Below are 98,533 nucleotides of genomic sequence, written 5' to 3' on the forward strand. Positions count from 1 at the left end.
TTTGCTGGCGTTATTTGTTTAGACTTGAAGGCTCACGCCAACGTTTCTAATATTTTTTGATTATTTTTTCAGAATAGTCGCAGGTGTACGGCCATCATCATGGCAGCTTTCACAGGTAGGTTTTTCACCTACATTCATATCATGCACCGCATGACAATCTGCACAGACTAAATTGCCGTCATGTGGTTTATGCACAGCGTCCATCTCAGCAAGAGAACCGTGACAGCTTTGGCACTGTTCAAATTCAAAGGCACCATCCGCAGAAGGTGTACCATCTTTATGACAGCTTTCACATCCACCCGACTCAGCGTGGAAATCAGACAATTTTTGATCTGCAGCAAATGCGGTTGGCGACAGCGCTAACGCTGCGAGACTAGCCCCGAAAAGCGCACTTAATAGTTTTTTGCTCACAATAGTATCCTCCAATGGCGATTGTCAGTGGAAATTCTTGTCAGGGTGACTTCCATCTCGCAACCAAAAGTAAATAGCACGACTCGATATAACTTAGCTAAGGATGAACGAATAAGCAAACCCATGCTAAGCCCCCCAACTTTATCAACATACTCAAGGGTAAAATGTGCGCTGCATCATGTAACCACATGCTTATATAAGAGTTTTACATATACCTAACCTAGAGGTTACATAATGTAAATCCCTAGAGCGACTAAGGACAAAATAAAAAGCCTGAATTAGACAATATGGGCTCTATTCAAGGAACTTGAAGACAAATGACAAACCCGAAGGCAATAACGCTAAACAGGAAATACAGCGAGAGATTGATGAATATGTATAATGGAGACGAAACGTGGCGCCTATATATGTGCCTAAATGTGCGCCTGAACGCCCTACTCGTCTCTGGCATTGAAGTTCCATGACAGAACTCAATGCTCACAAGGACAAGCTAAGCAAACCGTTCAGCGAGTCGTCATCAACTCGCATCGAGTCCATGGAGAGTTTCAACCTCGGTTTTAGGCCAAGCGTTAATCACGGCTTTGACCAGCGAGGCCAATGGAATAGCAAAGAATACCCCCCACACACCCCATAAACCGCCAAAGACTAACACCGCGGCTATGATGATCACCGGATGCAAATCCACCGCATCGGAGAACAAAATCGGCACGAGTAAATTACCGTCGAGCGCCTGAATAATGCCGTAACCCAACATCAAATAACCAAATTCAGAACTAAAACCCCACTGAAAAAATGCCACTAAGGTGATCGGCAAGGTGACTAAGGTTGCACCAACATAGGGGATCAATACCGACAACCCAGTTAGCACCCCGAGCAACACTGAATATCTCAGTCCCATTACGGCAAACAAGATATAGGTTGCGACGCCAACCACCACGATTTCAATCACTTTACCCCGAATGTAATTGAAAATTTGCTGATGCATTTCAAACCACACTTTGCGAGCTAACTGGCGATTGGCGGGGAAAAAGCGCTTACTGCCGCTGATCAGTTGGTCTTTATCCTTTAAAAAGAAAAACACCAACAGAGGCACTAAAATCGCGTATACCATCAAGACGAGTAATGACGCTGAATAGCCAATTAATTGCTTAGCAATATCCAGTACATGCTGAGTATCGAGCAGTTTTTTAAGCTCTGCGACCATCAAATCTAATTGCTCAGGATTGATAAATTGCGGGTATTGGTTGATCAAGGTTTGTAGCGTCAGCAGCCCTTTATCTATCATGCTCGGCAAATCGGCAATTAAGCTCACGCCTTGACGCCACACACTCGGAATTAAGCCAAATGTCAGTAAGACCACAATGCCCAAAAACAACACGATAACTAAGGACGCACCAGCGGTGCGATTAATGCCTAATTTCAGCATTTGCGCAACGGGCCATTCCAATAAAAATGCCAACACCAGCGCGACTAATAAGGGGGCAAGTAAACCTGCGGCAAAATAAATCACTAACGCGAACCCAACAAGAATAGCCATTAAGGTCACAGCTTGTGGATCACTAAAGCGCTCTTGATACCAACGAGAAAAAACAGTAAACATGGATCATTCCAATAGTGATGGTTGGCTAGGCTTCCCAAACGCTCAGGAAAGTTTATTTATCATGGTGTTATCTACGACGTTACTCAAACTACTTTCACTTCAACTTGTTAGCTGAACGGAAATCTTACGCCCAGCTAGCAAACTCATTTGGTGAACTTATCTAGCGTGCACATTAAATTAGGTCACGACTCGGAAAGGATTTAAACATGAAAATCCTCAATTTATCTCTGAGATAGATCAACTTTGGTGACCATCAAGGCTAACAGACTCACATCATTACGCAACTCTTGCACGATATGACCTTGTTTTTTTAAATATTGGGGAACATCTCGCCGCGAACCTGAGTCTGAGAGTAAGATATGCAATTGCTCGCCGTCTCGCATTGGCTTCAATACAAGTTTCACTTTAACTAAAGGCACAGGACAGCGAAATAGCGTTAAATCAATAAAAATCATAATGAACTTGCTATAGACGAACTTGGGCTATTATCCTAAGTTGCACCTCAAACTACAAGCTAAGTGCAGTATCTCTGCCTTTAGTTGAGATAATTAGAAATAAAGGATCCGCTTGCGTAACTTGACTTTTTTGACTCGATTAAAACCTTTTGTTGCAGGCGCATTCTCTTTGATGCTGCTAACCTTAGCCGCCAAAAGCTTTGCTAACAATGACTTACCGGATTTAGGTACGGCCGCAGTTAACACCTTCAGCCTTGAAAAAGAAATGGTTTACGGTGATGCCTATATGCGCATCATTCGCTCCTCAGCGCCGATGTTAAATGATCCTGTGTTGAGTCAGTACCTTACAGAACTTGGCAACAAACTGGTCGCCCATGCCACAGGGGTAAAAACGCCCTTCTATTTCTTCTTGTTACAAAATGATGAAATCAACGCCTTCGCCTTCTTCGGCGGCCATGTTGCTGTGCACACTGGCTTATTTCTCAATGCCGATAACGAAAGCGAACTCGCCTCAGTACTCGGCCACGAAATTACCCACGTTACCCAACGTCACCTTGCGCGTTCGCTCGAAGCACAACAAAAGAGCAATCCTGCGACAATTGCGGGTTTACTCGGTGCTATTTTATTAACCATTGCCGTACCACAAGCCGGTATGGCTGCACTGGCGACGACCCAAGCGATGGCAACACAATCAAAAATCAACTATACCCGTTTGCACGAGAAAGAAGCCGACCGCATCGGTATGCAAATTTTGGTGGATGCAGGCTTTGATCCCAACGCTGCAGCGGATTTCTTTGGCAAGTTAGCCACTCGTTACCGCTTTACCACCACACCGCCACAAATGCTGCTAACTCACCCATTACCAGAGTCGCGGATCACTGAAGCCCGTAACCGCGCCGAGCAATATCCTAAGCGTTATATTCCCGATAACCTGAACTTCCAGCTGGCGAAAGCTCGTATTCAAGTCCGTTTTTCCAGTTATAGCGACGAAGCGGTTTTGAGCATGTTTGACAAGCAACTAAACAAACAGACCTACAGCTTTAAAGAGGCGGCGCTCTATGGCAAAGCGCTGGCGTTATTTAGATTGAAGAAGTTTGATGAGTCGGAAAAAATCGTCGATGAACTGTTAAAAATTGATGATAACAACCTGTTTTATATCGATACTAAAGCCGACTTATTGACCGAACGTAAGGACTACGCAAAGGCGATTGCTATGCTTGAAGCCCAGCGAAAAATGAAGCCAACATCGCAAGTGATTAACGCCAACTTAGCCAATATTTACATCGAAGCTGACCAAGCCCCTAAGGCTATTCCTTTATTGGAGGACATGATATTCCTCGATAAACAAAATCAGCTGCCCTACCAATTACTGAGCGCTGTTTATAAAAAAACAGGCAATCAGGCGTTAGAATATTTTTCTACCGCTGAGCTCATGGCTTTGGGAGCTAATTATAAGGGCGCTATCGATCAGCTAAACTTTGCCTACCGTGCATCTGAAAGTAATCCCTTACAGCTTGCACGTATTGAAGCCCGCATACGCCAGTTCAAAATGGCCGATAAGGAGATGGAAGCGCTTAAGTAATCAGTTGTTTTACAAATTGATTTAACTTCATTACCCATTTATACGCCCCGAACACACTGACGGGGCGTTGTTTTTTCTGTTATCATCCGCTCCATTGTTATTTCAGCCCGTATTGAGCCTCTAGCACTATGACCCAAGCGACGATTTACCATAACCCACGTTGTTCAAAAAGCCGTGAAACCTTAGCTCTACTTGAGCAACAAGGTTGTGACATTACCCTAGTGGAATACTTGAAAACGCCTCCTACGGCTGAAGTCATTGGCGACATTCTGACAAAATTAGGCATCAGTGCTCGCGAATTAATGCGCACCAAAGAAACGGAATATCAAGCCTTGGGGCTTGCCGACACCTCATTGACTGAGCAGCAATTGATTGAAGCCATGGTGAACACGCCTAAACTCATCGAACGGCCAATTGTGCTCGCCAATCAACGCGCTGCCATCGGCCGTCCTCCAGAGAATGTGCTCGCTATTCTTTAATTATGATTTTTATAAAATCGCTTTAATTTTAATTCTTAGGTAGACATATGACGTCCAACACCTTATTTACTCTTAGCCGTTTAGGTTACTTTGCGCTCGCCCTGCTATTAGGCGGCTGGTTTGTTGGTCAGGGTATTAGCGGTGAATATACTCTGCTATTTAGCCTCTTATGGATAGTGCCATTGTTACTGCCTGCAAAAGGGGTTTTCCAAGGTAATCCATATACTTATGCTTGGGCGAGTTTTATTCTGTGCCTCTATATGCTGCATGGGCTGACGCTGCTTTATGTCACTACCGATGCCTTCGCCTTTGCATTAATCGAAGTATTGTTGATTGGTGTGCTGCTGATTGCCTTCCCCTTCTACGCTCGGATCCGTGGTCGAGAACTGGGATTAGGCCTGAAGAAAAAATCCAAAGAATAAGCCATTGCATACAATGTGATTTCAGCGCCGTCTTGCCTTACTAGGTTTGACGGCATTTTTAAATCGCAACGCCAAACTCAGCTAAAGATCTGCGTTCAAATACCCTCTTCATCCTCAGTTCAATGCACAGTTAATCGAACAACTAAATCGCATGAAAATTAACAATTAACATACTTGTAGCGACTTTTTGCAACTTAACCCCCGTGCTATAGTCAGTTTTTCATCGTGGAGTATTGATGTCCCGCGAGTCACAAAAAGCCTGATTGCACCGCTGAGTTAACATGGGAGAATGTTGTAATGGGGATATCGATACCACTGAAACTTTTAGGATTAATAACCTGCTCTAGCCTACTTATGGCGTGCGGAGGCGGTGGAGACAGCAACACAGATAATGGCGGAGTCACGCCCCCCTCTAGCTCGTTGCCACGCTGCACAGAAAGCATTTCGCCGCTTCTTGTTACCACATCATCCTCAATCCGTTTTCAAACTGAGCCGACGTATGTGGCAGGTCAATCCAGTGCCATCATTGCCAACATCCTTAATCGCGATAGCCAAAACTTAACCTTTCGCTGGCAGCAAATCGATGGGCCGAACATACAATTAGTCAGTCAAAACAGTCCTGTATTAGCATTCGATGCTCCTACCGCTGGCGACTACCGTTTTAGCTTGCATGTGACGGGAAGTAATCTAGATGTCAGCGGAGAAATCGGCATTAATGTCGACCCCGCATCGTCGGCTATACTGAACGTTCGCCAAGATCACCAAGTGGTTGAAGGCAACAGTGTCAGCTTAAGGCTCGGACAACAATCAGGATTAAGTGCTGCGAATATCTCTTGGTGCGTAGCGTCTGGCCCGGATTTAATGGTCGATTTGAGCGACCCATTTAGACCTTTATTTACCGCGCCAACCGTCGCCCAAGATACAATCACTCGGCTCAAAGTGAACGCCAGCATCAACGGTAATCCACTCAGTGATGATGCTTTTGTGCTAACAACCGCCGCGCCGGCGATCAGCTCGCAGTATTTCGATACTCCAGTGGCGCGCACCCACGCCTATCGTCCAGCCTCGCCTTACGCTAATGTACTAGCGGGCTGTGTTTACTCTAATCAGCTTAATGATAGTTGCACTATCAATACCTTACCCTTGATAGGCCAGACCTCAAGCGATCTAAATCGCGAGACCATTCTTAATCGTGTACTGGTTTCCCACGACTGGATGGGCGATAACTTTGCCGCCTTTTTAGCTCAGATGGACCCCAACAGCGATTTTGCTCGCCTGTTACAATCCGTCACGGCCGTGGTGATTAGCTATGACGTGCGCCCTTCCTTCTATTGGGTCGTTACAGGAGCGATTTATCTCGATCCCGACGATTTATGGCTTACGCCAAGCCAGCGTGACACAATTAATGAAGCGCCGGATTACCGCAGTAATTTCGGTGATGATCTTAACTTTGTGATGCCTTGGCGTTATGTGAAAGACAATCAATATGCGTCACTTGGCGTACCTATCACCGTCAGAGCAGACCGCACGTTAGCGCAAATCAATCCCGATCTAGCCTCATTGCTGTATCACGAGCTTGCCCATGCCAATGACTTCTTCCCCCGCAGCGTACATGCCTCACTCACAGGGCCAAGACTGCTAGATGATTACAGTCGCCGCAATGCCAACAAGAGCCTGATATCCGATCAAGTCAGCAACAGTTATCCATTAATGAGTGATGAAATGATGGGACTTGCCAATGTCCGTTTCCTCAGCGCAGCGGCGAATAATGTGCAAAAAGCCTATCAACCATCGGATGTGAGCACTTTCTTTTCTACCGATATCGCCAGTGACTTCTATGCCTATTCCAGCACCCGTGAAGACACGGCTATGCTGTTTGAAGAAGCCATGATGAGTTATCGCTATCAAATATTACGTGATGTCGCCGTCACCAATAAGCCTGCGGTGTTAACCGCTGATACGCTGATTATTGACTGGGGACAAAGAGGTAGAATTGCACAAGACAGCCTAGAGAATCGCGCTGCACTGGTGATTGATGAAATTCTGCCAGAGCTTGATGGCATCAGTCTGATTGAAAGTCTGCCCGAACCGATTGCCATGATCCAAGGTCAAAGCTGGCGTCAAACGCTCGCTATATCACCTACGAATGCACAGCTCAAAGGCCAAAACAATGCTCCAGCACGTGATGCAGAACCACGCTTTGAGCCTGAACTTCGCTTAAGTGGCGACCGTCACCGACATCCTCAGCAATAGAGTGTTTAAGCTTTAAATAAACAAAAAGCCCGTCTGCATTCAGCATGACGGGCTTTTGATTGTTAGGTATTAGGTTTTTTACATTTTCTAGCGTTTACATCGCTCAAGGCTAATTCAAAACCACTCAAACCGTGTCTCTAACCAATCATACTTTTATAGATGCAGCATCTCTTTGGCAAAGGGAATAGTGAGCTTGCGCTGATGCACTAATGAGGCTTTATCTAACTTATCCAATACATCGAACAAGGTACGTAAATCCCGCGCCATTCGGTTCAACAAAAAACGCCCAACGTCTTCTGGTAATTGCAGACCACGCATGGCAGCGCGGCGTTGCAGAGCGGCAAGCTTTTCATCATCAGCCATAGGTTGCAGTTGATAATTCAACCCCCACTGCATGCGTGAAACGAGATCCGGTAACAGGAAACCCGCGTCCGCAGGAGACGAACTGCCACTGACCACTAAGGCACAATTTTTATGTTCGGCTACGCGGTTGTAGAGATCAAAAATCGCTTCTTCCCAGACGGGGTGACCGGCGATGGCATCGACATCATCGATACAGACTAAATCTAACTGTTCTAGTCCTTCAAGCAATGCGGTCGAAATGCTCGCATGTATGCCTAAGGGAATATAAAAGCTGCGACGCTCAACTTCGTTGGCGTGAGCACAAGCGGCGTGCATTAAATGAGTTCGACCCGATTTAACTGGGCCCCACAAATAAATGGCGGCTTCACCCTGTCCTTCGGCATTGGCTCTCAGTTTTTGAATAAGTTCATCATTACCCGCGGCGGGGTAATAACTATTAAAGGTTTCGTCATCTGGCAAATGCACAGGTAACGAGAGTTGCAGAGGTGAGTTTAAGGGCACTCGGTCTTCTCAATATCAAATAAAAACAATGCCGCGCTTAGCATAACTCAGCACGGCCGATAACATCTTAAGGTAAACGCCATTCATATACAGGCTTGCCTATTTGGTTAGAGACAGGGCTAAATTCCCCCGCACTCACAGGTGCGACCACAGAAATCCGCGGCTCTAAGCTTAATAAACGTTGTAAATCCGTTTCTGAGCCAAACAAATCTAACGAGAAGGTCGCGGTATGGCCTTGAATATGCGTTAAAGTGGCATTTTTAATCGCGCTAAGTTGCTTCAAATATTTTTCAACTTCAACTAATTGCGCCATTTTTTGAATATTAACAAAAGTGACACTCGCGCCTTGCTGTGTACCAGTATCTGCAATCGCGTACTTAGTAAAATAGTATTCGCCTAACGCCGCCATCATGGCTTCAATCGCCTGAGTCGAATTTTCAGCAGTGCCGTTGTAGCTGAATAACGGTGGCGTCAAAGAGTCAATGGTGGCCTTAGTATAGAGATTTAAACGATAACGAACTTGACTGCCAGCGGCATCAATCGCCACCAGCGCCAAAAAGTCAGCTTGATAGCGGCCGGAGACACCGGCCACGATATCGGCAAACATACCTTTGATATCGTTAGGGTTAATCCCCATCAACTCATCAAGATCTAAGATAGGCAAAAGTACCGGAATACCACGTGCATCGGAAAAATCACTAAAGAGTTTACGTTCGGCTAACGCAGACGAGTCACCCAATATCACAGTGTCGCCATCACCTGGCATTGCGACCCAAAATAAGGTCAGCGGGCGTTGTGTTCCCCAAACCGGTAATTGCGCCTGACGCAGTAGCGCCACAATGCGACGGTGTTCAAAACTGGCCGTTAACAGTAATTGGCCATTCTGCTCGATATAACCATACTGGCTCAGCAAGGTATCAGGATTACTGAGCTGAGATTGGATCAGACTGTTATCGAGGGATCGCGCCGTGCCAGTGTTCTTGATAATGACTTGCTCAAGTGCACTTTTTAAGGCTTTGTCGCGTTCTGCAACCGCGCGCGAAGACACAGGCACATTGGCCTCATCTAATTTACTCACCTCAACAGCATTGACGCTATTAATCGTGAACAGACAATATAGAAATGCAATTAAGCTCGGCTTCAATAGGAATTTCAGCATCTTTGAGTAGTTGAAGTAACGTCAGATGGGGCAAATTGTACCATAGTTAGCGCCTTAAGCGAGTCTTGGCAAAATTTAGCCCCATTTCAGTGCCAACCATGGCATGGAAAACCCAAACAGTGATCCGAGTCGGCAAAACGGGCGATTTTCTTCTGCTGAAAATCCAACAAACTGATATCATCTGGCGGTTTACCCTAAAATTAACGAGAATAATAAATGAGACGACTCGCTATCCCCCTACAGGGCGCACAAATGCTGTTTGTGGCCTTCGGTGCCCTAGTGTTAATGCCGCTGCTGACAGGACTCGACACTAGTGTGGCATTGTTTACCGCTGGTATCGGTACCCTACTGTTCCAATTGATCACTAAACGCCAAGTGCCTATCTTCCTTGCCTCATCCTTCGCCTTTATTGCCCCCATACTCTATGGCGTGCAGACTTGGGGAATTCCCTCCACCATGGGCGGCATTATGGCCGCGGGCGTGGTCTACGTCATGCTCGGCGCCTTGGTCAAAGTGCGCGGCACCGACTTCATCCATAGGCTGCTACCGCCTGTGGTAGTGGGTCCTGTGATCATTATCATCGGCCTTGGCCTAGCTCCAGTTGCCGTGAATATGGCATTGGGGAAAAGTGGCGATGGTAGCTTGATCCTTGTTGACACCAATACTGCGCTATTTATTTCACTCGCGTCACTCTGTACCACAATAGCAGTGGCAATTTTTGCCAAGGGCTTACTCAAAGTCATGCCGATTTTAGCGGGGATAATTGTGGGCTACGGCTTAAGTCTTGCCTTTGGTATTGTTGACTTTGCCGTGGTGACTGCCGCCAGTTGGATTGCGATTCCTAAATTTGTCGCACCCGAATTTAACTGGCATGCCATCGCCTTTATGATCCCAGTGGCAATAGCTCCGGCGGTTGAACACATAGGTGATATTCTGGCGATATCCAATGTCACAGGTAAAGATTTTATGAAAAAACCAGGCCTACACCGCACACTAACGGGAGACGGTGTCGCCACAATTGCAGCTGCAGCCTTTGGTGGCCCGCCAAACACGACTTACTCAGAAGTCACTGGTGCTGTAACCCTAACGCGCAATTTTGATCCAAAAATTATGACTTGGACCGCCATTACCGCTATCACGTTGGCCTTTGTCGGCAAACTAGGTGCGCTGATGCAAACCATTCCCGTCCCAGTCATGGGCGGTATTATGTGTTTGTTATTCGGCTCAATTGCAGCCGTTGGCCTCAACACCCTTATTCGCAATCATGTGGATTTGTCTGAGCCGCGTAATTTAAGCATTGTCGGAGTCACCTTAGTCTTTGGTATCGGCGGCATGGCATTTGGCATAGGCTCGTTTAGTCTGACCGGTATCAGCTTGTGCGGTATTGTCGCAATTACCATGAACTTATTATTGCCTGCGACCAAGCCTCACGATAAGCACAATGTGTCAGATGTCGCCCCTCACTAATTTTTGCTTGGGGGCTTGAGGAATCACAGTGTTATTGAAGTGTTTGTTGTAGTGGTTTTTTAGCAATAGAACTCTGAAAAGCAGCGACAAAAAAGCCGCCATGATATTAATCATGGCGGCTTTTTCATTCATACTTATAAAATAAGCATTAACGCTTATTCTTCAGTCTTGATCTTAGCGGCAGCGGCTTTAATCAAAGGTTGTAATTCGCCTTTTTGGAACATGTCCACGACGATATCACAGCCACCGATCAACTCACCTTCAATCCACAATTGTGGGAAAGTCGGCCAGTTAGCAAACTTAGGTAATTCTGCGCGAATGTCTGGATGCTGAAGAATATCCACGAATGCAAACTGCTCACCGCAGTTAATCATGATCTGAGCGACCTGTGACGAGAAGCCACAGCTAGGCAACTTTGGAGAACCTTTCATATAAACAATGATAGGGTTTTCCGTGATCTGTTGCTTAATTTTCTCTACTGTTTCCATTTTGATTCCTAAGTAGGATGACATTGACTCAATGCTGCTATTGTACGTCAGCTAGAGGCAGAACAAAATCCCACAGTTTGTAAGGTTATGCCGACATTTGATTTTTCGATGGCGTCTATCTAGTCAATTAGCTAAACAATGATTCACATCACAAATTTTATCGGTACAATAGTCCTAAGTGAGCACGTTTAAAAACGATAACCTAAGACCATGGAGAGATACTAATGGCTTTCGAATTACCCGCATTACCATATGCAAAGAACGCACTAGAACCACACATTTCTCAAGAAACCATTGAATACCACTACGGCAAGCATCACAACACTTATGTTGTTAAGCTAAACGGCTTAATCGAAGGAACGGATTTCGCTGGTAAATCTTTAGAAGATATCATCAAAACTTCTACGGGTGGCGTATTCAATAACGCAGCTCAAGTGTGGAACCACACTTTCTACTGGAACTGCCTAGCACCAAATGCTGGCGGCGAGCCAACTGGCCCAGTTGCTGATGCAATCAATGCTGCTTTCGGTTCATTCGACGCATTTAAAGCACAATTTACTGATTCAGCAGTAAACAACTTCGGTAGCGCGTGGACATGGTTAGTGAAAAAAGCGGATGGCACACTTGCTATCGTTAACACTAGCAATGCTGCAACGCCACTGACTGACAGCACAGTCACGCCAATCATGACAGTTGACGTGTGGGAACACGCTTACTACATCGATTACCGTAACGTGCGTCCAGACTACCTTGCCCACTTCTGGCAATTAGTTAACTGGGACTTCGTTAACCAAAACTTCGCTGGTTAATTCATTTAACCTATCGTTGTTAACTGCCTAAATGAGCAGTGAGTTAATCCCAGTAAAAAGAGCCCTAGTGGCTCTTTTTTTATACCCCTCGTTTGCCGTCCATCCCTTATCCCGCAGATTACCCCGCCGTAAACTACAAGTGCAATAATTGCGTTTGCAACTATTTGTTATTGTTTTATTTGATATTTTTTTGACACAGATAGTGAGTTTATGTCTAAGATTAGAGTAGGAGGCTGGTTAGCCAGTTATCCGTTCCATGACATCACTGGCGTTTCAGGGGGTTTATATGGGCATTTTCGAGCATTACCAAAAGCGCTACGAACAAAAACTCGATGAAGAATATTCTTTGCAAGAGTTTCTGGATATCTGCAAAGGAGATCGCAGCGCTTACATGTCAGCATCTGAGCGACTACTGCTTGCAATCGGTGAAGCAGAAGTCATTGATACCGCAAAAAATCCAACACTTAGCCGTATTTTTTCGAATCGACTTATTTCACGTTATCCCGCATTTAAAGATTTCTTCGGCATGGAAGATGCCATAGAGCAAATCGTGGCTTATCTAAAGCACTCGGCTCAAGGATTAGAAGAATCCAAACAAATTTTATACCTACTGGGCCCAGTGGGCGGCGGTAAGTCATCGCTCGCCGAAAAACTCAAAGCCCTGATGCAGAAAGTGCCCATTTACATTCTGAGCGCAAATGGGGTACGTAGCCCTGTCAACGATCATCCTTTCTGTCTGTTTGATTTAGAAGAAGATGGTCAACTGCTAAAAGATGAATTCAACATTCCCAACCGCTATCTTAAAACCATTATGTCGCCTTGGGCGGTAAAACGTCTGCATGAGTTTGGTGGCGATATCTCTAAATTTCGTGTGGTAAAAGTCTTCCCATCGATTCTGGATCAAGTGGCGATAGCGAAAACTGAACCCGGTGATGAAAACAACCAAGATATTTCCTCCCTCGTCGGTAAAGTGGATATTCGTCAGCTCGAGCATTTCTCCCAAGATGATGCCGATGCTTACGCTTATTCGGGTGCTTTATGCCGCGCCAACCAAGGGGTAATGGAATTCGTTGAGATGTTCAAAGCACCGATTAAAGTGCTGCATCCGCTACTGACTGCAACGCAAGAAGGCAACTATAACGGCACAGAAGGCTTATCGGCCCTGCCCTATAGCGGGATTATTCTGGCTCACTCAAACGAGTCTGAGTGGTCAACCTTCAAAAATAACAAAAACAACGAAGCCTTCCTAGACCGTGTTTACATAGTCAAAGTGCCCTACTGTTTACGGGTCTCAGAAGAACTGCAAATTTATCAAAAACTGCTGATAAACTCTGAGTTATCAAAAGCGCCCTGCGCGCCTGGCACCTTAGAAACCTTAGCGCAATTTAGTGTGCTGTCGCGCATCAAGCCACCTGAAAACTCCTCCACCTACTCTAAGATGCGGGTGTATGACGGTGAAAGCCTAAAAGATACCGATCCTAAGGCTAAGTCTTACCAAGAATACCGTGATTACGCGGGTGTCGATGAAGGCATGAATGGGCTATCCACTCGTTTCGCCTTTAAGATTTTGTCGCGGGTATTTAACTTTGACCATTCAGAGATCGCCGCCAACCCAGTGCATTTATTCTATGTCCTCGAACGGCAAATTGAACAAGAACAGTTCCCCGGCGACACTGCCGAACGCTATCTGGAGTTTCTAAAAGGTTATTTGATCCCTAAATATGTGGAGTTTATCGGTAAAGAAATTCAAACCGCTTACTTAGAGTCTTACTCTGAATACGGCCAAAATATCTTCGACCGCTATGTCACTTACGCCGATTTTTGGATCCAAGATCAAGAATACCGCGATCCAGAAACGGGTCAGCTATTCGACCGCGCCGCCCTCAATGCTGAACTTGAGAAGATTGAGAAGCCCGCGGGGATCAGCAATCCTAAAGATTTCCGTAATGAAATCGTCAACTTTGTGCTGCGCGCCCGCGCGAACCATGAGGGTAATAATCCGCTCTGGACCAGCTACGAGAAACTACGCACTGTGATCGAGAAGAAAATGTTCTCCAACACAGAAGATTTACTGCCTGTGATTTCCTTTAACGCCAAAACATCGAACGACGATCAACGCAAACACGATGATTTCGTCAATCGCATGATGGAGAAAGGCTATACCAAGAAACAAGTCCGACTCTTGTCTGAGTGGTATTTACGGGTTCGTAAATCTTCTTAAACTTGCGCTAACTAAGTACAGGGCTTTGGTGTTGCCAAAGCCTTCGCTGGGTTTTGGGAGGTGCGTATGGCGAACTTTATCGATAGACGGTTGAATGCGAAAGGAAAAAGCACAGTCAACCGCCAACGCTTTATCAATAGATATAAGCAACAAATTAAAAAAGCCGTCAGCGATGCAGTGACTCGCCGCAGCGTAACGGATGTAGATAAAGGCGAAAAAATCAGTATCCCCACTCGGGATATCAGTGAACCTATGTTTCACCAAGGCAAAGGCGGTGTCAGGGACAGAGTGCATCCCGGTAATGACCAATTTACCCGTGGCGATAAAATTGATCGGCCGCCTGGTGGTTCAGGCGGCGGTTCGGGCAAAGGTGAAGCCTCAAACTCGGGCGAAGGCGACGATGATTTTGTGTTCGAAATCTCTAAGGATGAGTATCTAGAATTATTGTTTGAGGACTTAGAACTCCCCAATCTACAAAAAAATCGCCTTAATAAACTGGTGGAATACCAAATCTACCGTGCGGGATTCACCAATGATGGTGTCCCCGCTAACATCAATATTGTCCGTTCATTACGCTCATCACTGGCACGTCGCATTGCGATGTCGGCCAGTAAAAAGAAACTATTAAAAGAGTTAGAACAAGAACTTGCCGAGCTGGAAAATATTCCAGGCACTAAGGCCGAGTTGATTTTGGATTTAAAAGCCCAAATTGAGGAGTTAAAACAAAAGATTGCCAGAGTGCCGTTTATCGATACCTTCGATCTGCGCTTTAATAATTATGCCAAACGAGAAATCCCTTCTAGCCAAGCTGTGATGTTCTGCTTGATGGATGTGTCTGGTTCTATGGATCAGGCAACCAAAGATATGGCAAAACGCTTCTATATCTTGCTGTATCTGTTCCTCACCCGTACCTATAAAAACTTAGAGGTGGTCTATATTCGTCACCATACCCAAGCTAAAGAAGTCGATGAACATGAGTTCTTCTACTCCCAGGAAACGGGTGGCACTATAGTATCGAGTGCATTGAAATTAATGCATGAAATTCAACAAGCCCGCTACCCCGCCGATGAGTGGAATATTTACGCAGCCCAAGCATCCGACGGTGATAACTGGGCCGACGATTCACCTACCTGTAGGCAATTGTTAGAACAAAAAATCTTGCCACTGGTGCGCTACTACAGCTACATCGAAATCACCAATCGCGCCCATCAAACTCTGTGGCGTGAATATGAATCCCTGCAACAGCATTACGACAACATCGCCGTGCAGCATATACGTCAAGCCGAAGATATTTACCCTGTCTTTAGGGAGCTATTCAAGAAACAAGCGGTTTAAGGGGGCACTATGGGGATAACTAAATCAACACCTTGGACACCACTGAGCGATGGTCCCGACTGGAGCTTCGAGCTACTGCAGGACTACCTCAAGGAAATTGAACGGGTAGCGGCACTGTTTAAGCTCAGCACTTACCCAAATCAAATTGAAGTCATCACCGCTGAACAGATGATGGATGCTTATGCGGGCATAGGTATGCCCATAGGTTATACCCATTGGTCCTTTGGCAAACGTTTTATCGAAACCGAGCAAGGTTATAAACGCGGGCAAATGGGGCTCGCCTACGAGATAGTCATTAACTCTAATCCTTGTATTGCCTATCTTATGGAGGAAAACACTATCACAATGCAAGCACTGGTGATCGCCCATGCTTGTTTCGGACATAATAGCTTTTTTAAAAACAATTACTTATTTAAGACATGGACAGATGCGAGCTCGATTATTGACTACCTAGTGTTTGCTAAAAACTACATCAGTAACTGCGAACAAAAATACGGTGTAGAGCAGGTCGAAAGCGTCATAGATTCCTGCCATGCGCTGATGAACTATGGTGTAGATCGCTATAAACGCCCCTCTGAAATATCATTCCGAGAAGAACAAGCAAGACAAAAAGATCGCGAAGCGTACCTACAAAGCCAAGTAAATGATTTATGGCGCACTATACCCAACCAACACCAAGAACTGTCTCAAACAAAAAAACGTCGTTTCCCCGCAGAACCGCAGGAAAACATCTTATATTTCATCGAGAAAAATGCCCCTTTACTTGAACCATGGCAAAGAGAAATAATCCGTATTGTGCGTAAAATGGCGCAATATTTTTATCCACAAAAACAAACTCAAGTGATGAACGAAGGCTGGGCCACCTTCTGGCACTACACTATTTTGAATCACTTGTACGACGATGGTGTGGTCACTGATCGCTTTATGATGGAGTTTTTGCAAAGCCATACGGGTGTGGTTGCCCAACCCGACTACAACAGTCGTTATTACAGTGGCATCAATCCCTATGCTTTAGGCTTTGCGATGTTTACTGACATTCGACGAATTTGTGAAAATCCAACCGATGAAGATAAAGCTTGGTTTCCCGACATTGCCGGCAGCAATTGGGTAGAAACCTTACACTTTGCAATGCAAAACTTTAAAGACGAAAGCTTTATTAGCCAATATCTTTCACCTAAAGTTATCCGCCAATTTAAGTTGTTTGGTATCCATGATGATGAGAAACGCAATTATCTGTCGGTATCGGCGATTCACGATGAACAAGGTTATCAAGATATTCGCCAGTTATTATCGCAGCAATATAACTTGTCGAATATTGAGCCGAATATCCAAGTGCATAATGTGGAGATCAACGGTGACCGTTCCTTAACCTTACGCTATGTGCCAAATAACGATATTCCCTTAGCCAGCAGCCATAAAGAAGTATTAAAGCATTTACATAGATTATGGGGTTTTACTGTCACCTTAGAGCAAAAGAATGCGGATGCGAGTATTACCGTATTAGCATCCTGCCCTGAAGTGGCTAAAGCAGAATAATAAGCTAATAAAAAAGCCGTTTCCATTGGAAACGGCTTTTGTGTATTTATCGCTATTTTAATGCGACATCGATAGCCGCAATTAATTGTCCTGTGCAATAGACGCGGGCATATCATCACGTAATTGTAACCACATCTTACCGCTGTTCATGCCATAGGTGCGCATCAGCGCTGGGACGTCGAGATAATTTTTCGCTTGAGCCAGTAACTCTAACTCTTTGTAAAAATTCAAAGCCAATAATCGCGCATCAGAACTGGTGAAATAATAGCGACCGACTCGGCTATACAATCCCTTAAATCCATTTAATATCAATACGTAAAGTGGATTGCCGGAAGAGAAAGCTAAGGTATGATGCAATAAATAGTCGAATTCGGCATAGGATTCAGCCGTATCTTCAAGCTGATGAATTTTGGCGAGCACATTCACAGCCGTGTCTGGGTTATAACGCAGGGCACCGCGGAAATAGATAGCACTGACGTTAGTACGGGCCGACAAAAGTTGATCAACCAACACCGGAAATCCTTCGGGATTGAGATCGGCAATCGTCTCAAGAATGTTTAAGCCTGAGGTTTCCCAGAAGTTGTTCACTCGCGTTGGTTTACCATGTTGGATTTTCAACCAACCGTCACGGGCCAAGCGCTGTAGCACTTCACGCAGAGTGGTGCGAGTCACACCTATCAATTCCGAAAGCTCACGTTCAGCCGGTAAAATGGACCCTGGAGGAAATTTATTATCCCAAATGGATCTCACAATATACTTCTCTGCAAAACTTGCAGGTCCTTTGGCATTGATAATCATCAGCCCACTTATCCAGTTGTTGTGCGTCGTAATGGTCACTGATCATACCAGAGCGGTAAAAAATGGAAACCATTCACTTAAATTCACTGTGTTATCGCCGTGTAAATGTCACACAATCGCTCAAAAAAACGACCAAGATCAAGGCAACAAACGTCATTTTTGCCGATTAGCTCCGCTTTTTGAAATGTGGGTATCAGTATCTCGTTACATTAGCTTTCTCTTTAGGCTAGACTGATTTAACAAACGCAGGTATTGATATTAAACACGTGCAATTTTTAACATAATTAGAAGAGAGGCTGCCATGCCGGCGACAATGAGTCAGGCGTTTATTGGGAACTTCTTAGGAAATTCTCCTAAGTGGTACAAAACCGCAATACTGTCATTTTTAATTATCAATCCACTACTCTTTTTCTATGTCGACCCCTTCGTGGCCGGCTGGGTATTGGTGCTTGAATTTATTTTTACCTTAGCAATGGCATTAAAATGTTATCCATTACAGCCTGGCGGATTATTAGCAATTGAAGCTGTCGCAATTGGCATGACATCGGCAAGCCAAGTCTTACATGAAATAGAAGCCAACCTAGAAGTATTATTACTCTTGGTGTTTATGGTCGCTGGTATTTATTTCATGAAGCAATTGCTGCTATTTGGCTTCACGAAAATTATTACCAAAGTGCGTTCTAAAGTTTTAGTGTCACTGATGTTTTGTTTGGCATCGGCGTTTTTATCTGCCTTCTTAGATGCGTTAACGGTTATTGCCGTGATTATCGCGGTCGCTGTGGGTTTCTATTCTATTTACCACAAGGTCGCTTCTGGAAAAGATTTCGGCGCCGATCACGATCATACCTCCGAAGGTAAAAACGCTGCGGGCGAAGATCAGTTAAACGAAGAAGAACTCGGTGCATTCCGTGGCTTCCTGCGTAATCTGTTAATGCATGCGGGTGTCGGTACTGCACTCGGCGGCGTATGCACTATGGTAGGCGAACCTCAAAACTTGATCATTGCTGCACAGGCCAACTGGCAGTTTGGTGAATTCGCCGTGCGTATGTCACCAGTTACAGTCCCAGTATTGATTTCTGGTATCTTAACCTGCTACTTAGTTGAAAAGTTTGGCATTTTTGGTTATGGCGCTAAATTGCCAACGGCCGTTCATCGGATCTTATGTGAATATGCCGCCCATGAAGATGCGCGCCGTACTAATAAAGACAACATGAAGTTAATCGTCCAAGCACTCGTGGGTGTCTGGTTAATCGCAGGTCTTGCCTTACATTTAGCTTCTGTGGGCTTAATTGGTCTTTCTGTGATTATTTTAACCACAGCCTTTAATGGCGTCACCGATGAGCATGCCCTTGGTAAAGCCTTCGAAGAAGCACTGCCTTTTACCGCATTATTAGCGGTGTTCTTTGCGGTTGTTGGCGTGATTATCGATCAACACTTATTCGCCCCCGTTATCCAATGGGCACTGGGTTATGAAGGCAATACCCAATTAGTGATTTTCTATATCGCCAACGGATTATTGTCTATGGTGAGTGATAACGTGTTCGTCGGCACTGTGTATATCAACGAAGTAAAGGCGGCATTGATTAATGGCCAAATCACCCGTGATCAATTCGACTTACTGGCCGTTGCGATTAATACCGGAACTAACTTACCTTCGGTGGCGACACCTAATGGTCAAGCGGCGTTCTTGTTCTTACTGACTTCAGCCTTAGCACCGCTGATCCGCTTATCCTATGGCAGAATGGTATGGATGGCATTGCCCTACACTATTGTGCTATCCATTGTGGGCGTTATGGCGATCCAAACGGGATTCTTAGAACAAGCCACTCAATATTTCTATGATTCCCATACAATCATCCATCACAGTGCAAAAGAAGTGTTGGGCACAGTGTCTGGACATTAATCTTCTCTATTGACTGAACTTTATTAAATAAGTAGAGTCCAAAAAACGCCCCATGTCTGAGGGCGTTTTTTGTTGATATGGAGCTCACTTTGACTGTCATTACACGCTTTGCCCATTCCCGTTCGTCTTGGTTTCTTCTCGCAGGCACAGCCCTCGGCTTAGAGTTAAGCGCACTGTATTTTCAACATATAATGAAACTCGACCCTTGCGTTATGTGTATTTATCAAAGACTTGCTGTATTTGGTATATTAGCGGCCGGTCTTATCGGCATGACAGCGCCAAAATATCGCATCGTGAGGATTCTCGCGGCCATTGTTTGGGCAGTCAGTGCAACTTGGGGATTAAAGCTAGCGCTATCGCTGGTAGACATGCAAACCAACCCATCGCCTTTCTCAACGTGTTCATTCTTACCTGAATTCCCAGCTTGGATGCCATTACACGAATGGTTCCCTTCCATTATGATGCCTACTGGCATGTGTACTGATGTGCCTTGGGTCTTTATGGGTGTGACAATGGCCGAATGGATGGTAGTAGCTTTCAGTGGCTTCCTAGTGGCTTGGTTACTCTTTATTGTGCCTATCCTGAGTGGTTCAAATAAACCTTCTCTTTATAAGTAACAAGTTTGAGATAAGGCAGGGATCAACCCTGCCTTTTTATTAACGATTTTATTCACAGTTTACGACTGATTCCCGCCGCTTATCCCATTCAATCCCTGCAACTTAGACATATGCCAATAGCAAAACAGCGAGAACGCGCTACACTGGCTCAATGAAAAGTGGTGATTTGGAAACTGGTGATTATGGGAAAAAGTTCGACATCTGAGCCACACACTGCCTTAACCCAATGGCAAAACAGTTTGCCGTTCAAATTTAGCCTTATCCAACTCGTCATTGCCGCTATTTTGATTTGCAGCACAGCTTGGGTCATTCTGAGCATTCAGCGTCAACAAGTGCTTGATCAACAAGCCGTGTTAAACCAGAACTATGGCCAGTTAATCATAGCCAAACTGCAGGAAATGACTTCACAGGTCGAAACCGTTGTCGGCTCCATTTCCAGTATTGCAAAACTTTATCGGTATGATCATGAGCAACTGGTGAAAACCATCCCCAGCTTGCTGACGCTCGATAACCAGCAACGCATCATCTCTGGCGGTGGCGTCTGGCCCGAACCCGGCGCGTTTAATCAGCAAAAATTCCGGGATAGCCTATTCTGGGCCCACAATGTAAACGACGAGTTAGTCGCGATTGATAGCTATAACAAGGACACGTTTCCTAGTTATCACACCGAAGAATGGTATCGCCCGACGCGCTATTTCCCTGCGGGCAAAATTTTCTGGTCAAAATCTTATTTCGATCCCACCACCCATGAATCCATGATCACGGCTTCAGGCGCTATGTGGATGGACCATCAGTTTATTGGTGCCGCCACTGTGGATATCAGCTTAGAAAAGCTCAATGCCCTACTACGCAATGCTATGGTCGATGTCAGGGGTTATGTCATTGCCTTAGATCATCAAAACCAAGTGCTCGCCTATCCCCATGGCAATAATAATCTTCAGCATCAAGCCAATACCAGCCACACCTTTGTCACTTTTAATCATCTCGCCAGCCAACAGCCAGACTTCAGCCCCATCGAAGCGGCATTACAGAATGCGGATAAAGCCTTTATCGAAGAAGCCGTGGCCGAGCGCGTATTTACCCAAGAACAGATGCAGCATTTGACTCGGCTAAGTCATCAAGATGAGCGCGACATGTTAGCCGCCATAGTCAATAACAATGCCTTAAACCATTTCACCACCCCAAAACTACTGACCTCAGTGACCTTAGCCCATGATCCCATTTTGAAAACGGCGTCCCTGGTTTCGGTATTTTTGATGCCCAATACCTATTGGAAAGTGTTAGTTGTCACCCCGATTTCGCCGCTGCAAGATACCGCCAAACACTTAGTTGAAAAGGTTGGTATTTATTTAGTGTGCATCCAGCTTTTAGGCTTGATCCTCCTATTCTTACTCCAACATCGGCTGTTTATTACCCCGATTATTGAAATCGTCCAAGCCCTAAAGCGTAATGATTCCGCCTCTATCGAACTTAAAGCCAAAGACAGTCACGACGAAATTGGCTTATTAGCCAAGACATTCCTGTCGCGCACTCAACAACTTGAAGTCGCCATGGCGAGTTTAGATGCCAGTAATCTTGCCCTAGAGCAGCAATTACAGAGTCAGAACCTATTCCAACTTGAATTAAAGCGCCATAAGGAACAACTAAGGGCTTTGCTGAAATTTTCCCAAAATCTTATCTATGTCAAAGATCTGCACGGTAAATATATTCTGGTGAATGACAAGTATTGTGAAATTTTAGGCATAGAACGCAGACGCATTATTGGCGCCTCGGATTTTGAGGTATTTCCCAGCCAATTTGCCCACGAGTATCAACAGAATGATCGGCGCGTACTGCACAATAACGAAGCCATTAATTTTGAAGAGGCCATCCCCTCGCCACTGGGGAATCTTATTTATATCGTGACCAAATTTAAGATAAAAGATGATGACGATACTGTGATTGCGGTCGGCGCTATCGCCTTTGATATCACGTTGAAAAAGATTAAAGAGCAAGAACAGGATAAATTACTCTTAGGGCAAGTCGAGACGCTCAATCATCTACAAGAGCAAATTCGCCTTATCAATCAACATAATAATGAGCTTTACCAAGAGCAAGAAGCATTAACTAAAATGCTTGAGAAGCATCATCAACTCAATCTCAGCCGTGAACAAAGCCAACAGCTAATGCAAAACTTCTTAGCTGAAATGATGACGCAGATCATGCATGAGCAAGATCAGCTACTCGCCAAAGTTTGCCAACTGCAGCACACGGACGAGGCAAATTACAGAGCTCAGATCACCGAAATCATGGTAACTCAGGCCGAGAAATTGCGGCATATTGCCCAGCTGCTGACCAATCATCAAAACGATATTCGTCCATTACATCTCGCGCAATTTATGCGCCATCTCTTAGGTTTGCTAAAAGTGCAATTAACGAAAGCAAACGTAGAGATAGTGCTCAACTGCGAGGAAAACATCATCATCGATGGCCCTGCTTGGCAATATCTGCAACTCTTCTATCGCTTAATCACTAACACTTTGAATCATGCTTTTAAGACTCACAACGAACAGCGTGAAATCACCATCGCCATCGACAAATCGAACGACGTGCTGCAGATCAGTATTATCGATAATGGCATTGGTATGACGGAGGCGCAGCTCACACAATTGCGGCAGGAACTGGAGCAAGAACTCTGCCTCGGGACCTTAACCTGTATCAATCTGTGGCTTAAAAACGATCTCAATGGCAGCCTTACCATCAGCAGCCAGTTAAACCAAGGCACACACATACAGTGTCATTGGCCGCTTAGTACAAGCTTAGCGTCGCAATAAAGAAGTCGGCTTACTGATCAAGCCATGCCTTAGCTTGGGTTTGCTCATCGGCAGAAAAAACCTTTACAGGGCACGGCAGCATGCAGGCAAGCGCATTGACCATAGCGCTTTTTTGAGCTTCGTTAGCAATCATCACCACTCTTGAGAAATCACTTAAGTGAAATAAACCAAGTACTGCATCGTCCCACAGAGCAGCGACGGATATACCTTCAAACTCAGGGGAAAATTCGTACCAGAGGCGAATACTGGCGTGATCTTGCAGCTTAGCTTCAATGGCGGGAACTAGATAGCCTTCAATATCCTTATGGTTAATACGACCAGATGCGACGACTGCCAATATGTCATGGGCATGGCCCGAAGAGATCGTTAGCATTGGATACTCCTTATCAATACACGAAGGGGAAATAGTTAAAGCTCACACACTAAAGATACACAGACAATGACATAAATGCTGGAAAAGAGAGTAGTTTATTTTACGTTAAGCCGATTTGAGCGGCTTGCCACTCAAAGCTAAAGCGCCCTTCTGATTAGGCGCTGACTTGTTGTTTAGCGATTTCTTGATCGAACAAATTCTTAATTAAACCGGAAAATTCGGTAATAAATAACGTCTGAGCAGGTGTAGCTTTATGATTGGCAACTGAAGCTAAAATCTCTTCTAAATCATACACAATCGCATCAACTTCGCGGATAATCATGTTGCGCTGCGCGAAAGACAATGACGGATTTTGACCACACACCATAATGATCTGCGCCGACAATTGCTCTTCAAACAATTCCATCACAGTATCGTCTGAAATCACCTCAGAACTTGGTGTTTCAAATAAGCCAAGATGTTCAGTTAAATACTGGACCAAATGCATGTAACCATCTTTATCTGTGACCATTTTTTACCCTTTAAACTCATTAACTTAATATCTAGTGTGGTGCTATTAATACCACAATCGGAAATATCAAAGAAGCCGAAAATTCGGCTTCTCATCGAGATCCAGCATACGCCACTTATTTAACTCTAGCCTATCTTCGATAACTGACGTATTGATCTACACCAATCTTATTGAAGTTACTGAGTTAAGGTTAGTACAAATGACACAGGAACAGCTTGGCTAATGCTCGATAAACCCGCAATTTCACGTAATTTATCAATGCCTGCGACAAGATCAAACTCATTGGCATTCACAATTATCGGCTGAAAACTGTTCACTAACAGCTTTTTATCAGAAACTTTAGTGATAATTACCGAAAAAGTTTTAGTTTGCGATTTACCATGCAATGCAATTTTACCATCGATATCAACGACTTTAGTCTCACCAATGCCGAGATCTTTTAGCATTTTAGTGTCAACTTGAGACGACAGTTTAAGCTCAGGATATAAAGACACTTCGAACAATAAATTCTGCATCCGCTCATCGCGGACATCAATACCAGTGGCGACGCCCATTAACGGAATGGTTAATTCGAATTGACCATCCTCTTTTAGCGTACCTTTGAGCTGTTTAAAGTGATGGACTTCACCAATGTCACCTTTCTTTACCGAAATAAAACTGACTCGCGAATCTTGATCCATTACTTGCCATTGCGCGGCGCAGCTAAAACTGGCGATCGCCGATAAGGCAAGAATTCCCATCCATTTTTTCATCATATTCATCCTCAAAGAGTGAGTTTATACCCAAACAACCTCAAGATGCAGGTTAAAATCTTACCCAGTTAAACCTGATCCCTATAGCCTAACTGCAGCTAAAGATACTCTTTTTATCCATTAGCGACCAGTAAACTATACTTCATACACGCACTAGCCATTTATCTAAGCTATTGGCAAACGCCTGTTTATCCGCTTGGGAAAACGAATCCGGTCCGCCGGTATGCACGCCTGAACCCCGTAAGTCTTCCATAAAATCGCGCATCGTCAGCTTTTGTTTTATGTTATCGACGGTATAAAGCTCGCCACGGGGATTGAGTGCCAAGGCGCCCTTTTCGATGACTAAAGCCGCTAAGGGAATGTCCGCGGTGATCACTAAATGCGTTGGCTCAACATGGTCGACAATGTATTGATCCGCCACATCAAAACCCGCTCCAACGCGGATTTGGCTGATATAGGGCGATGGCGGTACGCGGATCATTTGATTAGCCACCAGCACCAGCGGCAAAGCTTTACGCTCCGCCGCACGAAACAGGATTTCTTTGATAGGATTGGGACACGCGTCCGCATCTACCCAAATTTTATAATCACTCAATGTCTTTTCACTCTGTTGCTGTTAGGTTCACAGACTCAGTTTTAGGCAATGCAATACCAAAGGGGGCACCCGACTATGGCGCTAAACGATCGATTTCCCACTCAGTCTCATGGCGAGTATAAATAAAACGATCATGCAGCCTGTGTTCTCCCCCCTGCCAAAATTCGATACTCGAAGGTCTGACTAAGTAACCGCCCCAAAAACTGGGTAAAGGCACATCGCCTTTAGCGAACTTAGCCTTCATTTCGAAGAATTTACCTTCAAGTACTTGTCTCGCGCTAAGTTTACTCGACTGCTGCGACACCCAAGCGGCAATTTGACTGTCCTTAGGACGGGTCATAAAGTATTTAAGCACTTCGGCGGTAGACAACGACTGCGCTTCACCGAGTACCGACACTTGCCGCTCTAAAGGATGCCAAGGGAAATGCAAACTGACTTTATTATTGGCGGCAATTTGCTGGGCTTTGCGACTACCAAGGTTAGTAAAAAATACGAAACCAGTGTCATCAAAACTTTTAAGTAACACTATCCGTTGAAAAGGTTGGCCGTGTTCGTCCACAGTCGCCACACACATAGCCGTTGGATCGCTAAGTTCCGCATCCCTCGCCTGCGTCATCCACAGTTCAAACAAGTCCATTGGGTTTTGCGGTAAGTCGGCACGTCTTAAGCCGCCTTTAGCATACTCGCGGCGGATATCACTGAGATCTGTCATGGGGTTTCCTTAAGTAAATGCCAAAAATTTACATGAATTCAGGGATCAGCACTTCAGCATCAAGCTGCTGATAGTGGCTAAAGCGAATATCATAACCTTGCTCAGTCGTTAATGAGCCACGCCCTAAGCATAAATGGGCAGGAAATCCCTGCGTTGAGTCGTTGATATTAAAGCCAATAGTGTCCCAACTGACGGGAGAAAATAGTGCTAATAATCGTCTTAAGAGTTGTTGCGGATACTGGGCTAAATCCAGATTCGTTTCAAAGCTCACATAGGAGCTAGCGCAGGCATTCTCGCTTTGGGGCGTGATATGCAAGGTGACATAATATTTGCCCCAGAGGCCATTCATCGAAAAACCTGAGGGGTCAAATAAATGGGCGTCAATCTCAAATTCGGGGAGTAAATCGTTAAGTTCGAGTGCGGCGCAAATTTCAGCTTTGCTTTGCGAGCCACCATTAAGATTGTCGGCCAATTCACCACGAATGTGGTACATCAGCAGCTCACTGGTTTGATCATCCTTTGGTGCTCGATAATCACTGTCAGAGCAGAAAAAATAATGATGGTGACTGTCTAAATGCCCCACTCTCATTGCCTTACCCGCGATACGCTGACGCAGCTTGCCGACATCATCGGCAAAACTGCTGGCTTGCAGGTGGGCTTGGTATTCGTTTTTACGCTGATAACTCACCAGCGCCATCGCAGATACGCCAAGCGCATCGATAAAATAACAAGCGGCATCCACTAAAGTGCTATTGCCGCAGGTGAGCATGACAAATCTGTCGTGCCATACGAATAAGCTGGATTCGCTCAACAGGTAAGCATCGCAGTCAGCATTACTAATCTGCGACAAAATCTCGGCATGGGCACAATTGACTAAGGCTGACCAAAAGCTCACATCGAGTTCGCGTAAATTCAGCGCAGACGCCGCCACGATGATCTCAAGTTTCTTTTCTGAGCCTTCAAAAAACATCAAATCCTTAACCCCATTAAACGCTATGCGCCCTTGCTGTCGACATCCTTTATACCAATTTGGCTCCCACGAACGATAAATAAATATCGTCCAGAAAGCAAAAATCAGCCTAAGTGACCTTAGGCTGATTTATTTTAACACACTAAATCTTAAGAAAAATATCTTAAGAAAAATCTTCCAAGTAAGTGTAGCCTTTCAGGCCAACTTGCAGTTCTTCTAAAATTTGTGCGCGTTCATCTTCGGCAATATGCAGATTCACTAACTCTTCGTAAGTGCGCATAAAGGCCACTGCATCTAAGTTAACGTAACGCAATACGTCAGCGACAGTATCACCCGCCAATACCGATTCAATGTTAGTCACACCGTTATCTTCGATGCGAACAACCGCAGAGTTAGTATCACCAAACAGGTTATGCATATCACCCAAGATTTCTTGGTATGCGCCCACAAGGAAGAAACCAATCAGGTACGGGCTATCCGCACTCCAGGCTGGTACTGGCAATGTAGTTTCAATCCCTTGACCATCAACGTATTGATCAACAATACCGTCGGAGTCACAGGTGATATCGAGCATCACAGCACGGCGCTCAGGGGCTTTATCTAAACCCGATAACGGCAATACTGGGAACACTTGATCAATACCCCAAGCATCGGGTAATGACTGGAATAATGAGAAGTTAACAAAGAACTTATCGGCTAACTTTTCATTGAGTTCATCAATAATCGGTCTGTGATAACGGTTCTTCGCACTCAATAGCCCTTGCACTTCATGGCACACACGCAGGTTAGCTTGTTCAGCCCAAGCACGTTCTGCCAAGCTCAATTGACCAAGAGCAAATAGCGAATGCGCTTCTTGTAAGTCACTTTGGCTATCGTGATAAATCTCTATCAAAGCACGTTGATCGGCGCGGCCGCTGATCTCTGACCATGAATGCCACATGTTATGCAATAACTGTGGTGACTCTTCCGCTGGCGGTTGAATATCTTCAGGCTGATAGGCTTCAGTACCGATAACATCGGTGATCAGCACAGCGTGATGCGCGGTTAAGTAACGGCCAGACTCTGAAATAATACGTGGCATAGGCTGCTCGTATTCATTACAGATGTCGGTCAATACGTTAACGATATTGTTGGCGTATTCGGTCAGGCCATAGTTCATCGAGTTATTACTTTGGCTACGTGTGCCATCGTAATCTACCGCTAAACCACCACCGACGTCGAAGCAGTTAACGCTTGCGCCTAATTCACGTAGTTCACAGTAGAAACGACCCGCTTCACTCACACCTTGGCGAATATCACGGATGTTCGCAATTTGCGAACCTAAGTGGAAATGCAGCAATTGCAACGAATCCAGCATATCGTTTTGCTTTAGCTGTTCAACAACCAGCAAAATTTGCGCAGCTGATAGACCAAACTTAGACTTCTCGCCGCCGCTTGCTTGCCATTTGCCTTTGCCTTGGAATGCTAAACGCGCACGCAAACCTAAACGCGGTTTAACGCCCAAACGTTTAGATTCAGCTAACACCATTTTCAGTTCAGACAATTTTTCTAAAACGATGTAAACCTTGTGGCCTAACTTTTCACCAATCAGTGCTAAACGGATATATTCATTATCTTTATAACCATTACATACAATGACTGAACTGGCTTTTTGCGCCATGGCTAACACAGCCATCAGCTCAGGCTTACTGCCCGCTTCTAAACCCAGTTGTGGTACTTCTTTTGATGCCTGACTCGCCAGGATCTCTTCCACCACAGTTTGCTGTTGGTTTACTTTAATCGGGTAAACCAGCAAATAGTCCGCCTGATACTCGTACTTCTGTATCGCTTGGTCGAATGCTTGGCACAAACTGTTCACTCTGTGGTGCAGGATCTGCGGAAAACGAACTAGTACAGGCAAAGCGACGCCCGCTTTAACCATGTCTTTGGCTAGCTCATTTAAGCCAATCTTGTAATCAGGATTTTTTGGGTCCGGTGACACTGTCACCTCACCGTGATCGCTGATCCCATAAAAACCTTGGCTCCAGTGAGTAACATTGTACCCAGCACGAGCATCATCAATAGACCAATCATTCATTATTATTTAGCCCGTCTATTAAAAAATGGGTTAAACGGTTATGACTTAATAGCACAACCGCCCGTTCGACAAACCCAGGCAAAGGGACACCTTACCTGACATACACGAAGGTAGATTTTACCTTCTACTTAATGCCGCAACGTCACGCTAGTGTAAGTGACATTGCCGCGATTTTCATTAATAGCGCAAGAGACAATTCATCTTAACGCACTATATCCTATCATATTGATGAAGAAGCTTATTCCCTTCTCCCAGTAAAGCTATCTTTACTTGACTCGCTTGCATTTATCTTAAGGCTAAAGGCCGCAAATACCGTCAAAAAGCCGAATGAAGTCCTGAGTCGTATCCTTAAAACATCAAGCTAATAAGCAGCTTAAAGACGTTCGAAAGAAGTTAAGACCTTCAGAAACCGATAACACAAGTAGAAAACCGACAACACCGAACTAGCGAAAACGCCAAACCAGCTTATCTCTAGGCAAGATTATTTTAACAGGGGACTATTGGCTTCTTCGCGGCCAGAATTGATGCGGATCAACGTGAGATGCTTAAGGCCAGTATCATCGTATGGCACGACAATCGAGCGTTGGCATTGTGACACTTTTAGGCAAAGTGCAAAAAATGGATGCTTGTGCATTAGCTAATAAAAACCCTCTTAACCCCATGTAATTCGATATGTTGTCAATTACACGGTTAATGACTGCTGAACCATAAAACCTTTACTACTCACGTAATATTTGTAATGTCTCTAACGAGCGAAGTCGTTGAACGGCGCAATTAAACCGCGCAATGTCACAGAATGCAAGCAAGAATCTCATTTAATATTTTGCATTAAAATATAATAAACACCCGCTTAACAACCACCTACTGAGCATTAGCGTTAAGCTGAATAATATTAGCTAGTTAGCGCATGAACGCCGTACTCGTCTGTTCAATATTTTTTAATAGCCTTTGTAACTTTTTTGACATTTATTGCCGCAAATAACCCTTCATTTTGTGTGTCACTTTAGCCCCGCCCACGTGCAGTCATTGGCTAAAGCCTAGCGCTCAATATCACATTGCAAAATTCAGCCCCAATAAGCCATAAACCTAAGCCATAAACCGAGGCGCAATTCCACCTTAAAACTTAAGACAATCCCAGATACCAATATGAGGTCATTCCTAGTAACAATCCTCATCACTTTTCCAACCACATTTCTTGTCATAGCCCTTACCAACATCCAACTAAACAGCGGTGATGATTAACGGCTGAATCGCCCTAAGATAAAACCCAAAGACAATAATGCTGCAGTTTCAGCACCGAAGTGTATAATCGCAGCCGAATCACATTCCATTATGCACAGAGAGATCCATGGTACAGATAGGTAAAACCTGCAAACTTGAGGTTGTAAAACAAGTCAGCTTTGGCGTGTATTTAAACGCCCACGAATTAGGGCAAGTACTGCTGCCAAACAAAGTCACCCCAAAAGACTGCCAAGTCGGTGATCTGCTTGACGTGTTTCTGTATCTAGATTCTGAAGATATCGTGATTGCCACCACGCGCCGTCCATTGGCACAGGTAGGTGAATTTGCCTATTTAAAAGCCGTTGCAACCGGTCCTTATGGCGCCTTTTTAGACTGGGGCTTAGATAAAGACTTATTGCTGCCCTTTGGTGAGCAACACAAGCCTATCGAAGAAGGTCGCTCTTATCTGGTTTATGTGCACGCTAACCGCGCCGATGAACGCATCATGGCCTCATCAAAAATCGATAAGTTCCTCGATAAGACAGAGCCAGAGTACATTGTCGGTGAGCAGGTCGATTTATATATCGGCGGCACCACAGATTTAGGCTACAAAGCCATTATTAATCATGCCCATTGGGGCGTGATTTACGAAAACGAAGTGTTCCAAAAACTGCGTTTCGGCCAAAGACTCAAAGGTTTCATCAAACAAGTGCGCCGTGATGGTAAAATTGATCTTGTGCTGCAACAAGGCAGTAAACAAGAATTAGATAAGCACGCCCACATCATTCTGATCAAACTCAAACAGGCTGGCGGCTTCTTAGCTCTGACTGATAAAACCGATGCTGAAATCATTTACGATCAGCTTGGTATGAGTAAAAAAGCCTTCAAAAAAGCCATAGGTGGCTTATTTAAGAATGGTCAACTGAGTATAGATAATGATGGCCTGCGTTTAACTGAAACAGCAGAATAATCAACTCTGTTCAGTACTTAGCGTTAAAATTGTACAGTTTACCGCCACTAAGGCAAAGTTTGACTGACAACTCCTAGGATATTAAGCATGGCTCTGTTATAAACAAAGCCATGCTTTTTTCTTTGGAGCTTATATGGAACTCACGTTACACGAAGCCAGAGTCATCGGATGCCTGCTTGAGAAAGAAATCACCACCCCAGAGCAATATCCTCTCTCGCTAAACTCATTGACCTTAGCCTGCAATCAAAAAACCAGTCGCGAGCCGGTACTCGAACTCAGTGAAACCCAAGTGCAAATCGCCGTTGATTCCCTAAATCGGAAACGTTTGATCAGCGAACAGTCGGGATTCGGCAGCCGCGTCGTGAAATACAAGCACAGATTCTGCAATACCGAATTCAGTGAACTTCAACTGTCCTCCGCAGCACTCGCCATCGTCTGTTTGTTGCTATTACGTGGTCCACAAACGCCAGGAGAACTGCGCACTCGCAGTAATCGCCTACACGAATTTAAAGACGTGATCGAAGTGGAAGATTGCATCCGCCAATTAATGAGCCGCGAAAAACCTTTCTTAAAACAGTTGCCCAGAGAAGCCGGTCGCCGCGAATCCCGTTATGTGGAATTATTCTCTGCCGCCTCGTCGCAGCTCGAAACTGCGCAGCCAGATAATACTCATACTGCCAGCCAGACTACCAACCATAGTGCCGCCCATGTCGCAGTGTCTTTGGCTGCTGAGCCGCATGAATTAACCCAAAGAGTGACAGAGCTTGAGCAACAGGTGGCTGAACTGACGCAAAAGCTCGATGAGTTAATCGCCTCGTTGAGTTAATCGTCTTTTAAAGCTAATCATAGCGTCAAGAATAATAGAGACAGCAAATGACCAATAATCCACCCAGCAGTTTCAACAACATGCTTATTATCGCCATGTTTGAACTGCGTAAATTTTTATTTAATACCCGAGGGATCATCGCCTTGGTCGCCTTTGGTTTAGTGTGGGGCGTACTCCTGCTTTATCCCATTCAAAGCGCATCGGCGATGTTATTGCAGCCCAATGTAAAAGATGTCATCGACAGCTTATTTGGGGCCAATACCCTCAACGTGCTCTTTGAGTGGCCTGTAGCCGAAATGGCGGTGTTTTGGTGCTTTGCGCTGTATTTATTCCCACTGTTCAGTATTTTGATCGCCGCCGATCAATTCTCTTCCGATAAAACCCGTGGCACACTGCGCTTTTTAACCCTGCGCACTAGCCGTGACAGCTTATTGTTCGGGCGTTTTCTCGGCCAAATTCTGATCCAAGGCTTGCTGATCCTATTGACGATTATCGCCACTGTCGCCCTCGCGCTCAGCCGTGACAGCCAGCTTTTTTTACCAGCGTTAACCTCTGGCGCCTTAGTTGGCCTTAACCTCATCATAGTGATCTTGCCCTACACGGCAGTGATGACCTTATTGTCCCTGTATGCGCGCACGGCACGCCAAGCTATGGTGTTTGCGACCATTTTATGGACAGTGATTTCCATCGCCATCATGGTGTTAGGCAGCCAATCTAACGTATTGGCTCAGTTACAATGGATATTACCCGGTGCTCAGTTGTCGGACATGCTCAATACCAATGGACTCAACAGTTTAGTTTATGCCCCCATTCCACTAATCCAAACCGCTGCGGCCCTCTTACTCGGCAGAATGTATATGCAAAGGAGCTCGCTATGAGTCTGATCCAATGCCAAGGACTGTCAAAGCTTTACGGCAGCAAAAAGGCGCTGAATGATGTTAACTTCAGCCTAGAAGCGGGTGCACCCATCGCCCTTGTCGGTCCCAATGGTGCAGGTAAAACCACGCTTTTTAGCCTGTTATGCGGCTATATGTCGCCAAGTGCCGGGACAATAACCCTGCTCGGTGAAGCGCCTAATAGCCCTAAACTTTTAGGTAAAATTGCCGCTTTACCCCAGGATGCGGTGCTCGATCCCAATTTGACCATTGTTAGCCAATTAAGCTTTTTCGCGCGTTTGCAGGGCATGGGCGTTGAACAAGCCAGACAAGAGGCCATTCGCGTATTGACCTTAGTCGATTTGGCTGACGTCGCCGAGCAAAAACCACCCAGTCTTAGCCACGGTATGAGTAAACGCGTATCGATTGCGCAGGCGCTCATTGGCTCGCCAGAATTAGTGTTATTGGATGAGCCGACGGCGGGACTCGACCCTGCCAATGCGAAAAAAGTCCGCGAGCTGGTCAAAGCCCTATCGCCCACCACGACCTTTATGATCAGCTCGCATAATCTCGATGAGCTCGAAAAGCTGTGCGATCAGGTGTTGTATTTAGATAAGGGCCAACTGAGCCAAGCCGTGTCTATGCATGCATCGACCGACAGTGATTACCTAACGTTAACCATGCAAACTTGTGACAGTGAGGTGCTGCAAGCGGAAGTGGTGAAACTGGCGGGCGTGGTGAACGTCAGCTCAAAACAGAGCAAAGTGTTTATTATCCAGCTTGCCACGGATGCAGAAAAAGCACAGAACAGTGATATTGAAATGCGCCTATTTACCCTTTTCAACCAACATCAGTGGCAATATAAGATGCTGCTGAAAGGCCGCACTCTGGAAGAAACGCTCTTTTCATAGGCGAACTTTAAAAAGTTGGCCTCACATAAGCCAGCCGTTGAATAATGCAGCTCATGACTTAAGCGCAACCCAGTTGCGCTTAAGTTTTCGACTCAAAACTGACAAGCACTCAAAACCGACAAGATTACCGCTCAATATACCAACACTCTGTTTTCAATAAAGTTACAAGCCAGTCAATAAAACACCACTCGACCGCGCTAAGCTGGCTATGGCTTTCAATCTTAAGGCGAGCTTGTTATAACTCCCCTTCGATTGAACCTAAGCTGACTTCAGAGGTTTCTATGAACAAAGGACAACTTATCCAACGTATTGCCGCCGAGCTCAATGCATCGCAAGCGAGCACTAAACCTGTGGTTGAGCAGATTTTGCAACAGATCCACATCGCCTTAAGCGAAGGTGAAAAAATCTACCTGCCACAATTTGGCACCTTTGAATTGAGATACCATGTCGCTAAAACGGGCCGTAATCCACAAACGGGCGAAAGCATCGAAATCGACGGCTACAATCAGCCCAGCTTTAAAGCCTCAACGGCATTGAAGCAACAGATCAATCGCTAATAGCGACGCTTAGCGTTAATGTTCAGTCACTCATTTGCGAACATTAATCGGCAGCCTTTGATAGAAATAAGCCTCACCTAATGTGAGGCTTTTGGTCTCAAAACATTACGATAGCACTTAGATGAAAGTATTAAGCGGCTAAGCATTAGTTAGGCACTGGTTGTGTATTAGCCTCTGCGCTTTGAAAAAGCGGCGAAGTATCAAGATAATCGGCGGCATTTTCAGCACTGGGATCATCAAGAAAAGGCACACAGCCGAGGAAAGGTGCTGACATCATCTCTTTAAGATTCGCCAAGTTTTCCGCAAACATACGCATATTCGGGTCGACACAATTGGCAACCCAGCCAGCAATCTTAAGCCCATCAGCCAATATCGCCTCTTGAGTCAGCAGTGCGTGATTTAAGCAGCCGAGTTTCATGCCCACTACGAGTATCACTGGCAGTTCTAATTTCTGTACCACTTCCGATAAATATCGGCCATCACCTAAGGGTAAACGCCAGCCACCCGCGCCCTCAATCAAACAAAAATCCGCTTGAGCAAACGCTGCTAAATCCAAGCTTTCGATAATGACTTCAGGCGCTAAACCCACGCCCACTTGGGCGGCAGCAATATGCGGCGCAATCGCAGGCTCGAAGGTAAAAGGATTGATGGCGGAATAGGCCAGTTTTAGTGAAGATGACGTCATAAGTTGCAGCGCATCGGCATTACGTAAGCCTTCGGAGGTTTGCGCACAGCCCGAGGCGATGGGCTTAACACCTAAGGTAGACAGCGTGTTAGAAGCCAAAATACTCACAGCCGAGTCAGCGCTGGCTATCGCGCCCAAACGGTTTACTGCGGTTAACAGCGCCGATGAAACTAAGGTTTTACCACTGTCGGTATCTGTACCTGTTACAAAAAACATATTAGATCCTTATCTGTCGCTACTGAGTGCACTTTTGTGAAGTGCACTCTCCATAAAGCTAAAACGCAAACCTGTAGACCTTTAAATCCACAAGTCCACAAATCAAAGTCCCTATCGCTAATCAATGCTAAGTATGTGTGCATGAATATTGTTGTAGCTAAAACATAGTGTGAAACTGTTACATCCCGCGCCGAGCACGTATCTGCACTATCTGGTAGGTTAATGGCAAACCTTGGGGTACACGTAAGGATTCGGCTTTGGCCTGCATTGCCTGCCAATCTTGGCGACCGCGCAATCGCAGAGCAGGTTCTGCAGCGGCTGTTGCGCCAGCAACCTCTCCTGCTGACTGAATCGTTGAACTATCTAAACTGATTGAATTGGCTGAACTGATTGAACTAGTTGAATGGGTTGCACTGGCCGATTGCACCGAGGCGCCCACCCCTTTGATGGAATAGAGCAATGCTTTGAGAGTATCAAAATGCACTGTCATAGGAATGAGCTGCACCTCTAAGAACTGCCATGTATCGAGTTTAAATGACGCTTTTAGCGCCTCCAGCGTCGAAAAGTCATTTACTCTTAAGCCTAATTCGGCTAATTGATTCAAACTGCCCTGCGCCACTAAGCTCAAATGACACTCGCCATCCGGCTTCAATACGCGCGCCATTTCAGCTACCGCGGCGGGAAAATTCGCACACCACTGCAAAGCCAGATTCGAATAAATCACATCGATGCAACCATCGACAAAGGGTAAACACTCGGCATCGGCACAAACGCCGTGATAATCGGGATAAGATTGTTTTAGCTTATGCAACATGCCAAGGGCGATATCCACAGCAAACACAGCTGTCGGTGGATTTTGTATCGAACCATGCTCAGAATGATGTGCTGATTGACACCCTGATTGATGTGCCGATTCATGATCTGAGTGATGTGCAGATTGATGCGCACAGTGATACGCCGCAAAATCTGTCCCAGGGCCTGCGCCAATATCTAACAGATGACCTTTGGCGGTAAACTCACTGAGTAAACTGGCGGCGCTCAGACGCTGTAACTGATTATGGTCTTGATAACTATGGGCCGCCGCGGAGAATCGTTCCGCAATCTGAGCGCCGTGAACATAGGATTCTTTGTCAATTGCTCTTTTTCCGACAGCTAGTTTTTCAAAAGCTTGCATTACAGCAGATTCGCTCACATTCAACTCGTAAGATGTTAACTCGCAAGATTTAGGCTTGCTGGATTTAATCGGGCTTGGCATTGCAGTTAACACTCAACCATAAAAACTTAAAATTCAATAGAATAACGCGTTCTATAGCGTACATTTATCTGTGATCATCCGCAGCTTGTCGTTCAGTCACAAGCGGCACACCGACGCGACTGAGCACTTGAGCTAATTGCGCAACACACGTTGCGATATCTTCCGCGGCGTGAGCTGCCGTTAAAGTAATACGTAAACGCGCAGAGCCTATAGGCACGGTCGGCGGGCGAATCGCGCCAACCCAAATTCCTGCAGCCCTTAACTCCTCGGCCACTTGCAGGGTTTGCAACGCATCCCCAATGATCAGCGGCTGAATCGCGGTATCTGAACCTAAAAGGGGTACATTAGCCTCGCGGCATAACCGTTTGAATAGCGTAATATTCTCAAGCAGTTTTTGCTGTAACTCGGGATGTGCTGTGCTGTACTGAGTCGCGGCTAAGGCTAGCGCCGCATTGGCGGGCGATAAAGCGGTCGAGTAAATGTATTCACGGGCGTTACTGACCAAAAAATCGATCAGCGCTTGGCTCCCCAACACGGCCGCGCCTTGGCAACCTAAGGCTTTACCAAAGGTCACCACTTGCACATCGATAAGCTTGGCGGCCTCAGCCTTTTTATAGCCATCGAGCACCGCAAAACCATGGGCATCATCGACAATCAACCAAGCATTGTGTTGGCGACAAAGCGCCGATAACTCAGAAATCGGCGCGCAGTCTCCGTCCATGCTAAACACGCTTTCAGTGATTAACGCCGATGTCTGATGTCGAGCGAGTAACCGCTCAGCGCTTTCTAAGGAATTGTGTAAAAAACGTTTCAGCTGCGCGCCACTATCTTGCAAACCATCAATAATGGAGGCATGTACGAGTTTGTCGGCAACCACAATATCGTGCTGATCAAACAGGGTTTTCATCAGCGCCGTATTAGCACTAAAGCCCGAGCAAAATAACAATGCCGCTTCATGTCCCGTTAAGTCGCAAAGTTCACGCTCCAGCGCCAAATGTGCGTCACTGTATCCTGTCACTAAGGGCGATGCGCCGCTGCCCACACCGTAGGTTTGTGCGCCAAGGTGCAAGGCTTCTACAAGTTCAGGTACGCGGGATAAACCTAAATAATCATTACTGCTGAAATTGACATAGGCGCGACCTTCGAACACAAAGCGCGGACTCGAAGTGGATGCGTTGGTGTTAAGGGCGTGATCGACACCCAGCACCTTACGTTGTCGCAGTAATCCTTGCTCACGCAAAGCGTGCTGACGGGCGGCAATTTTAGTCTCAAGCAGAGAACTCATCGATTTAGCCTCAAGCATGACTGACTGAAAAATGACTGTTTCAACAATGGTCTCAACAATAGTTGCCCTATGAGTGTTCGGTTTAAGACGGTTGCCTTAGAAATGGAGCACATTGAATAATCCTATCAGCCGCAGTCAAAACAGACTGCGACCAACAGGATTGACTGTTATTCAGTCAGATGACATGAACTCAGTATTCTTACAAAGCACCCGCGTCATAGAATTGTGCCGATGACTTATCTTGATAGGCCGCCGCTTTGGCTAATACTGCACTTTCTTCTTCCAATTTTGCCGCAGCGCCCTGCTCTGGACGTAAACCTAAACGTCGGAATAGCCCCATATCATCGCTTTCTTCTGGGTTTGGCGTGGTCAGCAATTTACAACCGTAGAAAATCGAGTTGGCGCCAGCAAAGAAACACATGGCCTGCAGTTCATCACTCATATTTTCGCGGCCCGCCGATAAACGCACGCGCGAAAGTGGCATTAAAATACGCGCCACGGCGATAGTACGCACAAACTCGAGTGGATCGAGATCGTCAAGTTTCTCAAACGGCGTGCCTGCCACTTTGACTAACATATTGATCGGCACTGAATCAGGATGCTGCGGTAAATTGGCCAGCTGTTGCAGTAAACCTGCACGATCCGTCGCCTTTTCACCCATGCCGACAATCCCGCCAGAGCAGACTTTCATGCCTGAGGCGCGCACATTTGTCAGTGTATCTAAACGATTTTGATAGGTACGAGTGGTGATCACATCGCCGTAGTATTCAGGCGAGGTATCTAAATTGTGGTTGTAATAATCTAAGCCTGCGCTGGCTAAATCGTTCGCTTGATCTTCAGAAAGCATGCCGAGCGTCATGCAAGTTTCCATGCCTAACGCTTTGACTTCTTGTACCATTTGCTTAAGGTACGGCATGTCTTTTTCTTTCGGGTTACGCCAAGCGGCCCCCATGCAGAAACGAGAAGCCCCCGCGGCTTTAGCGCTGCGAGCTTCGGTCAGCACAGTTTCCATTGCCAGCAAACGCTCTTTTTCTAGACCCGTGTCATAACGGGCGCTCTGTGGGCAGTATTTACAATCCTCAGGGCAAGCACCGGTTTTAATCGATAACAAGCGGCTAATTTGCACTTCATTGGGATCGTACACTTCACGGTGAATGCTGTGGGCTTTAAATAACAAATCATTCATCGGCAGCGCAAATAAGGCTTCGATTTCTTCCCGCTTCCAATCATGACGAACTTGCAACTGCGACATTGAACACCCTTTTTATTCTGTCTTTTATCTTGGCTAGGATAACCTCAGCCCTTAAACTGTCAACGCCAACCAGTGAACTCAGTTTACTAATGGCTACTTTACCACCAACCTAGTGAGCATTTATGCGCAATTTACTCGATTTTGATTTTGATAGCGCCCATATTTGGCATCCTTACACCTCAATGCCCCGTTCTCTTCCTGTTTTTGGTGTACATAGCGCAAAGGGCTGCGAGCTCGAACTCGTCGATGGCCGCAAGCTAGTCGATGGCACTAGCTCATGGTGGGCCTGCGTGCACGGTTATGCGCATCCCGAGATATTAACCGCGATGGAAAAACAGCTGCATCAGCTGAGCCATGTAATGTTTGGCGGCATCACACATGAGCCCGCCATTGAACTGTGTAAAAAACTTATCGCTATGACCTGCGAGCCGCTGACGAAAGTCTTTTTATGCGACTCTGGCTCTATCTCAGTGGAAGTGGCGATCAAAATGGCGCTGCAATATTGGCAAGGTCAAAGTTTGCAAGGAAAGAGTTGGCAAGGTCAAAGCTCGCAGGAACAAATCGCACATCAAGAGCTACCGCTAAAACAACGTATTCTTACCGTTAAGAAGGGATATCACGGCGATACCTTTGCCGCCATGAGCGTGTGCGATCCCGAAGGTGGCATGCACACTATGTTCGGCGATGCGGTCACTAAGCAATCCTTTGTGCCTGCACCACAAACCGCCTTTGGCGAAGCCTTACAAGCCGATGATTTAACCGCAATGCGCGACATATTAAGCATTAATCACCATGAGATTGCCGCTGTGATCATAGAGCCGATCATGCAAGGCGCTGGCGGGATGCGTTTCTACAGCGCAGATTATTTAGTGGGTCTTCGTGCCCTGTGTGATGAATTTGATGTGTTGTTGATTTTAGATGAAATCGCCACGGGTTTTGGCCGCACAGGCAAGCTGTTTGCCTATGAACATGCCAATATCACTCCAGATATCTTATGTTTAGGTAAAGCGCTAACGGGCGGTTACATCAGCCTAGCAGCAACGCTATGTACCGATAACGTCGCCCAAGGAATCAGCCAATCTCCCGCCGGCGTGTTTATGCATGGGCCGACGTTTATGGGTAACCCGCTGGCCTGCGCGGCCGCGTGTGCAAGCGTAGACTTAATCAATCGCAATGAATGGCAAGCGCAAGTGGCCGCTATCGAGCAGCAAATGCGCTTAGAACTTAAAGATGCGATTAACTTACCCAGCGTAAAAGATGTGCGAGTGCTCGGCGCAGTGGGCGTGTTAGAGATGCACGAACCCGTCAACACGGCAGAGTTGCAGCAACAATTTGTTGATTTAGGCGTGTGGGTTCGCCCCTTCGCTAACCTTATCTATATCATGCCGCCCTATGTGATTAGCCCGGCGCAATTAAGCCAACTCACCCGTGCGATGAAGCTAGTTGCAACAAGCATTAAGGCATCATCCGCCTGTGCCGAGCCACAGCTTATCAGCCACGGTTAATACCAACAGCATAAGCCTTCAACGTAATCATCCTTCAAATAGATAACCCTCTGCGCATCGTTAAAAGTGCGCAGGGGTTTAAACTAAGCAGCGGTGTTAAGTCACTCGGCAGTCTTACCCAGAATACAAACCTCGCATCCTCTCGATAGCTAAAAGCGCTAAGATTGCAATTGCAACGTTGCTCACAATTTCCATTAAAACTACGCAATTTAGCCCATTAATTTAATCTAGCAACTGGACATTTTTCCAAAGCCAGCAATGCTTATATCGCTAATGTTTTCCCGCACATCTTTCGCCAATATCCGCCAACAAATTGAGCTGAGGAATGGCTTAAATAGCAACACCAAGACATGGAGATCATATGTTCAAACTCGCTGACATAGCCGTCAATCGCAAACTCGCATTACAGCTCATCATCGCCCTCGCAGGCGCCTTAATTTTGCTCATTATTTCAGTTAGTGCTTTAAAGCATAATCTGATGATGGAGCGTGAAGCACGGCTTAATGCCGTATTGTCCCTCGCCAGCAGCCGCATTCAAGCGTTATCCCAATCACTGCCCTTAGAGCAAGCACAGCAGGCCGCTAAGGACATGTTGAACGACATGCGCTTTGATGGTGATAACTACTTATTTGTGATTGATGAATCGAGGCGCGTCATCGTCCATCCCATCAAAAGAGAATTGGTTGGGCAACAGATGGGCAATCAAGGCGAAGAAAACTACTGGTACAAAATGGTCGAACTCGGCCGTGATGGCAAACAAGGCCTAGTCGAATACCGCTGGATGACAGCTAATGGAAAATCGGCGCAAAAAATCTCACTCGTCATGGGATTTAAACCTTGGGGCTGGATCTTAGGCTCAGGTATGTTACTCCAAGATATCGAAGCCACCATTTGGCATGAATACCTCACCATGGGTGGTATTACATTTGTCATTATTGTGCTTATGGCTTGGCTAGGTTATGCCATTAGCCGCTCTATTACTCGGCCACTGGATGATGTAAATCAGGCGATGCTCGCCATCACAAAGGGGGATTTAACCACGCAATTAAAGGTCTATGGTAAAGACGAGCTTGGCACCTTAGCCCATAACATCAACCAAAGTATTGGCTCGATTCGTAGCACCTTACTGGAAGCAAGTCATAGCGCTGATAATGTTGCCCAGGCCTCGGCTCGTATCGCCTCAACCGCGGAGGAAACCAATCAAGCGGTGAATAATCAGCGGGATCAGCTTGCCCAGCTCGCCACCGCCATGAATGAAATGAGCGCAACTATCGCCGATGTGGCGAATAATGCGGAGAGCACGGCCAAAGATACCAAAGAAGCCACATGGGAAGCAGGCCTTGGCGACCAAGATGTCCACGCCAGTGTGGACGGAATCCATGCCCTTGCCAAAGAAGTGGAGCAAGCGACGGATCAAGTGAACATGCTCAAAGAGGAAGTCATGCAGATCAGCGAAGTGACCTCAGTGATCAGCGCAATTTCAGATCAAACTAACTTACTCGCACTGAATGCCGCCATTGAAGCCGCCCGCGCAGGCGAGCAAGGACGAGGGTTTGCTGTGGTCGCCGATGAAGTGAGACAACTCGCCAGTCGCACTAGGCAATCGACCGAAGAAATTCAGAACACGATTTCATTATTGCAACAACGGGCCGTAAGCGCCGCTAAAGCAATGGATGCAAGCCGAGCTTTAGCAGAAAACAGTGTGAGTCAATCGGCAAAAGCGGGAGGTGATTTATCGCTTATCGTTACCCATATCAAACATGTGAGTGACATGGCAACCCATATCGCTACCGCCGCAGAAGAGCAAAGTGTGGTCGCTGAAGACATGAACAGAAACGTGTGCGGGATTAATAATTCAGCGCTCGAAGTCTCCGAATCGGCAACCTATCTCGCCCAAGAAAGTGAAAGTTTGGCGGAGTTATCTCTGAATTTAAACAGCAAACTCGCTGTTTTCAAACTCTGATCATTCATTTGGTTGGGGATGAACGAAGCAACGATAACAAACCTCTAGCCTATTTTCTCTTGCAAAGTGCTAAACCAGTATCTAGTGAAGTGTTTAATCCAGATAATCCGCATCGCAACTACTCGGATTATCTGGGTTTCAGGCTAATGTACCGATGCCACTCAACTTATGTTTCTAATCTGATTTACTAAGCTGATTTAACTAAGCTGATTAGACTTAGTTGCTCAGACTCAGCTCATTTCACTAAGCTCGAAATCAAGGCGCGCAGCGCCGCAGGTTTTATCATTTTCGCCATATAGTGATAGCCGCGGCGCTGCACATCTTCCACCAGCTCTTTGCGGGTATTGGCGGTGATCAAAATACCGGGCAAGTCTTTGCCATACAGGGCACGAATACCGTCCATCGCATCGACGCCATTTTGGCCATCATCTAAGTGGTAATCGGCGAGCACAATATCGGGCGCAACGCCTTTCAGCCCTAGCTTAATGCGTGCATCAGATAAATCTTTTGCGCAAATAACCTCACATTGCCAACGACTTAATAGACTTTCTAAACCCGCCAGAATCGCCTCTTCGTTATCGATACACAACACTTTGATACCCGATAACGGCTGCAGCAGCGATGGCAACGCCTTCACTTGCGGCTGACGTACAGTCTCCCCGAGCGGCACACAAATGGAGAATACCGAGCCGCGACCTAAATGGGATGAAACCTGAATACCGTGTTCCAGCACTTTACTGATGCGATCGGCAATGGCTAAACCTAAGCCTAATCCGCTGACATTGTTGCTCTTAGGATTATTCAGCCGCTTGAATTCTTTAAAAATTTCTTGGGTTTCCTTTTCATCAATACCACAACCTGTATCTAACACTTGGATCTCAAGGTAATGACCGCGATGGCGACAACCAAACAAGACTCTGCCACCACGGGCGTAACGGTAGGCATTGGTTAAAAAGTTTTGTAGGACTCGGCGTAACAGTGAAGGATCGGAATTAACGGTCGCACTACATGGGATCATCTTAAAACGGATTTGATTGTCCGCTGCCATCGCCTCAAATTCTACGGATAAGCCGTTGATTAGTTCAGAAATAGCAAAGTCACGACGATTAACATCCACCATGCCGGAATCGAGTTTAGAAATATCCAGCAGATCGGTGAGCAACTCGCCGGCGATCTTAAGCGAGCTGTTCACATGGGATAAGGTGGTTCTGGCCTCGCGATCTAAATTGGGATACTGAGATAAAGATGCGGTAAACAACCTTGCAGCATTCAGCGGTTGCATTAAATCATGACCAACGGCAGCTAAGAAGCGACTCTTGGAGGCGTTGGCTATTTCCTCCTGCGCTTTAGCTTCCAGTAACTCGCTGTTCAACATGGCTAATTCATAGGTACGTTCGTTAACGCGGCTTTCTAAGGTTTCATTGGCCTCGAGCAGCGCGCGCTCCTGCTCGCGATACTGAGTAATGTCGGTAAAGGTCATCACAAAGCCGCCGTCTGGCATGGGATTACCTTGAATTTTAATCACTTTACCGTCTCTGCGATGGCGCTCAGAAGTGTGTGGCGTGCCATTACGCATATGCTGTACCCGCTGGGCGACCTGCTGTTCAATTTCCCCTTCACCGCAATAACCCCGCGACGCATTAAAACGGATCACTTCGCTGATGGGCATACCCTGCTGCAAGAATCCATCGGGATATTGGTACAACTCCACATACTTATAATTCCAAGCCACGAGATTGAGATCATTATCTATCACGCTCATGCCTTCATAGGCATGCTCAATCGCGCCGCGCAGCATGTCTTGGCTGAGCATGATTTTCGATGACGCTTCATCCACTAGACTGAACACTTCATCCAGCGCCAAATCACGCCCTTGCAGCACAGAATCCATCACCAGCGCTGCGCTTGAGGCGCCAAGTACGCCCGCTAATAAACGTTCTGTGTGGAAAATCAGCTCAGGCGGCGCTGCTTTATGCCAGCTATCACTTTTTACGGCGTCAATTGAGAAACGGCTAAAACTCTCGTAGGCGCGCGTTGGGCTGACGAATCGACTGGCGAGAATCAGCAAATCCTGCTGTGAAATCGGACCATTTTTCTTATTGGCGCTGTTCTTCAATTTGCCAGGGCTCACAAAAGCACTGGCCTGAATACGCTCGGCCACACCCGCCCTAAACCAAATCGATCCCAAAATATAACAGGCGATATTGGCAAAAAGTGCCGTCAGTGCATCACGCACATTGGGCGTTATCGCATCTAGCAAACCTATCTCACCCGTGACTCCAGATACTAACGCTGATGAACTTTGCACATCTGTCATGCCCTGCAACATAATGTAAAACCACAACGTAAAGCCCACGCCGAGCCCTAAAAATACCCCAGCACGATTGCCGTGCTTCCAATAAAGCCCGCCCACTAAGGCAGGCGCTAATTGGGCGAAAGCGCCAAAGGACAACATGCCGAGATGGGATAAAGAATCACTGTCGGCTAAGGCAAGATAACTGCCATAACCTAGCCCAAGAATAATCACTATGGCTAAGCGGCGGGCATTTAGTAACAGGTGCGAGAACTGACTGAAGTTTTTCTCGCGAATATGGCCCGTACGCAGCATCACAGGCACCAGCCATTCGTTACTCACCATCACACTGATAGTCACCACAGCCACTATCACCATGCCAGTTGCCGCCGAAAGTGTGCCCAGCAGCGCAATCACCGCCAGCAAAGGTTGATCTAAGGCGAGTGGCAAATTAATCACATAGGTATCGGCCGACACAGAATCGCCGAGGATGATCTTCCCCGCCAAGGCGAGCGGCCCAACGAATAAACCAAAAAGCGCTAAATAGATAGGAAACAACCAACGTCCCTTTGACAGCACAGACTCATCGGCGCATTCCACCACCATCACATGGAACTGCCTTGGCATACACAAAAACGCCGCCATTCCGACAAGTAACTCAGGCATTAGGGCTTCGATACGGGGATTGGGATAATTGATCAGCGACTGCGCATTTGCCTGCTGCCAAATATCCCCAAAACCATCGAACACCCCAAAACTAATGACGACGCCGACCAATAAAAATGCGGCGAGCTTCACCAGAGACTCAAAGGCAATCGCGAGCATCATGCCGGGATTATGCTCGGTGGCATCGAGTTTGCGGGTACCAAATAAAATGGCAAATATGGCTAATAAAGACGTGATCAGTAACGGAATTGTCACGCCATCGAGGGGATCGTCTGCGGGTTGAAACAGGTTAAGGCTGAACACCATCGCCTTAAGCTGCAGGGCGATATAGGGCATGATGCCAAACAAGGCGATTAAGGTGACTAAGGCGGCTAAGGTTTGGGATTTGCCGTATCGGGCGGCAATAAAGTCGGCCACTGAGGTGATATTTTGTGCCTTAGACACTAATACCATCTTGCGTAACATGCCAAAACCTAAGGTGAAAATCAGAATGGGGCCGATAAAAATCGGTAAAAAAGACCAGAGATCCTTAGCCGATTGGCCGACTGTGCCTAAAAAACTCCACGAAGAGCAGTAGACCGCTAAGCTCAGGCCATAAATACCGACCTGTAGCTTTTTGGTGATCCGGCTAAACCAACGCTCCGCCCCCCACGCTAATAGGAATAAAAGCGAGACATAACAGACGGCAATAACGGCGACGACTAAGGTTAAATTCATACTTTGCTCTTTTTTCTGATTATTGTGCGATAAAACCTGTCTAAAATCTAGCCGGATTTTTAATGCAACAGACTAAATATAAAGGAAAATTTAAAACTAGACCAAGGTCTAATGGAGTTGCCGCCCCCTTGCATACCATACTCAGTCCACGCAATTTTTCAAAAGGGAAGCCCTATGAGCTCGCAGTCTCTCTATAAAGTCTCCGGCAATATCGCTGCCAATGCACTTGTAAACAACGATAAATATAAAACAATGTACCAAGAGTCGATTGTCAATCCTGAAGGTTTCTGGAGAGAACACGGCAAGCGTATTGATTGGATAAAACCCTATACCAAAATTAAAAAAACCTCTTTTGATGATCATAATTTATCGATCAACTGGTTTTACGACGGCACCCTGAATGCTTCTGCCAACTGTTTAGATCGTCACTTAGCCGAGCACAGTGATCGTGTGGCGATTATTTGGGAAGGCGACAACGCCAGCGAACAACGCAAAATCACCTACGGTGAATTACATGCAGAGGTGTGTAAATTCGCAAACGCATTACGCAGCCAAGGCGTGCGCCGCGGTGACATAGTCACGATTTACATGCCTATGGTGCCAGAAGCCGCAGTGGCTATGCTCGCCTGTGCCCGTATCGGCGCTGTGCACTCCGTGGTCTTCGGTGGTTTCTCACCGGATTCTATCGCCTCTCGCGTAATTGATGGCAAATCAAAAGTCATCATTACCTCCGATGAAGGTATGCGCGGTGGCCGTGCTATTCCATTGAAACGCAACATCGATGATGCCTTAAAAAACCCTGATGTTACTACGGTTGAGAAAGTCATAGTGCTTAAACGCACGGGCGGCAAAGTGGATTGGGTCGAAGGCCGAGATGTGTGGTGGCACTCACTGATGGAAACCGCATCTGAGTACTGCCAACCAGAGGAAATGGATGCCGAAGCGCCGTTATTCCTGCTGTATACCTCAGGTTCAACCGGTAATCCCAAGGGCGTATTGCACACCACTGGTGGCTACATGGTTTATGCGTCTATGACCCATGAATATGTGTTCGACTACAAAGCGGGCGAAGTGTACTGGTGTACCGCCGATGTGGGTTGGATCACAGGCCACTCTTATATGGTTTACGGCCCACTCGCCAATGGTGCGACTGTGCTTATCCATGAAGGTGTTCCGAATCATCCAAGCCCTGCCCGTTTAGGCGAAATGATTGACCGCCATAAGGTAAACATTCTTTACACTGCGCCAACGCTAATTCGCGCACTGATGGCCGAAGGCAAACAACACTTCGATAAGTTCGATGGTAGCAGTCTGAGGATCATGGGCTCGGTAGGTGAACCTATCAACCCAGAAGCGTGGCGTTGGTACCATGAAGTCATAGGTCATGAACATTGCCCTATCGTCGATACTTGGTGGCAAACTGAAACCGGCGGTATTTTGATCACGCCGCTACCAGGCGCGACCGACACTAAACCAGGCTCAGCGACCCGTCCGTTCTTTGGTGTTCAACCCGCCTTAGTGGATAACATGGGGAATATTTTAGAAGGTGAGAACGAAGGTAACTTAGTGTTACTCGACTCTTGGCCGGGCCAAATGCGGACTGTGTATGGCGACCACGAACGATTTGTATTGACCTACTTTAAAACCTTCCGTGGCATGTATTTTACCGGTGACGGTGCCCGCCGCGATGAAGATGGTTATTACTGGATCACTGGCCGCGTCGATGACGTAATCAACGTATCCGGCCACAGATTAGGTACTGCAGAGGTCGAAAGTGCGCTGGTATCACACGAACTGGTCGCCGAGGCAGCAGTAGTTGGTTACCCACACGATATTAAAGGCCAAGGTATTTATGCGTACGTCACGCTAACCCGCGGCACTGAAGAAACCGAAGAGCTACGACAAGAGCTGCGTCAATGGGTTCGTAAAGAAATTGGTGCGCTGGCAACACCAGATCTCATCCAATGGGCGACGGGCTTACCTAAGACACGTTCGGGCAAGATCATGCGCCGCTTCCTGCGTAAGATTGCCGCTAACGAAGTGACCAACTTAGGGGATGCATCAACCTTGGCCGATCCAGCTGTGATCGAGACCTTGATTGAATCACGCTTGAATCGTACTGAGTAATATCCGAGTGACGAACAACGTCCACAACGCTTAGTCTATGCCCAATAGGCTAAGCGTAACCTGAACCTCCCTTTTTAAACCTCAGGTTAACAGTGAACCCTGTTGAGAGAGTGTGTGATTGCTCCTTTCTCTAGCTTGCCCCTCCAACCAGGGGCATTTTTTTTACCTGTTATGTTAAGCTTGCGACCTCACTTTTATTCAGCATAGATTTTTATCAGCGTGTCAGTCAAACTCAGAGACTATCAACAGCAAGCGGTTAATGCCGCCATCGCCCATTTTAGGCAAAGCCAAGCTTCCGCCGTACTCGTATTGCCCACAGGCGCCGGCAAAAGCATAGTGATCGCCGAACTGGCGCGCATCGCCAAAGGCAGGGTTTTAGTACTCACCCACGTGAAAGAATTAGTCGCTCAAAATGCCGAGAAAGTCGGCCTACTCACGGCACAAGCCAGTATCTATGCGGCGGGACTCAATCAAAAAGCCACTGAGGGGAAAACCGTCGTCGCCAGCATTCAATCGGCAGCGCGGGGGTTAATGCAGTTCGATCAGCCGTTCTCGTTAGTGATTATTGATGAATGCCACAGAGTCAGCCTAGAAAAAACCAGCCAATATCAACAAGTGCTCAATCATTTACGCACGAAAAATCCCCAATTAAGATTGCTCGGCCTCACCGCTACGCCCTATCGCCTTGGCACTGGCTGGATTTATCAGCAACACTATCACGGCAAAGTGGGGTCTCCCGAACATGCTGTGTTCGAACATTGTGTGTTCGAACTGCCCATCAGGCCACTCATTAAACAAGGTTACCTCACAGCGCCAACCCTGTTTGATGGCTTAAGTGCCCAGTACGATTTCAGCCAACTCAAAGCCAACGAGAATGGGGAATATGCCGAAGCCGACGTTAACGATTTACTGGGGCATTACGGCCGCGCGACTACCGCGATAGTGAAACAGCTCATTGAACTGGGCCAACATAGAAAAGGCATTATCATCTTCGCGGCAACGGTGCGCCACGCCAATGAGATTTTTGGCCTGCTCAACCAAGCTCATGCTGCACAGAGCGCCATTATCACGGCACAAACGCACGACAATGAACGAGATGCGACGATTGAACGCTTTAAAGCCCAAGAGCTTAAGTTTTTGGTCAACGTGGCTGTGTTGACGACAGGCTTCGACGCGCCCCATGTGGATTTGATTGCAATTTTGCGCCCTACCGCCTCAGTCAGTCTGTTTCAACAAATGATCGGCCGTGGTTTACGCATCGCTGAAGGTAAAAAAGATTGTCTTATCATCGACTATGCTGCCAATGGTTATGACTTGTATTTTCCTGAGGTCGGGCAAGCGAAACCCAACAGTAAATCGGTACCCGTGCAAGTGCATTGCCCAGTATGTGATTTTGCCAATATTTTCTGGGGACTCACGGGCGATGATGGCGACATTATCGAACACTTTGGTCGCCGTTGTCAGGGCATAGTCGAACAGCATGGTAAAAAGCAGCAGTGCGACTTTCGATTTAGATCTAAATCTTGCCCTGATTGCGGTGAAGAGAACGATATCGCCGCACGCATTTGCCAGCACTGCCAATCGACCCTCATCGATCCCGATAAACGCCTACGCCAAGTGCTCAGCCAACAACACCATCATTTATTCCGCTGCCAACATATGAGCCTCATCGACGATGATGGCAATCTGAAAGTGCAATACCTCGATATCGACGGCAATGAATTCAATCGCCGCTTTAAATTGCAAACGCCGGCCCAGTGGCGAGCCCTATATGCCTTATTCATCTTTCCCCATGGCCGTACGCCGGGATTAAAACCGAAAAAGTACACTAAAGTGGCAGAGTTAATCAGCGACGCGGATAAATTCCGTATGCCGGATCTCTTGCTGCTGAAGAAACATAAAAAAGGCTGGGATCTGCTCGAAAGCTATTTTGATTATCAAGGCCGCTATCAAACTGAAAATAAACTCGGCTGACATTATCAATTCACTTAGGCCTATGGTATAAAACGACTAAAGTAATCCTAAGGAGCTATTATGTTCGTTGTTATTTTTGGCCGTCCAGGCTGTCCTTATTGCGTTCGTGCTGTGCAATTATCTGAGCAACTCGTTGAAAAACGTGATGACTTTAAGTTCAGATATGTCGATATCCACGCAGAAGGCATCTCTAAAGCAGATTTAGAGAAAACTGTCGGTAAGCCAGTTGAAACCGTACCGCAGATTTTTGTCGATGAAAAACACGTTGGTGGCTGCACAGATTTCGAACAATATGTTCGCGAAAACAATCTATTAGATTAAGCGCTACACATATGTGACTCGCTTAATGCAAAAGGAGACCTAAGGTCTCCTTTTTAGTTTTTATCGCAAGCAAGTAAGATTAGAGCACATACTTAGCCGAGAACATGATGCGGCTCAAATCCCCATCATCGCCATTTTCTTTACTGTTCTTGGCGTACATATACTCAACCCCAAAGGTCAGCGGTTTGCTTGGCGAGTAAAGTAAGTTGATATAGCCAGAATAAGCATCCTTATTCACGCCTGAACCGGTTAAAGCCGCATCGTTATCCGCTTGCATGCCTGACAAGGTTACACTGCTGCGCCACTGCTCATTCCACCAATGACGATAAGACACAAATCCACCGAAAGTACGAATTGACTCGATATCACCGTTAGCATCCAGCACACCCGCATTAATGTAATTGAGTGCCATATAACGACCTAAACCTTCACCATAGGTGGCCGTGAAGCGAAGATCATCTTTGCCGACCGGAATAATGCCCGCCACACTTGCGCCATATCCTAGGGCTGAGCTATCAATCTGCGTCGCACCTATCTTAGTTTCTAAATTCAACTGACGGGCAATACCCGCAAAAGAGAACGCCGCGCCGCCATCCGTTTTGAGGTTATACCGCGCGATAACATCGGGGATTACCCCGCTACCACTGGTAATGCGGGCACCGCCCTGATTTGGCGTGACTGTGGTTTCAGGATTTTCGATCGCGAATTGGAAATTACCTTGGGTATAGCGCAATAGCGTTTGGCGGGCGAACGGGGTTCCGTCGGCAGCACCAACAAAATCGAGATTCTCAGGCAATGCCGCAGCATTTTGGAAGGTGGTCCACGTTTGACCTACGGTCCAATTGTCATAGGAGACAAATGCATGGCGAATACGAGGCGAATAGCTGTTGGAAGTGCGTTCATTGCCATCGGTGTGGGTCATAAAATCGAGTTCAATAAAGCCAGAAAGTTTATGACCATCAACATCGGTCGTCGCTTTGAAATTAAAACGCGTTTCGCGAGCTTGAAAATCCACGACTTGATTGCCATTACCCTCTTTTCCATAAATAGTGCCTGGAACATAAAACTGCCTAGAAAGATCCCCAGAATCCGGGGCGCCATTGCCATAATCACTGAACATAATGTCAGCTTTGATATAACCGCCAAACTCAACATCCGTATCTTTTAGTGATGCCGCATTGGCAGAACTTGCTAATGCCAATAATATTGCACTACCCATCAAGCTTAGTTTTGCTTGTTTCATTTTTTGTCTTTCCCCAATTGTTATTATTTATCCGCAACCAATATGGACAAATTAACAAGTGAGAAACATTGGCAATAGGTCTATGAGACAAAAGTAGAAAATGTCAGGATAAATAATATGTTAGGAAAACATTTGAAACGAAATAAGTAAAACGAAAGTATTAAATCTAGTACTGGGAATTGAAGTTTAACTTGGTAAATTTAGTGGGTAACTTGAGAGAGATAAAGCGGGGTAATAAGTGGTGGGTCGTGAAGGATTCGAACCTTCGACCAATTGGTTAAAAGCCAACTGCTCTACCGACTGAGCTAACGACCCATCTAGGTATTGCGCTGATTTATGCACTTTCAGTAAAGTGGTGGGTCGTGAAGGATTCGAACCTTCGACCAATTGGTTAAAAGCCAACTGCTCTACCGACTGAGCTAACGACCCATCTGATATTGCGCTGATTTATGCACTTTCAGTAAAGTGGTGTGTCGTGAAGGATTAGAACCATTCGACTGATTGGTTAAAAGCCAACTGCCCTAGCTTTATAAAAAAAGCGACTGAGCTAACGACCCATCTAGGCATTGCTTTAAAACTGTTCACTTATTCTGACATTAATAATGTAAGTAACAAGTGGTGGGTCGTGAAGGATTCGAACCTTCGACCAATTGGTTAAAAGCCAACTGCTCTACCGACTGAGCTAACGACCCATCTAGGTATTGCTTTAAAACTGTTCACTTATTCTGGCATTAATGATGCGAATAATAAGTGGTGGGTCGTGAAGGATTCGAACCTTCGACCAATTGGTTAAAAGCCAACTGCTCTACCGACTGAGCTAACGACCCATCTGATATTGCGCTGATTTATGCACTTTCAGCAAAGTGGAGTGCCGTGAAGGATTAGAACCATTCGACTTATTGGTTAAAAGCCAACTGCCCTAGCTTTATAAAAAAAGCGACTGAGCTAACGACCCATCTAGGTATTGCGATAAAGCTGTTCACTTATTCTGACATTAACAATGTAAGTAATAAGTGGTGGGTCGTGAAGGATTCGAACCTTCGACCAATTGGTTAAAAGCCAACTGCTCTACCGACTGAGCTAACGACCCATCTAGGTATTGCGCTGATTTATGCACTTTCAGTAAAGTGGTGGGTCGTGAAGGATTCGAACCTTCGACCAATTGGTTAAAAGCCAACTGCTCTACCGACTGAGCTAACGACCCATTGAACTACTGCCTATCTCGCTAAATACCACTAACTTATTCTATTTATTAGAGTAAGTGGTGGGTCGTGAAGGATTCGAACCTTCGACCAATTGGTTAAAAGCCAACTGCTCTACCGACTGAGCTAACGACCCATTTACTGGTATTTTACGCCCCGAACGACCTCGCCGCTCTGAGGGCGCCTATAATACCTTTTTCATCTTCTCATGCAAGCGCAAATTCCCAATTTTTTGTCGTTTGCATGAAAAACAGACTAAGAGTATGTTTTTTGGTTAATTACGCTTTAATTGCAGCCAGTTGCTGCTGTGCAATGCGTGCTGCTGCGCTGTTTGCGTAATCTTTGACGACTTGTTGGTAGTATTGCGTCGCCCCAGCCTTGTCACCGGTTTTCTCGGCGATCATGCCAAGCTTCACTAAACTGTCACCGCGTTTATTAGAATCACTAAAACGGTCAACCACAGTTTTGAAGGCTTGTTTGGCTTCTGCAAACTCGCTCTTATTAAATAACAGCTGTCCTAACCAATAGTTAGCATTCGCGGCATACACAGAATCTGGGTATTGTTTGATAAAAGCACGGAAGGCAGGAATCGCATCATCATACTTACGCTCTTTCAAGACTAAGTTAACCGCACTCTCATAGCTTGCTGTTTCACTTAAACTACTTGAAGCAGCATTCGTCGCGGCGACTGAGGGTGTGGATGTCGCGGCTGCGGCTGCTGGAGCGGCAGATGCCTTTGAGGATAAATTTGCAAGTTCATCATATAACTGACGCTGACGCTGTTGCATCTGCTCAATCTGATAATTCTGTTGTTCGGTTAAACCACGTAAATCGAGTACTTCCTGCTGCAGTGTATCAAGACGGCGCTGCATTTCGAGCTCGCTTTGTTGTCTTGATTTTACAATACGTTCTATGCGAGCAAGTCTGTCATCACCCGAACCACCAGCAATATCTTCCACAGGAGCAGGGGCTGCAACAGCAGCACCTGCACCAAGGAACATTGCCGTAATTAAGACGGCACGTTTCATTGTGTTACTCTCCGAGATTCAATCTTAGTAAACTAAAACTGCACGACGGTTTTTGCCAAAACCTTCATCAGTGCGAGAAAAATCAAGTGGTTTTTCTTCGCCATAGCTGACTATGCTCATTTGGCTTGGCTGTACGCCCATACCTTGTAGGTATTTAGCAACGGCTTTAGCACGACGCTCGCCCAGAGCAATGTTGTACTCAGGCGTGCCACGCTCATCCGCATGACCTTCAATCAGTACGCGCACACTTGGGTGCTCAACTAAGTAAGTGCCATGGGCTTCTAATATTGCGGCGAAATCTGTTTGAACTTCACTGCGGTCAAAGTCGAAGTAAATGATGTGTTGCTTTCTCAAGTCTTCTAACTGCTGACGTTGTTGCTCTTCAGCAGACAACATTGCGCCTACACCACCAGTTTGAATGCCACCACCATTCAGCTCACTACCTGAACCGTTTGTTGAGCCCATTGCATCAGTTTCTGATTCTGAAGTTGAGCTACATGCACTAAGAGCCATAATTGGAAGTGCTACCAACATAGCTTTTAACAACTTATTCAGATCCATTACGTGTTCCTTATAAAATTAAATGTGATTAAATCAAGGTATAACATTAGAGAAACGGTGACCAAGAAGGTGATTTCACCTCACCTTGACCTGCCGGTAATCTTGCTTTAAAACGTCCATCCGTAGAAACAGCTGCTAATACTTGCTTGCCTTGGTATGTAGTGCCATAGATCACCATAGTACCATTAGGGGCCACACTTGGAGATTCATCCAAACGTGTCGATGTCAGCACCTGCATAAAACGCGTACTTAAATCCATACGCGCAATATTAAATTTACCGTTCGTGCGATTAACAAAAATCATACTGCGACCATCAGGGGTAATTGAACCACCGAGGTTCCATTCACCTTCAAAGGTCTCGCGACTGACTTTACCTGAGCTCAACTCTACGCGATAAATCTGTGGTCTACCACCGCGCTCTGATGTAAAAATCAGCGACTTTCCATCAGGATACCATGATGGCTCAGTATCGATAGCATAGTGATTGGTAATACGCTTAATCGCTTTAGTTGCAATATCTATGATGTAAATTTCAGGCTGACCGTCTTTAGATAAAGTCACAGCCAAAGATTTACCATCGGGTGAGAACGCCGGCGCACCGTTAATACCAGGGAAAGAGCTCACTTTAGTGCGCACTTGGGTATAAAGGTCTTGCACGAAGATCTCCGCTTTTTTGTTTTCAAAGCTTACGTACGCTAGACGACGACCATCGGGTGACCAAGTCGGTGACATCAACGGCTCTGGCGAGCGCAGTAACATTTGTTCATTGACGCCATCATAATCAGCAACCATCAATTGATATGGGGCTTTTTGAGTATGATTGACCACAACGTAGGAGATCCGCGTTAAGAATGCGCCGCGAATACCAGTTAACTTTTCATAGACGATATCGCTGATCCTGTGTCCATATTGGCGAAATTGCGCCGCTGAAATCACAGTTTGACGGCTGTCCATCAAAAATTCTGTTGCACTAACTGGGCCTTTCAACGCTTGGTTTTGGGCTTTGACTAAATCGATTAAATCAAAGCTCACCAAATATTGATCGGTACCATAAGGTTTAACGGTGCCTAGCACTAACGCTTCGGCGCCAACACTTGACCAAGAATTAGCTTGAAACTGTGCCACAGTGCCAATATTACGCTGAGGCAGTCCAAGTTCGTCTAAAGGTTTAAACGTACCGCTACGTACTAAGTCTGACATCACTACATCCGCAATCGCTTGCGGTGCGGCGCCAGGACCTTGCCAAACAAAAGGCATCACAGCGATAGGACGCGCAGCGTCAACACCTTCTGTGATCACAATATCCAATGCCGCTTTTGCGGGGGTGGTGCAAAGCAGAACCGCCAATGCTAACCATTTTGCCAATATTTTCATGGGACTCCTTTAATTAAAACGTTGGTTCAACGATTAAGTTAATTTCTTTCATCAAGTTATAAACCGCAGGGTCCGGAGACACTGGCAATTTACCCGCCTTCAAAATCGCTGCTTTTGCTGCACGACAAACATTTGGATCACCGCCTTTAGTCTGACTGCTGATCACAAAACCATCATTTGCTAATCGTACAGAGGCAGTACAAGTCTTGCCACGCATAGATTCATCCACCACCAAATTTCGTTGGATAGTCGATTTAATCATTGCCTGATACTTACCCACTTCACTCTGCATCTGCTTATTCATGGTTTGCGACAATGCCGCCTGCTCCGCCGCTAATGCATCGGCCATTTCCTGCTCCTGCTGGGCGCGGGCTTTGGCTTCAGCATCCGCTTTGGCCTTAGCATCTGCTTTCGCTTTAGCTTCGGCCTTGGCTTTCGCTTCTGCATCAGCCTTGGCTTTATCAGCTTTGGCCTTAGCTTCCGCCTCCTTCTGCTTACGATCGGTCTCGGCTTTTGCTGCTGCAGCTTCTTCCACTTTGCGTTTTTCCGCAGCTTTCTGCGCGGCATCTTCAGCGACTTTACGCTCCTGCTCTTTCAGCTTACGGTCGGCTTCGGCTTTAACTGCTTTTTCCTTTTCCTGCTGCTGTTTTACTTGAGCGAGCTTGGCCGCTTCGTTGGCCTTTTGGGTTTCAATTTCCTGCTGCTTACGTTCTTGCTCTAGCTTTTTAATTTGAGCCTGTTCACGTTCGCGCGCTTGCTTCGCTTCTTGCGCTTTGCGCTCAAGCTCGGCTTGGCGTTCTTGCTCACGGCGTTCGGCATCACGCTTTTCTTGCTTAAGTTTCTCAACTTGATTAGCGACTTTTTGCTGATCAACCATCACAGCTTTAACCGCTGGCGCACTAACTTGTTGCATAGGCTCAGGTTTATGAGAAAAATCTATCCCCAACGCCAGAATAATTATCACGCCAATATGAATACCCGCTGAAATTGACAGAGGTAATGTTACATCTGACTTATCTGCCACCTATTTCTCCTTGGGTGAATCCGTCATCAAACCGACTGATGGCACGCCAGCTTGCTGCAGTGTCACCATCAACTGAATCACTTTATCGTAAGGAATATTTCTATCGGCCTTAACCACCACGGGACGCTCAGGCTCTGTCACCATAAGCGCAGCAACTTCCGTCGCGAGCTCTTCCAAGTCCATAGGAACGTTGGTTGAACCACCTTTATTCAAATAATAATCACCGTCACCGTCAATCGAAGCCACCACTGGCGGTTTACTATCAGCGGGTAAAACTTCCGCAGCCCCTTGAGGCAGCTCCACTTTTACCCCTTGAGTGACTATGGGCGCTGTTACCATAAAAATAATTAACAGCACGAGCATCACGTCGATATAGGGCACCACGTTGATTTCGGCAACGGGGCGACGACGTTTGCGCTGATAAGCTGGTTGCATTATGCCCCTTCCTTCTCACTGTATGCTTGGCGATGCAAAATGCTGGAGAACTCTTCCATAAAGTTTGCGTAGGCCATTTCTAATTTATCAACTTGAGTCGAAAAACGGTTGTACGCAATAACCGCAGGGATCGCAGCAAATAGACCCATAGCCGTTGCAATCAAGGCTTCAGCAATACCTGGGGCCACCATAGCTAAGGTCGCGTTTTCCATCGAACCAATGGCGATAAATGAATTCATAATCCCCCATACCGTACCAAATAAACCGATATAAGGGCTAGTCGAACCTATGGTCGCTAATAAGGGTAAGTTTGCTTCTAACTTTTCCATTTCGCGAGAAAGTGTCACACGCATCGCACGTGATGTACCGTCCATCACAGCATCAGGCACTTTGCTATTTAATTTATTCAGGCGTGAATATTCCTTAAAGCCAGTCACAAATAATGACTCTAAACCGCTATTATCAGGACGAGTCGATAATTCTTTATATAAACGGTTTAAATCAACGCCTGACCAAAATTTGTCTTCAAACTTCGCCGATTTACTTTTTGCGGATGTCAGTAAGCTACGGCGTTGTAAAATCACCGTCCAAGACATCACGGACAAGCAAAGTAAGGTGAACATAACAAATTTCACTAATAAACTGGCTTGTAAAAATAACCCAACAATCGACATATCAGCTTGCACTGTCAAACTCCTGCACAATATTTAAGGGAATAGCTCGGGGACGCATTCGTGACAGCGCAACACAAACAACCAGCACTGTGCCTTCACAATAACAGTCTCCCTGTTTATCGACCAAGCGTTGATGAAAGATCAACGAGGCCTTTTTCAATTCTATGACCTTAGTTTCAACAATAAGGTTCTGTTCAAAACGTGCCGCTTTGCGAAAATCTAATTCCGCACGCTTTACCACAAAGGCGGTATCGTCGGCTAACAGCGCAGTCTGACTCACGCCAAGGGCTTTTAGCCACTCGGTTCTCGCCCGCTCAAAAAAGTTGAGATAGTTCGAATGATAGACAACGCCGCCAGCGTCGGTGTCTTCGTAATAGACTGAAATAGGCCAATGAAACATCATTTGAAAATAAGCAAATTTTGGTTGAAAAATTGACGCTTACTATACCTAGGGAAACAAGACTTGTGAATGACCCGACGAAGATATAGATAGGAATAGCGCGGGTTTCAGATGAATAGGGGCAATTGTAAAAGACAATGGGGTCAAAGGACCCCATTTTATTAACATAGTTAGTTATTTTGCGATAGTTTGTGGCAGTGTTAAGCCAAAACTCTGCCACAAGAAACTGTAGATATCGGCAAATTCATCAATCTTCATCGCCGTCGGTTTACCGGCTCCATGACCCGCATTAGACTCGATACGCATAATCACAGGTTCAGTGCCTTGTTGCTTATCCTGCAACATGGCTGCGAACTTGAAACTGTGTAATGGCACGACGCGATCATCATGATCGGCAGTCATCACCATAGTCGCTGGGTAAGCTTGCGCTTTCACATTGTGATAAGGCGAATAAGCCAATAGCGCTGGGAATTGATCGGCTTTATCGGCACTGCCATATTCACTCGTCCAAGCCCAACCAATAGTGAACTTATGGAAGCGCAGCATATCCAGAACGCCCACCGCAGGTAATACGGCAGCGAAAAGTTCAGGGCGTTGAGTTACCGCAGCGCCCATCAACAGACCACCGTTACTGCGGCCATAGGCACCTAACTTAGTGCTATTCGTGTATTTCTCACTCACTAGATATTCAGCGGCGGCAAAATAGTCATCAAACACATTTTGCTTTTTATCGAACATCCCCGCTTGATGCCAGCTTTCGCCGTATTCAGCGCCGCCACGTAAACTCGGCACAGCGTAAATACCGCCCATATCTAACCAAGCAATGTTGGCAGGACTAAAGCGTGGTGTCATCGAAATGGCAAAACCACCATAGGCATACAGTAATGTTGGGTTTTGACCGTTCTTCACTAGGCCTTTTTTATAGGACAGCATCATAGGAACACGCGTGCCGTCTTTGCTGCGATAAAACACTTGCTCAGAAACATAGTCATCGGGATTAAACGATACTTTAGGTTTGGCAATTACGCTTGATTCAGCGGTTTTAAAGTCAAACTTATAGGTGGTTTCAGGTTGAATATAGCTATTAAACACATAATAGAAATAGTCTTTGCTTGCTTTACCAAAAGGCCCAGCCACATTGCCTTGACCGGGTAATGCTACGTCTTGGCGTTTCTGCCCACCCATGCTGTAAATCGATAATTGGCCTAATACATCGTGTAAATAACTCACCACTAAATGGTCATTAATTATGGCGACGTTATTTATCGGATCTGTAGACTCTGGAATAATGGTTTGCCATTGGGATTTATCGCTATTACGGGTATCAATCGCAATCACTTTACCGTTAGGCGCATCTAAGTCGGTTTTAAAATAAAACACTGAACCATCATTACCGAGAAACTCATATTCAGCTTCTAAGTTGAGGATCAATTCCACCACTTGTGATTTAGGCTCAAATAAGGATTTATAGAAGAAACGATTACGCTTATCCGTACCTTGAGAAATCGACAGTAATAAGTATTCGCCTTTCTCGGATACCTCGATACCAAAGCCCCAATCTTTATTCTGTGGGCGCTCGTAAATCAATAAATCTTGGCGCTGATCTGTGCCTAATTTATGGTAATACACTTTTTGGTTGAAATTGACGTCGGCTAAGACATCTCCACCCGCTGGGGCATCATAGCGAGCATAAAACACACCTTGGTTTTCTTTATCCCACACTGCGCTAGAAAATTTAATCCATTTCAATTCATCGGCAAGTTTCTTACCGGTTGCGATATCAACAAATTGCCATTGCTGCCAATCTGAGCCCGAATTTGACACGCCATAGGCTAAAATTTTACCGTCATTACTTACTGCAACACCTGATAGTGCCACAGTGCCATCCGCAGACAGTTTGTTTGGATCGAGAACTGGCTTTTCAACGCCATCTAACCCTTTTACATACAAAACAGATTGCGCCTGCAGGCCATCATTACGGTAGTAAAATTGATTGTCGCCATTCTCAAATGGGGCGGAGACTTTTTCGTAATTCCACAGCTCAGTGATGCGATCGACCACAGCTTGTTTATTGGGGATCTTGGCTAAATAGGCTTGACCGAAGGCTTGTTGTTCTTTTACCCAAGCTTCCGTTTCTGGCGTATTGGCTTCTAAGTGGCGGTAAGGGTCCGCCACGGCAACACCGTGAATGGTTTCGACGAGATCATCTTTTTGAGTCACAGGGTAAACCAATTTATTTGCGCTTGCCTGCTCAGTCGAATTTTGTACAGGTGCATTGCCACTTTGGCAGGCACCGAGTGCCATTCCCAATGTGGCCACTAACAAACCTTGCTTTGCAAGGCGAAATCTTAATGCCATCTTGTTATCGTCCTTCTTGTGGTTTCGGGCTTAAGGCCTTTTCAGCAAGTACTATACAAGCAAAAAAAATCATGGCAATGCCGTAACTTAATAAGAAGATTTTTAGGTTGTATCGCAGATTTAACAAAATGGCAGCAAGGATAAGCTTATTGAAGTGTATTATTATGCACTAATAGTGATTTATAAGTTATTAATCAAGGTAAATAGTGACTTAAGTGATATAGATCACCTTTGCAATCATTAGAATTACTAATGTTTATGGGCAATTTTTCTCGTTTGTTTTACCGCCGAGTTCACCATAGAATTTACTTGTTTTCAGGAGATACCTGCTTGCAGATATCGAAAACAAAGAACTTTTAAACTGGTGTGTTCCCAACACTTCAGTTTCTTCCCTGGTTCTTATGCTTGACTTCCTTCCTTCAATTTGTTGATTGCAAATGCATTATTTTTGCGGCCCGCTTAGTTTAAGCGGGCTTTTTTTTATCCATTTCAAACACCATCCTACTTACGACGATATCAAGCTTTAAACCGCTATCACTATTCATGCCCTCACCCCAGTTAAGTTGTCTAAGGTGCTTAACGGTTACCTGCTCGCGAATATCACAAATAAGAAAAACTCATAATCCCATTTAAAGCTCGCTGATACTGCAAAGGTTGAGGTTGAGGTTGAGCGAAATACTGCCAAGCTATCCAAAAATAACCACCTCCGCATCTATAAATGACAATGCCAAGTCAGTGACTTGGCATTGGATTGGGCTTAACTATATTGATGTGGCACAGGATTGATGTGGCACAGGTTAAACACTGCACAAATACACTACAAAGGCTTACTGATCCGTATCACAACGCGGCGGTTACGTGCCCTTTCGTCCATATCATCGTTCGAAGCCACATGACGGCGCTCACCATGCCCTACAGTAACGATACGGTCTTGCGGAATACCGCTGGCAACAAAGAAATCTTTTACCGACTCCGCCCGTTTATCCGAGACTTTTTGGTTAACTGAACGGCCACCGTAACTATCGGTATACGCATCCACCAGCACTAGCTCCACCAAAGGATCATAGGCTAAGTATTCTTGAACCCGAGACAGTTGCTGCTGGGAGAAACGAGTTAAATCGGTTCCGCCTTCATCATAATTCAACACAGTAAATGCGATATCTTCAAAGCTATAGGGCAACAGGTGCGCTAGACAAGCTTTGAACTCGCTGTATTTACGGCCAAAATTAACCGATGACAAACCCACAGCGATCTTATTTGACTCGTTATACCAATCAGCATAGTAAAACGTCGGTTCCATCCCGCGACTCAACTCAGCCAACATAGACCAAGCGGCACGTTTAGGCACCTCACCATTAAAGTACTTTTGATAATGCAGTGATGTGATCTCTTTTGAGACCACTCCCGGCCGCCACTGCGGCGCGCGACTAATTAACTTAGCTTGCGTGACTTGATCCGGTTTTACCCACATGTCTAAGGTAAAATTCATATTTTGCTGCTTACCCGCTTCGCTGGTAAAAATTGCTTTACCGTAAGAAGGGATATCATGCTCGAGGCGACAAACGATGGGAGAATTCTCACTCACTCGCCATTGGGAATCACTTAAAGAGGCGACATAATGGCGCAACTCTGCCGTTGCAGTTGCTGGAACGCATAAAATTGATACTAATATCAGTTTTCGCCACATAGCCTTTACTCATGTTTAATCGGTTACATGGCTTTATCGGCAAACTATTTAGTTCCTTTAGCTCATAAAACCATCAATCAAGCATGACACACCCCAACACATTTAGCATAATAGCGCCCTGTGAATTTTCTAGAGTACTTTATGAGTGACATTTGCGACGCGAACAAATTGAAATACCGATTTCGAGGCTACTTTCCCGTAGTCATTGATGTCGAAACTGCGGGCTTCAACTCTCAAACCGATGCGTTGCTAGAAATTGCCGTCACCCTACTGAAAATGGACAATGAAGGCGTGATAGGAATCGACAAAACCCTACACTTCCACATTGAGCCCTTTGAAGGCGCAAATTTAGAACCCGAAGCGTTAGCATTCAACGGTATTGATCCCACTAATCCGTTACGCGGAGCCGTGAGCGAGAAAGAAGCCTTTTTAGAGATCTTTAAAGCGGTGAAAAAAGCCCAAAAAGCCTCTGACTGCCATCGCAGTATCATAGTGGCGCATAATGCCGCCTTTGATCATGGTTTTGTGAGTAAGGCGATTGAACGTTGCGACTTAAAACGCTCGCCGTTTCATCCTTTTGCTACTTTCGATACTGCTACACTCGCCGGACTTGCCATTGGTCATACCGTTCTTGCCAAAGCATGCATCATGGCGGGCATTCCCTTCGATAATAAAGAAGCCCATTCTGCGCTATATGATACCGAACGTACCGCAGAGCTTTTTTGTCACATAGTGAATCGTTGGAAATCATTAGGCGGCTGGCCGTTACTGGCCGTGGATGAGCAGGATGCACAAAGCGGTACTGAGGCATAAATTTAGCGGTTCACACTAAATCTTAAACAAATAGAAAACAAAAAAGCTGCCATTGGCAGCTTTTTTCATTTAACAGGCAACTGTGATTAGCAAATACTAATTACAGTGAGCTTGCGTTTTCAGACAGGTAAGCAGCAACACCTTCAGTGCTTGCATTCATACCTTTATCGCCTTTTTCCCAGCCAGCAGGACATACATCGCCGTGCTCTTCGTGGAATTGCAGTGCGTCGATCATACGTAGCATTTCATCAACGTTACGGCCTAATGGCAGATCGTTAACAACTTGGTGACGAACCATGCCTTCTTTGTCGATCAGGAATGAACCACGGAAAGCTACACCCGCTTCTGGATGCTCAACATCGTATGCTTTACAAATTTCATGTTTAACGTCAGCCACTAACGTGTACTTAACTTGGCCAATACCGCCTTTTTCAACTGGGGTGTTGCGCCATGCGTTGTGAGTGAACTGAGAATCGATAGACACACCGATCACTTCCACGCCACGCTTAGTGAACTCTTCCATGCGGTGATCAAATGCGATCAACTCTGATGGACAAACGAAAGTGAAGTCAAGTGGATAGAAGAATACGACTGCTGGTTTGCCTTTGATGGCAGCAGTTAAGTTGAAGCTATCAACGATTTCGCCAGAACCTAATACAGCTGCAGCAGTAAAATCAGGAGCCTGACGGCCTACTAATACGCTCATTTTATATCTCCATCTATGAGTTGAACTAAGTGTAAGGCAAGATGCCCTTTCGCCAGTATGCTCTCCTCAACCTAGGTCGAGTTAAATCCTTACCGATTAAAAGGTGTTCTTACCAATCAAATCTTTAGGCATTATAAGTCGTGTGCTGTGCCTTACAACCTATTTAAGACCAATATCACATTTTTCAAGGGCATTTCCGTTTTGCCTGACTAAGGATAGAGCAATCTGCGTATCCTGTGTGCGGAGCAATCCACATTCGGCTAACAGACAAAACCCAGCATGATCACATTTTCAGATATTTTTCAGATAAGCCCTCGGCAAACTGGACATCGACAGCCTTTGCAGTCAAAAATAGCGTCTTTGGCTTAAAGAATTAAGAAAATTGACTATGAATGCAGTCGTTATTGCAGTGTGCTTAATGTTGGCACTCAGTTTAGCTAGGGTGAATGTAGTTATCGCCCTCACCGTGAGCGCCCTTGTGGCGGGACTTGTGGGCGGAATGGATCTGCACCAAACCATAGATGCCTTTAATACGGGCTTAGGTGGCGGCGCGCAAATTGCGCTCAGTTATGCATTATTAGGTGCCTTCGCTGTCGCACTATCGCACTCAGGCTTAACCACGCTTATCTCAAGAAGCATCATCAGTAGTCTTGGGCAAGATCCTAATCCCACCAACACTAACTGGGTTCGCTGGTTACTGCTGTTATCGCTACTTGTCATGTCGATGGCCTCGCAGAATATTTTACCTATTCATATCGCCTTCATTCCGATTTTAGTGCCACCCCTGTTACATGTAATGACCAAGCTGAACATCGACCGTCGTTTAGTCGCCTGTGTTTTGACCTTTGGTCTCGTCACAACCTATATGATTTTACCGATTGGATTTGGTGGCATTTTCTTAAATGACATTCTGCTTTCCAACTTAACCAGTAATGGCTTAGCGGCTGTACGTGAGCAAATTCCACCAGCCATGTTAATTCCAGCGGCGGGCATGATAGTTGGTTTACTGACAGCTGTGTTTATCAGTTACCGTAAACCTCGGATCTATGATGAAGCCAAAGTATTGGTTGCAGAGCCAGAAGAAACTCTCAACAAACGCAATATTATCATTGCCGCAGTGGCGATATTAGCCACCTTAGTGGTGCAACTTGAAACCGATTCGATGATTTTTGGCGCCTTAGTCGGCTTCATGATTTTCAGTTTCTCGGGCGCCTTAAAGCATGTCGCCGACCAAGATATTTTCAATCAAGGCGTGCGCATGATGGCCAACATCGGTTTTATCATGATTTCAGCCGCTGGTTTTGCCGCCGTAGTTAAAGAAACCGGTGAAGTGGGCACGCTTGTGGCTTCGCTTAGCGACATCATTGGTGATAATAAAGCCCTCGCCGCCTTCTTGATGCTGCTAGTGGGTCTACTGATCACTATGGGAATTGGCTCGTCTTTCTCCACCATTCCTATTATCGCGACCATTTATGTGCCATTGGCGTTAAGTTTTGGTTTTTCGGTGGCGGCGACCATTGCGTTAGTCGGCACCGCCGCAGCGCTGGGTGATGCGGGCTCGCCAGCATCGGATTCCACTTTAGGGCCTACTGCGGGTTTGAATGCCGATGGGCAACACGACCACATTCGTGACAGCGTGATCCCCACCTTCATCCACTACAATATTCCACTGTTAGTGTTTGGCTGGATTGCGGCCATGGTGTTGTAAACACGATTGAATAGATTGAATAGCAGTAATAGAAAGTAATGACAGCGCGGACATTGTCCGCGCTGTTTTTTTATTGCCGGCTGCAACTTTATAGCGGTCACGTGACGCGTTAATTCACTCGATGATTAACTCAATAGCTAACTCAATATCAATAGTTAACGCAATAATAGCCTGATAACTAACATGATAGTTACCGTGTCGCTTCGAGCTTGCGGCTACCCTGTTTATTCTTTTTATCCTCATACAGCGCTTTATCCGCCGCTTGCAGTACGGCCTCAAAATTTGCATAGTCTTGTGAATCAGCGACACCGCAGGAAACGGTCAACACATTTAAAAATTGTCGCTCTGCCACAGCTTGACGTAAATGTTCAGCCAATACCAAAGCCCGTTCAAAAGTACAATTAGCTAAGATGACGACAAACTCATCACCGCCGGTTCTGATTAACAAATCGTTTTCTCGAAATACGCCGCGCATTGCATCGACAATTTGCATGATCGCCATGTCCCCGAGTTTATGCCCGTAGGTATCATTAATGGTTTTGATTTTATCGCCATCCACACAGATCACTGCGTAATGCCCCTTAGTTGCGACATCAAACAGTGCGGTCTCATAGACTTTCTTATTGTAGGTGCGAGTAAAAGCATCCAATAACATCGCTTCACTAAACCGTTGACGCTCAGTACGAAGTTTCCTAAAACGATTGATATTAATTTGAACGAAGAAGATCACAATAGATAACAAAAACCACAGGGGCAAATTCCACACAATAAAACGAAATATACTAATTTTGTATGTCAGTGAAGTCATGTTATCTAAATGATTTGTCATCGAATAAAACAAGAACTCCGGCGTCAGTTCAGCCCAAAGGCTATCTGTCGTGATCACCAACTCAGTGCCATAATCGGTATTGCGCCATTCCACATGTTTATTACGCATAAAACCCGACGTCATAAAGGCCGTGTCGGCAATCACATCACCAATAAAATGATTAGGATCGCTAGATGATGTAATCGGCGAGGCCATAGATAAAATGACTTTACCAGTCACTTCATCCTGATAAGGAATGGATAACACTATGCCATCGGCCAAGGACTCTGGCGTCGCGTCTTTCGCACAATAGTGCAGGCTCTGACAAAACTCATTTGTCGAAGTACGGTCATTAATCAGCCGCGCTTTTACGTCCTCAGGGATTGGGGTAGCAAAATACACAGCATCACTACGATAAAGCCCCACATACAGGAAAATATCTTCTGCATTTGTCTTTTTACTGGAGTAGAGATAATCAAAGTAGCGTAAGACTTGCGCTTCTTCAGCAGAAAGCTCCACCCCTTGGGGCAGCATTAATCGGGTGGGATCGAGCTGAAAAGGCGCTAAAGAAGATTTATTGAAATCAATGATGTCGTGCAGGGATAAGCTTTTACCGAGCAGTTCAATATAGCTCGGTGTGATTTGCTTGGTTTTTACAAAAGACACAAAGGATTGGTGTTCTCTATCAATTTTAAACGGCAATAGGATCAGCAAGAATATGACAAATAACAGGGTCGCAAGTGCAAGTGACCGACGTAATAACAACCAGTTGAGTGCCGAATGTCCCATAATCCCTCTTAATCCTTGTTATACCGACAATATGCCTTGCCCAAAACTTAAGTAATGTCCCATTAAACCACAAAATAAACCAATAAAAACAACTGCAATTGCGAATAACTATTTGTCTTAATGCTAAACTTTAGCAGCTTAAAACAAAGTTGTTATAACTGTGGCGAACAAAAAAACAAAAAGGGAGCCTAGGCTCCCTTACTGAGTACATCCGCTCAACTGAGCATCAGCTACGCTAATTATTTAGCAACTTTGATTTTTAACAGCTTTGGTTATTTAGTACCAAAGATTTTATCGCCCGCATCACCAAGACCTGGCAGGATATAGCCCTTCTCATTGAGGCACTTATCGATAGCAGCGGTATATAACTCGATATCAGGATGCGCCGCTTCTAACGCTTTGATCCCTTCAGGCGCAGCCACTAACACTAAGGCTTTGATTGAAGTACAACCGCGCTTTTTCAATAAATCGACGGTCGCAATCATAGAACCACCAGTCGCGAGCATTGGGTCGACAACTAAGGCGATACGCTCGTTCATGTCGCTGGCCAGCTTCTCAAAATAAGGCACAGGCTCAAGGGTTTCTTCGTCACGGTAAATGCCGACAACTGAAATACGCGCACTGGGGATATGCTCAAGCACACCGTCCATCATGCCCAAACCCGCACGTAAAATCGGCACAACAGTGACTTTTTTACCTTTGATTTGGTCGACTTCAACCGGACCGTTCCAGCCTTCAATCGTCACCGTTTCAGTTTCGAAATCTGCGGTAGCTTCATAGGTTAATAAACTGCCCACTTCGGCGGCTAGCTCACGGAAACGTTTAGTGCTAATGTCACCTTCGCGCATTAAACCGATTTTGTGACGCACTAAAGGATGTTTAACCTCGACAACTTTCATTTTTCTCTCCTACTTTATTTTTCGGCGTATTATTTTAGGCAAATTTTTCAGATTCTAGTTGATTTGTTTACTAGGTAAAACATAAAGTTTTGCCATTAGGCCTAATCGTGAGCTATCTCCCAAGAATAATTCCCGATCGACTAAGATACGTACCTTAATTTACTATTTTGTGACCAATCTCAAGACCTCAGAAACTGAAATACAGTTTTACTCGGCCAAAAATACTGCGCCGAGGGGCATAAATCCAAATCATGACTTTCGACCCCTAGCACAAGCTGGTAGAATACCGCCGCATAAAATCCAATAACGATGTACCCGAGAGGATCCCTCCGTGAGCACACCTACCCCACTGAGCTATAAAGATGCCGGCGTTGATATTGATGCAGGTAATGCACTGGTAAGTAACATAAAAGCAGCCGTTAAACGTACCCGTCGTCCAGAAGTTATGGGCAACTTAGGTGGTTTTGGCGCCCTGTGTGAAATCCCCACTAAATACAAGCAACCGGTTTTAGTGTCTGGCACCGACGGTGTTGGGACTAAATTGCGTTTAGCTATCGACTATAAAAAACATGACACTGTCGGCATAGACTTAGTTGCTATGTGTGTGAACGATTTAATCGTTCAAGGTGCTGAGCCACTGTTTTTCCTCGATTACTATGCAACGGGCAAACTGGATGTTGAAACCGCGACGTCTGTCGTCAACGGTATCGGCGAAGGTTGTTTCCAATCTGGTTGTGCGTTAATCGGCGGTGAAACCGCTGAAATGCCAGGCATGTACGAAGGTGAAGATTACGACCTAGCAGGTTTCTGCGTAGGCGTAGTTGAAAAAGCCGACATCATTGACGGTAGCAAAGTGGCAGCGGGTGATGCGCTTATCGCATTAGCCTCGAGCGGCCCTCATTCAAATGGTTACTCTTTAGTACGTAAAGTATTAGAAGTGAGCCAAGCAGACCCTCAACAAGATCTCAATGGCAAACCGCTAATTGAACATCTACTTGAGCCAACTAAAATTTACGTGAAATCATTGCTAAAACTGATCGCAGCATCAGACGTACATGCAATGGCACACATTACTGGTGGCGGCTTCTGGGAAAACATCCCACGCGTACTGCCAGATAATTTAAAAGCGGTTATCCAAGGCGATTCATGGCAATGGCCTGCTGTTTTCAGTTGGTTAATGGAAAATGGCAACATTGCAGAATATGAAATGTATCGCACCTTCAACTGTGGCGTCGGCATGTTAGTCGCGCTGCCAGCCGATAAAGTGGATGCAGCACTTGCATTACTGGCTGCAGAAGGTGAACAAGCTTGGCTTATCGGTGCTATCGCAGATCGTGAAGGCAATGAAGAGCAAGTGGAGATCCTGTAATGCCCCAGAGCTGTCGTGTAGTTGTATTAATTTCCGGAAATGGCAGTAACCTGCAAGCGATTATCGACGGTTGCGACGATAATCTGCAGGCCGAAGTTGTCGGAGTCATCAGTAATAAACCCGATGCCTATGGCCTAGTGCGCGCCCATCATGGCGAAATTGATACCAGCTGCGTGATAGCTCACCAAGGTGAATCTCGCTCTGAATACGATGCGCGTTTAATGACAGTGATCGAACAGTACCACCCCGATTTAATCGTGTTGGCAGGATTTATGCGGATCTTAACCGATGATTTCGTGAATCATTACCTAGGTCGCATGATCAATATCCATCCTTCACTGTTACCGAAATACACTGGCTTAAACACCCATCAACGTGCCATTGACGCTAACGACAGCGAACATGGTGCCAGCGTGCATTTTGTCACGCCAGAGCTTGATGCAGGTCCGGTGATTTTACAGGCTAAAGTGCCTGTTTATGAAGAAGATACCGCTGACATGCTCGCAGCCCGTGTGCATGAGCAAGAACATGCCATTTATCCACTCGTGGTGAAATGGTTTAGTCAGCAACGTCTTAACATGCAAAACGGCCAAGCCTATCTTGATGGCACTCTTATCGGCCCAAGCGGTTACGCGCCTGATTAGTTCCGCTTAAAAGCAATGGTAGCGAGATCACAAATGGAGACCTTAGGGTCTCTATTTTTTTAACTATTTTCCACAAAAGCATTGTTTTCTGGGGCAATGTGGCATTAGATAACTTAACGAAAAGTGATTTTTGCTCGGCATGACAAGAGACTATTAGATGAAAAATATTATCTGCGATATCGATGGTGTACTACTGCACGACAATAAACTGATCCCCGGCAGCGACAAATTTATCCAGCGTATTTTAGAACAAGGCAATCCGTTAGTCGTCCTGACTAACTATCCCGTACAAACGGGAAAGGATCTGCAAAACCGTTTAAGCGCTGCCGGTATTGATATTCCTGAAGAATGCTTTTATACCTCCGCGATGGCAACCGCTGACTTTTTACAGCACCAAGAAGGCAGTAAAGCCTATGTTATTGGTGAAGGCGCCCTCACCCACGAACTCTACAAAGCAGGCTTTACCATTACCGATATCAACCCTGACTTTGTGATTGTCGGTGAAACCCGCTCCTACAACTGGGAAATGATCCATAAAGCCGCAGCTTTTGTGGCAGGTGGTGCCCGCTTTATTGCCACCAACCCTGATACTCATGGCCCAGCTTACAGCCCTGCCTGTGGCGCCCTATGTTCGCCAATCGAGCGTATTACCGGTAAAAAACCTTTCTACGTGGGTAAACCGAGCGCATGGATTATTCGTTCAGCGCTTAATCATATTGATGGGCACTCGGAAGACACTGTCATCATAGGCGACAATATGCGCACCGATATTTTGGCAGGCTTCCAAGCTGGGCTTGAAACCATTCTAGTCACCAGTGGCGTGAGTAAGCTTGAAGATATCGACAAAGAACCCTTCCGCCCGAACCATGTGTTTGCCTGCGCGGGTGACATCGATGTTGTTTAAACAATTATTTAAACCTTTGTCTAAGCCTGCGTAGCCAGTCATTCTGCAAGTCATTCCAACATTACCTATGCAACACGCCCAGCCCAAAGGCGTATTGCATAGGGTAAAGCAACATTAAGTAACACATTCACCTTCTTCTCAGCCTTGTGGCTCGCAGCGGCTTGCTTCATGATAAGTCTCGCTTCTGATTGATTAACAGAAATCTAAAATTCCTTAATTAAAACAACAGTAGGATTAACCTATGCGACGTCTGTATCCACTCTGTGCGCTGGCTATGCTCAGTGCCTGTAGTCCGAATTCATCCCAACCCGATGACAACAGCACCTTGGCTGAACTCAAACCAGTGCAGTTTAATGAAGCGCGCTTTAGAAATGATATTAAAGCCCTGTCATCCGATGAATTTGAAGGTCGAGCACCGACCACTCACGGTGAAAAACTCACCTTGGACTATTTGACTAAAGCCTTTACAGAGATGGGACTCAAGGGCGCGTACCAAGGCAGCTTTTTGCAACCTGTGCCTATGGTGAGCTATACCGCAGATGAAGCGCAACAAGTTACGCTGGCAGGATTACCCTTTAAATACCGAAAAGATCTGGTGCTCAGCAGTCGCCACGATAACGGTGGCATTAATATTGAAAATGCGCCATTAGTCTTCGTTGGCTATGGGGTGAACGCACCCGAATATGGTTGGAATGATTACCAAGATCTCGACATGAAAGGCAAGATCGCGGTGATCTTAGTGAACGACCCCGGCTTTGCCCGCCCTGACTCGGGTAAGTTCAATGGTAAAGCCATGACCTATTACGGCCGCTGGAGTTATAAGTTTGAAGAGGCCAGCCGTCAAGGCGCCCTCGGTGCACTGATCATCCATGATACTGAACCCGCCTCTTACCCTTGGTCTGTGGTAGAAAATAGCTGGACTGGGCCACAGCAAGATCTAGTGCTGAGTAAAGCCGAACAAGATAGCCGCATCCAAGTCGAAGGCTGGCTTACATTGGACGCAGCAACCCAGCTGTTTGATAAAGCGGGTTTATCACTGCCGAGCTTGATGGCGCGTGCCGCCGACAGCCCAATTAATGTCCCCCTTGAGCAAACGGCCAGTATCGCCTTTAAAAATAAAGCCGAATACGCGAATAGCTACAACGTAGTCGCCACGCTCCCCGGCAGCACACAAGCTGACGAGCAAATCCTCTATACCGCCCATTGGGATCACATAGGTAAAGACGAGACGAAAGCAGGCGATCAGATTTACAACGGCGCCATGGACAATGCCTCAGGCACTGCTGGCATTCTCGAAATCGCCAGGCAATTAGCCGATAATGCGAAACAAGGCCACGGTTTAGCGCGCTCGGTCACCTTTATTGCCACCACAGGTGAAGAACAGGGCTTACTCGGTTCACGCTATTACGCCGCTAATCCACTTTATCCTATCGACAAAACCGTGGCAGTATTAAACCTCGACAGCACCAATATCTACGGCAAAACCAAGGATTTTACGATTGTCGGCAAAGGCAAGTCTGAGTTAGAAACTTACCTTATCGATGCGGCGAAACAACAGAACCGCATCGCCATGGGTGAAAAAAATCCCGCTTCGGGCGGTTTCTTCCGTTCAGATCATTTCAGCTTTGCCAAACTGGGCGTCCCAGCGGTCTTTGCCGGCGGCGGTAGCGACCCCGTTGATGAGGCCACGGCTGCTTATAAAACCCAGATGCAAGCCACAATGAAAGGCTGTTATCACAATGTCTGCGATGAATACCATGAAGACTGGGATTTGAGCGGCGCGCTGCAAGATTTGCAAATCTACTACCAAGTCACGCGCACATTGGGCAACAGCAAAGATTGGCCGGGATACTATCAAGGCACAGAGTTCAATAGCCTGCGCCCAGCTAAAACGACGCTTGTGACAGATACAAAATAGCAGCTTGTATCAGTGACAGCTTGTGAGAGGCGGCTTAGTTAGCCGTCTCTTATTCTTATTGACGCCCGCTAGTCGCACCTGCGAAATAAAGCACCAGCTGAATAAAGCGCCATCTCAGCCAGCACGGCAAAGCGCCAAACAAGATTAAAAAGCACGTGAGCCATTCACGTGCTTTTTTGTTTTCAGCTCACAAACAATACAGTTATCGCGAAATATCCATCCTGCCACACCATTCTGCATAGGCTCATGCCATTGGTTGATGTCAAACTCGGCGCATTAATTGATTAAAAATAAAACACTTAAACGTGACAACTCATTATTTAAGGTCTTTTTTAGCGGTTTTTCTATCATCGACACTTTTTTAAAACACATTGTGAATTCCCCAAAACCCCTCACGCCAAATCAGACAATAAAAACAAATCATCAAAAATAACGCAAATTAAATGAACTATTCTCAAATAAAAGCATTAAATATAAACATCTAAATCAACAAAAACACCAATAAACAGATAAAACATCAAAAATAGTGTTTGGCAAATGCCTAAATTGCTGGCACATTAAACCTCAATTGAGACATCCTCAAATGACAGACAGTGTGGGAGTTGTACTATGTGTTCAATCTTTTCGATTTTAGATATCCAATCTGATGCCAAAGAACTGCGCCAAGTCGCGCTAGAAATGTCTAAGCTAATGCGCCACCGTGGCCCTGACTGGTCAGGTATTTATGCCAGTGATAAGGCAATTCTTGCCCACGAACGTTTAGCCATTGTTGACATTGAACACGGTGCTCAGCCACTGCTGACCGAAGATGGCAGTTTGATCCTTGCGGTCAACGGCGAAATCTATAACCACAAAGAATTGAAAGCCCAGCTAGGCGATAAGTACAGCTATCAAACCAACTCTGACTGTGAAGTCATTCTGGCGCTGTATCAAGAATATGGCACTGACTTCCTTGATAAATTAAACGGTATCTTCGCCTTTGTGTTATATGACAAAGCCCAAGATAGATACCTTATCGGCCGCGATCACATGGGGATCATCCCGCTATACACAGGCCGTGACGCTGCGGGTAACTTCTATGTTGCCTCTGAAATGAAAGCGCTGATGCCAGTGTGTAAAACCGTAGAAGAGTTCTTACCGGGCCAGTATCTGTATTCAAAAGATGGTGAAGCCGTTAAATACTATAGCCGCGATTGGCAAAGCTATGATGCGGTTAAAGATAACCCAGCCAGCCAAGAAGAATTACGTGACGCATTAGAAGCGGCGGTTAAACGCCAATTGATGTCAGACGTGCCCTATGGTGTGTTGCTATCAGGCGGCTTAGATTCATCGATCATTTCCGCCGTGACGCAAACCTTTGCGAAACGCCGCATTGAAGACGATGGCGAAACCAACGCTTGGTGGCCACAGTTGCATTCTTTTGCCGTCGGCCTTAAAGGTGCACCAGATTTAATCGCCGCCAAAAAGGTCGCAGATGCCATTGGTACGATTCACCATGAGATCCATTTCACCTTCCAAGAAGGCTTAGATGCGATTAAAGAAGTGATTTATCACTTAGAAACCTACGATGTCACCACCATACGTGCTGCAACGCCAATGTATTTAATGGCGCGTAAAATCAAAGCCATGGGCATTAAGATGGTGTTATCGGGTGAAGGTGCTGACGAGCTATTTGGTGGCTATTTATACTTCCATAAAGCGCCAAACGCACAGGCATTCCACGAGGAATTAGTCCGCAAACTCGATAAGCTGCATCTGTTCGATTGTCTGCGTGCCAACAAGGCCATGGCCGCTTGGGGATTAGAAGCCCGCGTGCCCTTCCTCGATAAAGAGTTTATGGATGTGGCGATGCGCATCAACCCTGAAGCCAAAATGTCTAAGGATGGTCGTATCGAGAAACACATTCTGCGCCAAGCCTTTGAGCATAAATTGCCAAAAGAAGTGGCATGGCGTCAAAAGGAACAATTCAGTGACGGCGTAGGCTACTCTTGGATTGACGGTTTGAAAGAACAAGCTGCAGCGCGGGTGGATGATTTACAATTGGCAAACGCGAAATTCCGTTTCCCATACAACACGCCAGAAACCAAAGAAGCCTATTTCTATCGCTGCTTCTTTGAGGAACATTATCCATTGAGCGGCGCCGCTGAAACGGTTCCAGGTGGTAAATCCGTCGCCTGTTCAACGCCAGAAGCATTAGCTTGGGACGAAAGCTTACGCGGCATTATCGACCCATCGGGCCGAGCAGTACGCTCTGTACACACCTCAAGTTATTAATGACCTAACGTTGAAGGACTAGGTTAATAAACTGGGCTGATGAGCAAGATTGATGAGCTAGATTAATCATCTAAGTTCATTAATTAGATTAATGAACTGGTTAAGACCGACAGCCACAATAGCCACCCTAGGGTGGCTTTTGTATTTCGATGCTGTTTACTTTTATTGCTTACTCGTGCACAAAATTGTGTCTTAACTCTAGAATTAAACTAGGCCGACAGCGCACTGAATGGCTTGATTTGAGCCTGAGCCAGAGTATGGGCATTAGTATGAACTTGAGTGTGTATTTGAGAGTGAGCCTGAGTATGAGCGTTAGTATGAAAATGAACATTCATCTGCGTCAACGCCATCGGATCTAAGCTTAAAAACAGCTTTCCGGCACTCATGCCCGCATGGTAATCATGGCGTAAATCGGCATCGGTACTCCCCAGTAACTTACTCTGCAAATTTTCAGCGGCAAAAATCTGCACTATCTCCACATCCTCTGGCGGATTTGCCATAAAATCCAATTCATCCTGATAGGCTTGTTCGTGCTGCACTAAATAATCTATGGTTTTCGGGCAAAAACCAGAAACACAAATCCAAGATTTGAGTTTATGCACCCAAGCCGATTGCGCCTGAAAATCCTCGCTCACAGTGCGGATCACCACAATTTTGCGGGCACCACGACGATAGGCCTCACGCACAGGTAAAGGCGCGGCTAAGCCGCCGTCGAGATAAAAATCACTGTCGATAGCTTCGCTCAATGCTGCGCTGTGATGCGACCCGCTATGATTAGCCGCGCCGTTATTACAGGCCTTGTCACTATTACAGGCATTATCATTTAGCCAAGGCGTGAGTTTCACCCCTTGTTTATACAAAAATGGCAATGCGCTGGAGGCTTTAAGCAATTCGCGCCATTGGCTTTTACTGCTTGGACTTAAAAAATAACCCTTGCGATCACTGGCATTGGTAGTGGTGATCAGTAACTGCCGATCACCGAGTGAGGCTGTCGCCGCGTTAAGATCTAATTTAAACATCCCTTGTCGCGTCTGCTCAAAATACCAATCTAAATCGACCACATTGCCGCCGACTAACCCCCGACCGAGTCGATAGAAACGTTTATGCCGCGACAAACCGCGGATCAAACGTTTGGCATAACCTTTCTGACGGGCCAAAAAACTACTAAGATTCTGTGAACCTGCAGATGTACCAATAAATAAATCAAAGGGATCGAAACCGCCATCAAGCCAAGCATCAAGCACCCCTGCGGTGAAAATGCCGCGCTGACCACCTCCTTCTGCAATCAAGGCCACCTGTGGGCTAGCATTAAATTGAGCGTCTTTGGAGGCTAAATGGCTGACGGCGTGCATAGGGAAACCTTATCGAATAATTCATATAAGGCGAGTCTAAACAAGCTGAATGAGAAAGGATAACGGATAGAAGCTATCATCTTAATAGGAAAATACTATTAAGATAGTGTGCAAGCATTAGCCATTGATGATAACGACAGCAAATACTGGCAGAAATAACGGCAGTGATAAGCAAGGTTAGGCAGGTTAGCTTGTTCGTCATCCTTAACGAACAAGCTGTTTTCACATCAATGCATTAAAACTTATGACTCAGTTCAAGCGTGATATTACGCGGCTCACCGGGGAAATGGCCATTACGTTCGCTAAACCCACTGACGGCATATTCTTTGTCGAAGATATTTTTAAGATTTAAGCGAACTTGAGTTTGATCCCACTGAGTCGTCCAGCTCATGTCAAAAATCGTATGGGGCTTCACTATTTGACCATCGAGGCTGAACTGCTCGCCCACATAGTCCATACCAAAGGCAATCGCCGAATCGAGTGCATTGATATCGTAACGGGTCCATATTCCCGCTTGATGACGCGGCGCATTGGCAAAGTGCTTACTGTCAAAGGTATTGGTTAAACTGTCGTTAGTGACTCCTTTAACCACTTCAGTCTCGTTATAAGCATAGTTTGCTGTGACAGTCAGGTTATCGGTTAAATCCCCCACCAGCGTCCATTCAACCCCTTGACTGTGTACTTCACCCAAATTAAGTAAAGCGGGAATGCCATCGTCATCGCCAGTATTTAAAGGGTTAGCTTGAGCGACATTTTGTTTTTCAATGCGATATACCGCGAGCGTGGTCATGAACTGGCCATCAAGCCATTCATTTTTCATCCCAAGCTCAATTTGATTGCCCGTTTCTGGATCGAGGAAACCGTCAGCAATATCTTGTGCTTGATCGGTTAAAGATGCTGGATTGAAGCTCTCTGAGTAATTCAAATAAAAGGACATTGAATCGATTGGACGATAATTAAGCCCAGCTCTTGGCGTTATCGCGTTATCGCTGAAGGAGAAACCAGTCTTTTTATCATAGTCATCAAACTGGCTGAAACGCAGACCAGCAATCAATGACCACTGTTCATTAAAGTGCAGATGTTCCTGCACATACACGCCATAGCGGTTAGCGCGAGTGCCATCGGTATTTTTGTCTTGCAGCGTGTAAGTACTTGGGTCAGTTTCACCATAATTAAGGTCAAAAATATTCAGGTTGCCAACACCTGTTTTATCCGTCGCCAACTTGTAGCTATATTCGGTTTCAACATAGTGATAATCGCCACCAAACAGGAACTCATGTTCAAAACCTAAGGCATCGAATGCATAAACAAAATCATTGGTTAAACTGATTTCATCGTTGGCACGAGCTTGCACTCGGTATTCACGCTTAATGGTGCCATCACCCATAATGGGCTTTTTATTGGCATCTAAGGTCGCCCAACCTCTCGATTCATGATATTGCTGCGTGGAATCATTATTCAGATAACGGATCTGAGTCTTGACAGAGAAGTTATCGGTGAATTGATGATCGAGAATCGATTGCAGCACCAGTGCATCCATCTTCTGGAAGTCACTCTTCTCATTGGCATTATAGGATGGCACAACAAGGAAATTACCGTCATTATCGACAGGCACGCCGCGCAGTCGATTGCCGCCTAAATCCTGCTTAATGATATCGAAGGTCGTGGTGAGCTTAGTATCATCACTGATTTCGTAGAGTAACCCACCCGCCACTTCAGCATTTTGGCTATCGGCATTATTTCGAAAGCTATCTTCCTGCTGATAATAGGCGCCAAAGCGATAGGCGAGATTTTGGGTTAAGCCGCCGGTCAAATCCAGCGAGCCACCCATCATATCCTCGCTGCCGGTGCTCAATGTCAGCTCTTTACTCTCGACAAAAGTTGGTTTTTTAGTGACATAGTTGATCATGCCGCCGGGTTCACCACCTCCATAAAGTGCCGATGCCGGGCCTTTTAACACTTCAACCCGCTGCACATTAAACAGTTGCGGCACAGAAAATCCCGAATAGGGATCGCCCCTTACCCCATCATAAAAGACGTTGGCATCGTCACGGAAACCGCGAAAGGTCACGCCCGAATAACTGAACTCACTCACGCCAGCGATTGAGCGGTATAAATCAGTAATATTGCGCGCCGCTTGGTCAACAATTAACTGCTCGGTCAGCACTTGCACCGACTGCGGCAATTCCATCACATTAATCGCCGTCTTAGTGCCAACAGTCGTTTCTTTATCGACGTACATTTGCATCGCGCGGCCATGAACGGCAATTCGCTCAGGTGCTGCCAGCTTAACTTGCTCATAGGCTGCAGGCTCAGTCGATGCAGGACTTGCAACGGGTGAGCTCGTAGACAAGGTCTGCTGTGGAGCCTCTTTATCGAGTACGGTTTCAGCGGCGAATGTCGACTGATGTTGAGCGAGTGCAAGTGCAATTAATGAGTAGGCGAAACGAGTCTTCACAGAATGTCCCCAGCGCGAGCGCATAAAAATGGCATAAACCAAAGGGTTTACAAATGTATTCAAACGAATTGGCCGTCATTATAAAGAATGATTTACGAATAACAACGATTATCATTTGAATTTACATAAATGTGAAATCTGTTAGGTAAATAGCTAGTGTCAGCTCACATAACCCTTGTTGTGTTTGATTATGACTAAAACGAAAAGAGCGTCAGTAGCACGGACCTTAGATAGAAGTGTTAATGTGGGATAAGCAAGAGACTCGCCCTATCGAACTGAGCCTTAGCGTGGAACCAAGACATGAAAACAAGTTAGAGGTTTTAATGGGATAAAAATAAAAACCAGCGACAGTGCGCTGGTTTTAGGTTGTTCTCGAACTGTTGTTAAGCAAGGGCTTAACTCAGCCTATAAGGTGAATGCTTAAAAGATAGCTTCATCTAATTGCGTGAGCATTTCACTCGCCTGCTCGATTTGCTTACGCAGACTGCGACCTTGTACCGTCCAGTAAGCCATATAGAAATCGGCGGTTTTCAATTTAGCTTGGTAAAACGCGGTTTCTTCGGTGCCCTGCTCCAACGCCGCTAATGCCACCGCGGCACTTCTGGCCCACATCCACGCCAGTGCAGTCACGCCGAATAACTCCAGATAAGCCATAGAGGCTGCGCCGATAATGTCAGGATTGGTCGCAGCTTGTGCAGCTAAATAACCGCTAGCCTTTTGCAAATCACCCGCACAATCCATTAAACCACTCACGTAAGGTTGCATCGCCGCATTGGTGCTATGTGACTTAATAAACTCAGTCACTAAAACCGACCATTGCTGCATCGCCGCGCCGCGGTCGCTAAGCAATTTACGCCCCACTAAATCCAGCGCCTGAATGCCGTTAGTGCCTTCATAAATCAGTGCAATACGGCTATCACGCACAAATTGCTCCATGCCCCACTCATGGATATAACCATGTCCACCAAACACTTGCTGCGCATCCACACAGGCATTAAAACCACGGTTGGTGATAAAACCTTTCACAACGGGCGTGAACAGGGCGGCTAACTGGGATGCCGCTTTCGCTTTGGCGGGATCGGTATGGCGCTCAGCTTCATCGAGCCACAAAGCTTGTTGTCCAACTAAGGCTCTTGCGCCTTCATTAAAGGCTTTTTGCGACAGCAACATGCGGCGCACATCGCCGTGAACCAAAATCGGATCGGCGGCTTTTTCGGGGGCTTTGGCACCGCTTAAAGCGCGGCTCTGTAATCTTTCTTTGGCATAGGCTAACGCATTTTGATAGGCAATCTCAGAGACCCCCAGGCCTTGCACGCCCACACCTAAACGCGCTTGGTTCATCATAGTAAACATGGCGCGCAGTCCTTGGTGCGGCTCGCCAACAAGCTCGCCCAGCGCAGCTTCAAACACCATCACACAGGTGGAGTTACCGTGAATGCCCATCTTATGTTCAAGGCCGCTGGCATATAAAGTGTTCGGCGCGCCTAGGCTACCATCGCCATTCACTAATACTTTAGGTACCGCAAACAGAGATATGCCCTTCACGCCTTCAGGTGCATCCGGCAAGCGGGCTAATACTAAATGCACTATGTTGTCGGTGAGTTGGTGATCGCCTGAGGAGATAAAAATCTTCTCGCCAGTGATAGCAAAAACACCTTCGGATACTGGCACGGCTTTGGTGCGTAATAAGGCTAAGTCAGTACCGGCGTGGGACTCGGTCAAATTCATTGTCCCAGTCCATTTACCGCTGACCAATTTACTCAAATATTTTTGCTTAAGCGCATCACTGCCGTGGGCATGGATGGCGGCATAGGCGCCATGGGTCAAACCGGGATACATGGCAAAGGCCATGTTGGTTGCCGTTTGTATCTCAGTGGCAAAAATCCCCACGACTTCGGGTAGACCTTGGCCGCCATATTCAGGATCGCAGGTCAGCGTCGGCCAGCCATTATCAACAAATTGCCGATAGGCATTATCAAATCCTTCCGGGGTAATCACCTTGCCATCTACCAACTTACAGCCTTGCAGATCGCCGACACTATTGAGCGGCAGCATGACTTCAGTACTAAAGTCAGCCATACCTTGCAGGATCGCATCAACAAGATCTGGATCGATTTCATCGAACCCCTTAAGAGCATCTTGCTGATAAATATGTAACATTTCATTGAGGATAAATTGATAGTCGCGCAGCGGCGCTTGATAGACTGGCATAATCGCTTCCCTTTTCTTGTTAGACTGCAACTCAACTAAGTGATCTGACCACTTTGGTGCTCTGACCACTTTAGCTAAATCTGCCGAAAAAGAAAGCACCCCAACTATCAGCAAAGATTTTTGTTTACACAAACGAACAGCGAAACCGTAAATTGATCGCAACAAAGCCTTATGTTATCGCGGAAAACTTTGTAAGCTAACTGCCTGTTTTTCTGATATGCCAGCAGAGTTAAGGATATTGCTACTATGGGTTCTGTCACTACTAAAAAGCACGCCAACGGGCTCGATTATGTCGAAGTGAATACGGCGTTATGTCAGGCAAGAATTTTTTTGCAGGGCGCGCAAATAGACTATTTTCAACCCGTAGGAAAACCACCTTTGCTGTGGGTTTCATCGGCTGATGATTATCAACCCGGTAATGGGATCCGTGGCGGTGTGCCCGTATGCTGGCCTTGGTTTGGCATGAGTAGTGAAGCAAACTTCCCCCAACACGGTTTCGCCCGTACCCGCATTTGGGCGCTGGAATCGGTAGAAATGCGTAATCAGTTAGTGGATTTACGTTTTAGCTTAAAGATCAGTGAGCAAGATAAAATTTATTGGCCGCATAACACTCAAGTCAGCGTGTTATTCACCCTAGGCGACACCCTGAGCATCAGTCTTGTGAATACCAACTTAGGCGATGAAACCGTGACGCTTACCCAAGCGCTGCACACTTATTTCCCGATTGAGGATATCCACCAACTCAAAGCGAGCGGTTTTAGTGGCTCAAAATACATCGAATTTGCTGAGGGGCCTTATCCACAAACCACGGATGAAGTGCGCTTTGATCGCGAGACAGATCGTGTCTATACCGATCTCGGCCCTGTGCAATTATTGCATACGCCGCAGGGAATAATCGAAGTCAGCCGTGAAAACAGCCAGTCCGCCGTATTATGGAATCCATGGATTGAAAAGTCACAACGCCTTGGCCGATTTAATCCAGAGGATTATTTGACCATGGTCTGTCTAGAAGCGGCCAATGTGTTAGAAGATAAAGTCGTGCTTGCCCCAGGTGAAACCCATAGTTTAGTGACGCATATTCGCTGGAAAGACTAACGATTTAATATCTTATTTCTTAAAATCTGGAGCTTAAAATCTAGAGCTTAAAATCTAGAGCTTAATATCTAGTTCTAAATCCTAGTCAAAAAACGATACAAACATAAATGCCCAGTTCGATTTGCCAACGCAATCGGGACTGGGCATTTTTATCACTGCGAAATCTGAGTGTTTATCACTCCGAAAGCCAAGTTTTTATCTCTTCGAAACCAGAGTGTTTATCACTTCGAAACCAGAGTTTCTATCACTACAAGACCTCAGTTTTTATAACGATGAAACTTAAGGTGAAACTTATTTCGCCGATTTTTCTAAACGCGCCAACAGGCTAGACGTATCCCAACGGTTACCGCCCATGCCCTGTACTTCTGAATAGAATTGATCGACTAACGCGGTTAATGGCAAGTGTGAACCATTGCGGCGAGCTTCTTCTAAGGCGATGCCTAAATCTTTACGCATCCAATCGACGGCAAAACCAAAATCATAGCTTTGGCCCCACATCGTCTTGTAGCGATTTTCCATTTGCCAGCTTTGCGCCGCGCCTTTGCTAATCACTTCAATGACTTTCTCGCCATCAAGACCCGCCTTGCGCGCAAACTGTAATGCTTCAGCTAAACCTTGCACCACGCCCGCGATACAGATTTGGTTCACCATCTTAGTTAACTGACCTGCACCAACCTCACCTAAACGCTCGGCGCAGCGGGCAAAGGCTTCAATCACAGGTTTAACACGGGCAAACACAGCTTCATCGCCGCCAACCATCACAGTCAAGGCGCCATTTTCGGCGCCCGCTTGACCGCCCGACACAGGCGCATCGAGGAAATCAATGCCCTTTTCCGCTAACACTTGATGAAGCTCACGAGCGACATCGGCCGAAGCCGTAGTATGGTCAACCAGCACTGCGCCCTTTTTCATCCCATGAATAACGCCATCACAGCCTAATACCACTTCACGCAGATCGTTATCATTGCCCACACAGGTAAACACAATATCTTGACCCTGAGCTGCTTCCTTTGGCGTTGGGCAGCAGCGTCCGCCATAGGTGTCGACCCAAGTTTGTGCCTTAGCAAAAGTACGATTATAAACAGTGACCTCATGGCCTTTGTTCAGTAAATGCCTCGCCATGGGATATCCCATTACGCCTAAACCAATAAATGCGACTTTTGCCATGAAGTGATCCTCAAATAGGTAAACAAGGTGAATCGAGTAGAAATTGCTGAATCGAGTTGTGTTTCGTCTGCCCAATATGTTACCGCTAAAACCTCAACAACAAATACTAAAAAAGTGCCAGTAAGTGTTTCAATCTATAGGTTCAATTGAGGTGTTTATTTAGGGAAATGGGCAGTGAAAAATAATGGCGGCAGTTTAGCATTCATCCCGCATAGCGTCAGGTTGAAATCGGCCCCACAGGCAAACGCACTTTTCGGCAGAGACAACAAAGGCGCCTTAAGCGCCTTTGTTGATTTAATTTATGGGGCTATTTCATCACGTGGGCTTCCATTTCGGCGCCAATCTTTTTACGCATTTCCATCAAGCGCAGCGCAGAATCGCGCAAATGAATATCATGTTCAGTCTGTGGTATCCACTCAGGCACTGGCGTAGGCTGACCATGTTCATCAACAGCTACCATGATCACAATACAGTGGGTAGTGAGATGACGTTCAGAGACTTTAGGATCGCCCGCCCGCACATCGATACCGATATGCATAGAAGTTTTCCCCGTATAAATCACCTTAGCGCTGACTTCGACTATGTTGCCCACTAAAATGGGTTGCACAAAACGAATCCCGCCCGCATAGGCTGTAATACAATATTTACCACTCCAACCCGCTGCACAGGCATAGGCGGCGAGATCGATCCACTTCATCACAGCGCCGCCGTGGACCTTACCACCAAAATTTACATCCGCAGGCTCTGACAAAAATCTCAGGGTACTTTGTCTATCGATACCAGCCATATAACCTCAACTTATTCAGCCACTGTGGCTCAATGTCTTCGTGCAATAAGCTGAGTTTACGATAGAAATCCACAATAGCGTAAAGATAATTACGATTGGCCTCGCCAAAGAATTCGATTTAACCAAAGTGACTAATAAGCACGCAGCAAAGCAGTAAACTCGGCAGGGCTAAGCGGTAAAGCCATAGCTGTAGCGCGCTGCTAACAAATCGTGTGCCCTTCGCAAAAGTGTACACACCTAAGCCAAGCATGAAGAAACCCAGCACTTCAAGACCCGAGGACATATTGCTGTCGCCACCGACATTAATCGCCGTCACCAATAAGGCAAACCAGACGACCACATAAGCGGCTATTGCTAAGGTAAAAGTCTTGATCCCTATGTCCATGTTAGGATGCCAAACTTTAAATTCACCGCGGATCAATTCGGTCAGATTGGCCGTTAATGCGCCGATGAGGGGGACAAGCGGGATCACCGCAAGGTTTAACATGACACACTCCATCAAGATTAAATATATCTGTCATTATCTGTGGCCAATAGAATTAAACAAGCTTGATGAACAAAGGTTAACGTTATGGATATCAGTTAGTTATAAAGTGATTCTTATCACAATAAAGGCGTAAAATAATGCTACTCAATTCACAATCTCAATGGATTTTACCCATAAAAAATGCGCCCTCAGGCGCATTTTTTCACTGTTTTTTACACTATCAATGTGTGTTTTACACTTTCTTAAACAGTAATGAACCGTTAGTCCCACCAAAACCGAAGGAATTACACAGAGCGTAATCCATCTTCACGTCACGGGCAGTGTGGGCGACAAAGTCTAAATCACAACCTTCATCTGGATTATCCAAGTTGATGGTTGGCGGTACGGCTTGGTCGCGCAGTGCTAGTAAGGTGAAAATCGCTTCAACTGCACCAGCAGCACCTAAGAGGTGACCCGTCATCGATTTAGTCGAGCTAACCAGTACTTTATAGGCGTGGTCGCCAAATACAGACTTAACCGCTGCCGCTTCTGCTTTATCACCCGCTGGCGTCGACGTACCGTGGGCGTTGATATAGCCAATTTGCTCCAGTGATAACTTAGCGTCATTAATGGCATTGACCATAGCCGCAGCAGCGCCAGCACCGTCGCTTGGAGGCGATGTCATGTGGAAAGCATCACCGCTCATACCAAAACCGACTAACTCGCCGTAAATGGTCGCACCGCGCGCTTTAGCGTGTTCGTACTCTTCCATCACCATCACACCCGCACCATCACCGATCACAAAACCATCACGGTCTTTATCCCATGGACGACTTGCCGCAGTCGGATCGTCATTGCGTGTCGATAACGCTTTCGCAGCACCAAAACCTGCCACGCCTAAAGGAGAAGTGACATCCTCAGCACCGCCGGCCACCATCACGTCGGCATCGCCATAGGCAATGGTACGCGCTGCAAAACCGATATTATGCACGCCCGTAGTACAAGCGGTCGTCACGGCGAAATTTGGTCCTTTCATGCCAAACATGATCGACAAGTGGCCCGAAATCATATTGATAATGGTACTAGGAACGAAGAAAGGAGAAACCTTACGCGGACCGCCGTTGATCAGTGCGCTGTGGTTTTGTTCAATCAACCACATACCGCCCATACCTGCACCAATAGCAGTACCGACACGACCTGGGTTTTCTTTGCTCATATCCAGACCTGAGTCTTGGATAGCTTGAATGCCAGCCGCCATACCATATTGAATAAAGAGGTCCATCTTACGGGCATCTTTTTTCGTTAAGTATTGCTCAACATCGAAATCTTTTACTGAACCACTGAAACGAGTGGTAAATTCACTGGCATCAAATTTGGTTATCGGTGCAATACCACTCTTACCAGAAAGCAAAGCCTTCCAAGTAGTATCGACAGTATTGCCCACTGGAGTTACTAACCCCAAACCGGTTACCACTACACGACGTTTAGACACGGCAGTCACCTTTAAATGCTAAATTTGTTAGTTCTGATAGATAAAACAAGGTTTTCTATCATTAGACAATTTCTTAAATAACGTTTATTTAGAAAAATTCGCCAATCTGCGGCGAGCATCTCGTGGATAACAATTAAAACAGGATCCAGAGACGATTGAATGGCACGGGGGCAGAATTTGACGGGGGTAAAACAAAAACAGGCGGCAAAAATGCCGCCTGTCTTCAAGAATTCAGAATTACTGATTCTTAGAAACGTAGTCGATCGCTGCTTGAACAGTAGTGATCTTTTCAGCTTCTTCATCAGGGATCTCGGTATCAAACTCTTCTTCCAGAGCCATAACCAACTCAACAGTGTCCAGAGAATCTGCACCCAGATCGTCAACGAAAGATGCCGCTGGCTTAACGTCTTCTTCTTTAACGCCCAGTTGCTCTACAATGATTTTCTTTACACGTTCTTCGATGTTGCTCATTAGTTTTCTTTCCTATTCAAATTACGCACTTGCGTAAGATTGCGAGTAGTTTATTAGATTTGGCTGACAATGCAAGCTTAGTTTTCGTGGTCTAACCACGAAATTTCACTATCAATTGATACAGATCACTACTCAGTTGCGACAGAAATCCCTGCCATTCGCCCTTAAACCATGTACATGCCGCCATTCACATGCAAAGTTTCACCTGTGATGTAAGCGGCTGAGTCCGAGGCCAAGAAGAGCACTGCGTTCGCAATTTCTTGCGCTTGCCCTAATCGTTCCATCGGAACCTGTGACATGATAGCTTTTTGCTGCTCTTCGGTCAGCTCATCTGTCATATCGGTCTGGATAAATCCAGGAGCGATAGCATTAACTGTAATTTGACGAGATGCAACCTCTCTTGCAAGAGATTTTGTAAATCCAATCAAACCCGCCTTTGCTGCCGAGTAGTTAACTTGACCTGCATTACCCATGGTACCTACCACTGAACCGATATTGATGATTCGGCCAAAGCGCTTTTTCATCATGGTACGCATCACAGGTTTTGATAGTCTAAATAACGATGTCAGGTTAGTGTCGATAATATCCTGCCATTCATCATCTTTCATCCGCATCAGCAGATTATCACGGGTTATACCCGCGTTGTTGACTAGAATATCAACATCACCGGCTTTTTCTTTGATCGAGGCGAATAAATGTGTAACAGATTCACTATCTGTGACATTAAGCACTAAACCAAAACCTTTGTCACCCAGATATTCTTGGATCGCCGCAGCGCCCTTCTCACTGGTTGCGGTTCCAATAACAACGGCACCGGCTTCGACCAGTGTCTCAGCGATCGCACGGCCAATACCACGGCTCGCACCTGTCACCAAAGCCACTTTGCCTGTTAAATTCAGGTTGAAACTCATATAAACTCCTTACTCAGTTAATGCTGCTAATGAAGCGACATCATTAACCGCTTGGGCTGATAGTGATTTATTAATTCGTTTTGCTAATCCTGTCAATACTTTACCAGGACCACATTCCACCAGTTGGGTAATGCCTTTTTGGGCCATTAGCTCAACAGTTTCGCTCCAGCGTACAGGACAATATAACTGACGTACTAATGCATCTTTAATGTCATCAGCAGACGTTGGTGATGCCACATCAACGTTGTTAATCACTGTAATTGCAGGGGGATTAAACTGTACATCGTTTAATGCCACGGCCAGTTTATCCGCCGCAGGTTTCATTAATGCGCAGTGTGATGGCACGCTGACAGGTAAAGCCACCGCCATTTTAGCACCCGCAGCTTTACAAGCTGCAGCAGCGCGCTCAACGGCGTCTTTTTGACCCGCGATAACCACTTGACCAGGACTGTTGAAGTTGACAGGGCTCACCACGTCACCTTGAGCCGCTTCGGCGCAGGCATTGGCGATACCGTCATTGTCTAACCCAATAATGGCATACATGGCGCCTGTGCCAGCGGGAACCGCTTGCTGCATCAGCTGACCGCGTAATTCCACCAACTTAATTGCGTCTTTAAAATCCATCACACCGGCGCACACTAAAGCAGAATATTCGCCTAGGCTGTGACCCGCTAACATGGCCGGCATAGATTTGCCTGAAGCCACATAGGCACGCCAAATCGCCACGCTCGCCGCTAATAGGGCTGGCTGGGTTTTATCGGTTTCATTTAAGCTTTCAACGGGACCTTGCTGAACCAATGCCCACAGGTCATAACCTAAGACGTCACTCGCCTCGGCAAAGGTTTGCCCAACAACGGCGTGTGATTCGGCAAGCTCGGCTAACATGCCTAGGGCTTGTGAACCTTGGCCTGGAAATACAAAAGCAACATTTTCCATATTCAAATTACCTATGGCTAACTTAATTTATTGAAAATCATGTGGAAACACATGTAGAGCTTAGAAGCGGATAAGCGCACTGCCCCACGCAAAACCAGCACCAAAGGCCTCGAGCAGCAGTAGATGCCCACGCTGAATACGGCCATCACGCACGGCTTCATCTAATGCTATAGGCACAGAGGCCGCCGAGGTATTACCGTGTTTAGCTAAGGTCAATACGACTTTATCAAGACTCATATCGAGCTTTTTCGCGGTGGCATTAATAATACGGAAGTTAGCTTGATGTGGCACTAACCAGTCAATTTCTGACTTATCGATATTGTTGATGCGCAAAGTCTCAGTCACAACATGGGACAATTGAGTCACAGCCACTTTAAAGACATCGTTACCTTTCATGGTCATAAAGCCGACCGCTTCAGAGGTTTCGCCTTGGCGTGGTGGGAAAGCGCATTTCAATAAGTCGCCTTGGCGACCATCGGCATAAATGTGGGTAGAAATGATCCCTGGCGTTTCAGATGCACCAATCACAACGGCGCCCGCACCATCACCAAATAAAATAATGGTTGAACGATCTTCTGGCTCACATAGGCGAGACAGCACATCGGCACCAATCACTAAGACTTTTTTAGCCGCGCCCGTTTTAACAAATTGGTCGGCAACAGATAAAGCATAAACAAAGCCTGAACAAGCCGCTGCGATGTCGAATGCTGGAATGGTATGCACGCCAAGCATGGCTTGGATTTCACAGGCCGCAGCCGGAAAAGCATTTGGTGCACTGGTGGTGCCGCAAACGATCATGTCTAAGTCTGATGCTTCTATGCCAGCCATTTCCAGCGCTTTGAGTGCCGCTTGGTAGCCCATAGTTGAAACGGTTTCATCGAAGGCCGCAATGCGACGTTCTGATATACCTGTACGTTCAACAATCCATTGGTCACTGGTTTCCACCATTTTTTCCAAATCTTGATTGCTACGCACCTGCACTGGCAGATAACTACCAGTTCCGAGAATTTTTGTATGCATAAGGAGGGATCAGTTATTTATATCTAAAAGAATCGACTCCAAACGATCTTTTATCATTTCAGGGAGTCGACGTTGAGCTTCCGTTACTGCCAAACTAATTGCTTGTAAATAGGCAGTTTCATCCGCGTTTCCATGGCTTTTTACAACTATTCCGCGCAATCCTATCAGACTTGCACCGTTATAGTGGTCGGGGTTCATCTGACTAAGGACCGCCTGAATACGTGGGGCGATAAGTTTAGCCAGAAAACGAACGAATAAACCTTGGGTTAGTCCCCGTTTTAACTGATGTACCAATAACTTGGCAATACCTTCTGAGGTCTTGAGCGTGATGTTACCCACAAAGCCATCACAAACAATCACATCCACATTACCGGAGTAGATTTCATCGCCTTCGATAAAACCTGTGTAATTGATTTGATCTGTGTGTTGCAACAACTGCGCCGCTTGCTGAACTTGATCGTTACCTTTAATTTCTTCAATGCCCACATTGAGCAAGGCGACTTTTGGCCGAGATTTCTTATCTACCGCTTCGCACAGGACAGAGCCCATCACGGCAAATTGAAATAAGGTTTCCGAGTCACAGGAAATATTCGCGCCCAAATCCAATAAATAGACAGGTTTTTGGGTCACCGCAGGTAAACAACTCACTAATGCAGGACGGTCAACGCCAGGCAAGGTCTTTAGCAACACTTTCGCCATTGCCATCAGCGCACCCGTGTTACCGGCACTCACACAAGCTTGCGCGCGGTCGTCACGCACTAACTCAATCGCCAATCGCATGGAACTGTTTTTACGTGTACGCAAAGCATGCACAGGTCGATCGGACATACTAACGACTTCATCGGTATGAATGATTTCTATGCGTGAAAGTAAATTCGCTTCCGCTTGACGTAGATAGACATCAATTTCAGTCTTGTCACCGACTAAAATGATTTTTAGAAAAGAATGTAATTGTAGTGCCCGCAAGGCTGCAGGCACTGTGACGTGGGGGCCATGATCACCACCCATTGCATCTAACGCAAGCGTCAGATTCGTCATTAGGAAACCAACAAATTACTTGTTGATTACCTTTTTACCGCGATAGAAGCCATCTGCAGTCACATTGTGACGCATATGGATTTCACCGCTGGTAGCGTCTACAGACAGCTGAGCAGTGCTCAGTGCGTCATGTGAACGGCGCATTCCGCGCTTTGAACGTGATTTTTTGTTCTGTTGTACAGCCATTGGCCTGTCTCCTAGATTACTTGCTCTTCAGTTTTTCTAACACTGCAAACGGATTTGGACGCTCCTCATGAGCGGGTTCGATCTCGCCTACAACCATGTCTTTAGATCCAGCACTGCAATCAATTTCTTGATGCATTGGGATTATCGGCATAGCGACTATCAATTCATCTTCGATCAATTGATGTAGACGCACTTCGCCAATTTCATTGCACTCAATTGGGTCATACGCATCCGGGAGCTCATCGATTTCTGCCTTAGTCCGGCATGGACCGAAGCAAAACTCGACCGTAACCTCAGTGGTAAATAGCGTCATGCAACGTTGACATATCAGAGTGAGCTCCGTCACAGCCTTCCCTTTCAGGTAGACTATCCCCTGTAAATCTACGCCACATTCAAGCGACACTGCCACATCGGAACAGTCGCCGGCACATAACTCATTTAATCTTTTCAATTGCACACCAGGAACAACGCCCTGATAAACTAGGCGACTCGAGGCGGCGCGAAATGGATCAATTGAAACCGGTATCTTTACTGTTTGCATAAGGCGCGCATATTATAGTTTGAAAACGCTAGAGTCAAAGAAAAATTACTAACTTAAGTCCCAGTTTGCGACTTAAGCCTTTCTCCAGCCCCAACATTGAAATTGACGGAAGCGAAATAGTACCCAAGCACGAGGTCGCATACAAGCATAAGCCGACTAAAATAGCCGCATTCGCTGAAAAGAAACCGTAAAAGACAAAATTCTTGCACTCTCTCGCGCAGATTGGTCACAATATGAGTCACTCTTTTGCGGATACCCCATTATGCCAACCCGATTGATATTAGCTTCGACCTCTGTATACCGACAATCTTTACTGCAGAAACTCGGTCTTCCCTTCGAATGCTGTAATCCTGATATTGACGAAACAGCGTATATCGATGAATCGGCCCATGCCTTAGTGCTTCGACTAGCCCAAGCAAAAGCCGTCGCAGGTGCAGAACAATTCCCCGAGGGGCTGATTATTGGCTCCGATCAAGTTGCCGTCATTGATGGCAAGATTATTGGTAAGCCCCATCATTTTGACAATGCCGTCGCGCAGCTCACCCAAGCCTCTGGTAAAGCCATCACCTTTTATACGGGTCTTGCACTCTACAACGCCGAAACGGGCGCCATGGCCGCCGAGGTTGAACCCTTTACGGTGCATTTCAGACATCTTAGCCATGCGCAAATTGTCGCCTACGTAGAAAAAGAACAGCCCTATTATTGCGCGGGCAGTTTTAAGAGCGAAGGCTTAGGCATAGCGTTATTTACCGAGCTTGAAGGTCGCGATCCTAATACCTTGGTTGGCTTACCACTGATTTTACTGACCGAAATGCTGCTAGCCCAAGGGGTAGACGTTCTCGCTTAACCGGCTTACACGTTAGCTTATTCGTTTGCTGAAGTTTTGCTCAGCGAACTCTGTTTATTAAATCGAGTAAGCGCACCAATAAATGCCGAGCAGCAGATTCGTTTTATTGACGAGAAGATAGGACGTAAATAAAGGTAACTAGGAAGTACTCATGCCTAGCGGCATGTATTGCCACTCCAGCACTAAATAGCAATGCTAGAGGTATTGCAGCAATTGCGCAGGTGAATCAATCAAGGCAATAGGTTTCGCCCGCAGCAGCGTTTCGGCACTGTGAGCGCCATAGGTCACACCAACGCTATCAATACCTGCATTGGCCGCCATGGTTAAATCCAGCAGAGAATCACCCACCATTAAAGCTCTGCTCGGTGCAATATTCAATTCTTTCAGTAAGCTTGAGATCATTTCAGGATGGGGTTTACTGTGCACTTCATCGGCGCAGCGTGACGCAACAAAGTATCGACCTAAGCCCGTTTGCTCAAAAACGCGATCAAGTCCCGCACGAGCCTTACCGGTTGCAACGGCTAATTGATAACCTTGAGTATGTAACTCGTCAATTAAAAGGGGCGCTTGTGCAAAGAGCGGTGTTGGTGTGGCGTCTAAATGCAAATATTGCGCTTTAAACTCGGCGCGCATCTGCTGATATTGATCATCTTTGCCTTGACCAAATGCATTTTTAGGATGTTGAGGCTGAGAATATACAGAAGAAGCGCTGAGATTGAGTCCCTGAGGAAACAGGACTCGCAGCGCTTCTGTCATAGAAAGACCGATAATATCGCGAATATCGCTTTCGCTTGGGATAGGTAACTGCAATGCCCTAGCCATATTTTCAATACAAGTGATAATTTTACCGATGGAATCCATCAGAGTGCCATCCCAATCGAAAATCACTAAATCGTATTGCTTTATCTTCATCCTTGAAACCTATCCCTGTTAATTACGCACGCTTTAACTTATCGAGTAATTGCGACAAATTTTCATCTAAAGGCGCAGAGACCCGCATCACTTCATCATTTTCTGGATGAATAAACATCAACTCAGCCGCATGTAAAAAGAGTCGAGTTAAGCCTAATGAACGCATGCTGTCATCAAACCCTTGCTCGCTGTATTTATCATCACAGGCGATAGGATGACCCGCAAATTGGCAATGCACCCGAATTTGGTGAGTCCGCCCAGTGACAGGGCTTGCCTTCACAAGCGTACAACCTTGGTAACGCTGCATCATTTTAAAGCGCGTTTCTGAAGGTTTCCCTTCCGCATTTACACGCACTATGCGCTCACCGGATTTAAGGGTGATTTTCAATAAAGGCTGTTTAACGGCTTTATCTTGAGCAGACCATTCACCTTTCACTAAAGCCAAATAGTCTTTCTGCATCTTTTTATATCGAAGCTGATCATGCAGATGTTTAAGCGCACTACGTTTTTTCGCCACCAACAACACACCCGAAGTATCTTTATCGAGACGATGTACTAACTCTAAAAACTTCTGTTGAGGGCGCAGCGAACGCAGAGCTTCAATCACACCGTAATCGACACCACTACCGCCATGCACAGCAATGCCTGCAGGTTTATTCAACACGATCAAATGATTGTCTTCGTGCAGAATACGGTCTTCGAGTTGCGAAACTTTGCTTAAGTTCGCCGATGGCGCGGTACGATTATCTGGCTCTGCCACTCGGACAGGCGGAATACGTACTATGTCACCAATCTGCAATTTATACTCGGGTTTGATGCGTTTCTTATTCACTCGAACCTCGCCCTTGCGGACAATCCGATAGATCATGCTTTTCGGCACGCCCTTCAGCTTGGTCATTAAGTAGTTATCGATACGCTGTTCGAAGTGATCTTCATCAATCGTGATCAACTGAACCTGTTGTGGGGTGGATTCTATATTCATGATGCGCCATCTAATTATAACGGTCGCCATTGTACAACAACTGAGAAGAATTGTGCCTTTCCATTGCTGAATTTTTTGATTATTGCTATATTTCACCAGCGATTAGGGATAAGCCGTGAATAAAGTGTTCACAACGCCCTGATCCCAAGCGGAAAATTTAACGGATAAAAAAACACTTTCCTGATAGCAAGTCATTGATTTGCAAATCGTATAATAAGTAAAAATACCACAAATGCGTTTTTTACGATTAAATCGAGAAAGTCGCCTTACTTTAATAAGGTTTACCCTAGATTTTCCTCCCCGATTTCGAAGGATATTTTAACTTGTCGTCAGACAAACCGATTCGACTTGGGCATTACCGGAAAGAAACTAAAGAATTTATGGGGTTGGTTGATGTTTTACAACGAATTCCTTGTTTTTGTAATCATTAAAAAATAAGCCATAAATAGGATGCGACACGCAGCGACTGCGTCTAACAGCAATGCGCACCTCTTGCCTAGCCACCAGCCGTGAGGCTCAGTTGACCTACTGCTAGGCCCGTAATGCAGCGAAGCGCGATGTTTGATGACCTCTATTTAAAGAAGAATGACGTCATCATGAAACGTATGTTAATCAATGCAACTCAATCAGAAGAGTTGCGTGTTGCCCTTGTTGATGGGCAACAACTGTATGATCTAGATATTGAAAGTCCAGGTCATGAGCAAAAAAAATCAAACATTTACAAAGGTAAAATTACCCGCGTAGAACCGTCTTTAGAAGCCGCTTTCGTCGACTACGGTGCTGATCGTCACGGCTTTTTGCCACTGAAAGAAATCGCCAGAGAATATTTCCCGAAAGGATATTCGTTCCAAGGTCGCCCAAATATCAAAGAAGTGGTCAGTGAAGGACAGGAAGTTATTGTCCAAATTGACAAAGAAGAACGCGGCAATAAAGGCGCAGCCTTAACGACCTTCATCAGCCTTGCAGGCTCTTACTTAGTATTAATGCCAAACAACCCACGTGCAGGCGGGATTTCTCGTCGTATCGAAGGTGATGAGCGTACTGAGTTAAAAGAAGCAATGGCCGATTTGGAAGTGCCAGCGGGCATGGGTCTTATCGTACGTACTGCCGGTGTTGGCAAAGAATCTGCCGAGTTAAAGTGGGACTTAAAAGTTCTGCAACACCACTGGGCAGCAATCACCGAAGCTTCACAAGTTAAAGGCGCTCCTTTCTTAATTCACCAAGAAAGTAACGTGATCGTGCGCGCTATTCGTGACTACTTACGTCGTGATGTGGGCGAGATCCTCATCGACCACCCGCGCATTTACGAAGAAGCTAAGCAACATATCGCCTTAGTTCGCCCAGATTTCGTCGAGCGCGTAAAACTTTACGAAGCCGAAGTGCCATTATTTACTCACTTCCAAATTGAATCGCAAATCGAATCAGCCTTCCAACGCGAAGTGCGTCTGCCATCTGGCGGCTCGATTGTTATCGACCCAACGGAAGCCTTAACCTCAATCGATATCAACTCTGCCCGTGCCACTAAAGGCGGCGATATTGAAGAGACTGCGCTGAACACTAACCTTGAAGCCGCCGATGAAATTGCCCGTCAATTACGTCTACGTGACTTAGGTGGATTAGTGGTGATCGACTTTATCGATATGACGCCTGTGCGCCATCAGCGTGAAGTTGAAAACCGTTTACGTGATGCTGTACACCACGACCGCGCTCGCGTGCAATTAGGCCGTATTTCTCGTTTCGGTTTGATGGAAATGTCGCGTCAACGTCTACGCCCATCACTCGAAGAATCAGCGGCGCACATCTGCCCTCGCTGTCATGGCCAAGGCACAATTCGCAGTACTGAGTCTTTAGCACTGTCGATTTTACGTTTGATGGAAGAAGAAGCCATCAAAGAAAACACCTCGCAAATCGAAGCCATTGTGCCTGTCGATGTGGCGGCATTCTTGTTAAACGAGAAACGCAAAGCCATTCGCATCACAGAGCAACGTCACGATGTCGAAGTATATGTGATACCTGATGCGCACATGATGACGCCAGATTATCGCGTGATCCGTCACCGTAGTGATGATGAAATCAGCGAATCGAGCTATAAGCGTATCGAACAGCCTGAAGCTAAATTGTATGAGCCACGTAAACTGGAACGTACCGCAGCGCCTATTCCGGCATTAAAAGGGTTTGCCGCGCCACAGAAAGTGGAACAAGCCCCATCACCAACGGTGAAAGTTGAAGCGCCACAACCAGGTTTCTTCAGCAAGCTTGTGAGTGCAATCAGTGCTATGTTTGCACCAAGCGAAAAAGCAGAACCCGTAAAAGTTGTTGAAACTAAAACAACCGATACCAGTGCAGCTAACGCTAACCGCCGTAACCGTCGCAACGATACTCGCCGCCCACGTAATGCCCAAGATGCCGACAAAGCAAAAGAAGGCACTCGTGAGCCACGCAGCCGTAATTCGAAAAAACCGGCCGATGCAGCGGTAAATACAAGCGCTCAAGAACGTCCTGTTCGTGAGAAAGAAGAAACTAAACGTCCAGCGCGATCCGAACCTAAGCCACGTGTACAAGCACCAAAAGACGTGGTTGCTGACGTAGAAGCCGATGCACCTAAGCAAGAAGTCGCCCGTGAACGTCGTCAACGTCGTAACATGCGCCGTAAGGTGCGTATCGATAATGGCCATAACACGCCAGATAATGCTATTCCAATTGCACCAGAAGATGCCGCTGAAGTATTAGCTGAGATTGCTGCCGTTAACGCCGCGGCGGCAAGCACTATCAGTGTTGACACTAAAACTGAAGTTGTCCAAGCACCAACTGAAACAAAAGCACCAAGAACACGTCGTCAGCCTCGTAAAGAAACGGCACCTGTTCAAGAAGCGCCAGAAAATATTGCAGTAGAAGAAAAAGCGATAATTTCTACAGAAACTGAAGCCCCAGCAGTTGAGCCAGTGATAACAGCTGAACAAACTGAAGTGGTTACAGCTGATGTTACAGCACCTATGGATGCGATATCGCAAGATAACGACGCAATTGATACTGAAAGCGAAACTGCTGATGATCAAGCAAAACGCGAGCAAAGAGATGGTCAACGTCGTAGCCGTCGAAGCCCGCGTCACCTTCGTGCAGCGGGTCAACGCCGTCGTCGCGACGAAGATGACCAAGGTACATCAACGCCAGCGCAATTCATCCCTAACGATGAATTGGGTGCTGACCAAGAGTATCCAAGCGAAGTCGCCAGTGTCCGTGTAGAAGCGCCAGTTGTTGCGACTAAAACAGATGCAGTGACTGAAACTCAAGTAACTGCTAAGTCCGTTGAAGTAGAAACAGCACAAGCTAGCGAAGCACCTGTTGTTGAAGCTCCTGCAGTCGTTAAAGCTGAGGCGAAAGTTGAAACGCCAGCAAGTGACGTTGCATCAGTCGAAACTCAGCAAGTTGAGACTAAAGCCACTGAAGCGGATGCGCCAAAAACGGTTGAAGTGAAAATTGACGTTGCACCAGTCGTTGAAGCTCCAGTAGCCAGCGTTGCAGTAGAAACCGAAGTGGGTAACGCCCCTGTAGTTGAAAGCCCAGCGGTTACACCAGCTGCGCCAAAAGTTGAAGCGGCTAAAGTTGAAGCGCCTAAGACTGAAACTGCTGTAGAGCCAAGCGTTGCAACGAGTGTTGAAGTTAAAGAAGCGGTTAAAGCAACAGCCTCTGCCCCAATGGCAAAACCTGCTGCTATCGCTAAGCCTCAAGCAACAGTGCAAGCAGCCCCTACTACAGTTAATCCGCAAATCACCGATTCGGTTACTGATGCGGTTGTTGTCAACAAGCCGAAAGCTGCCAGCCGTTTTGGCTCTATGGTATCTTCGGATATGACCAAACCAGTTGTTGAAGTGAGAGAGCAAGTGGCTGTGCCTAAAGGACGCGAGTATGAAAATACTGCGACCGAAGAGCCTACCGCCAAAATCAAACTCGCTAACGGTGCAGAGTCGGATATGGCTCGTCCATAACCACTTAGGTTAGTCAGATAAAGCCATGCAATTGC

At 46.1% G+C, this 98,533-nt stretch carries 81 protein-coding genes and 9 tRNA genes; 32 read left to right on the forward strand and 58 right to left on the reverse strand.

Annotated features, from left to right (window positions below; all coding sequences use genetic code 11):
• Positions 1–60 precede the first annotated feature (60 nt).
• The 3 genes from cctA to Q4Q49_RS14670 all read right to left on the reverse strand — a co-directional run bounded on the left by cctA (position 61) and on the right by Q4Q49_RS14670 (position 2,466).
• Positions 61–411, reverse strand: a complete 351-nt coding sequence (gene cctA, locus Q4Q49_RS14660) for a tetraheme c-type cytochrome CctA (RefSeq protein ID WP_006081299.1) — start codon at positions 409–411, stop codon at positions 61–63.
• A gap of 517 nt (positions 412–928) precedes the next feature.
• The gene (locus Q4Q49_RS14665) at positions 929–2,011 is read right to left on the reverse strand and encodes an AI-2E family transporter (protein ID WP_311991284.1); all 1,083 of its coding nucleotides are present in this window, start codon (positions 2,009–2,011) and stop codon (positions 929–931) included.
• 221 nt (positions 2,012–2,232) lie between these two features.
• Positions 2,233–2,466 (reverse strand): sulfurtransferase TusA family protein, encoded by a 234-nt coding sequence (locus Q4Q49_RS14670; RefSeq protein WP_259521421.1) that lies wholly within the window; start codon positions 2,464–2,466, stop codon positions 2,233–2,235.
• A gap of 112 nt (positions 2,467–2,578) precedes the next feature.
• On the opposite strand from Q4Q49_RS14670, the gene Q4Q49_RS14675 reads away from it, so the two are divergent.
• The 4 genes from Q4Q49_RS14675 to Q4Q49_RS14690 all read left to right on the forward strand — a co-directional run bounded on the left by Q4Q49_RS14675 (position 2,579) and on the right by Q4Q49_RS14690 (position 7,202).
• Positions 2,579–4,048, forward strand: a complete 1,470-nt coding sequence (locus Q4Q49_RS14675; protein WP_107947137.1) for a M48 family metalloprotease — start codon at positions 2,579–2,581, stop codon at positions 4,046–4,048.
• A gap of 128 nt (positions 4,049–4,176) precedes the next feature.
• A complete protein-coding gene (gene arsC / locus Q4Q49_RS14680) occupies positions 4,177–4,527 on the forward strand; it encodes an arsenate reductase (glutaredoxin) (protein WP_106650269.1) in 351 nt (116 codons plus the stop codon).
• Between the two features lie 47 nt (positions 4,528–4,574).
• Complete coding sequence (locus tag Q4Q49_RS14685) at positions 4,575–4,949, forward strand: DUF2069 domain-containing protein (protein WP_261273036.1); 375 nt, start codon at positions 4,575–4,577, stop codon at positions 4,947–4,949.
• A gap of 297 nt (positions 4,950–5,246) precedes the next feature.
• Positions 5,247–7,202: a hypothetical protein gene (locus tag Q4Q49_RS14690; RefSeq protein ID WP_311999693.1), complete on the forward strand. Its 1,956-nt coding sequence runs from the start codon at positions 5,247–5,249 to the stop codon at positions 7,200–7,202.
• 153 nt (positions 7,203–7,355) lie between these two features.
• Here Q4Q49_RS14690 and hda read toward each other — a convergent pair whose 3' ends face one another.
• Together hda and Q4Q49_RS14700 are read right to left on the reverse strand one after the other, a co-directional pair.
• Positions 7,356–8,066: a DnaA inactivator Hda gene (gene hda / locus Q4Q49_RS14695; protein ID WP_006081292.1), complete on the reverse strand. Its 711-nt coding sequence runs from the start codon at positions 8,064–8,066 to the stop codon at positions 7,356–7,358.
• A 67-nt stretch (positions 8,067–8,133) separates the two neighbouring features.
• A complete protein-coding gene (locus Q4Q49_RS14700; RefSeq protein ID WP_311999694.1) occupies positions 8,134–9,225 on the reverse strand; it encodes a DUF2066 domain-containing protein in 1,092 nt (363 codons plus the stop codon).
• Positions 9,226–9,441: 216 nt separating this feature from the next.
• Between Q4Q49_RS14700 and Q4Q49_RS14705 the strand changes: the two genes are divergently transcribed.
• The gene (locus Q4Q49_RS14705; RefSeq protein WP_311999696.1) at positions 9,442–10,692 is read left to right on the forward strand and encodes a uracil-xanthine permease family protein; all 1,251 of its coding nucleotides are present in this window, start codon (positions 9,442–9,444) and stop codon (positions 10,690–10,692) included.
• Between the two features lie 155 nt (positions 10,693–10,847).
• Here the strand turns inward: Q4Q49_RS14705 and grxD are convergent, their stop codons facing one another.
• Complete coding sequence (gene grxD, locus Q4Q49_RS14710; protein WP_011846572.1) at positions 10,848–11,180, reverse strand: Grx4 family monothiol glutaredoxin; 333 nt, start codon at positions 11,178–11,180, stop codon at positions 10,848–10,850.
• A gap of 224 nt (positions 11,181–11,404) precedes the next feature.
• Here grxD and sodB point away from each other — a divergent pair, with 224 nt between their 5' ends.
• The 4 genes from sodB (at position 11,405) to Q4Q49_RS14730 (ending at position 17,081) form a co-directional block, all read left to right on the forward strand.
• Positions 11,405–11,989: a superoxide dismutase [Fe] gene (gene sodB, locus Q4Q49_RS14715; protein ID WP_028760317.1), complete on the forward strand. Its 585-nt coding sequence runs from the start codon at positions 11,405–11,407 to the stop codon at positions 11,987–11,989.
• Positions 11,990–12,275: 286 nt separating this feature from the next.
• On the forward strand, positions 12,276–14,210 hold the full coding sequence (locus tag Q4Q49_RS14720) for a PrkA family serine protein kinase (RefSeq protein ID WP_006081287.1): 1,935 nt from the start codon (positions 12,276–12,278) through the stop codon (positions 14,208–14,210).
• A gap of 66 nt (positions 14,211–14,276) precedes the next feature.
• On the forward strand, positions 14,277–15,545 hold the full coding sequence (locus Q4Q49_RS14725; protein ID WP_063883574.1) for a YeaH/YhbH family protein: 1,269 nt from the start codon (positions 14,277–14,279) through the stop codon (positions 15,543–15,545).
• 9 nt (positions 15,546–15,554) lie between these two features.
• Positions 15,555–17,081: a SpoVR family protein gene (locus Q4Q49_RS14730; RefSeq protein WP_311999697.1), complete on the forward strand. Its 1,527-nt coding sequence runs from the start codon at positions 15,555–15,557 to the stop codon at positions 17,079–17,081.
• Positions 17,082–17,162: 81 nt separating this feature from the next.
• On the opposite strand, the gene fadR is transcribed toward Q4Q49_RS14730, so the two are convergent.
• A complete protein-coding gene (fadR, locus tag Q4Q49_RS14735) occupies positions 17,163–17,879 on the reverse strand; it encodes a fatty acid metabolism transcriptional regulator FadR (RefSeq protein WP_106650260.1) in 717 nt (238 codons plus the stop codon).
• A 301-nt stretch (positions 17,880–18,180) separates the two neighbouring features.
• On the opposite strand from fadR, the gene nhaB reads away from it, so the two are divergent.
• The 3 genes from nhaB to Q4Q49_RS14750 all read left to right on the forward strand — a co-directional run bounded on the left by nhaB (position 18,181) and on the right by Q4Q49_RS14750 (position 23,212).
• The gene (nhaB, locus tag Q4Q49_RS14740; protein WP_006081283.1) at positions 18,181–19,782 is read left to right on the forward strand and encodes a sodium/proton antiporter NhaB; all 1,602 of its coding nucleotides are present in this window, start codon (positions 18,181–18,183) and stop codon (positions 19,780–19,782) included.
• Between the two features lie 89 nt (positions 19,783–19,871).
• Positions 19,872–20,399, forward strand: a complete 528-nt coding sequence (gene dsbB / locus Q4Q49_RS14745; protein ID WP_006081282.1) for a disulfide bond formation protein DsbB — start codon at positions 19,872–19,874, stop codon at positions 20,397–20,399.
• A 182-nt stretch (positions 20,400–20,581) separates the two neighbouring features.
• Positions 20,582–23,212, forward strand: coding sequence for a PAS domain-containing protein (locus tag Q4Q49_RS14750; RefSeq protein WP_311999698.1), 2,631 nt, complete (start codon positions 20,582–20,584; stop codon positions 23,210–23,212).
• 10 nt (positions 23,213–23,222) lie between these two features.
• Here Q4Q49_RS14750 and Q4Q49_RS14755 read toward each other — a convergent pair whose 3' ends face one another.
• The 8 genes from Q4Q49_RS14755 to Q4Q49_RS14790 all read right to left on the reverse strand — a co-directional run bounded on the left by Q4Q49_RS14755 (position 23,223) and on the right by Q4Q49_RS14790 (position 29,836).
• On the reverse strand, positions 23,223–23,585 hold the full coding sequence (locus tag Q4Q49_RS14755) for an STAS/SEC14 domain-containing protein (RefSeq protein WP_311999699.1): 363 nt from the start codon (positions 23,583–23,585) through the stop codon (positions 23,223–23,225).
• 154 nt (positions 23,586–23,739) lie between these two features.
• The gene (locus tag Q4Q49_RS14760; RefSeq protein WP_220776284.1) at positions 23,740–24,096 is read right to left on the reverse strand and encodes a DUF3802 family protein; all 357 of its coding nucleotides are present in this window, start codon (positions 24,094–24,096) and stop codon (positions 23,740–23,742) included.
• A 176-nt stretch (positions 24,097–24,272) separates the two neighbouring features.
• A complete protein-coding gene (locus tag Q4Q49_RS14765) occupies positions 24,273–24,848 on the reverse strand; it encodes a YceI family protein (RefSeq protein WP_311999727.1) in 576 nt (191 codons plus the stop codon).
• Positions 24,849–24,990: 142 nt separating this feature from the next.
• A complete protein-coding gene (locus tag Q4Q49_RS14770; protein ID WP_220776286.1) occupies positions 24,991–25,443 on the reverse strand; it encodes a YaiI/YqxD family protein in 453 nt (150 codons plus the stop codon).
• 73 nt (positions 25,444–25,516) lie between these two features.
• The gene (gene pdxH / locus Q4Q49_RS14775; protein WP_311906893.1) at positions 25,517–26,155 is read right to left on the reverse strand and encodes a pyridoxamine 5'-phosphate oxidase; all 639 of its coding nucleotides are present in this window, start codon (positions 26,153–26,155) and stop codon (positions 25,517–25,519) included.
• Positions 26,156–26,183: 28 nt separating this feature from the next.
• Complete coding sequence (locus Q4Q49_RS14780) at positions 26,184–27,125, reverse strand: adenosylmethionine decarboxylase (RefSeq protein WP_311999700.1); 942 nt, start codon at positions 27,123–27,125, stop codon at positions 26,184–26,186.
• Positions 27,126–27,288: 163 nt separating this feature from the next.
• A complete protein-coding gene (gene speA, locus Q4Q49_RS14785; RefSeq protein WP_311999701.1) occupies positions 27,289–29,202 on the reverse strand; it encodes a biosynthetic arginine decarboxylase in 1,914 nt (637 codons plus the stop codon).
• Between the two features lie 481 nt (positions 29,203–29,683).
• Complete coding sequence (locus Q4Q49_RS14790) at positions 29,684–29,836, reverse strand: hypothetical protein (RefSeq protein WP_011846564.1); 153 nt, start codon at positions 29,834–29,836, stop codon at positions 29,684–29,686.
• A gap of 714 nt (positions 29,837–30,550) precedes the next feature.
• Between Q4Q49_RS14790 and Q4Q49_RS14795 the strand changes: the two genes are divergently transcribed.
• From Q4Q49_RS14795 to Q4Q49_RS14815, 5 genes are all read left to right on the forward strand, one after another.
• Entirely contained in the window at positions 30,551–31,393 is an 843-nt protein-coding gene (locus tag Q4Q49_RS14795) for a S1-like domain-containing RNA-binding protein (protein WP_311906892.1), read from the forward strand.
• A 133-nt stretch (positions 31,394–31,526) separates the two neighbouring features.
• A complete protein-coding gene (locus Q4Q49_RS14800; protein WP_311999702.1) occupies positions 31,527–32,219 on the forward strand; it encodes a DUF480 domain-containing protein in 693 nt (230 codons plus the stop codon).
• Between the two features lie 47 nt (positions 32,220–32,266).
• Positions 32,267–33,097: an ABC transporter permease subunit gene (locus tag Q4Q49_RS14805; RefSeq protein ID WP_106650248.1), complete on the forward strand. Its 831-nt coding sequence runs from the start codon at positions 32,267–32,269 to the stop codon at positions 33,095–33,097.
• Positions 33,094–34,005, forward strand: a complete 912-nt coding sequence (locus Q4Q49_RS14810; RefSeq protein WP_311999703.1) for an ABC transporter ATP-binding protein — start codon at positions 33,094–33,096, stop codon at positions 34,003–34,005. Before Q4Q49_RS14805 ends, Q4Q49_RS14810 begins: the two co-directional genes overlap by 4 nt.
• Positions 34,006–34,286: 281 nt before the next feature.
• Positions 34,287–34,562 carry an HU family DNA-binding protein gene (locus Q4Q49_RS14815; RefSeq protein ID WP_311999704.1) on the forward strand — a complete coding sequence of 92 codons (276 nt, stop codon included), beginning with the start codon at positions 34,287–34,289 and terminating at the stop codon, positions 34,560–34,562.
• Positions 34,563–34,707: 145 nt separating this feature from the next.
• Here Q4Q49_RS14815 and bioD read toward each other — a convergent pair whose 3' ends face one another.
• The 4 genes from bioD to bioB form a co-directional block, all read right to left on the reverse strand.
• Positions 34,708–35,463, reverse strand: coding sequence for a dethiobiotin synthase (gene bioD, locus Q4Q49_RS14820; RefSeq protein WP_107947122.1), 756 nt, complete (start codon positions 35,461–35,463; stop codon positions 34,708–34,710).
• A 178-nt stretch (positions 35,464–35,641) separates the two neighbouring features.
• The gene (locus Q4Q49_RS14825; protein WP_311999705.1) at positions 35,642–36,718 is read right to left on the reverse strand and encodes a methyltransferase domain-containing protein; all 1,077 of its coding nucleotides are present in this window, start codon (positions 36,716–36,718) and stop codon (positions 35,642–35,644) included.
• A 64-nt stretch (positions 36,719–36,782) separates the two neighbouring features.
• Positions 36,783–38,003: an 8-amino-7-oxononanoate synthase gene (locus Q4Q49_RS14830; RefSeq protein WP_311999706.1), complete on the reverse strand. Its 1,221-nt coding sequence runs from the start codon at positions 38,001–38,003 to the stop codon at positions 36,783–36,785.
• A gap of 199 nt (positions 38,004–38,202) precedes the next feature.
• Positions 38,203–39,255 (reverse strand): biotin synthase BioB, encoded by a 1,053-nt coding sequence (gene bioB / locus Q4Q49_RS14835; RefSeq protein ID WP_006081265.1) that lies wholly within the window; start codon positions 39,253–39,255, stop codon positions 38,203–38,205.
• Positions 39,256–39,377: 122 nt separating this feature from the next.
• Between bioB and bioA the strand changes: the two genes are divergently transcribed.
• Entirely contained in the window at positions 39,378–40,760 is a 1,383-nt protein-coding gene (bioA, locus tag Q4Q49_RS14840; protein WP_311999707.1) for an adenosylmethionine--8-amino-7-oxononanoate transaminase, read from the forward strand.
• Between the two features lie 361 nt (positions 40,761–41,121).
• A complete protein-coding gene (locus Q4Q49_RS14845) occupies positions 41,122–42,723 on the forward strand; it encodes a methyl-accepting chemotaxis protein (RefSeq protein ID WP_311999708.1) in 1,602 nt (533 codons plus the stop codon).
• Between the two features lie 235 nt (positions 42,724–42,958).
• On the opposite strand, the gene Q4Q49_RS14850 is transcribed toward Q4Q49_RS14845, so the two are convergent.
• Complete coding sequence (locus Q4Q49_RS14850; RefSeq protein ID WP_311999709.1) at positions 42,959–46,399, reverse strand: PAS domain-containing hybrid sensor histidine kinase/response regulator; 3,441 nt, start codon at positions 46,397–46,399, stop codon at positions 42,959–42,961.
• Between the two features lie 174 nt (positions 46,400–46,573).
• On the opposite strand from Q4Q49_RS14850, the gene acs reads away from it, so the two are divergent.
• The 3 genes from acs to Q4Q49_RS14865 all read left to right on the forward strand — a co-directional run bounded on the left by acs (position 46,574) and on the right by Q4Q49_RS14865 (position 50,821).
• Positions 46,574–48,526, forward strand: coding sequence for an acetate--CoA ligase (gene acs / locus Q4Q49_RS14855; RefSeq protein WP_006081261.1), 1,953 nt, complete (start codon positions 46,574–46,576; stop codon positions 48,524–48,526).
• A gap of 219 nt (positions 48,527–48,745) precedes the next feature.
• Positions 48,746–50,500 carry a DEAD/DEAH box helicase gene (locus Q4Q49_RS14860; RefSeq protein ID WP_311999710.1) on the forward strand — a complete coding sequence of 585 codons (1,755 nt, stop codon included), beginning with the start codon at positions 48,746–48,748 and terminating at the stop codon, positions 50,498–50,500.
• 60 nt (positions 50,501–50,560) lie between these two features.
• Positions 50,561–50,821, forward strand: a complete 261-nt coding sequence (locus Q4Q49_RS14865) for a GrxA family glutaredoxin (RefSeq protein ID WP_006081259.1) — start codon at positions 50,561–50,563, stop codon at positions 50,819–50,821.
• Between the two features lie 79 nt (positions 50,822–50,900).
• Here the strand turns inward: Q4Q49_RS14865 and Q4Q49_RS14870 are convergent, their stop codons facing one another.
• From Q4Q49_RS14870 to motY, 19 genes are all read right to left on the reverse strand, one after another.
• A complete protein-coding gene (locus tag Q4Q49_RS14870) occupies positions 50,901–52,064 on the reverse strand; it encodes a DcaP family trimeric outer membrane transporter (RefSeq protein WP_311999711.1) in 1,164 nt (387 codons plus the stop codon).
• Between the two features lie 239 nt (positions 52,065–52,303).
• Positions 52,304–52,379 (reverse strand) — tRNA-Lys (locus Q4Q49_RS14875).
• Between the two features lie 38 nt (positions 52,380–52,417).
• A tRNA-Lys gene (locus Q4Q49_RS14880) sits at positions 52,418–52,493 on the reverse strand.
• 37 nt (positions 52,494–52,530) lie between these two features.
• Positions 52,531–52,621: transfer RNA gene (locus Q4Q49_RS14885), tRNA-Lys, on the reverse strand.
• A gap of 59 nt (positions 52,622–52,680) precedes the next feature.
• Positions 52,681–52,756: transfer RNA gene (locus tag Q4Q49_RS14890), tRNA-Lys, on the reverse strand.
• 59 nt (positions 52,757–52,815) lie between these two features.
• Positions 52,816–52,891: transfer RNA gene (locus Q4Q49_RS14895), tRNA-Lys, on the reverse strand.
• A 37-nt stretch (positions 52,892–52,928) separates the two neighbouring features.
• Positions 52,929–53,019: transfer RNA gene (locus tag Q4Q49_RS14900), tRNA-Lys, on the reverse strand.
• A 59-nt stretch (positions 53,020–53,078) separates the two neighbouring features.
• A tRNA-Lys gene (locus Q4Q49_RS14905) sits at positions 53,079–53,154 on the reverse strand.
• Between the two features lie 38 nt (positions 53,155–53,192).
• A tRNA-Lys gene (locus Q4Q49_RS14910) sits at positions 53,193–53,268 on the reverse strand.
• 58 nt (positions 53,269–53,326) lie between these two features.
• A tRNA-Lys gene (locus tag Q4Q49_RS14915) sits at positions 53,327–53,402 on the reverse strand.
• Between the two features lie 142 nt (positions 53,403–53,544).
• On the reverse strand, positions 53,545–54,294 hold the full coding sequence (ybgF, locus tag Q4Q49_RS14920) for a tol-pal system protein YbgF (protein ID WP_106650236.1): 750 nt from the start codon (positions 54,292–54,294) through the stop codon (positions 53,545–53,547).
• Between the two features lie 24 nt (positions 54,295–54,318).
• Complete coding sequence (gene pal, locus Q4Q49_RS14925; protein WP_220592695.1) at positions 54,319–54,855, reverse strand: peptidoglycan-associated lipoprotein Pal; 537 nt, start codon at positions 54,853–54,855, stop codon at positions 54,319–54,321.
• A 46-nt stretch (positions 54,856–54,901) separates the two neighbouring features.
• Positions 54,902–56,230: a Tol-Pal system beta propeller repeat protein TolB gene (tolB, locus tag Q4Q49_RS14930; RefSeq protein ID WP_006081255.1), complete on the reverse strand. Its 1,329-nt coding sequence runs from the start codon at positions 56,228–56,230 to the stop codon at positions 54,902–54,904.
• Between the two features lie 13 nt (positions 56,231–56,243).
• Positions 56,244–57,254: a cell envelope integrity protein TolA gene (gene tolA / locus Q4Q49_RS14935; RefSeq protein ID WP_311999712.1), complete on the reverse strand. Its 1,011-nt coding sequence runs from the start codon at positions 57,252–57,254 to the stop codon at positions 56,244–56,246.
• Positions 57,255–57,689, reverse strand: a complete 435-nt coding sequence (gene tolR / locus Q4Q49_RS14940; RefSeq protein WP_106650233.1) for a protein TolR — start codon at positions 57,687–57,689, stop codon at positions 57,255–57,257.
• Positions 57,689–58,375 carry a protein TolQ gene (gene tolQ / locus Q4Q49_RS14945; RefSeq protein ID WP_006081252.1) on the reverse strand — a complete coding sequence of 229 codons (687 nt, stop codon included), beginning with the start codon at positions 58,373–58,375 and terminating at the stop codon, positions 57,689–57,691. The genes tolR and tolQ overlap by 1 nt, the downstream gene beginning before the upstream one ends.
• Positions 58,365–58,766 carry a tol-pal system-associated acyl-CoA thioesterase gene (ybgC, locus tag Q4Q49_RS14950; RefSeq protein ID WP_006081251.1) on the reverse strand — a complete coding sequence of 134 codons (402 nt, stop codon included), beginning with the start codon at positions 58,764–58,766 and terminating at the stop codon, positions 58,365–58,367. The genes tolQ and ybgC overlap by 11 nt, the downstream gene beginning before the upstream one ends.
• Positions 58,767–58,937: 171 nt before the next feature.
• The gene (locus tag Q4Q49_RS14955) at positions 58,938–61,121 is read right to left on the reverse strand and encodes a prolyl oligopeptidase family serine peptidase (RefSeq protein ID WP_311999713.1); all 2,184 of its coding nucleotides are present in this window, start codon (positions 61,119–61,121) and stop codon (positions 58,938–58,940) included.
• Between the two features lie 817 nt (positions 61,122–61,938).
• On the reverse strand, positions 61,939–62,808 hold the full coding sequence (gene motY / locus Q4Q49_RS14960; RefSeq protein ID WP_063883092.1) for a flagellar protein MotY: 870 nt from the start codon (positions 62,806–62,808) through the stop codon (positions 61,939–61,941).
• 141 nt (positions 62,809–62,949) lie between these two features.
• On the opposite strand from motY, the gene rnt reads away from it, so the two are divergent.
• Positions 62,950–63,621 carry a ribonuclease T gene (gene rnt, locus Q4Q49_RS14965; RefSeq protein ID WP_006081248.1) on the forward strand — a complete coding sequence of 224 codons (672 nt, stop codon included), beginning with the start codon at positions 62,950–62,952 and terminating at the stop codon, positions 63,619–63,621.
• Positions 63,622–63,721: 100 nt separating this feature from the next.
• Here the strand turns inward: rnt and Q4Q49_RS14970 are convergent, their stop codons facing one another.
• On the reverse strand, positions 63,722–64,327 hold the full coding sequence (locus Q4Q49_RS14970; RefSeq protein WP_006081247.1) for a peroxiredoxin C: 606 nt from the start codon (positions 64,325–64,327) through the stop codon (positions 63,722–63,724).
• 388 nt (positions 64,328–64,715) lie between these two features.
• On the opposite strand from Q4Q49_RS14970, the gene Q4Q49_RS14975 reads away from it, so the two are divergent.
• Positions 64,716–66,035: a Na+/H+ antiporter family protein gene (locus tag Q4Q49_RS14975; protein ID WP_006081246.1), complete on the forward strand. Its 1,320-nt coding sequence runs from the start codon at positions 64,716–64,718 to the stop codon at positions 66,033–66,035.
• A 190-nt stretch (positions 66,036–66,225) separates the two neighbouring features.
• Here Q4Q49_RS14975 and Q4Q49_RS14980 read toward each other — a convergent pair whose 3' ends face one another.
• Both Q4Q49_RS14980 and upp read right to left on the reverse strand, forming a co-directional pair.
• Positions 66,226–67,632: a GGDEF domain-containing protein gene (locus tag Q4Q49_RS14980; RefSeq protein WP_006087454.1), complete on the reverse strand. Its 1,407-nt coding sequence runs from the start codon at positions 67,630–67,632 to the stop codon at positions 66,226–66,228.
• A 272-nt stretch (positions 67,633–67,904) separates the two neighbouring features.
• Positions 67,905–68,531 carry a uracil phosphoribosyltransferase gene (gene upp / locus Q4Q49_RS14985; RefSeq protein WP_006081245.1) on the reverse strand — a complete coding sequence of 209 codons (627 nt, stop codon included), beginning with the start codon at positions 68,529–68,531 and terminating at the stop codon, positions 67,905–67,907.
• A gap of 331 nt (positions 68,532–68,862) precedes the next feature.
• On the opposite strand from upp, the gene purM reads away from it, so the two are divergent.
• From purM to asnB, 5 genes are all read left to right on the forward strand, one after another.
• Positions 68,863–69,900: a phosphoribosylformylglycinamidine cyclo-ligase gene (purM, locus tag Q4Q49_RS14990; RefSeq protein ID WP_006081244.1), complete on the forward strand. Its 1,038-nt coding sequence runs from the start codon at positions 68,863–68,865 to the stop codon at positions 69,898–69,900.
• Positions 69,900–70,544, forward strand: coding sequence for a phosphoribosylglycinamide formyltransferase (gene purN, locus Q4Q49_RS14995; protein ID WP_311891958.1), 645 nt, complete (start codon positions 69,900–69,902; stop codon positions 70,542–70,544). Before purM ends, purN begins: the two co-directional genes overlap by 1 nt.
• Positions 70,545–70,701: 157 nt before the next feature.
• Entirely contained in the window at positions 70,702–71,448 is a 747-nt protein-coding gene (locus Q4Q49_RS15000; protein ID WP_006081242.1) for an HAD-IIA family hydrolase, read from the forward strand.
• Between the two features lie 241 nt (positions 71,449–71,689).
• A complete protein-coding gene (locus tag Q4Q49_RS15005; protein ID WP_311999714.1) occupies positions 71,690–73,366 on the forward strand; it encodes a M28 family metallopeptidase in 1,677 nt (558 codons plus the stop codon).
• Between the two features lie 609 nt (positions 73,367–73,975).
• Positions 73,976–75,640, forward strand: coding sequence for an asparagine synthase B (gene asnB, locus Q4Q49_RS15010; RefSeq protein ID WP_311999715.1), 1,665 nt, complete (start codon positions 73,976–73,978; stop codon positions 75,638–75,640).
• A gap of 209 nt (positions 75,641–75,849) precedes the next feature.
• Here the strand turns inward: asnB and Q4Q49_RS15015 are convergent, their stop codons facing one another.
• From Q4Q49_RS15015 to Q4Q49_RS15025, 3 genes are all read right to left on the reverse strand, one after another.
• The gene (locus tag Q4Q49_RS15015) at positions 75,850–76,992 is read right to left on the reverse strand and encodes a patatin family protein (RefSeq protein WP_311999716.1); all 1,143 of its coding nucleotides are present in this window, start codon (positions 76,990–76,992) and stop codon (positions 75,850–75,852) included.
• Between the two features lie 235 nt (positions 76,993–77,227).
• Positions 77,228–79,474: a TonB-dependent receptor gene (locus Q4Q49_RS15020; protein WP_311999728.1), complete on the reverse strand. Its 2,247-nt coding sequence runs from the start codon at positions 79,472–79,474 to the stop codon at positions 77,228–77,230.
• Between the two features lie 396 nt (positions 79,475–79,870).
• Entirely contained in the window at positions 79,871–81,661 is a 1,791-nt protein-coding gene (locus Q4Q49_RS15025; protein ID WP_311999717.1) for an acyl-CoA dehydrogenase C-terminal domain-containing protein, read from the reverse strand.
• A 246-nt stretch (positions 81,662–81,907) separates the two neighbouring features.
• Here Q4Q49_RS15025 and Q4Q49_RS15030 point away from each other — a divergent pair, with 246 nt between their 5' ends.
• Positions 81,908–82,756 (forward strand): D-hexose-6-phosphate mutarotase, encoded by an 849-nt coding sequence (locus tag Q4Q49_RS15030; RefSeq protein WP_311999718.1) that lies wholly within the window; start codon positions 81,908–81,910, stop codon positions 82,754–82,756.
• Positions 82,757–83,047: 291 nt separating this feature from the next.
• Here the strand turns inward: Q4Q49_RS15030 and Q4Q49_RS15035 are convergent, their stop codons facing one another.
• The 11 genes from Q4Q49_RS15035 to yceD all read right to left on the reverse strand — a co-directional run bounded on the left by Q4Q49_RS15035 (position 83,048) and on the right by yceD (position 91,771).
• The gene (locus tag Q4Q49_RS15035) at positions 83,048–83,923 is read right to left on the reverse strand and encodes an NAD(P)-dependent oxidoreductase (protein WP_311999719.1); all 876 of its coding nucleotides are present in this window, start codon (positions 83,921–83,923) and stop codon (positions 83,048–83,050) included.
• Positions 83,924–84,230: 307 nt separating this feature from the next.
• Positions 84,231–84,710: an acyl-CoA thioesterase gene (locus Q4Q49_RS15040; protein ID WP_311999720.1), complete on the reverse strand. Its 480-nt coding sequence runs from the start codon at positions 84,708–84,710 to the stop codon at positions 84,231–84,233.
• Between the two features lie 118 nt (positions 84,711–84,828).
• Positions 84,829–85,197, reverse strand: coding sequence for a hypothetical protein (locus Q4Q49_RS15045; protein WP_311999721.1), 369 nt, complete (start codon positions 85,195–85,197; stop codon positions 84,829–84,831).
• 232 nt (positions 85,198–85,429) lie between these two features.
• Positions 85,430–86,668 carry a beta-ketoacyl-ACP synthase II gene (gene fabF / locus Q4Q49_RS15050; protein ID WP_011846537.1) on the reverse strand — a complete coding sequence of 413 codons (1,239 nt, stop codon included), beginning with the start codon at positions 86,666–86,668 and terminating at the stop codon, positions 85,430–85,432.
• 237 nt (positions 86,669–86,905) lie between these two features.
• Entirely contained in the window at positions 86,906–87,139 is a 234-nt protein-coding gene (gene acpP / locus Q4Q49_RS15055) for an acyl carrier protein (RefSeq protein WP_006081231.1), read from the reverse strand.
• 164 nt (positions 87,140–87,303) lie between these two features.
• Positions 87,304–88,050, reverse strand: coding sequence for a 3-oxoacyl-ACP reductase FabG (gene fabG, locus Q4Q49_RS15060; RefSeq protein WP_006081230.1), 747 nt, complete (start codon positions 88,048–88,050; stop codon positions 87,304–87,306).
• A gap of 9 nt (positions 88,051–88,059) precedes the next feature.
• Positions 88,060–88,986, reverse strand: a complete 927-nt coding sequence (fabD, locus tag Q4Q49_RS15065; RefSeq protein WP_311999722.1) for an ACP S-malonyltransferase — start codon at positions 88,984–88,986, stop codon at positions 88,060–88,062.
• A gap of 60 nt (positions 88,987–89,046) precedes the next feature.
• Positions 89,047–90,006, reverse strand: coding sequence for a beta-ketoacyl-ACP synthase III (locus tag Q4Q49_RS15070; protein WP_311999723.1), 960 nt, complete (start codon positions 90,004–90,006; stop codon positions 89,047–89,049).
• 9 nt (positions 90,007–90,015) lie between these two features.
• Positions 90,016–91,044: a phosphate acyltransferase PlsX gene (plsX, locus tag Q4Q49_RS15075; protein ID WP_006081227.1), complete on the reverse strand. Its 1,029-nt coding sequence runs from the start codon at positions 91,042–91,044 to the stop codon at positions 90,016–90,018.
• A gap of 15 nt (positions 91,045–91,059) precedes the next feature.
• On the reverse strand, positions 91,060–91,230 hold the full coding sequence (gene rpmF / locus Q4Q49_RS15080; protein WP_006081226.1) for a 50S ribosomal protein L32: 171 nt from the start codon (positions 91,228–91,230) through the stop codon (positions 91,060–91,062).
• 16 nt (positions 91,231–91,246) lie between these two features.
• Positions 91,247–91,771: a 23S rRNA accumulation protein YceD gene (gene yceD, locus Q4Q49_RS15085; protein WP_006087468.1), complete on the reverse strand. Its 525-nt coding sequence runs from the start codon at positions 91,769–91,771 to the stop codon at positions 91,247–91,249.
• A gap of 262 nt (positions 91,772–92,033) precedes the next feature.
• Here yceD and Q4Q49_RS15090 point away from each other — a divergent pair, with 262 nt between their 5' ends.
• On the forward strand, positions 92,034–92,618 hold the full coding sequence (locus tag Q4Q49_RS15090; protein ID WP_311999724.1) for a nucleoside triphosphate pyrophosphatase: 585 nt from the start codon (positions 92,034–92,036) through the stop codon (positions 92,616–92,618).
• Positions 92,619–92,813: 195 nt separating this feature from the next.
• On the opposite strand, the gene Q4Q49_RS15095 is transcribed toward Q4Q49_RS15090, so the two are convergent.
• Together Q4Q49_RS15095 and rluC are read right to left on the reverse strand one after the other, a co-directional pair.
• Positions 92,814–93,530 carry an HAD-IA family hydrolase gene (locus Q4Q49_RS15095; RefSeq protein WP_311901073.1) on the reverse strand — a complete coding sequence of 239 codons (717 nt, stop codon included), beginning with the start codon at positions 93,528–93,530 and terminating at the stop codon, positions 92,814–92,816.
• A gap of 22 nt (positions 93,531–93,552) precedes the next feature.
• The gene (rluC, locus tag Q4Q49_RS15100; protein WP_311999725.1) at positions 93,553–94,512 is read right to left on the reverse strand and encodes a 23S rRNA pseudouridine(955/2504/2580) synthase RluC; all 960 of its coding nucleotides are present in this window, start codon (positions 94,510–94,512) and stop codon (positions 93,553–93,555) included.
• Positions 94,513–95,054: 542 nt separating this feature from the next.
• Here rluC and rne point away from each other — a divergent pair.
• The gene (gene rne, locus Q4Q49_RS15105) at positions 95,055–98,498 is read left to right on the forward strand and encodes a ribonuclease E (protein ID WP_311999726.1); all 3,444 of its coding nucleotides are present in this window, start codon (positions 95,055–95,057) and stop codon (positions 98,496–98,498) included.
• Positions 98,499–98,533: the final 35 nt, after the last annotated feature.

Origin of the sequence: Shewanella sp. SP1S1-7 (assembly GCF_031932105.1) — a bacterium.
In the GTDB taxonomy this organism is placed as follows: Bacteria; Pseudomonadota; Gammaproteobacteria; order Enterobacterales; family Shewanellaceae; genus Shewanella; species Shewanella baltica.

Coding starts and splice junctions, on each gene's coding strand:
- Q4Q49_RS14955 (WP_311999713.1), bottom strand. CDS start 61,121: ATGGCATTAAGATTTCGCCTTGCAAAGCAAGGTTTGTTAGTGGCCACA.
- Q4Q49_RS14720 (WP_006081287.1), top strand. CDS start 12,276: ATGGGCATTTTCGAGCATTACCAAAAGCGCTACGAACAAAAACTCGAT.
- Q4Q49_RS15070 (WP_311999723.1), bottom strand. CDS start 90,006: ATGCATACAAAAATTCTCGGAACTGGTAGTTATCTGCCAGTGCAGGTG.
- pdxH (WP_311906893.1), bottom strand. CDS start 26,155: ATGACAGATCTCAGTGATATCCGCCGCGAGTATGCTAAAGGCGGCTTA.
- Q4Q49_RS14815 (WP_311999704.1), top strand. CDS start 34,287: ATGAACAAAGGACAACTTATCCAACGTATTGCCGCCGAGCTCAATGCA.
- Q4Q49_RS15025 (WP_311999717.1), bottom strand. CDS start 81,661: ATGCCAGTCTATCAAGCGCCGCTGCGCGACTATCAATTTATCCTCAAT.
- Q4Q49_RS14765 (WP_311999727.1), bottom strand. CDS start 24,848: ATGAAAAAATGGATGGGAATTCTTGCCTTATCGGCGATCGCCAGTTTT.
- Q4Q49_RS15045 (WP_311999721.1), bottom strand. CDS start 85,197: ATGTTAAACCTTGCGGTGATCCCGCTTGTCCCCCTCATCGGCGCATTA.
- fabD (WP_311999722.1), bottom strand. CDS start 88,986: ATGGAAAATGTTGCTTTTGTATTTCCAGGCCAAGGTTCACAAGCCCTA.
- Q4Q49_RS15095 (WP_311901073.1), bottom strand. CDS start 93,530: ATGAAGATAAAGCAATACGATTTAGTGATTTTCGATTGGGATGGCACT.
- arsC (WP_106650269.1), top strand. CDS start 4,177: ATGACCCAAGCGACGATTTACCATAACCCACGTTGTTCAAAAAGCCGT.
- tolB (WP_006081255.1), bottom strand. CDS start 56,230: ATGAAAATATTGGCAAAATGGTTAGCATTGGCGGTTCTGCTTTGCACC.
- Q4Q49_RS14690 (WP_311999693.1), top strand. CDS start 5,247: ATGGGGATATCGATACCACTGAAACTTTTAGGATTAATAACCTGCTCT.
- sodB (WP_028760317.1), top strand. CDS start 11,405: ATGGCTTTCGAATTACCCGCATTACCATATGCAAAGAACGCACTAGAA.
- Q4Q49_RS14665 (WP_311991284.1), bottom strand. CDS start 2,011: ATGTTTACTGTTTTTTCTCGTTGGTATCAAGAGCGCTTTAGTGATCCA.
- pal (WP_220592695.1), bottom strand. CDS start 54,855: ATGGATCTGAATAAGTTGTTAAAAGCTATGTTGGTAGCACTTCCAATT.
- Q4Q49_RS15005 (WP_311999714.1), top strand. CDS start 71,690: ATGCGACGTCTGTATCCACTCTGTGCGCTGGCTATGCTCAGTGCCTGT.
- tolR (WP_106650233.1), bottom strand. CDS start 57,689: ATGCAACCAGCTTATCAGCGCAAACGTCGTCGCCCCGTTGCCGAAATC.
- rluC (WP_311999725.1), bottom strand. CDS start 94,512: ATGAATATAGAATCCACCCCACAACAGGTTCAGTTGATCACGATTGAT.
- upp (WP_006081245.1), bottom strand. CDS start 68,531: ATGAAAGTTGTCGAGGTTAAACATCCTTTAGTGCGTCACAAAATCGGT.
- Q4Q49_RS14755 (WP_311999699.1), bottom strand. CDS start 23,585: ATGCTAACGATCTCTTCGGGCCATGCCCATGACATATTGGCAGTCGTC.
- Q4Q49_RS14975 (WP_006081246.1), top strand. CDS start 64,716: ATGAATGCAGTCGTTATTGCAGTGTGCTTAATGTTGGCACTCAGTTTA.
- fabG (WP_006081230.1), bottom strand. CDS start 88,050: ATGAGTTTCAACCTGAATTTAACAGGCAAAGTGGCTTTGGTGACAGGT.
- Q4Q49_RS14825 (WP_311999705.1), bottom strand. CDS start 36,718: ATGCCAAGCCCGATTAAATCCAGCAAGCCTAAATCTTGCGAGTTAACA.
- bioD (WP_107947122.1), bottom strand. CDS start 35,463: ATGTTTTTTGTAACAGGTACAGATACCGACAGTGGTAAAACCTTAGTT.
- rne (WP_311999726.1), top strand. CDS start 95,055: ATGCAGCGAAGCGCGATGTTTGATGACCTCTATTTAAAGAAGAATGAC.
- asnB (WP_311999715.1), top strand. CDS start 73,976: ATGTGTTCAATCTTTTCGATTTTAGATATCCAATCTGATGCCAAAGAA.
- Q4Q49_RS15040 (WP_311999720.1), bottom strand. CDS start 84,710: ATGGCTGGTATCGATAGACAAAGTACCCTGAGATTTTTGTCAGAGCCT.
- Q4Q49_RS14790 (WP_011846564.1), bottom strand. CDS start 29,836: ATGCACAAGCATCCATTTTTTGCACTTTGCCTAAAAGTGTCACAATGC.
- Q4Q49_RS14780 (WP_311999700.1), bottom strand. CDS start 27,125: ATGTTTTTTGAAGGCTCAGAAAAGAAACTTGAGATCATCGTGGCGGCG.
- bioA (WP_311999707.1), top strand. CDS start 39,378: ATGCGCAATTTACTCGATTTTGATTTTGATAGCGCCCATATTTGGCAT.
- Q4Q49_RS14805 (WP_106650248.1), top strand. CDS start 32,267: ATGACCAATAATCCACCCAGCAGTTTCAACAACATGCTTATTATCGCC.
- Q4Q49_RS14670 (WP_259521421.1), bottom strand. CDS start 2,466: ATGATTTTTATTGATTTAACGCTATTTCGCTGTCCTGTGCCTTTAGTT.
- grxD (WP_011846572.1), bottom strand. CDS start 11,180: ATGGAAACAGTAGAGAAAATTAAGCAACAGATCACGGAAAACCCTATC.
- Q4Q49_RS14730 (WP_311999697.1), top strand. CDS start 15,555: ATGGGGATAACTAAATCAACACCTTGGACACCACTGAGCGATGGTCCC.
- rnt (WP_006081248.1), top strand. CDS start 62,950: ATGAGTGACATTTGCGACGCGAACAAATTGAAATACCGATTTCGAGGC.
- Q4Q49_RS15000 (WP_006081242.1), top strand. CDS start 70,702: ATGAAAAATATTATCTGCGATATCGATGGTGTACTACTGCACGACAAT.
- Q4Q49_RS14705 (WP_311999696.1), top strand. CDS start 9,442: ATGAGACGACTCGCTATCCCCCTACAGGGCGCACAAATGCTGTTTGTG.
- Q4Q49_RS14865 (WP_006081259.1), top strand. CDS start 50,561: ATGTTCGTTGTTATTTTTGGCCGTCCAGGCTGTCCTTATTGCGTTCGT.
- Q4Q49_RS15030 (WP_311999718.1), top strand. CDS start 81,908: ATGGGTTCTGTCACTACTAAAAAGCACGCCAACGGGCTCGATTATGTC.
- Q4Q49_RS14700 (WP_311999694.1), bottom strand. CDS start 9,225: ATGCTGAAATTCCTATTGAAGCCGAGCTTAATTGCATTTCTATATTGT.
- speA (WP_311999701.1), bottom strand. CDS start 29,202: ATGAATGATTGGTCTATTGATGATGCTCGTGCTGGGTACAATGTTACT.
- motY (WP_063883092.1), bottom strand. CDS start 62,808: ATGTGGCGAAAACTGATATTAGTATCAATTTTATGCGTTCCAGCAACT.
- rpmF (WP_006081226.1), bottom strand. CDS start 91,230: ATGGCTGTACAACAGAACAAAAAATCACGTTCAAAGCGCGGAATGCGC.
- nhaB (WP_006081283.1), top strand. CDS start 18,181: ATGCCGGCGACAATGAGTCAGGCGTTTATTGGGAACTTCTTAGGAAAT.
- Q4Q49_RS14870 (WP_311999711.1), bottom strand. CDS start 52,064: ATGAAACAAGCAAAACTAAGCTTGATGGGTAGTGCAATATTATTGGCA.
- Q4Q49_RS14980 (WP_006087454.1), bottom strand. CDS start 67,632: ATGGGACATTCGGCACTCAACTGGTTGTTATTACGTCGGTCACTTGCA.
- Q4Q49_RS14750 (WP_311999698.1), top strand. CDS start 20,582: ATGGGAAAAAGTTCGACATCTGAGCCACACACTGCCTTAACCCAATGG.
- Q4Q49_RS14725 (WP_063883574.1), top strand. CDS start 14,277: ATGGCGAACTTTATCGATAGACGGTTGAATGCGAAAGGAAAAAGCACA.
- Q4Q49_RS14795 (WP_311906892.1), top strand. CDS start 30,551: ATGGTACAGATAGGTAAAACCTGCAAACTTGAGGTTGTAAAACAAGTC.
- Q4Q49_RS15035 (WP_311999719.1), bottom strand. CDS start 83,923: ATGGCAAAAGTCGCATTTATTGGTTTAGGCGTAATGGGATATCCCATG.
- Q4Q49_RS14760 (WP_220776284.1), bottom strand. CDS start 24,096: ATGGTCACAGATAAAGATGGTTACATGCATTTGGTCCAGTATTTAACT.
- Q4Q49_RS14810 (WP_311999703.1), top strand. CDS start 33,094: ATGAGTCTGATCCAATGCCAAGGACTGTCAAAGCTTTACGGCAGCAAA.
- Q4Q49_RS14970 (WP_006081247.1), bottom strand. CDS start 64,327: ATGAGCGTATTAGTAGGCCGTCAGGCTCCTGATTTTACTGCTGCAGCT.
- Q4Q49_RS15020 (WP_311999728.1), bottom strand. CDS start 79,474: ATGCGCTCGCGCTGGGGACATTCTGTGAAGACTCGTTTCGCCTACTCA.
- ybgF (WP_106650236.1), bottom strand. CDS start 54,294: ATGAAACGTGCCGTCTTAATTACGGCAATGTTCCTTGGTGCAGGTGCT.
- bioB (WP_006081265.1), bottom strand. CDS start 39,255: ATGTCGCAGTTGCAAGTTCGTCATGATTGGAAGCGGGAAGAAATCGAA.
- acpP (WP_006081231.1), bottom strand. CDS start 87,139: ATGAGCAACATCGAAGAACGTGTAAAGAAAATCATTGTAGAGCAACTG.
- Q4Q49_RS14830 (WP_311999706.1), bottom strand. CDS start 38,003: ATGAGTTCTCTGCTTGAGACTAAAATTGCCGCCCGTCAGCACGCTTTG.
- acs (WP_006081261.1), top strand. CDS start 46,574: ATGAGCTCGCAGTCTCTCTATAAAGTCTCCGGCAATATCGCTGCCAAT.
- Q4Q49_RS15015 (WP_311999716.1), bottom strand. CDS start 76,992: ATGCACGCCGTCAGCCATTTAGCCTCCAAAGACGCTCAATTTAATGCT.
- yceD (WP_006087468.1), bottom strand. CDS start 91,771: ATGCAAACAGTAAAGATACCGGTTTCAATTGATCCATTTCGCGCCGCC.
- Q4Q49_RS14800 (WP_311999702.1), top strand. CDS start 31,527: ATGGAACTCACGTTACACGAAGCCAGAGTCATCGGATGCCTGCTTGAG.
- Q4Q49_RS14685 (WP_261273036.1), top strand. CDS start 4,575: ATGACGTCCAACACCTTATTTACTCTTAGCCGTTTAGGTTACTTTGCG.
- Q4Q49_RS14850 (WP_311999709.1), bottom strand. CDS start 46,399: ATGAATTTAACCTTAGTCGTCGCCGTTATTGCCGTCTGTTATGTCTCG.
- ybgC (WP_006081251.1), bottom strand. CDS start 58,766: ATGATGTTTCATTGGCCTATTTCAGTCTATTACGAAGACACCGACGCT.
- fadR (WP_106650260.1), bottom strand. CDS start 17,879: ATGATTATCAATGCCAAAGGACCTGCAAGTTTTGCAGAGAAGTATATT.
- Q4Q49_RS15090 (WP_311999724.1), top strand. CDS start 92,034: ATGCCAACCCGATTGATATTAGCTTCGACCTCTGTATACCGACAATCT.
- purN (WP_311891958.1), top strand. CDS start 69,900: ATGCCCCAGAGCTGTCGTGTAGTTGTATTAATTTCCGGAAATGGCAGT.
- Q4Q49_RS14845 (WP_311999708.1), top strand. CDS start 41,122: ATGTTCAAACTCGCTGACATAGCCGTCAATCGCAAACTCGCATTACAG.
- plsX (WP_006081227.1), bottom strand. CDS start 91,044: ATGACGAATCTGACGCTTGCGTTAGATGCAATGGGTGGTGATCATGGC.